General features: G+C 71.7%; 105 protein-coding genes and 1 tRNA gene (2 of these 106 only partly in view). 76 read left to right on the top strand and 30 right to left on the bottom strand.

The genetic code is table 11. From position 1 onward, the window contains the following. A protein-coding gene (locus NOCJ54_RS0104755; protein WP_036516810.1) for a PucR family transcriptional regulator crosses the window boundary here: on the bottom strand, positions 1 to 137 show its start. The gene continues 1381 nt to the left of window position 1, outside the view; the window shows 137 of its 1518 coding nt (coding positions 1-137); the start codon lies at positions 135 to 137; the stop codon falls past the left edge of the window. Positions 138 to 287: 150 nt separating this feature from the next. Beyond that, the gene (locus tag NOCJ54_RS0104750) at positions 288 to 1382 is read right to left on the bottom strand and encodes a zinc-binding dehydrogenase (protein ID WP_198020102.1); all 1095 of its coding nucleotides are present in this window, start codon (positions 1380 to 1382) and stop codon (positions 288 to 290) included. 138 nt (positions 1383 to 1520) lie between these two features. Here NOCJ54_RS0104750 and NOCJ54_RS23865 point away from each other — a divergent pair, with 138 nt between their 5' ends. From NOCJ54_RS23865 to NOCJ54_RS0104705, 9 genes are all read left to right on the top strand, one after another. Further along, positions 1521 to 2342: an enoyl-CoA hydratase/isomerase family protein gene (locus tag NOCJ54_RS23865; protein WP_084254911.1), complete on the top strand. Its 822-nt coding sequence runs from the start codon at positions 1521 to 1523 to the stop codon at positions 2340 to 2342. A 9-nt stretch (positions 2343 to 2351) separates the two neighbouring features. Beyond that, the gene (locus NOCJ54_RS0104740; RefSeq protein ID WP_028654573.1) at positions 2352 to 4019 is read left to right on the top strand and encodes an AMP-binding protein; all 1668 of its coding nucleotides are present in this window, start codon (positions 2352 to 2354) and stop codon (positions 4017 to 4019) included. A gap of 3 nt (positions 4020 to 4022) precedes the next feature. Continuing rightward, positions 4023 to 4916, top strand: a complete 894-nt coding sequence (locus NOCJ54_RS0104735) for an HpcH/HpaI aldolase/citrate lyase family protein (protein ID WP_028654572.1) — start codon at positions 4023 to 4025, stop codon at positions 4914 to 4916. Further along, the gene (locus NOCJ54_RS0104730; RefSeq protein ID WP_051485477.1) at positions 4913 to 5932 is read left to right on the top strand and encodes an alcohol dehydrogenase catalytic domain-containing protein; all 1020 of its coding nucleotides are present in this window, start codon (positions 4913 to 4915) and stop codon (positions 5930 to 5932) included. The genes NOCJ54_RS0104735 and NOCJ54_RS0104730 overlap by 4 nt, the downstream gene beginning before the upstream one ends. Then, positions 5929 to 6663, top strand: coding sequence for an SDR family NAD(P)-dependent oxidoreductase (locus tag NOCJ54_RS0104725; RefSeq protein WP_028654570.1), 735 nt, complete (start codon positions 5929 to 5931; stop codon positions 6661 to 6663). Before NOCJ54_RS0104730 ends, NOCJ54_RS0104725 begins: the two co-directional genes overlap by 4 nt. Before the next feature lie 73 nt (positions 6664 to 6736). Further along, positions 6737 to 7747, top strand: a complete 1011-nt coding sequence (locus NOCJ54_RS0104720; protein WP_028654569.1) for an LLM class flavin-dependent oxidoreductase — start codon at positions 6737 to 6739, stop codon at positions 7745 to 7747. 44 nt (positions 7748 to 7791) lie between these two features. Continuing rightward, the gene (locus NOCJ54_RS0104715; RefSeq protein WP_028654568.1) at positions 7792 to 8958 is read left to right on the top strand and encodes an acyl-CoA dehydrogenase family protein; all 1167 of its coding nucleotides are present in this window, start codon (positions 7792 to 7794) and stop codon (positions 8956 to 8958) included. After that, complete coding sequence (locus tag NOCJ54_RS0104710) at positions 8958 to 9434, top strand: MaoC family dehydratase (RefSeq protein WP_028654567.1); 477 nt, start codon at positions 8958 to 8960, stop codon at positions 9432 to 9434. The genes NOCJ54_RS0104715 and NOCJ54_RS0104710 overlap by 1 nt, the downstream gene beginning before the upstream one ends. Then, on the top strand, positions 9431 to 10186 hold the full coding sequence (locus tag NOCJ54_RS0104705) for an SDR family NAD(P)-dependent oxidoreductase (RefSeq protein ID WP_036516808.1): 756 nt from the start codon (positions 9431 to 9433) through the stop codon (positions 10184 to 10186). The genes NOCJ54_RS0104710 and NOCJ54_RS0104705 overlap by 4 nt, the downstream gene beginning before the upstream one ends. 125 nt (positions 10187 to 10311) lie before the next feature. Here NOCJ54_RS0104705 and NOCJ54_RS0104700 read toward each other — a convergent pair whose 3' ends face one another. The 3 genes from NOCJ54_RS0104700 to NOCJ54_RS0104690 are packed head-to-tail and all read right to left on the bottom strand — an operon-like array spanning position 10312 to position 13113. Continuing rightward, a complete protein-coding gene (locus NOCJ54_RS0104700; protein WP_036516805.1) occupies positions 10312 to 11115 on the bottom strand; it encodes a crotonase/enoyl-CoA hydratase family protein in 804 nt (267 codons plus the stop codon). Positions 11116 to 11129: 14 nt separating this feature from the next. Next, positions 11130 to 11888 (bottom strand): SDR family NAD(P)-dependent oxidoreductase, encoded by a 759-nt coding sequence (locus NOCJ54_RS0104695; protein ID WP_028654564.1) that lies wholly within the window; start codon positions 11886 to 11888, stop codon positions 11130 to 11132. A gap of 28 nt (positions 11889 to 11916) precedes the next feature. Further along, a complete protein-coding gene (locus NOCJ54_RS0104690) occupies positions 11917 to 13113 on the bottom strand; it encodes a thiolase family protein (RefSeq protein WP_028654563.1) in 1197 nt (398 codons plus the stop codon). Positions 13114 to 13212: 99 nt separating this feature from the next. Here NOCJ54_RS0104690 and NOCJ54_RS0104685 point away from each other — a divergent pair, with 99 nt between their 5' ends. From NOCJ54_RS0104685 to NOCJ54_RS0104670, 4 genes are read left to right on the top strand one after another with little or no spacing between them, the layout of a single operon-like run. Continuing rightward, positions 13213 to 14367, top strand: coding sequence for an acyl-CoA dehydrogenase family protein (locus tag NOCJ54_RS0104685; RefSeq protein ID WP_028654562.1), 1155 nt, complete (start codon positions 13213 to 13215; stop codon positions 14365 to 14367). Between the two features lie 26 nt (positions 14368 to 14393). Next, the gene (locus NOCJ54_RS0104680) at positions 14394 to 15521 is read left to right on the top strand and encodes an acyl-CoA dehydrogenase family protein (protein ID WP_028654561.1); all 1128 of its coding nucleotides are present in this window, start codon (positions 14394 to 14396) and stop codon (positions 15519 to 15521) included. Beyond that, positions 15521 to 16270 carry an SDR family NAD(P)-dependent oxidoreductase gene (locus NOCJ54_RS0104675; RefSeq protein WP_028654560.1) on the top strand — a complete coding sequence of 250 codons (750 nt, stop codon included), beginning with the start codon at positions 15521 to 15523 and terminating at the stop codon, positions 16268 to 16270. The genes NOCJ54_RS0104680 and NOCJ54_RS0104675 overlap by 1 nt, the downstream gene beginning before the upstream one ends. A gap of 19 nt (positions 16271 to 16289) precedes the next feature. Next, positions 16290 to 17090 carry an amidohydrolase family protein gene (locus NOCJ54_RS0104670; protein ID WP_028654559.1) on the top strand — a complete coding sequence of 267 codons (801 nt, stop codon included), beginning with the start codon at positions 16290 to 16292 and terminating at the stop codon, positions 17088 to 17090. Between the two features lie 437 nt (positions 17091 to 17527). Here NOCJ54_RS0104670 and NOCJ54_RS0104665 read toward each other — a convergent pair whose 3' ends face one another. From NOCJ54_RS0104665 to NOCJ54_RS23860, 6 genes are all read right to left on the bottom strand, one after another. Then, on the bottom strand, positions 17528 to 18268 hold the full coding sequence (locus tag NOCJ54_RS0104665; protein WP_198020100.1) for a FadR/GntR family transcriptional regulator: 741 nt from the start codon (positions 18266 to 18268) through the stop codon (positions 17528 to 17530). Then, entirely contained in the window at positions 18265 to 19188 is a 924-nt protein-coding gene (locus tag NOCJ54_RS0104660; protein ID WP_028654557.1) for an alpha/beta hydrolase, read from the bottom strand. The genes NOCJ54_RS0104665 and NOCJ54_RS0104660 overlap by 4 nt, the downstream gene beginning before the upstream one ends. Beyond that, positions 19181 to 20383, bottom strand: coding sequence for a CaiB/BaiF CoA transferase family protein (locus tag NOCJ54_RS0104655; RefSeq protein ID WP_028654556.1), 1203 nt, complete (start codon positions 20381 to 20383; stop codon positions 19181 to 19183). The genes NOCJ54_RS0104660 and NOCJ54_RS0104655 overlap by 8 nt, the downstream gene beginning before the upstream one ends. A gap of 38 nt (positions 20384 to 20421) precedes the next feature. Further along, the gene (locus NOCJ54_RS0104650) at positions 20422 to 22029 is read right to left on the bottom strand and encodes a flavin-containing monooxygenase (protein WP_028654555.1); all 1608 of its coding nucleotides are present in this window, start codon (positions 22027 to 22029) and stop codon (positions 20422 to 20424) included. 74 nt (positions 22030 to 22103) lie between these two features. Beyond that, positions 22104 to 22526, bottom strand: a complete 423-nt coding sequence (locus NOCJ54_RS0104645) for a universal stress protein (RefSeq protein ID WP_028654554.1) — start codon at positions 22524 to 22526, stop codon at positions 22104 to 22106. Between the two features lie 23 nt (positions 22527 to 22549). Continuing rightward, positions 22550 to 24580 carry an oxidoreductase gene (locus NOCJ54_RS23860; RefSeq protein WP_051485476.1) on the bottom strand — a complete coding sequence of 677 codons (2031 nt, stop codon included), beginning with the start codon at positions 24578 to 24580 and terminating at the stop codon, positions 22550 to 22552. A gap of 337 nt (positions 24581 to 24917) precedes the next feature. Here NOCJ54_RS23860 and dctP point away from each other — a divergent pair, with 337 nt between their 5' ends. The 5 genes from dctP to NOCJ54_RS28040 all read left to right on the top strand — a co-directional run bounded on the left by dctP (position 24918) and on the right by NOCJ54_RS28040 (position 31006). Then, positions 24918 to 26201: a TRAP transporter substrate-binding protein DctP gene (gene dctP / locus NOCJ54_RS0104635; protein WP_051485475.1), complete on the top strand. Its 1284-nt coding sequence runs from the start codon at positions 24918 to 24920 to the stop codon at positions 26199 to 26201. Positions 26202 to 26328: 127 nt separating this feature from the next. Next, on the top strand, positions 26329 to 27276 hold the full coding sequence (locus NOCJ54_RS0104630; protein ID WP_028654552.1) for a zinc-binding dehydrogenase: 948 nt from the start codon (positions 26329 to 26331) through the stop codon (positions 27274 to 27276). 136 nt (positions 27277 to 27412) lie between these two features. Next, positions 27413 to 27982, top strand: a complete 570-nt coding sequence (locus tag NOCJ54_RS23855) for a TRAP transporter small permease (protein ID WP_051485474.1) — start codon at positions 27413 to 27415, stop codon at positions 27980 to 27982. Then, positions 27979 to 29511, top strand: coding sequence for a TRAP transporter large permease (locus NOCJ54_RS0104620; RefSeq protein WP_028654551.1), 1533 nt, complete (start codon positions 27979 to 27981; stop codon positions 29509 to 29511). The genes NOCJ54_RS23855 and NOCJ54_RS0104620 overlap by 4 nt, the downstream gene beginning before the upstream one ends. A 43-nt stretch (positions 29512 to 29554) precedes the next feature. Next, the gene (locus NOCJ54_RS28040) at positions 29555 to 31006 is read left to right on the top strand and encodes an aldehyde dehydrogenase (RefSeq protein ID WP_028654550.1); all 1452 of its coding nucleotides are present in this window, start codon (positions 29555 to 29557) and stop codon (positions 31004 to 31006) included. Positions 31007 to 31109: 103 nt separating this feature from the next. Here NOCJ54_RS28040 and NOCJ54_RS0104610 read toward each other — a convergent pair whose 3' ends face one another. Then, positions 31110 to 31871, bottom strand: coding sequence for a FadR/GntR family transcriptional regulator (locus NOCJ54_RS0104610; protein WP_051485473.1), 762 nt, complete (start codon positions 31869 to 31871; stop codon positions 31110 to 31112). Between the two features lie 158 nt (positions 31872 to 32029). Next, complete coding sequence (locus tag NOCJ54_RS23845; protein ID WP_036516801.1) at positions 32030 to 32632, bottom strand: TetR/AcrR family transcriptional regulator; 603 nt, start codon at positions 32630 to 32632, stop codon at positions 32030 to 32032. A 125-nt stretch (positions 32633 to 32757) separates the two neighbouring features. On the opposite strand from NOCJ54_RS23845, the gene NOCJ54_RS0104600 reads away from it, so the two are divergent. From NOCJ54_RS0104600 to NOCJ54_RS0104580, 5 genes are all read left to right on the top strand, one after another. Next, positions 32758 to 35685 (top strand): type II toxin-antitoxin system Rv0910 family toxin, encoded by a 2928-nt coding sequence (locus NOCJ54_RS0104600; protein ID WP_084254909.1) that lies wholly within the window; start codon positions 32758 to 32760, stop codon positions 35683 to 35685. 48 nt (positions 35686 to 35733) lie between these two features. Next, complete coding sequence (locus NOCJ54_RS0104595; RefSeq protein WP_036516798.1) at positions 35734 to 36885, top strand: acyl-CoA dehydrogenase family protein; 1152 nt, start codon at positions 35734 to 35736, stop codon at positions 36883 to 36885. 144 nt (positions 36886 to 37029) lie between these two features. Beyond that, positions 37030 to 37488, top strand: a complete 459-nt coding sequence (locus NOCJ54_RS0104590; RefSeq protein WP_028654546.1) for a PaaI family thioesterase — start codon at positions 37030 to 37032, stop codon at positions 37486 to 37488. A 244-nt stretch (positions 37489 to 37732) separates the two neighbouring features. After that, entirely contained in the window at positions 37733 to 38425 is a 693-nt protein-coding gene (locus tag NOCJ54_RS0104585) for an NAD-dependent deacylase (protein ID WP_028654545.1), read from the top strand. A 75-nt stretch (positions 38426 to 38500) separates the two neighbouring features. Next, positions 38501 to 39247, top strand: a complete 747-nt coding sequence (locus NOCJ54_RS0104580; protein ID WP_028654544.1) for a hypothetical protein — start codon at positions 38501 to 38503, stop codon at positions 39245 to 39247. A 32-nt stretch (positions 39248 to 39279) separates the two neighbouring features. Here the strand turns inward: NOCJ54_RS0104580 and NOCJ54_RS0104575 are convergent, their stop codons facing one another. Next, complete coding sequence (locus NOCJ54_RS0104575) at positions 39280 to 40041, bottom strand: TetR/AcrR family transcriptional regulator (protein ID WP_028654543.1); 762 nt, start codon at positions 40039 to 40041, stop codon at positions 39280 to 39282. A gap of 123 nt (positions 40042 to 40164) precedes the next feature. On the opposite strand from NOCJ54_RS0104575, the gene NOCJ54_RS0104570 reads away from it, so the two are divergent. Both NOCJ54_RS0104570 and NOCJ54_RS0104565 read left to right on the top strand, forming a co-directional pair. Then, a complete protein-coding gene (locus NOCJ54_RS0104570; RefSeq protein WP_028654542.1) occupies positions 40165 to 42321 on the top strand; it encodes an MMPL family transporter in 2157 nt (718 codons plus the stop codon). Between the two features lie 88 nt (positions 42322 to 42409). Further along, positions 42410 to 43048 carry a LuxR C-terminal-related transcriptional regulator gene (locus tag NOCJ54_RS0104565; RefSeq protein WP_028654541.1) on the top strand — a complete coding sequence of 213 codons (639 nt, stop codon included), beginning with the start codon at positions 42410 to 42412 and terminating at the stop codon, positions 43046 to 43048. On the opposite strand, the gene NOCJ54_RS23840 is transcribed toward NOCJ54_RS0104565, so the two are convergent. Further along, a complete protein-coding gene (locus tag NOCJ54_RS23840; RefSeq protein ID WP_157514789.1) occupies positions 43033 to 45240 on the bottom strand; it encodes an ATP-binding protein in 2208 nt (735 codons plus the stop codon). The two genes, NOCJ54_RS0104565 and NOCJ54_RS23840, sit on opposite strands and share 16 nt — an antisense overlap. Before the next feature lie 319 nt (positions 45241 to 45559). On the opposite strand from NOCJ54_RS23840, the gene NOCJ54_RS28035 reads away from it, so the two are divergent. Continuing rightward, positions 45560 to 47500: a serine/threonine-protein kinase gene (locus tag NOCJ54_RS28035; RefSeq protein ID WP_051485472.1), complete on the top strand. Its 1941-nt coding sequence runs from the start codon at positions 45560 to 45562 to the stop codon at positions 47498 to 47500. A gap of 36 nt (positions 47501 to 47536) precedes the next feature. Here the strand turns inward: NOCJ54_RS28035 and NOCJ54_RS0104550 are convergent, their stop codons facing one another. The 3 genes from NOCJ54_RS0104550 to NOCJ54_RS0104540 all read right to left on the bottom strand — a co-directional run bounded on the left by NOCJ54_RS0104550 (position 47537) and on the right by NOCJ54_RS0104540 (position 50112). Beyond that, complete coding sequence (locus NOCJ54_RS0104550) at positions 47537 to 48289, bottom strand: ABC transporter permease (RefSeq protein WP_028654540.1); 753 nt, start codon at positions 48287 to 48289, stop codon at positions 47537 to 47539. A 3-nt stretch (positions 48290 to 48292) separates the two neighbouring features. Continuing rightward, positions 48293 to 49315: an ATP-binding cassette domain-containing protein gene (locus NOCJ54_RS0104545; protein WP_028654539.1), complete on the bottom strand. Its 1023-nt coding sequence runs from the start codon at positions 49313 to 49315 to the stop codon at positions 48293 to 48295. 155 nt (positions 49316 to 49470) lie between these two features. After that, positions 49471 to 50112: a PadR family transcriptional regulator gene (locus NOCJ54_RS0104540; protein WP_028654538.1), complete on the bottom strand. Its 642-nt coding sequence runs from the start codon at positions 50110 to 50112 to the stop codon at positions 49471 to 49473. Between the two features lie 27 nt (positions 50113 to 50139). On the opposite strand from NOCJ54_RS0104540, the gene NOCJ54_RS0104535 reads away from it, so the two are divergent. From NOCJ54_RS0104535 to NOCJ54_RS0104515, 5 genes are all read left to right on the top strand, one after another. After that, positions 50140 to 51648: an MDR family MFS transporter gene (locus tag NOCJ54_RS0104535; RefSeq protein ID WP_084254908.1), complete on the top strand. Its 1509-nt coding sequence runs from the start codon at positions 50140 to 50142 to the stop codon at positions 51646 to 51648. A 238-nt stretch (positions 51649 to 51886) separates the two neighbouring features. After that, positions 51887 to 53032 carry an acyl-CoA dehydrogenase family protein gene (locus NOCJ54_RS0104530; protein WP_028654536.1) on the top strand — a complete coding sequence of 382 codons (1146 nt, stop codon included), beginning with the start codon at positions 51887 to 51889 and terminating at the stop codon, positions 53030 to 53032. Positions 53033 to 53137: 105 nt separating this feature from the next. Beyond that, positions 53138 to 53875: a VIT1/CCC1 transporter family protein gene (locus NOCJ54_RS0104525; RefSeq protein ID WP_232221673.1), complete on the top strand. Its 738-nt coding sequence runs from the start codon at positions 53138 to 53140 to the stop codon at positions 53873 to 53875. Between the two features lie 5 nt (positions 53876 to 53880). Further along, positions 53881 to 54435: an RNA 2',3'-cyclic phosphodiesterase gene (gene thpR, locus NOCJ54_RS0104520; RefSeq protein ID WP_028654534.1), complete on the top strand. Its 555-nt coding sequence runs from the start codon at positions 53881 to 53883 to the stop codon at positions 54433 to 54435. Between the two features lie 65 nt (positions 54436 to 54500). Next, positions 54501 to 54788, top strand: coding sequence for a DUF4287 domain-containing protein (locus NOCJ54_RS0104515; RefSeq protein WP_028654533.1), 288 nt, complete (start codon positions 54501 to 54503; stop codon positions 54786 to 54788). A gap of 64 nt (positions 54789 to 54852) precedes the next feature. Here NOCJ54_RS0104515 and pntB read toward each other — a convergent pair whose 3' ends face one another. From pntB to upp, 3 genes are all read right to left on the bottom strand, one after another. Beyond that, positions 54853 to 56280, bottom strand: coding sequence for a Re/Si-specific NAD(P)(+) transhydrogenase subunit beta (pntB, locus tag NOCJ54_RS0104510; protein WP_028654532.1), 1428 nt, complete (start codon positions 56278 to 56280; stop codon positions 54853 to 54855). Positions 56281 to 56282: 2 nt separating this feature from the next. Then, positions 56283 to 57821 carry a Re/Si-specific NAD(P)(+) transhydrogenase subunit alpha gene (locus NOCJ54_RS0104505; protein ID WP_028654531.1) on the bottom strand — a complete coding sequence of 513 codons (1539 nt, stop codon included), beginning with the start codon at positions 57819 to 57821 and terminating at the stop codon, positions 56283 to 56285. Between the two features lie 205 nt (positions 57822 to 58026). Beyond that, positions 58027 to 58671 (bottom strand): uracil phosphoribosyltransferase, encoded by a 645-nt coding sequence (gene upp, locus NOCJ54_RS0104500; protein WP_028654530.1) that lies wholly within the window; start codon positions 58669 to 58671, stop codon positions 58027 to 58029. A gap of 130 nt (positions 58672 to 58801) precedes the next feature. On the opposite strand from upp, the gene NOCJ54_RS0104495 reads away from it, so the two are divergent. From NOCJ54_RS0104495 to NOCJ54_RS0104485, 3 genes are read left to right on the top strand one after another with little or no spacing between them, the layout of a single operon-like run. Beyond that, positions 58802 to 59296 (top strand): tRNA adenosine deaminase-associated protein, encoded by a 495-nt coding sequence (locus NOCJ54_RS0104495; protein WP_028654529.1) that lies wholly within the window; start codon positions 58802 to 58804, stop codon positions 59294 to 59296. Between the two features lie 52 nt (positions 59297 to 59348). Beyond that, positions 59349 to 59783, top strand: coding sequence for a nucleoside deaminase (locus tag NOCJ54_RS0104490; protein WP_028654528.1), 435 nt, complete (start codon positions 59349 to 59351; stop codon positions 59781 to 59783). A 54-nt stretch (positions 59784 to 59837) separates the two neighbouring features. Beyond that, positions 59838 to 60410, top strand: coding sequence for a TIGR03086 family metal-binding protein (locus NOCJ54_RS0104485; protein WP_028654527.1), 573 nt, complete (start codon positions 59838 to 59840; stop codon positions 60408 to 60410). A 208-nt stretch (positions 60411 to 60618) separates the two neighbouring features. Here NOCJ54_RS0104485 and eda read toward each other — a convergent pair whose 3' ends face one another. Genes eda through zwf form a run of 3 tightly spaced genes read right to left on the bottom strand, consistent with a single transcriptional unit; the run spans position 60619 to position 64589 of the window. Continuing rightward, entirely contained in the window at positions 60619 to 61269 is a 651-nt protein-coding gene (eda, locus tag NOCJ54_RS0104480) for a bifunctional 4-hydroxy-2-oxoglutarate aldolase/2-dehydro-3-deoxy-phosphogluconate aldolase (protein WP_028654526.1), read from the bottom strand. Further along, positions 61256 to 63124: a phosphogluconate dehydratase gene (edd, locus tag NOCJ54_RS23830; protein WP_051485471.1), complete on the bottom strand. Its 1869-nt coding sequence runs from the start codon at positions 63122 to 63124 to the stop codon at positions 61256 to 61258. The genes eda and edd overlap by 14 nt, the downstream gene beginning before the upstream one ends. A gap of 1 nt (position 63125) precedes the next feature. After that, a complete protein-coding gene (zwf, locus tag NOCJ54_RS0104470) occupies positions 63126 to 64589 on the bottom strand; it encodes a glucose-6-phosphate dehydrogenase (RefSeq protein ID WP_028654525.1) in 1464 nt (487 codons plus the stop codon). Between the two features lie 137 nt (positions 64590 to 64726). Between zwf and NOCJ54_RS0104465 the strand changes: the two genes are divergently transcribed. From NOCJ54_RS0104465 to NOCJ54_RS0104430, 8 genes are all read left to right on the top strand, one after another. Beyond that, on the top strand, positions 64727 to 65902 hold the full coding sequence (locus tag NOCJ54_RS0104465; RefSeq protein WP_028654524.1) for an ROK family protein: 1176 nt from the start codon (positions 64727 to 64729) through the stop codon (positions 65900 to 65902). Between the two features lie 21 nt (positions 65903 to 65923). Continuing rightward, positions 65924 to 66931, top strand: a complete 1008-nt coding sequence (locus NOCJ54_RS0104460) for an aldo/keto reductase (protein ID WP_028654523.1) — start codon at positions 65924 to 65926, stop codon at positions 66929 to 66931. Between the two features lie 306 nt (positions 66932 to 67237). Then, complete coding sequence (locus NOCJ54_RS0104455) at positions 67238 to 67867, top strand: hypothetical protein (RefSeq protein ID WP_028654522.1); 630 nt, start codon at positions 67238 to 67240, stop codon at positions 67865 to 67867. A 107-nt stretch (positions 67868 to 67974) separates the two neighbouring features. After that, a tRNA-Ser gene (locus tag NOCJ54_RS0104450) sits at positions 67975 to 68064 on the top strand. A gap of 185 nt (positions 68065 to 68249) precedes the next feature. Next, the gene (locus NOCJ54_RS0104445; protein ID WP_028654521.1) at positions 68250 to 68930 is read left to right on the top strand and encodes a tyrosine-protein phosphatase; all 681 of its coding nucleotides are present in this window, start codon (positions 68250 to 68252) and stop codon (positions 68928 to 68930) included. Between the two features lie 142 nt (positions 68931 to 69072). Then, on the top strand, positions 69073 to 70413 hold the full coding sequence (locus tag NOCJ54_RS23825; RefSeq protein WP_051485470.1) for a PucR family transcriptional regulator: 1341 nt from the start codon (positions 69073 to 69075) through the stop codon (positions 70411 to 70413). Further along, the gene (locus tag NOCJ54_RS0104435; RefSeq protein WP_028654520.1) at positions 70410 to 71108 is read left to right on the top strand and encodes an SDR family oxidoreductase; all 699 of its coding nucleotides are present in this window, start codon (positions 70410 to 70412) and stop codon (positions 71106 to 71108) included. Before NOCJ54_RS23825 ends, NOCJ54_RS0104435 begins: the two co-directional genes overlap by 4 nt. Next, the gene (locus tag NOCJ54_RS0104430; RefSeq protein ID WP_028654519.1) at positions 71108 to 72097 is read left to right on the top strand and encodes a zinc-binding dehydrogenase; all 990 of its coding nucleotides are present in this window, start codon (positions 71108 to 71110) and stop codon (positions 72095 to 72097) included. The genes NOCJ54_RS0104435 and NOCJ54_RS0104430 overlap by 1 nt, the downstream gene beginning before the upstream one ends. A gap of 20 nt (positions 72098 to 72117) precedes the next feature. On the opposite strand, the gene NOCJ54_RS0104425 is transcribed toward NOCJ54_RS0104430, so the two are convergent. Then, the gene (locus NOCJ54_RS0104425; RefSeq protein WP_051485469.1) at positions 72118 to 72915 is read right to left on the bottom strand and encodes an SDR family NAD(P)-dependent oxidoreductase; all 798 of its coding nucleotides are present in this window, start codon (positions 72913 to 72915) and stop codon (positions 72118 to 72120) included. A gap of 126 nt (positions 72916 to 73041) precedes the next feature. Between NOCJ54_RS0104425 and NOCJ54_RS23820 the strand changes: the two genes are divergently transcribed. Continuing rightward, complete coding sequence (locus NOCJ54_RS23820) at positions 73042 to 74130, top strand: phosphotransferase family protein (protein WP_051485468.1); 1089 nt, start codon at positions 73042 to 73044, stop codon at positions 74128 to 74130. A gap of 7 nt (positions 74131 to 74137) precedes the next feature. Here NOCJ54_RS23820 and NOCJ54_RS0104415 read toward each other — a convergent pair whose 3' ends face one another. Next, positions 74138 to 75121 carry an NADPH:quinone oxidoreductase family protein gene (locus NOCJ54_RS0104415; RefSeq protein WP_028654517.1) on the bottom strand — a complete coding sequence of 328 codons (984 nt, stop codon included), beginning with the start codon at positions 75119 to 75121 and terminating at the stop codon, positions 74138 to 74140. 188 nt (positions 75122 to 75309) lie between these two features. On the opposite strand from NOCJ54_RS0104415, the gene NOCJ54_RS0104410 reads away from it, so the two are divergent. Then, positions 75310 to 76551, top strand: coding sequence for an acyl-CoA dehydrogenase family protein (locus NOCJ54_RS0104410; protein ID WP_028654516.1), 1242 nt, complete (start codon positions 75310 to 75312; stop codon positions 76549 to 76551). Here NOCJ54_RS0104410 and NOCJ54_RS0104405 read toward each other — a convergent pair. Then, the gene (locus NOCJ54_RS0104405) at positions 76540 to 77097 is read right to left on the bottom strand and encodes a TetR/AcrR family transcriptional regulator (RefSeq protein ID WP_028654515.1); all 558 of its coding nucleotides are present in this window, start codon (positions 77095 to 77097) and stop codon (positions 76540 to 76542) included. The two genes, NOCJ54_RS0104410 and NOCJ54_RS0104405, sit on opposite strands and share 12 nt — an antisense overlap. 95 nt (positions 77098 to 77192) lie before the next feature. Here NOCJ54_RS0104405 and NOCJ54_RS23815 point away from each other — a divergent pair, with 95 nt between their 5' ends. The 3 genes from NOCJ54_RS23815 to NOCJ54_RS0104390 all read left to right on the top strand — a co-directional run bounded on the left by NOCJ54_RS23815 (position 77193) and on the right by NOCJ54_RS0104390 (position 81687). After that, positions 77193 to 78398: a helix-turn-helix transcriptional regulator gene (locus tag NOCJ54_RS23815; RefSeq protein ID WP_051485467.1), complete on the top strand. Its 1206-nt coding sequence runs from the start codon at positions 77193 to 77195 to the stop codon at positions 78396 to 78398. Positions 78399 to 78535: 137 nt separating this feature from the next. Beyond that, complete coding sequence (locus NOCJ54_RS0104395; protein WP_028654514.1) at positions 78536 to 79732, top strand: acyl-CoA dehydrogenase family protein; 1197 nt, start codon at positions 78536 to 78538, stop codon at positions 79730 to 79732. A gap of 20 nt (positions 79733 to 79752) precedes the next feature. After that, positions 79753 to 81687, top strand: a complete 1935-nt coding sequence (locus NOCJ54_RS0104390) for an AMP-binding protein (protein ID WP_036516792.1) — start codon at positions 79753 to 79755, stop codon at positions 81685 to 81687. A gap of 31 nt (positions 81688 to 81718) precedes the next feature. Here NOCJ54_RS0104390 and NOCJ54_RS0104385 read toward each other — a convergent pair whose 3' ends face one another. Continuing rightward, complete coding sequence (locus NOCJ54_RS0104385) at positions 81719 to 82498, bottom strand: FadR/GntR family transcriptional regulator (RefSeq protein WP_028654512.1); 780 nt, start codon at positions 82496 to 82498, stop codon at positions 81719 to 81721. A 125-nt stretch (positions 82499 to 82623) separates the two neighbouring features. On the opposite strand from NOCJ54_RS0104385, the gene NOCJ54_RS0104380 reads away from it, so the two are divergent. The 29 genes from NOCJ54_RS0104380 to NOCJ54_RS0104240 all read left to right on the top strand — a co-directional run bounded on the left by NOCJ54_RS0104380 (position 82624) and on the right by NOCJ54_RS0104240 (position 112164). Then, positions 82624 to 83712 carry an acyl-CoA dehydrogenase family protein gene (locus tag NOCJ54_RS0104380; RefSeq protein WP_028654511.1) on the top strand — a complete coding sequence of 363 codons (1089 nt, stop codon included), beginning with the start codon at positions 82624 to 82626 and terminating at the stop codon, positions 83710 to 83712. Between the two features lie 88 nt (positions 83713 to 83800). Continuing rightward, positions 83801 to 84967, top strand: coding sequence for an acyl-CoA dehydrogenase family protein (locus NOCJ54_RS0104375; RefSeq protein WP_028654510.1), 1167 nt, complete (start codon positions 83801 to 83803; stop codon positions 84965 to 84967). Beyond that, on the top strand, positions 84967 to 85725 hold the full coding sequence (locus tag NOCJ54_RS0104370) for an SDR family oxidoreductase (protein ID WP_028654509.1): 759 nt from the start codon (positions 84967 to 84969) through the stop codon (positions 85723 to 85725). Before NOCJ54_RS0104375 ends, NOCJ54_RS0104370 begins: the two co-directional genes overlap by 1 nt. A gap of 1 nt (position 85726) precedes the next feature. After that, complete coding sequence (locus NOCJ54_RS0104365; RefSeq protein WP_028654508.1) at positions 85727 to 86899, top strand: thiolase family protein; 1173 nt, start codon at positions 85727 to 85729, stop codon at positions 86897 to 86899. Between the two features lie 7 nt (positions 86900 to 86906). Further along, a complete protein-coding gene (locus NOCJ54_RS0104360; protein WP_028654507.1) occupies positions 86907 to 88154 on the top strand; it encodes an acetyl-CoA hydrolase/transferase family protein in 1248 nt (415 codons plus the stop codon). Further along, complete coding sequence (locus NOCJ54_RS0104355; protein WP_051485466.1) at positions 88151 to 89104, top strand: hydroxymethylglutaryl-CoA lyase; 954 nt, start codon at positions 88151 to 88153, stop codon at positions 89102 to 89104. The genes NOCJ54_RS0104360 and NOCJ54_RS0104355 overlap by 4 nt, the downstream gene beginning before the upstream one ends. 20 nt (positions 89105 to 89124) lie before the next feature. After that, positions 89125 to 89886, top strand: coding sequence for an SDR family NAD(P)-dependent oxidoreductase (locus NOCJ54_RS0104350; RefSeq protein WP_028654505.1), 762 nt, complete (start codon positions 89125 to 89127; stop codon positions 89884 to 89886). Positions 89887 to 89920: 34 nt separating this feature from the next. Then, positions 89921 to 90760: a 1,4-dihydroxy-2-naphthoyl-CoA synthase gene (gene menB / locus NOCJ54_RS0104345; protein ID WP_028654504.1), complete on the top strand. Its 840-nt coding sequence runs from the start codon at positions 89921 to 89923 to the stop codon at positions 90758 to 90760. Positions 90761 to 90787: 27 nt separating this feature from the next. Continuing rightward, positions 90788 to 91564, top strand: coding sequence for an enoyl-CoA hydratase/isomerase family protein (locus tag NOCJ54_RS0104340; protein ID WP_028654503.1), 777 nt, complete (start codon positions 90788 to 90790; stop codon positions 91562 to 91564). Positions 91565 to 91591: 27 nt separating this feature from the next. Further along, positions 91592 to 92527, top strand: a complete 936-nt coding sequence (locus tag NOCJ54_RS23810) for an EamA family transporter (RefSeq protein ID WP_157514788.1) — start codon at positions 91592 to 91594, stop codon at positions 92525 to 92527. A gap of 566 nt (positions 92528 to 93093) precedes the next feature. Beyond that, positions 93094 to 94308: an ABC transporter substrate-binding protein gene (locus tag NOCJ54_RS0104330; RefSeq protein WP_028654502.1), complete on the top strand. Its 1215-nt coding sequence runs from the start codon at positions 93094 to 93096 to the stop codon at positions 94306 to 94308. Positions 94309 to 94369: 61 nt separating this feature from the next. Beyond that, positions 94370 to 95224, top strand: a complete 855-nt coding sequence (locus tag NOCJ54_RS0104325) for a branched-chain amino acid ABC transporter permease (protein ID WP_028654501.1) — start codon at positions 94370 to 94372, stop codon at positions 95222 to 95224. Further along, positions 95221 to 96264: a branched-chain amino acid ABC transporter permease gene (locus NOCJ54_RS0104320; RefSeq protein ID WP_028654500.1), complete on the top strand. Its 1044-nt coding sequence runs from the start codon at positions 95221 to 95223 to the stop codon at positions 96262 to 96264. The genes NOCJ54_RS0104325 and NOCJ54_RS0104320 overlap by 4 nt, the downstream gene beginning before the upstream one ends. Beyond that, a complete protein-coding gene (locus tag NOCJ54_RS0104315; protein WP_028654499.1) occupies positions 96261 to 96962 on the top strand; it encodes an ABC transporter ATP-binding protein in 702 nt (233 codons plus the stop codon). Before NOCJ54_RS0104320 ends, NOCJ54_RS0104315 begins: the two co-directional genes overlap by 4 nt. Next, positions 96959 to 97657: an ABC transporter ATP-binding protein gene (locus NOCJ54_RS0104310; protein ID WP_028654498.1), complete on the top strand. Its 699-nt coding sequence runs from the start codon at positions 96959 to 96961 to the stop codon at positions 97655 to 97657. The genes NOCJ54_RS0104315 and NOCJ54_RS0104310 overlap by 4 nt, the downstream gene beginning before the upstream one ends. A 98-nt stretch (positions 97658 to 97755) precedes the next feature. Continuing rightward, entirely contained in the window at positions 97756 to 98988 is a 1233-nt protein-coding gene (locus NOCJ54_RS23805; RefSeq protein ID WP_051485464.1) for a CaiB/BaiF CoA transferase family protein, read from the top strand. Continuing rightward, positions 98975 to 99787 (top strand): enoyl-CoA hydratase/isomerase family protein, encoded by an 813-nt coding sequence (locus NOCJ54_RS0104300; protein WP_028654497.1) that lies wholly within the window; start codon positions 98975 to 98977, stop codon positions 99785 to 99787. The genes NOCJ54_RS23805 and NOCJ54_RS0104300 overlap by 14 nt, the downstream gene beginning before the upstream one ends. 4 nt (positions 99788 to 99791) lie before the next feature. Next, positions 99792 to 100631 carry an enoyl-CoA hydratase/isomerase family protein gene (locus NOCJ54_RS0104295; protein ID WP_198020098.1) on the top strand — a complete coding sequence of 280 codons (840 nt, stop codon included), beginning with the start codon at positions 99792 to 99794 and terminating at the stop codon, positions 100629 to 100631. Positions 100632 to 100639: 8 nt separating this feature from the next. Further along, on the top strand, positions 100640 to 101701 hold the full coding sequence (locus NOCJ54_RS0104290; RefSeq protein WP_036516859.1) for a phosphotransferase family protein: 1062 nt from the start codon (positions 100640 to 100642) through the stop codon (positions 101699 to 101701). Next, a complete protein-coding gene (locus NOCJ54_RS0104285) occupies positions 101698 to 102726 on the top strand; it encodes a DUF7064 domain-containing protein (RefSeq protein WP_028654494.1) in 1029 nt (342 codons plus the stop codon). Before NOCJ54_RS0104290 ends, NOCJ54_RS0104285 begins: the two co-directional genes overlap by 4 nt. Positions 102727 to 102947: 221 nt before the next feature. Then, positions 102948 to 103757 carry an SDR family NAD(P)-dependent oxidoreductase gene (locus NOCJ54_RS23800; RefSeq protein ID WP_051485463.1) on the top strand — a complete coding sequence of 270 codons (810 nt, stop codon included), beginning with the start codon at positions 102948 to 102950 and terminating at the stop codon, positions 103755 to 103757. 7 nt (positions 103758 to 103764) lie between these two features. Further along, positions 103765 to 105627, top strand: coding sequence for an AMP-binding protein (locus tag NOCJ54_RS0104275; protein WP_198020097.1), 1863 nt, complete (start codon positions 103765 to 103767; stop codon positions 105625 to 105627). Positions 105628 to 105775: 148 nt separating this feature from the next. Then, positions 105776 to 106630, top strand: a complete 855-nt coding sequence (locus NOCJ54_RS0104270) for a branched-chain amino acid ABC transporter permease (RefSeq protein ID WP_028654492.1) — start codon at positions 105776 to 105778, stop codon at positions 106628 to 106630. A 29-nt stretch (positions 106631 to 106659) separates the two neighbouring features. Next, positions 106660 to 107793 carry a branched-chain amino acid ABC transporter permease gene (locus tag NOCJ54_RS0104265; protein ID WP_157514787.1) on the top strand — a complete coding sequence of 378 codons (1134 nt, stop codon included), beginning with the start codon at positions 106660 to 106662 and terminating at the stop codon, positions 107791 to 107793. After that, positions 107780 to 108478: an ABC transporter ATP-binding protein gene (locus tag NOCJ54_RS0104260; protein WP_028654490.1), complete on the top strand. Its 699-nt coding sequence runs from the start codon at positions 107780 to 107782 to the stop codon at positions 108476 to 108478. Before NOCJ54_RS0104265 ends, NOCJ54_RS0104260 begins: the two co-directional genes overlap by 14 nt. After that, complete coding sequence (locus tag NOCJ54_RS0104255) at positions 108475 to 109173, top strand: ABC transporter ATP-binding protein (RefSeq protein WP_028654489.1); 699 nt, start codon at positions 108475 to 108477, stop codon at positions 109171 to 109173. Before NOCJ54_RS0104260 ends, NOCJ54_RS0104255 begins: the two co-directional genes overlap by 4 nt. A gap of 41 nt (positions 109174 to 109214) precedes the next feature. Beyond that, positions 109215 to 110432 (top strand): ABC transporter substrate-binding protein, encoded by a 1218-nt coding sequence (locus NOCJ54_RS0104250; RefSeq protein WP_028654488.1) that lies wholly within the window; start codon positions 109215 to 109217, stop codon positions 110430 to 110432. A gap of 86 nt (positions 110433 to 110518) precedes the next feature. Continuing rightward, on the top strand, positions 110519 to 111250 hold the full coding sequence (locus tag NOCJ54_RS0104245; protein WP_028654487.1) for a FadR/GntR family transcriptional regulator: 732 nt from the start codon (positions 110519 to 110521) through the stop codon (positions 111248 to 111250). A gap of 56 nt (positions 111251 to 111306) precedes the next feature. Continuing rightward, complete coding sequence (locus tag NOCJ54_RS0104240; protein ID WP_036516784.1) at positions 111307 to 112164, top strand: PaaX family transcriptional regulator; 858 nt, start codon at positions 111307 to 111309, stop codon at positions 112162 to 112164. A gap of 16 nt (positions 112165 to 112180) precedes the next feature. On the opposite strand, the gene NOCJ54_RS0104235 is transcribed toward NOCJ54_RS0104240, so the two are convergent. Next, a complete protein-coding gene (locus tag NOCJ54_RS0104235) occupies positions 112181 to 112822 on the bottom strand; it encodes a PaaI family thioesterase (protein WP_198020096.1) in 642 nt (213 codons plus the stop codon). 140 nt (positions 112823 to 112962) lie between these two features. Beyond that, a protein-coding gene (locus NOCJ54_RS0104230; RefSeq protein WP_028654484.1) for an SDR family NAD(P)-dependent oxidoreductase crosses the window boundary here: on the bottom strand, positions 112963 to 113030 show its end. 721 nt of this gene lie beyond the right edge of the window; the window shows 68 of its 789 coding nt (coding positions 722-789); its start codon lies off the right edge, out of view — the gene reads right to left on this strand; the stop codon is at positions 112963 to 112965.

Below are 113030 nucleotides of genomic sequence, written 5' to 3'. Positions count from 1 at the left end.
AGGTCACCTGCGCCGGCGGGTACGACGTCCTCCGCGTCCGCGATGTCGACCGCGACCACCGGGCGGTCCTCACCGACGACCACGACCTCGACGTACGTCTCGCCGATGGCCGCCGCCAGGTCCGCCGCTGATCTCACGGCCCTCACTGTGGCACGAAGGTGCACCCGGCAGGCCGAGGACGGTTGGGGAGCAGGGCGAAGGTAGTTGCCGGCCGGGCGCCAACGGCACCGTCGGAAAGGATGGCGCCCGGCCGGAGCTGGGGTGCCCGCGGGGTCGCGGGCGGGTGGTCAGTAGACGACCACGGTGCGCGCGGCGGGCGAGTGGTCCAGCCCGTCGAGGGCGGCGGGCAGGCCCGCGAGGTCGACCGTCGCGCCCTGGAGGACGTCGAGGTCGAGGCGACCGTTGAGGTACATCTCGGCGTAGAGCGGGATGTCGACCCGGGCGCGGGTGCCGCCCAGGCGCGAGCCCTGCAGCCGCTTCTCCGAGAGCAGGTCCATCGTCGGCAGGCTGACCGTGTCGCCCGGCCGGGCGAGGCCGACGACCGTGGCGGTGCCGCGGGTGCGCAGCATCGCGAAGGCCTGGGCGATCGTGGCGGGGATGCCGACGGCCTCGATGGCGTGGTCGACACCGCCGGTCAGCTCCTTGACCGCGGCGACCGGGTCGGTGGCGCCGGCGTCGATGGTGTCGGTCGCGCCGAGCTTCCGGGCGACCTCGAGCTTCTCGGGCATCCGGTCGACCGCGATGATCCGCGACGCGCCGGCGAGGACCGCGCCCTGGACGGCGCTCAGCCCGACGCCGCCGCAGCCGACGACGGCGACGGTGTCGCCGAAGCGGACGGCGGCCGAGTGGCGGACCGCGCCGAGGCCGGTGATGACGGCGCACCCGAGCAGGGCGGCCTTGTCGAGCGGCATCTTCTCGGGGACGACGGCGACGCTGTTGACGTGCACGACCATCTCCTCGGCGAAGCTGCCGACGCCGACGAACTGGGTGGCGGGCTGGCCGTTCACGGTCAGCCGCGGCGGCTCACCCGCCGCACGCACGCGACCGAGGTTGCTGCAGTGCTGCGGCAGGCCCTGGCTGCACCAGGCGCAGGTGCCGCACGACTGCGCGGGGCCGATGACGACGTGGTCGCCCGGCTTCACCGTGGTGACGGCGCTGCCGACCTCGATGACGACACCGGCCGCCTCGTGGCCGAGCACCATCGGCACCTCGATGCCGGGGATCCCGCCCGTCTGGGCGTGGGCGTCGGAGTGGCAGATCCCCGTCGCCGCCGTACGGACGCGCACCTCGGACGGCCCGGGCGCGTCGACCTCGACCTCGCCCAGCTCCACCGATGCGTTGAACGCGGGGAGCACGGCTCCCCTGACCACGGACCTGCCCACGATCGCTCCTCCTGCTCGTCCCTGCCGGCGGTTCCAACGGCTGCTCCGTGGTTGCCGGTGTGACGGACATTACCGTATATTGCTGATCATCAAAACTATGGATTAGCGTGCCGCGGGTCGGACGAACGGGAGGACACCATGGCCACGATCGAGGTGGAGACCAGGGGCACCGCCCGCTGGATCACCATCAACCGCCCCGAGCGGCTCAACGCCTACGACCTGGAGATGGCGCAGACGATGATCGCCGCCTTCGAGGATGCCGCATCCGCCGATGCCGTGGTCCTCACCGGCGCCGGCGGTGCCTTCTGTGCCGGTGGTGCGCTCAACCAGCTGGGTGAGCCGGACCCCGAGCAGCTGCGCGCGCTGTTCACCACGTCGCTGCGCCTGGTCGACGCGATCCGCGCCTGCCCGCGACCGGTGATCGCCGCCGTCGACGGTGCCGCGGCCGGTGGCGGCAACGAGCTCGTCGTCGCCTGCGACTTCGCCATCGCGACGCAGCGCTCCACCTTCGGCCAGACCGGGCCGCGCGTCGGCTCGGCCCCGGTCCTGGGTGCGACCAACCTGATGTCGGTCCAGATCGGCGAGAAGCGGGCCAAGGAGATGGCCATGCTCTGCCGTCGCTACAGCTCCGACCAGGCCCTCGCGATGGGCCTGGTCAACGAGGTCGTCGCCGACGACGGCCTCGAGGAGGCCGTCGAGCGCTGGCTCGCCGAGATCGACCGCCTCAGCCCGCGCTACCTCGAGATCGCCAAGATCAGCTCCAACCAGTGGTGGCACCAGTCCCGCGACAACATGTCCGCCGGCCTCGGGATGCTCATCCAGGCCATCGGCAGCGAGGACATGCTCGAGGGCGCCAACGCCTTCCTGGAGAAGCGCAAGCCCGACTTCCGCAGCGCCCGCCGTGCGCGCGCCGCCGCCACCGCGCGTGGCACCGACCCCGCCGAGAACCCCCAGAACTGAGGACCTGTCGTGACCTTCCGCTACTACCGAGACCTCACGCCCACCTTCGAGGACCGCAGCCAGTGGGCGCTGCCGACGGTGCTGCGCCACCACGCCACGGAGCGTCCCGACTCCGTGTGGCTGGACTGCCCCGAGGAGTCAGCCACCTGGACCTACGCCGAGATCCTCGCCGCCGCCGAGCGGGTCGGCCGCAGCTTCCTGCACGCCGGCGCCGAGCAGGGTGACCGGGTCGTCCTCGTCGCGCAGAACTCCTCGAAGTTCGTCCGCACCTGGCTGGGCACGGCCGTCGCTGGCCTCGTCGAGGTGCCGATCAACACCGCCTACGAGCACGACTTCCTCGCCCACCAGGTGAGCACCGTCGAGGCCACGCTGGCGGTCGTCGACGACGTGTACGCCGCGCGCTTCGTGGCCATCGCCGAGGCGGCCAAGTCGATCCGCAAGTTCTGGGTCATCGACACCGGCTCCCGCGACGAGGCGCTGGCCACCCTCCGCGACGCCGGCTGGGACGCCGCGCCGTTCGAGGAGCTCGACGAGCAGGCCACCGCGCCCGAGGTCGTCGACGGCACCATCGAGCTGCCCGAGGTGCGCCCGCAGGACCTCGCCTCGGTGCTCTTCACCTCCGGCACCACCGGCCCGAGCAAGGGCGTCGCGATGCCGCACGCGCAGATGTACTTCTTCGCCGACGAGTGCGTCTCGCTCGTCCGGCTCACCCCGGACGACGCGTGGATGTCGGTGACGCCGCTCTTCCACGGCAACGCGCAGTTCATGGCGGCATACCCGACCCTGGTCGCGGGCGCCCGCTTCGTCACCCGCAGCAAGTTCTCCGCCAGCCGCTGGGTCGACCAGCTGCGCGAGAGCCGCGTGACGGTCACCAACTTCATCGGCGTGATGATGGACTTCATCTGGAAGCAGGACCGGCGCGAGGACGACGCCGACAACCCGCTGCGCTGCGTGTTCGCCGCTCCCACCGCGGCCACCCTGGTCGAGCCGATGAAGGAGCGCTACGGCATCGAGGCGTTCGTCGAGGTCTTCGGCCTGACCGAGACCTCCGCGCCGATCATCTCGCCGTACGGCGTGGACCGCCCCGCCGGTGCGGCCGGCCTCGCGGCCGATGAGTGGTTCGACGTCCGCCTGGTCGACCCGGTCACCGACGAGGAGGTCGCGGTCGGCGAGATCGGCGAGCTCGTCGTGCGCCCGAAGGTGCCCTTCATCTGCTCGATGGGCTACTTCAACATGGCGGACAAGACCGTCGAGGCCTGGCGCAACCTGTGGTTCCACACCGGCGACGCGCTGCGCCGCGACGAGGACGGCTGGTTCTACTTCGTCGACCGCTTCAAGGACGCGCTGCGCCGCCGCGGGGAGAACATCAGCTCCTACGAGATCGAGACCTCGATCCTGGCCCACCCGGCCGTCGTCGAGACCGCGGTCATCGCGGTCCCGGCGTCGAGCGAGGCCGGCGAGGACGAGGTGATGGCCTACGTGATCACCGGTGGCGACCACCCGACCCCGACCGCCGAGGAGCTGTGGGCGCACTGCGACTCGCGCATCCCGTCGTTCGCCGTCCCGCGCTACCTGCGCTTCGTCGACGAGCTGCCCAAGACGCCGTCGCAGCGCGTGCAGAAGGCCAAGCTGCGCGCCCTCGGCGTCACCCCCGACACCCACGACCGGGAGGCCTGAGCCGTGCACCCCTACCGGAGCATCCTGTTCGTCCCCGCCCACAAGCCGGACTGGGCGTTCAAGGCCCTGGCTGCCGGGGCGGACTGCGTGGTCCTCGACCTCGAGGACTCCGTGCCGCACGACCGCAAGGCCGAGGCCCGGGCCACGGTGCGCGAGACCCTGCCGAAGCTGCGGGCCGAGCGCCCGGAGGTCGGCCTCTTCGTGCGGCCCAACGCGCTGGCCACGAAGATGACCGGCGCCGACCTAGAGGCCGTCGTCTGCCCCGAGCTCGACGGCATCTTCGCGCCGAAGATCAAGGACGCCACCGACGTGCTGCGGTGGGAGACGATGATCGACTGGTTCGAGGCGCGCAACGGCGCCGAGGGCCTGGAGATGATCGTCCCGGTCGAGATGGTCGACGCGATCACCAACTGCTTCGAGATCGCCGCCGCCTCCCCGCGCGTCGGCGCGATGATCGGCCCGACCTCCGAGCACGCCGACATCGCCCGTGCGGTGGGCTACCGGCAGTCGCGCGAGGGGAGCGAGACCCTCTACCTCCGCAGCCGGATCCTGCTCGCCTGCCGGCAGAACGGGCTGCACCCGCTCACCGGCCTGTGGGAGGACCTCGCGGACCTCGACGGCCTGCGCAGCTTCGCCGACTACGGCCTGCAGCTGGGCTTCCGCGGCATGATCGTGATCCACCCCAGCCACGTCCCGGTCGTGCACGAGGTGTTCACGCCCAGCGACGAGGAGGTCGCCTACCACGAGGAGCTGGTGGCGACGATGGACCGCGCGGTCGCCGAGGGCCAGGGCGCCGTCCGCTTCCGCGGGCAGCACATCGACCTCGCCCACGCCGACAAGGCCCGGGACTGGCTCGCCCACGCCCGACTCGTCCGGGGGAGCGCGACCCCGGCGTGAGGGCCTACCTGCTGACCGAGGCGGGCCGTGGGCTCGCCGAGGTCCCTGATCCGACGCCCGCACCCGGCGAGGTGGTGGTCCGGGTGCGGGCGGCCGGGTTGTGCCACTCGGACCTGACGCTGGCCGCCCGCACGCCCGACCAGCACCCGTTCGCCCTGCCGATCGTGATGGGGCACGAGCTCGCCGGCGAGGTCGTCGAGCTCGGCGCCGGGGTCACGGGCCTCGCCGTCGGCGACCAGGTCGTCGGCTACGGCCCGCGCGGGTGCCGCACCTGCCACGCCTGCGCCAGCGGCTTCGAGAACTGCTGCCCGCGCCCGCCGCGGGGCGTGATGCCCGGCTTCGGCGGACCCGGCGCGCTGGCGGAGTACGCCGCCGTGGAGGCGTCGTACCTGGTGCCGTCGAAGGTCGACCCGGTGCAGGGCGCTGCCCTGACCGACGCCGGACTGACCGCCTTCAACGCGATCGACCGGGCCACCGCACAGCGGCCGCTGGCCGCGCGCGGTGCCGCGGTGGTCATCGGCGTCGGCGGCCTGGGCCACGTCGCCGTGCAGCTGGCCCGCACCTCCGGCTACCGCGAGGTGGTCGCCATCGACGTGGACGCCGACAAGCTCGCGCTCGCCGAGCGTCTCGGCGCCACCCGCACCGTGCTGTCCTCGTCCGACGTCGCCACCGAGGTGCGCGACCTGCTCGACGGTGGCGCGGACACCGTGCTCGACTTCGTGGGGGCGCAGCCCACGCTCGACGCCGCGGCCGCGATGGTCGCCGTGGACGGCCGGATCTCCATCGTCGGGGTCGGCGCGGGCCGCCTGCCGGTGGGGATGCACGCTCTGCCCTTCGGTGCGACGGTGGACCTGCCGTTCTGGGGAGGTCGGCCGCAGCTGGTCGACCTGCTCGCCCTGGCCGCCGACGGCCAGGTGACCGTGGAGACCGAGGAGGTCGGTTTGGAGGACGTGGACGCCGCCTACGAGCGGCTCGACGCCGGGAAGGTGCTCGGCCGGGTCGTGGTGCGGCCATGAGCCGCGCCGTGGTCGTCTTCGGCGCCGCCGGAGGCATCGGGGCGGCGACGTCCGTGCTCGCCGCGCAGGGTGCCGACACCGTCGTCCTCGCCGACCTGCCCGGCACGGTCGGCGACGACCTGCTCCGCGACGTCGAGGCCGCGGGTGCGCGACCGGTCGTCGTCGACTGCGACGTGCGCGAGCCCGACCAGGTCGCCGAGGCCGTCGGCGCCGCGACCGCCGCCGGCGAGCTGGTCGGCGCGGTCAACCTCGTCGCGGTCGGTGGCCCGTCGAAGCCGGTCGGCGACTACGCGATCGACGAGTGGCAGCGGGTCCTCGACATCGGCCTCACCGGGCTCTTCCTGTGCCTGCGCGAGGAGGTGCGGGTGATGGCCGACGGCGGCAGCATCGTCAACATCTCCTCGGTGATGGGCACCGCCGCGAGCCCGAACGCCCCGGCGTACGCCGCGACCAAGCACGCCGTCGAGGGGCTCACGAAGAGCACCGCCCTCGCGTACGCCGACCGCGGGATCCGCGTCAACGCGGTCGCCCCCGGGTTCATCGACACCGCGCTGCTGCGCACCTGGCGCGACGCCGACGAGCGCGCGGCGCTCGGCCGCAAGCACCCGCTCGGCCGGCTGGGGACCGCCGAGGACGTGGCCGAGGTCGTGGGCTTCCTGCTGTCCGACGCAGCCTCGTTCGTCACCGGCTCCTGCTACCGCGTCGACGGCGGCTACCTCACCCAGGGGTGAGGCACCCCTTGACCTTCGTCGGTCAAGGACCCATAATCATGACTATCAATAGCATCGAACGAGTGAGGGAACCGTGACGCTGAAGTTCGGACTCGCCATCATGAACGACTTCCCGGTGGACGTCGTGCCGGCCGACCGCATCGCGCTGATGCGCGAGCAGGTGCGTGCTGCCTCGCAGTCGGGCATCGAGTCCGTGTGGATGCTGCAGCACTACCTCGGCGGCATGCCCACCCTCCAGCCGGTCCCGACGCTCGCCGCCATGGCCTCCGAGGCCGGCGACATGACGCTCGGCACCAACATGTTCATCCTCCCGCTGCGCCACCCGGTGGACGTCGCCGAGGACTTCGCGACGCTCGACCACATCACCGGCGGCCGCGCGGTGGCCGGCTTCGGCATGGGCTACCGCGAGAACGAGTTCGCCTCGTTCGGCGTCGGCATGGACCAGCGGGTCGGCCGCTTCGAGGAGAGCATCTCGATCATCCGGGGACTGTGGGCCGGCGAGACCGTCACCCACCAGGGCGAGCACTTCTCCATCGACGGCGAGAAGATCAGCCTCCGCCCGGTGCAGCCCGGCGGTCCCGAGATCTGGATCGGCGCCGGCCCGCACAAGGCCGGTGCGCTGCGCGCCGCCCGCCTCGGTGACGCGTGGATCGTGCCGCCGCACGTCGACCCCGAGCGGCTCCAGGTCATCCTCGGCCACTACCGCACCGAGCGCGAGCGCCTCGGCAAGCCGGTCAACCGGCTCGTGGTGCGCCGCGAGCTGCTGCTCGACCACGACCCCGAGCGCGCCCGCGCCCGCGGCCTCGCCGCCCGCGGCGAGCTCACCGCGCAGTACGCGAAGTACAACGCGCCCCAGCAGGGCGACGCCTACAAGCACCTGCAGACGGCCGAGAAGGCCACCGAGGTCGCCGACTCGTCGTACCTCTTCACCGACCCGGCGGGTGCCATCGCGGCGCTCAAGGAGCTCGAGGCGGCAGGGCTGACGCACATCATCCTGCGCGCCCAGTGGTACGGCCTCCCGCAGGAGGACGTCCTCGCCACCCTCGAGCTCTTCCGCACCGAGGTGCTCCCCGCCTTCCGCTGAGCCACGCGGCTCCCACCACCCTGAACGAGAGAGGCACCCCTCCCATGGACTTCACCGAGGACCAGGTGCATGCCGACATCCGGCACGCCGTCCGCACCCTGTGCAAGGAGTTCCCTGACGAGTACTGGGCCGAGCGCGACGAGAAGCACGAGTTCCCCCAGGAGTTCTACGACGCCATGGTCGAGGCCGGCTGGCTCGGCCTGACCATCCCCGAGGAGTACGGCGGCGGCGGGCTCGGCGTGACCGAGGCCGCGATCGTCGAGCGCGAGATCGCCGCGTCCGGCGCCGGCATGGGCGGCTGCTCGTCGGTGCACATCGGGATCTTCGGCTTCGAGCCGATCCTGCACCACGCCAGCGAGGACCTGAAGAAGCGCTTCCTGCCCCGCGTGCCCACGGGAGACCTGCAGATCTCCTTCGCGGTCACCGAGCCCGACGCGGGCACCGACACCACGAACATCTCCACCTTCGCCCGCAAGGTCGACGGCGGCTGGCTGGTCTCGGGCAAGAAGGTCTGGATCTCCAACGCCCAGCGCGCCGAGCGGATGCTCCTCCTGGCCCGCACCACGCCGCGCAACGAGTGCGCCAGGAAGACCGACGGCCTGACCGTGTTCTTCGCGCCGCTCGACCGCGAGAAGGTCACCGTGCGCGCCATCCCGAAGATGGGCCGCAACTCCGTCGACAGCAACGAGCTGTTCATCGACGACCTGTTCGTCCCTGACGAGGACGTCGTCGGCGAGGTCGGCAAGGGCTTCAAGGTCATCCTGACCGGCCTCAACGCCGAGCGCGTCGTCGCGGCCAACGCCATGCTCGGCATCGGCGAGGCGGCGCTGCGCCGCGGCACCCAGTACGCCAAGGACCGCGTGGTCTTCGGACGCCCGATCGGCGCCAACCAGGGCCTGTCCTTCCAGCTCGCCGAGGCGAAGATCCGCCTCGAGGCGGCCGACGCGGTCCTGCAGAAGGCGACCTGGCTCGTCGACCGGCAGGAGCCGTGCGGTGCGGAGGCCAACTACGCCAAGTGGCTGTGCGCGGAGGCGGGCTACTACGCCGCCGACGTCGCCCTCCAGGTCCACGGCGGGATGGGCTACAGCAAGGAGTTCCACGTCGAGCGCTACCTCCGCGAGGCACGCCTCATGCGGATCGCGCCGATCAGCCAGGAGATGGTCCTCAACTACGTCGCCGAGCACGTGCTCGGCCTTCCCAGGAGCTACTGATGCGCGGTCTTTACTTCGAGGAGTTCGAGGTCGGCAAGACCTACAAGCACGCGTTCCGGCGCACCATCACCGAGATGGACAACGTGCTGTTCACGTCGCTGACGATGAACGTCGCGCCGATCCACCTCGACGCCGAGTACGCCAAGACGACCATCCACGGCCGTCCGCTGGTCAACAGCCTCTTCACGGTGGCGCTCATCGGCGCCTTCCACGTGCCGGAGCTGACCATGGGCACCACGCTGGGCAACCTCGGCTACGAGGAGGTCCGCTTCCCGGCGCCCGTCTTCCACGGCGACACCCTGCGTGGCGAGACCACGATCGTCGACAAGCGTGAGTCCTCCTCGCGCACCGACTCGGGCATCGTGTGGTTCGAGCACCGTGGCTACAACCAGGACGACGTGCTGGTCATGACCTGCAAGCGGGTCGGCCTCATGCTGCGCCGCCCCGCCGACGAGGCTGCCGCCGAGTCCGCATGAGCACCGCCGCGCCCGCGGCGCGGTTCACCGGCGTCACCGCCCTCGTGACCGGGGGCGGTGGCGGCATCGGTGAGGCCGTGTGCCGCCGGCTCGCCGCCGAGGGTGCGTCCGTCGTGGTCGCCGACCTCGACGCAGACGTGGCCACCCGCGTGGCCGAGGACCTCGCTGCCAGCACCGGCAGCGGGGTTCTTGCGCGTGGGGTGGACGTCCGCGACGCCGACGCCATGGACGCGCTCGCCGCCGAGGCGGAGGAGGCGCTCGGCCCGATCGGGCTGGTCTTCACCGGCGCGGGCATCTCCGCGCACGGCACGCCGACCCACGAGATGCCGCGCCGCCAGTGGCAGGACGTCCTCGACGTCAACCTCACCGGCACCTGGCACGCCATCACGGCCGCCCTGCCGCAGCTGCGCCGCACGAAGGGTGCCGTCGTGACGTGCGGGTCGACGTCGTCGTACGTCGCGGTGAAGGGGGGTGCGCCCGCCTACCGGGCGTCCAAGGGCGGCGTCCTCATGCTCACCCGCGCCCTCGCCGTCGAGTACGCCCCCGAGGGCCTGCGCTTCAACTGCGTGTGCCCGGGGCCGGTCGAGACCGCGCTCCTGCGCGGCGCCGGTACGACGACCGCCGCCACCCCGATGGGCCGGATCGGTCGTCCGGAGGAGGTGGCGGCCGCGGTCGCCTTCCTCGGCTCCTCCGACGCCTCGTTCGTCACCGGCCAGGGCCTGCTGGTCGACGGCGGACTCACGGCCGAGTGAAGGCCACGTGACGCCCGCGGCGCCCGTCGGCGCCGCGACCTGACGTCCTCACCGGGAGGGACGCAAGCGAAAGGGCCATCGCGATCGCTCGCGATGGCCCTTCCGGTGCTGTGGGGACGGAGCCGTCAGCTGCCCGTCCAGACGGGGTCGCGCTTCTCGACGAACGCGGCCGCGCCCTCCTTGGCGTCGGAGGACTTGCGGACGGGGTCGACGAACTCCTCCTGGCGGTCGAACTTCTCGTCCAGCGGCCAGTCCACGGAGCTGACGAGCACCTGCTTGGACGCGGCCAGCGCCAGCGGGGCGTTGGCGGCGACCTCGTCGGCGAGCTCGAGCGCCACGGCCAGGGCCTGGCCCGGCTCGGCGACCCGGTTGACCAGGTGCACCTCGGCGGCGTCGGTCGCCGGCCACATCCGGCCGGTCAGGACGAGCTCCATCGCCAGGTGGTACGGGATCCGGTGCTGCAGGCGGAGCAGGCCGCCGGCCGCCGCGGTGAGGCCGCGCTTGACCTCCGGGAGGCCGAACTTCGCCGCCGACGAGGCGACGACCAGGTCGCAGGCCAGCACGATCTCGAAGCCACCGGCGAGCGCGTAGCCCTCGACAGCCGCGATCAACGGCTTGGCCGGGGGCTTGCGGACCAGGCCGGCGAAGCCCTTGCCCTCGACGACCGGACGCTCGCCCCGGGCGAAGCCCTTGAGGTCCATGCCGGCGCAGAACGTGCCGCCGGAGCCGGTGATCACCGCGACGCTGAGGTCCGGGCGGTCGTCCAGCATCTGCAGGGCGTCGCCGATCTGGTGCGCCATCGCCATCGACATCGCGTTGCGCGCGGCAGGACGGTTCATCGTCAGCACGAGCACGCGACCGCGCTCCTCGACGAGCAGCTCCGGCTCCTCCGCCACGGCGTCGGGGTTCTGGGGGTTCTCGTTCGTCATGTCGTCCTCCCTCGTCACCGGGGGCTCATCCGGATCGCGCCGTCGAGGCGGATCGTCTCGCCGTTGAGGTAGGGGTTCTCGACCACCTGCAGCGCGAGCATGGCGTACTCGTCCGGGCGGCCGAGGCGGGCCGGGTTCGGCACCTGCGCACCGAGCCCGTCGCGGATCTCCTGCGAGAAGCGGGCCAGGATCGGGGTGTCGAAGACGCCCGGCGCGATGGTGTTGACGCGAATGCCCTTGGTCGCGAGGTCGCGCGCGGCGACGAGGGTCATGCCGACGACGCCGGCCTTCGCGGAGGCGTAGGGGATCTGGCCGACCTGGCCCTCCCACGCGGCGACCGAAGCGGTCAGGACGCACACGCCCCGCTCGCCGTCGACGGGCTCGTTGGTGGCCATCCGCGCAGCGGCCAGGCGCAGCACGTTGAAGGTGCCGACGAGGTTGATGTCGATGAGCTGGCGGTAGAGGTCGAGGTCGCCGGGGGTGCCGTCGCGGCCGACGAGGCGGACCGTGCCGCCCTTGCCGGCGCAGTGCACGAGCGCACGCAGCGGGCCCTGCTCGACGGCGACGTCCAGCGCCGCGTCGACGGCGGCCGGGTCGGTGACGTCGGCCAGCGCGAACGAGCCGCCGATCTCCTCGGCGAACTCCTTGCCGAGCTCCTCGTTGAGGTCGAGGACGACGACGTGGGCGCCGGCCGCGGCGAGGCGACGGGCGGTGGCGGCGCCGAGGCCCGAGGCGCCTCCGGTGACGAGAGCCGAGGCTCCGGTGAGGTTCACTGCTTCTCCTTCGTGTGCGGCGCGGCGCTCAGAGCCGCTCGATGATGGTCGCGTTCGCCATGCCGCCGGCCTCGCACATGAGCTGGAGGCCGAAGCGCTGGTCGTTGTCCTCCAGCGCGTGGAGCATGGTGGTCATCAGGCGCCCCCCAGAGGCGCCCAGCGCGTGGCCCAGGGCGATCGCGCCGCCCCGGGGGTTGAGGCGGGCCGGGTCGATGTCGAACTCCGCCAGCCAGGCGAGCGGGACCGAGGCGAAGGCCTCGTTCAGCTCGACGTGGTCGATGTCGTCGATCGTCAGGCCGGCACGGGCGAGCACCTTGTGCGTCGCCGGGATCGGGCCGGTCAGCATCAGCAGCGGGTCGTCGCCGACGACGGCCATCGAGTGCACCCGTGCGCGCGGGGTCAGGCCCAGCTGCTCGGCGCGCTCCCGCGACATGACGAGGAGCGCGCTGGCACCGTCGGTGATCTGCGAGGAGTTGCCCGCGGTGACCGACCAGTCGATCTCGGGGAACCGCTCGGACAGCTCGGGGGTCTCGAAGACGGCCTTGAGCTCGGCGAGCTTCTCGACGCTGGAGCCGCGCCGGATGGTCTCGTCGCGCGACACCGGGCCGGAGGGGGTCTGGACGGTGATGACCTCGCGGTCGAAGGCGCCGGAGTCCTGTGCGGCGGCAGCCAGGTCGTGCGAGCGCACGGACAGCTCGTCGAGCTCGGTGCGGCTGAGCTTCCAGCGCGCCGCCACGAGCTCCGCGGCGACCCCCTGCGAGACGAGACCGGGGGCGAAGCGCTCGGCCACGCGGACGCCGTACGGGTCGGCGCCCATGCGGGCCGAGCCCATCACGACGCGGCTCATCGACTCGACGCCACCGGCGACGACGACGTCGGCCTCGCCGGACGCGATCGCCTGGGCGGCGAAGTGGACCGCCTGCTGGCTCGAGCCGCACTTGCGGTCGATCGTGGTCGCGGGCACGTGCGGCGGGAGGCCCGCGCCCAGCCAGGCCATCCGGCCCGGGGTGGCGGACTGCTCGCCGACCTGGGACACGCAGCCCACGATGACGTCGTCCACGGTGCCCGGGTCGACCGCGGGGGAGCGCTCGAGGAGCGTCTGGAGCGTCTGGGACAGCAGGTCGACGGGGTGGACGTCGGCGAGGGCGCCGCCGGCCTTGCCCCGGCCGCTCGGGGTGCGGATCGCGTCGACGATGACGACGTCGGTTCGAGAGTTTCCAGCCATGGATAACCATTATCATGATATTCAGGATGTGTCACGGGGTTGACAGGCACGGCTCCCCCGAATCTAGGATCATGATTACAACTTTCCGAGGAGGATGTCGTGACCAACGACGAGTACGCGGAGATCCGGCAGCTGGCTGCCCAGGTCGCGCGAGAGGTCTACGGCCCGGTGGCCGAGCAGATGGACGTGAACCGCACGCCGGTCACCAGGGAGCAGAGGATGCAGCTCGGTGAGCTGGGCTTCCTCGGCATCACGCACCCCGAGGAGCACGGCGGCTCCGGCGCCCCGCTCGCGCAGGCGCTCGCCGTCATCGAGGAGTTCGCGAAGGTCTGCCGTCCTGCCGCGTTCCAGGTCTTCGAGTCGAACACCGGCCCGGCGCAGGTGATCGTCCACCTCGGGTCCGAGGAGCAGAAGGCCCGCTGGCTCCCGCAGATCATCTCCGGTGAGAAGACGATGGCGGTCGGCATCTCCGAGCCCGACGCCGGCTCCGCCGCGACCGACATGCGCACCACCGGCAAGATCACCGGCGACACCGTCGTCATCAACGGCAACAAGCGCTGGATCTCCAACGGTGGCGAGGCCGACCAGTACCTCGTCTACTGCCGCCTCTCCGACGCGCCCGGCGCGAAGGGCATCGGCGCCGTCGTCGTCGACAAGGAGACCCCCGGGTTCTCCACCGGCGCCAGCGAGCGCCTCATGGGCTTCCGCGGCATCCCGTCGGCAGACCTCTACTTCGACAACGTCGAGGTCCCGGTCGAGAACATCGTCGTGCCGGCCGGTGGCTTCAGCAAGCTGTTCGGCATCTTCTCGGTCGAGCGCCTCGGCAACACCACGATGAGCCTCGCGATCGGCCAGGCCGCGCTCGACAAGACGCTGCAGTACGTCCAGGAGCGCGAGCAGTTCGGCAAGGAGCTCATCGAGTTCCAGAGCATCCAGGTGATGGTCGCCGACATGGTCCTCCAGGTCGAGGCCGCGCGCCTGCTGCGCGACCAGGCCGTCGCCTCCATCGGCGCCAACGGCCTGCCCGACCCGCTCAAGGTGTCGCTCGCCAAGTGCACCGCCAACGAGATGGCCAAGCGGGTCACCGACCTCGCCATGCAGATCCACGGCGGCAACGGCTACACCGAGGAGTACGGCATCGAGCGGCTCCACCGCGACTCGCACGGCTGGGCGATCGCCGGCGGCACGCCCACCATGCAGCGCGTCCGGATCGTGTCCGAGGTGCTCGGCCGGAAGTTCGACCAGCGCCGCTGAGGCGCGCCCACCCCAGAGGAGTCCCCATGTTCGACCTGAGCCCGGAGCACCGGGAGATCCAGGCGGTGGCGCGCGAGCTCGCCGCGGCCGTCGAGCCGTTCGCCGACGAGGCGGACGAGTACGTCGAGGTGCACCCCAAGGTGCGCAGCCTGCTCGCCGAGAGCGGGCTGGCGCGCCACGTCGTGCCGGCTGCCTACGGCGGCGTGTCCGAGGTCCTGGACCCGCTCACCATCGCCGTGGTGCGCGAGGCGCTGATGTACTCCTCCGCCCACCTCGACTCGATGTTCGGCATGCAGGGCGTCGGCAGCTACTCGCTGTCGGTCGGGGGCTCCGAGGAGCTCAAGGCCGAGTGGCTGCCGAAGGTCGCCTCCCTCGAGGCGATCGCCGGCCTCGCGCTGACCGAGCCCGACGTCGGCTCGGACCTGCGGGCGATCACCACGACCGCCGTCGCCGACGGTGACGACCTCGTGGTCAACGGCCGGAAGTCGTTCATCACCAACGGTGGTGCCGCGGACTTCTACTGCACGCTCGTCCGCGAGGGCGAGGGCTGGTCGATGGTGCTCATCCCCGCCGCGACCGACGGCGTCTCCGTCGAGCGTGGCGCCGACCTGATCGCGCCGCACATCCTCGGCGAACTCACCTTCACCGACGTACGGGTGCCCGCGGCCAACCGGCTCGGCGTCCCCGGCAAGGCGTTCTCGCTGATGCTGCAGACGCTCGCCGTCTTCCGTGTCACCGTCGCCGCGTCCGGCGTCGGCCTGGCCCAGGCGGCGCTCGACGAGGCCAAGGCGCACGCCCTGGCCCGCGAGCAGTTCGGTCGCCCGCTGATCGAGCTCGGAGCGGTGTCGCAGAAGCTCGCCCAGTCGTGGACCGACGTCGAGGCCGCCCGTGCGTTCGTCTACCGCGCCGCCGCCCTCGCCAAGGCCGACCCGCTCGGTCACCTCGACTACTCGTCGATGGCGAAGGTGCACGCGACCGAGGCTGCTGCCGCGGTCGTCGACCGCTCGGTGCAGACCATGGGCCGCTTCGGTCTGGTCCGTGGCTCGAAGATCGAGCGCCTCTACCGCAACGCCCGGCCGCTGCGGGTCTACGAGGGCGCCACCGAGGTGCTCCTCGACTCGCTCGCCCGTCGCCTCGCGAAGGGTGCGCGCTGATGGACCTCAGGCTCACGGACACCGTCGTCCTGGTCACGGGCGCGAGCCGTGGCCTCGGCGCCGCCATGGCGATCGAGCTCGCCAGGGAGGGCGCGCACGTCGTCGCGGCCGCCCGCTCCAAGGACAGCCTCGCCGAGGTCGCCTCGCAGGGTGACGGCCGGATCTCCGTCGTCGAGGCGGACATGCGCGACGAGGACTCCGTCGCGGCGCTGGTCCCCGAGGTCATCGCCCGCCACGGGCGCATCGACGGCCTGATCAACAACGCCGGCATCGCGCCGGCAGGCAAGTTCGCCACCCAGGACCCGGCGATCTGGAAGGACGCGATGGCGGTCAACGTCATCGCCCCGATGCTGCTGGCCCAGGCCGCCGGCGTGCAGATGATCGAGCAGGGCGGCGGCCGGATCGTGAACGTCGCGTCCACGACCGGCCTGCGCGGCAAGCCGTTCCTGGTGCCGTACTCGACCTCCAAGGGCGCGGTCGTCCGCTTCACCGAGGCCCTCGCGGCCGAGTGGGCGGCGAAGAACGTCCAGGTCAACTGCATCGCCCCCGGTGCCTTCGTCACCGAGGCGCAGAAGGCGGTCACCGAGTCGCCCGAGCTGCACGCCAAGCGGATCGCGAAGATCCCCGCCGGCCGCATGGCCGACCCGTCCGAGCTCGTGCCGCTGGCCTGCCTGCTCGTCTCGCCCGTGTCGGCGTTCACCACCGGGGCGACCTTCGTCGTCGACGGCGGCGAGTCCGGCAAGCTCTGACCCCGAAGGGACCCCACGCGTGATCATCGACGCCCACGCCCACGTCTGGCCCGACAAGATCGCCGAGCTGGCGCTGTCCGCCAACCGCCTGCCCGAGCTCAACGCCCGCGGTGACGGCACCGTGTCCGGCCTCGAGGCCGACATGGCGGCCAGCGGTGTCTCGGTCAGCTGCTGCCTCGGCATCGCCAACGAGGCCCGCCACGTCGACTCCGTCAACCGCTTCGTCGCCGGCCTCACCAGCGACACCCGGTTCGGCTTCGGCACCGTCCACGTCGACCTGTCGGTCGAGGAGAACATGGCGAGCCTGCGGCGCCACGGCGTCCGCGCGGTCAAGATCCACCCGCTGTTCCAGGGCTTCGCCCTCGACGACCCGCGGCTGTGGTCGATCTTCGAGGCCTTCGGCGACGAGATCGCCGTGATCACCCACGTGGGCGAGGGCGGCTCGCCGGAGGCCAACCGGCTCTCGAGCCCGAAGATGATCGCCGACATCGCCAGGCAGTTCCCGGCGCTCAGGCTGATGGCCTGCCACTTCGGCGGCTACAAGATCCTCGACGACGCCGAGGAGATGCTCAACGGCGCCGACGTGGTCCTGGAGACCAGCTGGCCGCCGAGCCTGTCGACCCTGCGCCCCGAGCGCGTGCGCGACCTCATCCGCCGCCACGGCGCGGAGCGCATCGTCTTCGGCTCCGACTGGCCGATGACCAGCCCCGCCGATGAGATCAAGGCGATCGATTCCCTCGGCCTCTCCGACGACGAGACCAAGCTCGTCCTCGGCGGCACCCTCGCCCGGGTGCTCGGCATCGACAGCCCCTGGTCGTAGCCCCAGCGCTACCGCACGAGCCACGAACCCGCCTGGTGAGGATCACGAGGCGGGTTCGTTGCTTTTCCCGGGTCTCCTGCACGCCGTCTCCCGCTTCTCCGCTGACCCGGGATCGTCGAGACGTCACTTCCGGCCTGTTGAGTGGTCACTTCTGGCTCGTCGAAGCGTCAGTTCTGGCGGGTCGAGGCGTCAGATCTGGCCCGTTGAGTGGTCAGGAACGGCGCAATGAGTGGTCAATTGCGTACGTCGTCCGTCGGATCTGCCGGACGTGACGTCTCGGCCGGCCGCAAGTGACCACTCGGTCCGCCGTACGCGACCACTCGACGGGCCACAGGTGACCACTCAACGGGCCACAGGTGACCACTCGACGGGCCACAAGTGACGTTTCGACCGTCCCGGCAGAGCAGCCCCGGGGAGGGGGCTGGGGGGGAGGGGGCTCAGTGGCCGTTGGTCCAGACGATGGGGGCGGCGAGGATGTCGGGGAACTTCTTCTCGGCGTACTTGAGGTACTGCTGGACGTGGTCGGCCATGGCCCCGGCGGAGCGGGCGGGGTCGCGCTCGGCGAGGGCCTCGTAGATGTTGAGGTGGGCGCGGTGCACGGCACGGCGCCGGACCTCGGGGTAGTCGATGCCGATCGCGGAGCCGTCGAGGATGCCGAGCAGGGCGTCGACGAGGTAGCCGAACATCGCGTTGCCCGAGCCGTGGGCGATGACGTCGTGGAAGCGCTTGTTCTCCTCGAGGAAGACGCGCTGGTCCGCGAGGTTCTCCTTCATCGTGTCCACACTGAGCTTCAGGTCGGCCAGCTCCGCGTCGGACATCCGCTCGGCCGCGAGCTGGGCCATCATCGGCTCGAGGCCGCCGCGGGCCTCGGCGATCGTGCGGAAGGGCGCCTCGGCGAACTGCAGGAGCAGCGTGAGGGCCGTCGCCAGGCTGGTCGCGTCGGGCTGCTGCACGACGGGACCGCCGCCGGGGCCGGGCTTGAGCTGGATGACGCCCTGGAGCTCGAGGAAGCGCAGCGACTCACGCAGCGTGCCGCGGCCGACCTCGTACTCCTCGAGCATGGCGCGCTCGGGAGGCAGGCGGTCGCCGACGTTGTTGCCGCGGCGGTTGATGTCGCCGACGATGCGCTGCGCCAGCAGCATCGCGGTCTTCTGCGGGCGCCGCGCCACGGAGCTCACGGCTGCACCTCCGCACCGCTGGCCGCGAGCCGCCGTACGGCGTCGACCACGGCGTCGCGCGCCTCGCGCGAGCGCGGTGACGCGGCGGTGAAGCGCAGGAAGCCGTGGCAGAGGTCGGGGTGACGCTCCAGCGTGACCGGGACGCCGGCCTCCCGCAGCGCCGCTGCGAACGCGACGCCCTCGTCGTGCAGCGGGTCGTGCTCGACGACCACGACGTGCGTGGGCGGCAGCGTGCCCAGGTCGCCGGACAGCAGCGGGAAGAGGTCGGGTCCGGCGGCGTCGCCGGCCTCGGGTGAGCCGCTGTAGTGCTCGAGGAACCAGCGCATCTCGGCCTCGCCGATCGGGAACGCCGTGCCCTGCGTCGTGTACGACGGCGTGGAGCCCGGCGCGGCGAGGACGGGGTAGAGGAGCAGCAGGAAGTCGGCGGGCGCGTCCGCTGCGGCGCGCAGGGCGACCGCGGCGGCGAGGTTGCCACCGGCACTGTCGCCGCCGAGGCCGACGGGACCGTCGTACCGCTGGCGGGCCCAGGCCCAGGCGGCGGCGACGTCGTCGAGGCCGGCGGGATAGGGGTGCTCGGGGGCGAGGCGGTAGTCGACGCTGACGACGCGGACGCCGGCGTCGGCCACGAAGCGGCACAGCTCGTCGGCGTAGTCGAGGTCTCCGGTGACCCAGCCGCCGCCGTGGGCGTAGACGAGGGTCGCCACCGGGGTGGCCGGGGCGACGGGCAGGTAGACCCGGACCGTCGGTCCCGGGCCCTCGTCCGGGCCGAGGTCGCGCACGTCGACCGCAGGCCCGTCCGCGCAGAGGTGGTGGCCCGCAGCGACCCGCTCGCGCGCCTGCGCGGGGGACATCTCGATCATCGGGGTGCCGCCTGCCGCACCGTCGCGGAGCGCCGCGAGGGCGGGCTCCAGGTCAGCCACTGACCACCCCGTCGGCCACGAGCCGCGCGAGCTCGTCGCCGGTGACGCCGAGGTCGCCGAGCACCTCTGCGGTGTGCTCACCGACGGTCGGGACGCCCTCGTAGGCGGGGCCGTCGTAGTCGTTGACGTGCAGGATCGGGCCGGGGACCAGGGCCTCGTTGCCCAGGGCGGTGCCGGTGAGCGCCTTCAGGGTGCGCTCGGCGAAGTGCGGGTCGCGGACGACGTCACTGGAGTCGTTGACGGCGGCGGCCACGACCTCGAACTTCTCGAGGATCTCGAGCACCTCGTCGCGCGGACGCTCGGCCACCCACTCGGAGACGATCTTCTGCAGCGACTCGTTGTTCGCCATCCGCGCCTCGTTGGTGGCGTAGCGCTCGTCGGTCTGCAGGTCGAGGCGACCCATCGCCTCGAAAAGGCGCATGGCGATGGCCTGGTTGGAGCCGGCGATCGAGAGCCAGCCGCCGTCGGCGGCCTCGTAGATGCCGCGCGGCGAGGCGGCGCCCGAGGCGTTGCCGTGGCGCTGCATGATCTCGCCGGACGAGGTGTAGTTGAGCACCGCGTCGCCGAGGATGAACATCAGCGGCTCGTAGAGCGCGATGTCGACCTCGCTGCCGACGCCGGTGCGGCCGCGGTTGAACAGCGCCATCGCGGTGCCGTACGCCGCGGAGATGCCCGCGATGGAGTCGGCGAAGCCGAACGGGGGAGCGGTCGGCGGCGTGTGCGGCCAGCCGTTGAGGAAGGCGTAGCCGCTTGCCGTCTCCGCGACGGTGCCGAAGCCGGGACGCTCGCGGTACGGGCCGGTCTGGCCGAAGCCGCTGACCCGGGTCATGACCAGGCCGGGGTTGGTGGCCTTGAGCTCGTCGTACGACATCCCCCAGGCCTCCATGCGACCGGGGCGGAAGTTCTCGATGAACACGTCGGCGCCGGCGACCAGGCGCTTGAGGATGTCCCGGCCCTCGGTACGGCGCAGGTCGAGCCCCACGGAGCGCTTGCCGCTGTTGAGGCGGGCAAAACCGATCGCCATGCCCTCGTGGGCCGGCTGCCACTGCCGCGCGAAGTCACCGCTGGTCGGGTCCTCGACCTTGATCACCTCGGCGCCGAAGTCGCGGAGCATGCGTCCGGCGGTCGGAGCGGCGTACATCGAGCCGGCCTCGATCACGCGGACGCCGGCGAGGGGGCCGTGGGAGTTCGTCATCTTGTTGGTCCTTGGGAGTCAGCCTGGGACAGGCAGGGTCAGGTGAGCTCGAAGCCCTTGTAGTTGTCGGCAGCGACCTGGTCGCAGACGTCGCGGTAGTGCCCGACGCCGCCGAGGTAGAGGCTGAACACCCGCGGCTTGCCGGGGACGTTCGCGCCGACGTACCAGGAGTTGCCCTTCATGAAGAGGGTGGGCGCGGCCTTGTCGTAGACCTCCTGGGTCCACCGGTCCTGCGCGTCCTCGAGCGCCTCGGCCTTCGAGATGCCGTTCTCGAACTGGTACTGGACGAAGTCGGTGATCCACTCGACGTGCTGCTCGATGGAGATGAGCATGTTGCTCAGCACCGACGGGCTGCCGGCGCCGCCGACGACGTACATGTTCGGGAAGCCTGCGGTGCTCACACCGATGTAGGTGCGCGGGCCGTCGGCCCACGCGTCGGGCAGCCGCACGCCGTCGACGCCCTGGATGTCGATCGCGAAGAGCGGTCCGGTGAGGGCGTCGAAGCCGGTGGCGAGAACGAGCACGTCGAGCTCGTGGCGGGCGCCGCTCTCGAGGACGACGGCCGATCCCTCGATGCGGGCGATCGGGTCGGCGCCGACATCGACGAGCGAGACGTTGTCGCGGTTGAAGGTCTCGTAGTAGTCGATCTCGAGCACCAGGCGCTTCGAGCCGAACGGGTAGCCCTTCGGGCACAGCGCCTCGGCCGTCACCGGGTCCTTGACGAGCTCACGGATCCGCTGGCGGACGAACTCGCCGGCCTTCTCGGCTGCACGCTCGTCGGTGCGGAAGTCGCGGTACGCCGCGAGGATGTCCGGACCGCCGCGGTCCCAGAGGCGCTGCAGGTTCTCCTCCAGCGCTGCCGGGTCGACGTCCAGGGCGGACTCGGTGCCGATGTGGCGGTGCGTGCCGCCAGGGTGGTGCCGCGCGATCTCGCGGTACTCCTGGAAGCGGGACTTGAGGTCGGCGACGTACTCGGGGTCGAGCTCGTGGTTGCGCGCGGGGATCGCGTAGTGCGCGGTGCGCTGGAAGACCGAGAGGTGCGCAGCCTGCTTCGCGACCTGCGGCACGGTCTGCACGCCGGACGAGCCAGTGCCGATCACGCCGACGCGCTTGCCGGACAGCTCGACGCCCTCGCGCGGCCAGTCGCCGGTGTGTGCGAGCACGCCGGCGAAGTCCTCGATGCCCTCGATGGCCGGGAGCTGCGGGGTGGAGAGCTGGCCGCTGGCCATGATCACGTGGCGGGCGGCGATCCGGTCACCCTGGTCGGTGGCGACGCGCCACAGCGACGCCTCGTCGTCCCAGTGCATCTCGGTCACCCGGGTCTCGAAGGTGATGCCCGGGCGCAGGTCGAGGCGGTCGGCGACGAAGTTGATGTAGCGGAGGATCTCCGGCTGCGCGGGGTAGCGCTCGGTCCAGGTCCACTCCTGCACGATCGCGTCGTCGAACGAGTAGCAGTAGTCGACGCTCTCGATGTCGCAGCGCGCGCCCGGGTAGCGGTTGCGGTACCAGACGCCACCGAGGTCGTCGTCGCCCTCGATGACGTGGACGGTGCGGCCCAGGGTGCGGAGACGGTGGAGGCTGTAGAGGCCGGAGAAGCCGGCGCCGACGACCAGGACGTCCAGCTCGGACGGGGGTGTGGTGCGCATGGCACGATCCTTCCTAATCAATGCGTATGAATATTAGCATTGAGGTGGCGTGGGTCACAAGGGGTCTCGAGGGGTCAGTTGGTGTTCGCGATGTAGACGTCGCACTCGGCGTGGTGGGCCACCGCCGCGGCGACGCTGCCGAGGACCCGGGCGATGCCCTGCATGCGCGCGTTGCCGACGACGATCAGGTCGGCGGAGAGGCGCTCGGCCTCCGACAGCAGCGCGTCCGCGGGGCGGCCGAGCACGGCGGCGGAGGTGACGCTCGGGGCGATCGGGCGCAGCGACTCGGCGACCTGCTCGGCGATCGCGGCGGACTCCTGGGAGATCGCGATCTGCCGCGTCTCCCCGTCCGCGTCGACCTCGGCCGACTGCTCGCGGACGTAGGCGCACACCACGTGCAGCGTCGCGTCCGTCGCGGCGGCCAGCCGGGCGGCCTTCGTCGCAGCCTGCTCCGAGCGCGGGTTGCCGTCGACTCCGACGATGATGGTGGTGGTCATGGCGGGCTCCTTCGGTGGGCCGGTCAGCGGGTGCCGGCGGGGATGAGCTGGAGGGTGGGCAGGGCCGCCTCGTCCACGGTGGTGAGCTCCTCGGCGAGGGCGTAGGCCTGGCGGGTCGCGAACACGAGGCGGCGCGGCGCGTAGGCGTCACCGAGGACGTGCACGTTCGGCCGAGCGGTGCGCACCTCGTCGTACAGGGCGCTGTCGGAGACGCCGCCGCAGGCGATCACGACGGAGTCGTAGCCGCCGACGGTGCGCAACCTCTGCGAGTAGATGTGACGCAGCACGGCGCCGTCGGGGGTGACCTCCTCGAGCTTCTCGAGGAAGCGGAACTCCACGCCCGCCTCGTCGAGCCGGCCCAGGATCGAGCCGACGATGTAGCGGCCGAGCTGCACGGCGGCGTTCGGCGTGGAGTACGCCATCGTCACCTCGTGGCCGCGGGAGGCGAGCCGGTCGGCGAGCAGCAGGGGGGCGAGGTGGTCGTCCTCGACCACGACGAGCACGCGCTTGCCCGGCTCGGCGGCGCCGCTCATCACCTCGCGCGAGTCGAGCACCACGGGGAGGTCGATGCCGGGGACATCGGGGAGCCGGCTGTCGGCGCCGGTGGCGATTGCGACGACGGTGTCCTCGGGCAGGGCCAGCACGTCGGCGGCGGAGACCTCGGTCTCGAGGCGGACGTCGACGCCGAGCTGCTCGAGGCGGCGCACCTGCCAGTCGAGGTAGGCCGCCATCTGGTCCTGGTCGGGAGCGCCGAGGGCCAGGCGGAGCTGCCCGCCGAGCGTCGACGACCTCTCGATCAGGGTGACCGGGGCGCCGGCCTCGGCGCAGAGCGCGGCGAGCTCCATGCCGGCGGGGCCGCCGCCGACCACGGTCAGCGGGGCGCTCATCCGGCGGGCGCTCCACGGTCCCTCGGTCTCACGGCTGGTGTGCGGGTTGACCGCACAGCCGAACGGCAGGCCGTCGACGTAACGGCGGTTGATGCAGTCGTTGCCGCCGATGCACGGGCGGATGTCGGCGGTGCGGCCCTCGCGGGCCTTCACCAGCAGCTCGCCGTCGGCGACGTGCGCGCGGGCCATGCCGACGACGTCGGCGGCACCTTCGGCGATGAGGCGCTCGGCCACCTCGGGGGTGTTGATCCGTCCGGTGTGCACGATCGGCAGGCTGAGCTCGCTGCGGAACTGCGCGGAGATGTCCGCGAACCCGCCGGCGGGGAACCACATCGGCTGGATGTAGCTGGGGTTGCCCCACGGGCTGCCGGCGACCAGGTGCAGGTAGTCGACGAGGCCGGTGCCCTCGATGACCTTGGCGATCTCCAGCGCAGCCGCGGCGTCGAGGCCGTGCGGGTCCTCCTGGAGCATGTTAATCCGGACCCCGAACACCTTCTCCTTGCCGATGGCGCCGCGGACGGCGGTGAGGACCTCGACCAGGAAGCGGGTGCGGTTCTCCAGGCTGCCGCCGTACTGGTCCTCGCGGGCGTTGGTGAGCGGGGACAGGAACCACTCGTGCAGGTCGTCGTGGTTGGCGTGCAGCTCGATGATGTCGATGCCTGCGGTGGCGGCCTTGTCGGCCGACCAGGCGTACTCGTCGACGAACTGGCGGATCTCGTCGAGGTTCAGCACGTGCGGGGCGATGTTGCTGACCGGCGAGCTGTAGCGCGCCGACGGGCCGTGCGGGTGGCCGCCGATCATCGTGAGCTGCTGGGCCGCATAGGCGCCGACGGAGTGGATCGCGTCGACGTACGCGCTGACCCGCTCGTGGTAGACCGGCAGGCGGAACCAGCCCTTGGTCTCGGCGCTCATGCCGGTCGGCTCGAAGCCGGTGTGCAGCACGTTGGCGAGCCGGCCGGGCATGGTCGTCCACGACACGCCGGCCTCGGCGCGCGAGCGCAGGTAGGCGATCGCCTTCTCGGCGTCGGCGTCGGAGCCCCACAGGCTCCCGATGGCCGAGGAGTGCGGCGGCATGATGACGCGGTTGCGCAGCTCGATGGACCCGATCCGGAACGGCGTGAACAGGTGCTGGAAGCGGCCGTCGGCCTGGGGTGCGAGCTCGGTCATGGTGCCTGTCTCCTCGGTGAGTCTTGCTCCGGACATTAAGGCAAATCATCCGCATAGATCAAGAGACCTTCGGCCCACCCTGCCGGATGGGCCCGTGCATCCCGAGCCTCGAAGGGGGGTGTTCTGGACTTCGACCTCGCGTGACGATTGACACCAGAGAAATTCATAGTAATGATTACCCGCAGTTCCGGTGTGACGCCGACCACGGACCCCGTTCGCGGGGTCGTCCCGGGGAGTGGTCGGTACCGGCCGGGAGTGAACAGGACGTCCGGGGATGTCGGCGCCACGACGGTGCTCGACCAGGCCCCGGCTTCCCCACCTGAACCTGGAGACAACCATGCGCGTTTCGATCCGCCGGCCCAAGCCGGCCAAGCTCATCGCGGCGGCCTCGCTGCTGTCGCTCACGGCGACGCTCGCCGCCTGCGCCGAGGAGGGCGGCGCCGCCAGCGGTGGCGGCGAGTCCGTGGCGTACGGCGCCACCAAGGAGGAGTTCCAGGCGGCCCTCGAGGACATGTCGCCGGTGACCCTCGTCATGCAGAGCACCGCCCCGAAGGGCGCGCCGACCGGCCGCCGCTTCGAGGAGTACGCCGCCGCTGTCGAGGACTGGTCCGGCGGCAAGATCACGATGGACATCGCGTTCTCCAACTCGATCGCCCCGCAGGACCAGGTCGACGACGCCATCGCCGACAGCCGCATCGACGTCGGCTCGGTCATGGCCTCGCTCGAGCCCGACAAGTTCGCGGCCATGAACGACCTCATGAACCTCACCTTCCTCGGTCGCCAGGGCCCCGTGGACGGCGTCCTGCAGTTCCACGGTGCCATGGAGGAGGCCGCGCTCAACTCCGAGGAGATCACCAAGGAGTACGCCGACAACGGCATCAAGCTCCTGCTCCCGATCTTCTCCAGCGGTCCGGCGATCGTGGCCTGCACCGAGCCGATCACCGGCAAGGACTCGCTCAAGGGCCGCATCGCGGCGACCTCGAGCCGCCTCCAGGTCGAGCAGGCCGAGGCGCTCGGCATGTCGACGGCCACCGCCAACTACACCGAGCTGTTCGAGGCCCTCGAGCGCGGCGTCGTCGACTGCGTGTTCTCGACGCTCGCGACCTCGCACCTGAGCGGCTTCATCCCGGCCGCGCCGTACTTCGCCATCGACATGGAGACCGGCTTCGGCAACGCCGGAGGCGCCATCTCGATCAGCAAGGCCCGCTGGGACGAGCTCCCGCTGGCTGCCCAGCAGCTGCTCTTCGACCGCGTCGACGTCCTGCTCGAGGCCAACATCCGCGGCATCTGGGACAACATGACCGCCGCGCTCGGCGAGATCGAGAAGGCGAAGGGCTCGATCGTCGGCCTCGACGAGGCCTCGGTCGCCGCGATCAAGAAGATCAATGATGAGGAGCTGTCCGACGTCGCGAGCAGCAAGTCGCTCGAGGACGGCGAGGCGTTCGTGAAGGGCCTGCAGGAGGACGTCGAGGCGTGGGGCCCCTACGTGGACGGGCTCGAGCAGACGACCGACATCACCTACGACAACTTCCTGACCGACTTCAACCCTGCGGACTTCGACCTGAAGCCCTACATGGAGCTGCTGTGGGAGAAGGTCTTCCTCTCCCACCGGCCCGCCTGAGGCTGAACGACGCCGTGGCCGGCGCGCCCCTGCGGGGGCGTGCCGGCCGCTGGCGTGGAACAGGGTCCCGGATCTCCCGGGACTCGGTCAGGAGATCATGGACGACGATGGCCGGGGAGGGCTTGAGATGAAGGCGTGGCAGTTCACGGGACCGGGGGAGCCGCTGGTCCTGGCAGAGGTTCCTGTCCCGGAGCCCGGCGCCGGCGAGGTGCTGGTCGAGATCCGTGCGGCCGGGCTGTGCCACACCGACGTCGGGATCCTCGACGACCCGGGCTGGCTCTCCCAGCTCGCCCCGCGGCCGCTCACCCTCGGCCACGAGGTCGCGGGTGTCGTGGTGGCGCTGGGCGAGGGCGTCGAGGACGTCGCCCTCGGCGCGCGGGTCGGCATCTCGCCCGCCGGGCGGACCCGTCCCGGCCTGGGGCAGGGCGGCGGCTACGCGTCGCACTGCCTGGCCTTCCCCGAGGACCTCATCCCGATCCCCGACGGCGTGGGCTTCGCCCAGGCCGCCGCCGGTACGGACGCCGGCAAGACCGCCCGCCACGCCGTCGGCTGCCGCGGTCAGGTCGAGGCAGGGCAGAAGGTGGCGGTCATCGGACTCGGCGGAATCGGCCAGGTCGCGACCCGGCTCGCCGTGCTGCGAGGCGCCGACGTCGTGGTCGCCGAGCCGCGCGAGGACCTCTGGCCGATCGCGAAGGAGCTCGGTGCTGCGCGGGTGGTGGGCTCGCTCGCCGAGGTCGAGGAGTCCAGCCTCGACACGGTCATCGACCTCGCCGGGGTCGGTGTCACCACGAACCAGGCCATCTCTGCTGTCCGCAAGGGCGGTCGCGTGGTCCAGGTCGGCATGGCCCGCCTCGAGGCGACCATCTCCACGCGCGACCTGATCGTCAAGCAGGTCGACCTGCTCGGCTCCAGCGGCGGCAGCACCGCCGACATCGCCGACGTCTACGGCCTGATGGCCACCGGCGACCTCGACCCGATCCTCCCCACCATCGGCTTCGACGACATCCCGGATGGCCTCGACCGGCTGCGCCGCGGTGAGGTCGTCGGCCGCCTGGTCGCCGTCTACGGCAGCTGATCAGCCAGCCCCTACAGGCTATTGCTAATCATGGTTATCCTTGTTAGCGTGTGTGAGCGCGCTCACCCGAAGGCCCTGCTCACCGCTGCCGGGAGCCTCGTGCCCGGGCGCAGCGCCTGAGACGAGAGAGGTCCCCATGAAGCCCAACGCGTCGCTCGCGACCCGCGTCTTCACGGCCGTGGTCGAGATCCCGGCCGTCATCGTCATCTTCGTGATGATGGTGCACGTCACGGCGAACGCCCTGATGCGCACCTACCTCGACCACCCGCTCAAGTACACGCTGGAGATCGTCCAGTACTGGTACCTGCCGATCCTCGCCCTGCTCGGCTTCGTCGCCGCCCAGGCCCGCGGCCAGCACATCGCGACCGACCTCGTGTACGCGCGGCTCCCGCGACCCTTCCAGCGGATCGTGCTCTTCGTCGTCTTCGGCGTCAGCGCGGTCATCATCGCCGGCTGCGCCTGGTTCGGCTGGGGCGAGGCGCAGGAGGCCCAGCGGCTGAACCTGCACGCCGGCGTGAGCACGGTGCCGTCGTGGCAGGTCTACTACCTGGTCCCGGTCGTCTTCGGGATCCTCGCCGTCCAGCTGGCGTTCGCCGCGATCCGTGGCCTGGCCGGTCACGGGCTGGAGATGGAGGAGGTCGAGCCCGAGGACGCCATCGTCCTCGCCGACCTCGAGCGCGACCACGCCGAGGAGGCGACCCGATGACTGTCAGCAACGACTCCACCGCCACCCTCGACCACGCCGAGGAGCCCACCTCGCCGACGGGTGGTGGCGCCGGCTCGACCGACGCCGCCGTGATCGCACCGGGGCGGTCGTCCCGCAAGGCCTGGGTCCTTGCGATCGCGATCGCCGTCGTCGTGGTCAGCGCCGTGGTGATGCTGCTCCTGCCGCTCAAGCCGATGGTGCTCGGCGGAACCGCCTGCGTGCTCATGCTCGCGCTGCTGTTCCTGCGCATGCCCGTCGCCCTCGCGATGCTCGGGCCGAGCCTGCTCGGCCTGTACGCCCTGCGTGGCGAGATGGTCGTCGAGAGCCAGCTGGCCACCCTGCCCTACCTCACGGTCGCGAGCTGGACCCTCAGCGTCGTGCCGATGTTCATCCTGATGGGCCTCCTGCTGTGGAAGGCCGGGCTGACCGAGAGCCTCTACCGGGTGGGCAACCAGTGGCTGGGCTGGATGCCCGGTGGCCTGGCCGTCGGCACCAACATCGCCGGCGCCGGGCTGGCGGCCGTCAGCGGCTCGAGCGTCGGTACGACGTACGCGCTCGCCCGGATCGGCATCCCCGAGATGCTCAAGGCGGGCTACGACAAGCGCCTCGCCATCGGTGCGGTCATCGTCGCCGGCCTGCCCGGCCAGCTGATCCCGCCGAGCCTGATGCTGGTGATCTACGCCGGTGTCGCCGAGGTCCCGATCGGTCCGCAGCTGCTCGCCGGCATCGGCCCGGGCATCCTCGTCGCGGTCCTGTTCAGCATCATGATCATGCTGATGGCGCCGCGCTGGGCCGGCTCCGCCGAAGCCGCCGCGGCGCTGCGCCCGCGGGTGACCTGGGGCGAGCGCTTCCTCGGCCTCGCCAAGGTGTGGCCGATCCCGCTCATCATGCTGATCATCCTGGGTGGGACGTTCTCCGGCACGTTCACCGCGACCGAGGTCGGTGCCGTCGCCGCGCTCTGTGCGGTGGTCGTGACGATCCTGTGGAAGCGCCGGTCCAGCTTCTCCGCCATCAGGGAAGCCGCCATCGCGACCGTCAGCAGCGTCGGCGCGATCTTCCTCATGCTGATCGGTGTCGAGGCGCTTTCCCGGATGCTCGCCCTGACCGGCCTGACCGGTGCGTTCGCGGACATGATCGACTCGATGGGCCTGAACCGCGTCGAGTTCCTGCTCCTGATGACGGTCGTCTACATCGTGCTCGGCACCTTCATGGACCCGATCCCGATGCTCCTGCTGACCGTCCCGATCCTGATCCCGACCCTCAACGCGCTCGATATCGACCTCATGTGGTTCGGCGTCTTCGCGGTCTTCATGGGCGAGCTGGCGGTGGTCACGCCCCCGGTGGGGATTCTGGCCTTCATCATCCACTCGATCGTGAAGGACAAGGAGGTCAACCAGGGCCAGAAGATCTCGATGGGCGACGTCTTCAACGCCATCTGGTACTTCATGCCGATGGCCATCGTCACGGTCCTGATCCTGATCTTCTTCCCGCAGATCGCCACCACCATCCCCGAGATGTCGATGAAGTAGCGCCCGGGTCCAGACTGAGTTTCCGAGACGAGGAGAGAAGCACGTGACGACGTACGACCGGCCGCAGCTGTTCATCGGCGGCGAGTGGGTGGAACCCGAGTCGACCGAGGAGGTCGTGGTCAACAACCCCGCGACCGGCGAGGTCGTCGGCCGGGCCGCCCTGGGCGACTCCCGCGACCTGGCGAAGGCCGTGGACGCCGCGCGGCGGACCTTCGACCAGGGCGTGTGGCGCGACACCGACCCCAAGGAGCGCGGGGAGGTGCTGCGCCGGGCCTCCGAGCTGCTGCAGGAGCGCGCCGACGAGCTCGCCGTCGGCATCACCTCCGAGCTCGGCTGCCCGATCTGGTTCAGCCAGGCCGCGCACGTGCCGAACCCGATCCGACACACCGCCTACTACGGCGACCTGGCGTCCTCCTACGAGTTCGAGGAGGTGCGCACCGACGGCACCAACCGCAGCCTCGTCGTGCAGGAGCCGGTCGGCGTCGCCGCCGGCATCGTGCCGTGGAACGGGCCGCTGTCCGGGCCGAGCCTCAAGATCGCCCCGGCCCTGGCCGCCGGCTGCTCGATCGTGCTCAAGCCCGCCCCGGAGACGCCGTTCTCGGCGTACGCCTTCGCGGACGTGATGACCGAGGCCGGCCTGCCCAAGGGCGTCCTCAGCATCGTGCCCGCCGGGCGCGAGGCCGGCCAGTCGCTCGTCGACAACCCCGGCGTGGACAAGATCGCCTTCACCGGCAGCACGGCGGCGGGCAAGCAGATCGCCGCCTCCGCCGCTGCCCGCGTCGCGCGGGTCACCCTCGAACTGGGCGGCAAGTCCGCCGCGATCGTCCTCGACGACGCCGACCTCGACGCGACCATCGCGAAGCTGCTGCCGATGGCGCTCAACGTCAACGGCCAGATGTGCATCGCGCAGACCCGCGTCCTCGTGCCCGCCTCGCGCGAGAAGGAGGTGCTCGACGCCCTCTCCGCCGCACTCGAGAGCCAGGTCGTCGGCAACCCGCTCGACCCGTCCACGACGATCGGCCCGCTGATCAGCCAGCGCCAGCAGGAGCGGGTCCGCGGCTACATCTCCCTCGCCCGCGAGGAGGGTGCCCGGGTCGTCACCGGTGGCGAGCGGATCACGATGCCCTCCGAGCTCGCGAACGGCTGGTTCGTCCCGCCGACGCTGCTCGCCGACGTCAACAACGCGATGCGTGTGGCCCGCGAGGAGATCTTCGGGCCCGTGCTCGCGGTGATCCCCTACGGCTCGGAGGAGGAGGCCGTCGCGATCGCCAACGACTCGCCGTACGGCCTCTCCGGCTCGGTGTGGACCGCCGACGCGGACCGCGGTCTGGCGATCGCCCGGCGCATCCGCACCGGCATGGTGAGCGTCAACGGCTCGCCGCAGGCCTACGGGTCGCCGTTCGGCGGCTTCAAGGAGTCCGGCCTCGGCCGCGAGATGGGCCCCGAGGGCCTGCGCTCCTACCTCGAGGTCAAGTCGGTTGCCCTGGGCGCCTGAGCCTTCCGGTGGAGGGGCGCCTGTCGCCCCGGTGCGGTCCCCGACGCACAGGAGCCGCAGCGCGAGTCCCGCGCTGCGGCTCCTGTCGTTCGTGCGGGTCTGGTCAGGACCGGTTGCGCCAGGTGACGACCTCGTCGAGGAGCGTCGGGTGCTGCTTCGCGACGTACTTCAGGTAGTCCTGCATGTGCTCGGTCATCAGGCTCTCGGCGCGCACGCTGTCGCCGGCGAGGATCGCCTCGGCGACACCGACGTGGGAGGCGTGCACGTCGCGCTGCTTGTTCTTCGGGAAGTGCACGGCCTGGATCCGGTCGCGGAAGATCTCGGCCAGCGACTGGCACACGACGCTGACCAGGGTGTTCTCGCCCATCGCGATGACCGAGGCGTGGAAGTCGCCGGTGATGTGCAGGTAGGTCTCCACGTCCGCGGCGTCCGGGCCGGACTGCGCCAGGTCGAGGAGCTCGCGCGCGGCGTCGGAGCCCATCTGGCGCTCGGCGGCGAGGCGGGCGGCCATCGGCTCGAGGATCTGGCGGGCCTCGTTGACCTCGCGGTAGGTCACGCCGGCGAACTGGAAGAACAGCGACGCGACCCGGCCGAAGTCCTCCGGGGTGACGCTCTGGACGACCGGTCCGCCGCCGGGGCCGGGCTTGAGCGCGATCAGCCCGCAGGTCTCGAGCACGCGCATCGCCTCGCGCAGCGTGCCGCGCCCGACGCCGTACTCCTCGAGCATGTCGGCCTCCTTGGGGAGCTGGTCCCCGAAGGAGAGGCCTTGCCGCCTGATGTCCTGGAGGACGGACTGGGCGACGCTGTTGGCGAGCTTGTCCTTGCGGGCGGTCCGGCGGGTGGGTGATCCCACGGTCGGGCTCATGGTCAGGCTCCTCGAAGGCAATAATGATTCACACCATTCTGCCTTGGTGTGGCCTTCATCATGTCGGGATCCGCCCGGCGAGTCGAGTTCCCTTCGCCACACGGCCCTGCTCTCGCGGTACGACGACCGGCCGGTCGGGCGCCTCGGGCCCGGGCGACTCAGGCCTGGACGGACTCGCCGGCCAGCTGGCGGAGCGCGCCCTTCCATGCCTCCACGACGGCGGACGTGCCGGCGCGCGGCGACAGGATGCCGCCGAGCCGCGAGCCCGTGAGCAGGTCGATGGTGAACTGCACGAGCATCGGCGCCCGGGGGTGGTCGGCGCCGGCGAGGCGGGTGACGCTGCGGTGCACGGTGCCGAAGATCCGCTCCTGCAGGGGAAGCAGGGCCTCGCGCAGGTCGGGGTCGGTGCGCGCGGCGACCCACAGGTCGAGCGCTGCGGAGAAGGGCGGCGACTGCAGCTCCTGCCAGATCAGGTCGACGACGTCGTCCCAGCTGGCGATGGGTGCCTCGCTGAGGCCCTCGGCCGCGGTCAGCACGCTGAGCCGCCGCTCGATGATGTCCTCGACGACGCCGGCCATGAGCGCGCTGCGGGTCGGGAAGTGGTGGAGGAGCGTGCCACGCGCGACCCCGGCGCGCTGCTGCACGTGGCCGACGGTCGTCGCGCTGTAGCCGCCCTCGAGCAGGGTCTCGTAGGCCGCCTCGAGCAGCCGGGCCCGGGTGGCGGCCGAGCGCTCCTGCTGGGTACGCCGGGGGGTCGCCATGGCCCGGACACTACCGTCCGACCGGACCGGAACGTGGCGTGCGGCACGCCCGCGGGACCTTGCGCGAACGGCCCGGACCGAGCATGCTTCAAGAAACAGTCCGATCAGACGGAAAGTTGCGCCGCATGCCCCGCTCTCGTTTCCTCGACAACGCCCGCACCCTCGCGCCCGTGCTGGGGAGCACCGCCCGCGCCGTGGCCGCCGACCTGGTCGCCCGCGTGCGCCCCGGCGCTGCGGCCCCGGAGTCCTCGGTGGACGTCCCCGCACCCACGGGCGTCGACGAGTACGCGCGCCACGTGCACGCCCAGCGCGCGATCCCGGCCAGCGTGGCCGACGTCGTCGAGCTCGTCACGGACCTCGACCGCGCCCACGAGTGGCTCACCCTGCACCTGTCCTGGCGCGGCGAGCGCCCGGCGCGGATCGAGACGGGCGCCGAGTTCACCCAGCAGATCAAGCTGATGGACATCCCGGCCCAGGCCCGCTGGACGGTCGCCCGTGCCGGTGAGGACGGCTTCGAGCTGCGCGGCACCGGCCCGATGGGCATCACCGTCGGCCTGTGGTGCACCGTCGTGCCCGACGGCACCGGCGCCGCCGTCCGCCTGGACGGAGCCCTCGACGGCTCGCCGGTCCGCGGCCCGGTCGGCCTCACCGCCGTCCGCAGCGTCGAGGTCGCCCTGTCCGAGTCGCTGGCTGCGATCGACGCCATCGTCGGCGGCAGCGCGACGCTGCGCGTCCCGGACGAGCCGGTCCTCCACGAGCGGACCGGCACCCTGCTCGACCCGACCACCCCGGTGCTCGTCGGTGTCGGCCAGCTCGTCCAGCGCACGCCCGACCTCGAGTCACCGCGCGAGCCCGTTGAGCTGTCGGTCGCCGCGCTGCGCTCCGCGGCCGAGGACGCGGGCGCCCGGATCGACCTGCTCGCCAGCGCCGACATGGTCTACGCCGTGCCGAGCGCGTCGTGGACCTACGGCAGCCAGGCCGGCCGGGTCGCCGAGCTCGTCGGTGCCACCGAGGCGCGCACGGTCCAGACCTCGCCGTACGGCGGCGACGGCGCCCAGCTCGCCGTCAACGACGCCGCGCAGCAGGTCGTCGACGGCCACGCCCAGGTCGTGCTCGTCAGCGGTGCCGAGGCCGGCGCCACCGTCGCCGCACTGCAGTCGAAGGGCCGCGAGCCCCAGTGGCAGCGCCAGGAGGAGGGCGCCGCCCCCGACCGGGTGATCGGCATCGACCGGCCCGCCAACAACTCGGCGGAGACCAGCGCGGGCATCGGTGCGCCGATCTTCGTCTACGCCCTGCTCGAGTCCGCGCTGCGCGGTGCTGCCGGCGCCGACGCCGACGAGCACCAGAAGCGGATCGCCGAGCTGTGGGCCCGGGCCAGCGAGGTTGCCGCGGGCAACCCCTACGCGTGGGACCCGACCGCTCGCTCTGCCGACGAGATCGGCAACCCCTCGCCCGACAACCGCCGGGTGAGCGACCCGTACACGAAGCTGATGTGCGCCAACCTCCAGGTCGACCTCGCCGCCGGTGTCATCGTCATGAGCGCGGCGGCGGCCCAGGCTGCGGGCGTCGACCAGGACAAGTGGGTCTTCCTGCACGCCGGTGCGTCCGCCACCGACGAGTGGTTCGTCTCCGAGCGCGCCGACCTCGCGTCGTCGCCGGCGATCAAGGCCGCGGCCGGCGCGGCCCTGGGCCACGCCGGGATCACCCCGGCCGACCTCGGCCCGGTCGACCTCTACTCGTGCTTCCCGGCCGCCGTGCAGCTCGGTGCCGCCGCGGTCGGCCTGCCCTGGGACGACCCGTCGCGACCGCTCAGCGTCACCGGTGGCCTCACCTTCGCCGGCGGCCCCGGCAACAGCTACGGCCTGCACGCCGTCGCGACGATGGTGCCGCAGCTGCGCGAGAACCCCGACGAGTACGGCCTGTCGAGCTCGCTCGGCTGGTACGCCACCAAGCACGCCCTCGGCGTCTACTCCGGCCGTCCGCCGGCCCAGCGCTTCGCCCACCTCAAGCCGGTCTTCGACCGCCCGCCGGCCCGCCCTGCGCTGACCGAGCTCGAGGGCACCGCGGTCGTCGAGGCCGTCACCGTGCCGTACCAGCGCTCCGGCGAGCCCGAGGCCGTCGTCGTCTCGGCCATCAAGCCGACCGGCGAGCGGGTGCTGCTGCGCCGCGAGGACCCGGCCGACATCGAGCTGCTCACCTCGACCGACCCGCTGCGCCGCGAGATCCGCATCGAGGCCGACCGGGTCGTCCTCGGCGCGGAGGACCGCCTCGAGCTGCCGCCCCCGCCCCCGGCCAAGGTCCGCACCGAGCGCGTCGACGACTCGATCCTCGTGGTCACCCTCGACCGGCCCAAGGTCAAGAACGCGATCGACCGGGACATGGCGCTCGCCCTCGAGCGTGCGGTCGACGACGCCGAGGCCGACGACACCGTGCGCGTCATCGTGCTGACCGGCGCTGACAACACCTTCTGCGCGGGCATGGACCTGGCGGGTGCGAACCGCGGCGAGGTCCCCGTGACCGACCGCCGCGGCCCGCTCGGGCTCACCGCCGAGCCGCCGGTCAAGCCGACCATCGCGGCGGTCGAGGGCCACGCCCTCGCCGGAGGCTTCGAGCTCGCGCTGTGCGCCGACCTCGTCGTCGCCGCGGAGAACTCGGAGTTCGGGTTGCCCGAGGCCAAGCGCGGCCTGCTCGCCGCCGCCGGTGGCCTGTGGCGTACGGCGGTGCGACTGCCGCGCGCCGTCGCGCTCGAGCTCGCGCTCGTCGCGGACGCCGTCCCCGCCACCCGCCTGGCCGAGCTCGGCCTGGTCAACCGCGTCGTCGCGCCGGGCACGGCTTTGGACGAGGCGCTCGACCTGGCCCGGCGGATCGCCGCCAACGCGCCGCTGTCGGTCAGCGTCGGCAAGCAGATCATCGACGCCGCGCCGACGTGGGGCCCGGAGGAGGGCTTCCAGAAGCAGTCCGAGATGGCCAGCCCCGTCGTGCTCTCCGACGACGCCCGCGAGGGTGTCGCCGCGTTCGCCGAGAAGCGCGCGCCCCGCTGGACCGGGCGCTGAGCCCGGACCACGTCGTACCCACCACGCACCCACCACGAAGGAACCCCCATGGACCTGTGGAACACCCCGGAGCGCGTCGCGCTGCGCGAGGCCGTCACGAAGTTCACCGAGAAGGAGATCGTCCCGAACCTCGCGCAGTGGGAGGACGACGGCGAGCTGCCCCGCGAGCTGAGCCTCGCCGCGGCCAAGGCCGGCTTCCTCGGCGTCGGCTTCTCCGAGGAGGTGGGCGGCGTCGGTGGTGACTCCATCGACACCGCCATCGTCACCGAGTCGATCATCCAGGCCGGCGGCAGCTCCGGCGTCATCGCGTCGCTGTTCACGCACGGCATCGCCGTCCCGCACATCGTCGACGCCGGCAACCCCGACCTCATCGACCGCTTCGTGCGCCCGGCCCTGGCCGGCGAGAAGATCGGCTCGCTGGGCGTCACCGAGCCCGGCGGCGGCAGCGACGTCGCCAACATCACCACCCGCGCGGTGCGCGACGGCGACCACTACGTCGTCAACGGAGCGAAGACCTTCATCACCTCCGGCGTGCGCGGTGACTTCGTCACCACCGCCGTCCGCACCGGCGACCCGGGCTTCGGAGGCATCAGCCTGCTGGTCATCGAGAAGGGCACGCCCGGCTTCGAGGTCGCCCGCCCGCTGCGCAAGACCGGCTGGCACTGCTCGGACACCGCGGAGCTCAGCTTCACCGACGTCCGCGTGCCGGTGGCGAACCTGGTCGGCGAGGAGAACGGCGGCTTCTTCCTGCTGATGAACCAGTTCGTCAACGAGCGCCTCGGCCTCGCCCTGCAGGGTTACGCCACCGCCCAGCGGGCGCTGGACCTCGCGGTGCGCTACGCCAAGGAGCGCGAGACCTTCGGCAAGCCGCTGGCCAGCCGCCAGGTCATCCGCCACAAGCTGGTGGAGATGCACCGTCGTACCGACGCGGCGCGGAAGGTGACGCGCGCCGCGCTGGAGAAGTCGCTCGAGAAGTCGGTCACCGACCCGGAGGTCATCCTCGACGCGCTGATGGCCAAGAACACCGCGGTCGAGGCCGTCGAGTTCGTCGTCAGCGAGTCGATGCAGATCCACGGCGGCATGGGCTACATGCGCGAGTCGGAGATCGACCGCCACTACCGCGACGCCCGGATCATCGGCATCGGCGGCGGCGCCACCGAGGTGCTGACCGACCTCGCCGCGAAGCTGCTCGGGTACTGAGCCCCGGCCCGGACGGCGGTGAGTGGGGCGCCGTCCGGGCCGGTCCGCCCCGGTGGCATGGCAGCCGCCATGACCTCCGGGGTCATCGACGCGACGACCCCGGGTGACTCACCCTCGTGGGACAGCCGTCCCCGAGGAGGAGCCATGACCGCACCCGCCGCCACCCTCGACCCCGTCGCCCGCCACTGGATCGAGGACGTCCTCGCCGCGTCGCCCATCGCCCGCCACCTCGGCGTCACCGTGCTCGACGCCGCCCCCGAGCGGGTGCGCCTCGGGCTGGCCTTCCGCGACGACCTGACCACGGTCCCCGGCGTCCTGCACGGCGGCGTGGTCGCCACCCTCGTCGACGTCGCCGGAGCGGCCGCCTCGGCCTCCGGCCTCACCTCCGCCGACGCCGAGGACGGCGCCAGCGGCGGCGCCACCACCCACCTCTCGCTCGCCTACCTCGCTGCGGCGTCCTCCGACCTGGTCGCCACAGCCACGGTCGTGCACCGCACCCGCTCCGGCACCCACAGCGAGGTCACCGTCCACGACGCCGACGACCGCCTCGTCGCCAGCGCGTCGGTCACCAGCCGGATCTTCCACCGCCCCGCCCCTCGTTGAGACGTCACCTGTGGCTGGTCGAGACGTCACCTGTGGCCTGTCGAGTCGTCACCTGTGGCTCGTTGACTGGTCACTTGTGGCTGGCCAGGCCGGAAGTGACGTCTCGACGGGCCGGAAGTGACCACTCGACGGGCCGAACTGACGTCTCGACAGGCCACAGGTGACGTCTCGACGAGCGGGGAGGGAGGGGTGCGAGGGGTGGGACGGTGACGGCGGTCACGGGTACGGCGGGTAGCCTCGCGACGTGCCCCAGATCGTCGTCCTCACCGGTGCCGGCATCTCCGCCGAAAGCGGGGTGCCGACGTTCCGCGACGAGGACGGTCTCTGGGAGGGGCACAGCATCGAGGACGTCGCGACGCCCGAGGGCTTCGACCGGGACCGCGCCACGGTGCAGCGGTTCTACGACGAGCGACGGGCCGCGCTGGCGCGCGTCGAGCCCAACCCGGCGCACGTCGCGCTGGCCGAGCTCGAGGAGACCCTCGGTGACGCCCTGCTCGTGGTGACCCAGAACATCGACGACCTGCACGAGCGGGCCGGCTCGAAGCGCGTGGTGCACATGCACGGCGAGCTGCTCAGGGCGCTGTGCCGCGCGTGCCAGCAGTCGGTCCCGTGGCAGGGCCCGCTGTCCGACGAGCCGCCGTGCCCCGGCTGCGGCGTCGCCGACCTGCGACCGGACGTGGTGTGGTTCGGCGAGGTGCCCTACGAGATGGACCGGATCGCCGACGCGCTGTCGGAGGCGACGCTGTTCGTCTCGATCGGCACCTCGGGTGCGGTCTACCCGGCCGCCGGCTTCGTCCAGCACGCCCGCCGCCACGGCGCGCGCACCCTGGAGCTCAACCTCGAGCCCAGCGAGGGCTCGCACTTCTTCCACGAGGCGCGGCACGGCCGCGCCGGCGACCTGGTGCCCGTGTGGGCCCGCGAGGTGCTCTGGCACTGAGCCCGGGGGCCGGGCCCCGGTCGTCTGCCGCCAAAACGCCCGTACGACGGGTGCTCGGCCGCTACCTTTCTGGTCATGCGCCGTCCTGCACTCTCGCTCGCCGTCCTGCCGCTGCTCGCCCTCGGCCTCGCCGCCTGCGGTGACGACGACAGCGGCTCGGACGGTGGTGGCTCGGGCACCGGCTCGAGCAGCACGCGCGACTACCGCGACACCCCGATCGACGAGATCGGTGAGGACGTCGAGGAGGCGATGGACAGCCTCGAGACCGTCCACCTCGCCGGCAACTTCATCGACGACGAGGGCCAGAAGATCCTCATGGACGTCACGGTGAGCCGGTCCGGCGACTGCGAGGGCTCCATGACGATCGAGGGCGTCGGGTCGATGGAGATCATCTCCGTCGGCGGTGCGTCCTACTTCAAGGCCGACGACGCGTTCTGGCAGAGCCAGGGCGGCGACCAGGCCTCGGTGATCACCGGCCTGATCGGGGACAAGTGGACCACCGACTCCACCGACCCCGAGGGCTTCGCGGAGCTGTGCGACCTCGACGAGCTGCTCTCCGAGCTCAGCTCCGACGACGTCGCGGGCGACGGCTCGAAGGTCACCGGCACGCAGGACGTCGGCGGCAAGGAGACCGTCACCGTGTCGTTCACCTCCGACGACGGCAACGCCGGCACCGCCTACGTCGCGGCCGACGACCCGCACTACCTGCTGCGCATGGACGTCCGCGAGGAGGGTGCGATGGGCTTCAGCCGCTTCGACGAGCCGCTCGACGTGCAGAAGCCCGCCGACGCCGAGATCTTCGACCTCGCCTCCCTGGGCTGAGCCTCCCCGGCCGAGCCTCCCTGGGCTGACCCTCAGCCCCGCGCGAGCTCCTCGTCCAGGATCGCCAGCAGCCGCTCGCGGTCCTCGGCGAGGCCGAGCGGCCCGAGCCAGTCGAGCACGGTCGCGCGGAAGAGCTGGCCGGACTGGATGACCCGCGGGTCGCAGTGCCCGCTCGACTCGAGCGTGACGACGCCGTACAGCGCGGACCAGGCGCGCATGTAGATCCACAACAGGCCGCGGTCCCCGGTCGGGATGTGGTCGGCCTTCGCCGGGATGAGCGGGTCGAGGACCGCCTCGCGGACGACGGGGTCGAGCTCGTCGAGCGCCGGGAAGGGGAACCGGCGCTGCTCCCAGATCGCCCAGAGCAGGTCGGTGAAGTAGTGCCCCGATGTCGAGAGCGTGAGCAGCTCGCGGCGCTGGGAGTCCGCCTCGGCGATGGGGTTGGCGAAGACCAGCGCGAACTCGCGCGGCTTGCGCAGCGCCCACCGGCGGAAGTGCACGCAGGCGACCGTCAGCCGGGCCGCCGGGTCGTCCTCCGGGAAGCGCTCCGCCGCGTGCGCCCACTGTGCCGTCGCGGCCTTGTCGAGCTCGAAGGCGACCAGGTCGACGAGCTGCTGGTAGCTGGCCACGTAGCGGTAGAGCGCCGGTGCGGTCATCCCCATCCGGGCGGCGACCGCACGCAGCGACAGGTCGGCACCCTCCTCGAGCAGCTGGGCCGACACGGTGACGATCTCGTCGTACGTCGCCTCCCGCTGCTTCTCGCGACGGGTGACGGGCGCGCGCAGGTGGCCCAACGGGACTCCTTCGACGGGGAGGAAAGCTCTTGACGGCTGGAGTTTACACCGTTTACCGTTAACGCTGTTAACGAAACTGACGGCCTTTCACCAAGCCGTCCGCCCCTGACGGAAGGACACGCCATGATCGAGCGATGGGGCGCCGTGGTCGTGCGGCGGGCGATCGTCGTGCTGCTGGTCGGCCTCGGCCTCGCCGCGGCGGCGATGGTCGCCGGCATCGGCCTCGAGGACGACCTCTCCGCCGGCGGGTTCGAGGACCCGGCCAGCGAGTCGGCCCGCGAGCTCGCGCTCGAGCGGGAGGCCTTCGGCAACCGGTCGATCGACGTGATCGTGATCTTCAGCGACGAGGACCGCACCGTCGACGACGCGGCCTTCCGGGCGGAGGTCCAGCGCACCCTCGCCGACGTCCCCGAGGAGGCGGTCACCTCCGTCGCGACCTGGTACGACGTGCAGGACCCCGCCATGGTCAGCCGCGACCGGCACGCGACCGCGGTCTACGTGTCCCTCGTCGGCGTGAGCCAGAACGACTTCAACGAGGCGTTCGCCGACCTGCGCCCGGTGGTCGAGGAGAGCTCGCTCGGCGTGGACCTCGCCGGTCCCTACGCCGTCTACAGCGACGTCAACGAGGAGACCAAGTCCGACCTGCTGCGCGCCGAGCTCGTCTCCGCGCCGATCGTGCTGCTGCTCTCGCTCATCATCTTCCGCAGCGTCGTCGCCGCGCTGATGCCGCTGCTCGTCGGGGTGGTGGCCGTGCTCGGTGCCCGCGCCGCGATCGCCGGGCTCAACCAGCTGACCGAGGTCTCGATCTTCGCGCCGAACATCATCACCCTCCTCGGCCTGGGCCTGGCGATCGACTACGCACTCTTCGTCGTCTCCCGCTTCCGCGAGGAGATCGCCCGCTCGCCCGAGGACACCCGCCGGGCGCTGGTCCGCACCATGGCGACCGCCGGGCGCACCGTCGCGTTCTCGGCGCTGACCGTCGCGGCGGCCATGAGCTCGCTGCTCGTCTTCCCGCAGACCTTCCTCAAGTCGATCGGGTACGGCGGCATCGCGGCCGTGCTCGTGGCGATGGTCGCGGCGCTCACGGTCCTGCCCGCCACGCTCGCGCTGCTGGGCACCCGCATCGACTCGGTGCGGATCCCGTTCCTGCAGCGCAGCCGCGCGGTCGAGACCGACCACGGTGCCTGGGCCCGCCTCGCCGCCGCCGTGATGCGCCGGCCGGTGCTGGTCGCCGGTGGCGTGGTGGTCGTGCTGCTCGTGGTCGCGGCCCCCTTCCTCGGCGTGAAGTGGGGCAGCGTCGACTACCGGGTGCTGCCGGCCGACACCCCGTCGCACCAGGCGTCCGAGCGGCTCAACACCGAGTTCGGCCCGGAGCGCTCGACCGCGAACGTGCTGGTCCGCGGCGCCGACGAGGCCGCCCTGGCGTCGTACACGCAGGACCTGCAGGCGGTGCCCGGCGTCGTGGACGTCCGGCCCGTCGAGCAGGCCGGCGACACCACGCTGCTGCGTGCGTCCTGGGAGGGCAACAGCCAGACCGGCGAGTCCCAGCAGGTCGTCCGTGACCTGCGTGCCGTCGACGGCCCGGCGGGCGCCGAGGCGTTCGTCGGCGGCCTGACGGCGGAGACCGTCGACCTCGCCGGGTCGGTCGGCGACCACCTGCCGCTGATGGGCCTGATCGTCGTCGGCGTGATGCTGGTCCTGCTGTTCCTGGCCTTCGGCTCGGTGGTGCTCCCGCTCAAGGCGGTCGCGATGAACGCCCTGTCGATCACCGCGTCCTTCGGCGTGGTCACCTGGATCTTCAGCGACGGCCACCTCGCCGACCTGCTCGGCTTCACGCCCCAGGGCTTCCTCGACCTGACGAACCCGATCGTGATGCTGGCCGTGCTCTTCGGCCTGTCGATGGACTACGAGGTCTTCCTGCTCTCGCGGGTGCGCGAGCAGTGGGACGCCACCGGCGACAACGACCTCGCCGTGCAGACCGGGGTGCAGAAGACCGGCCGGATCATCACGAGTGCCGCCCTGCTCCTGGGCGTCGTGATCGGCGCGTTCAGCCTCAGCGGCGTGGTGTTCATGAAGATGCTCGGCCTCGGGATGCTGGTCGCCCTCCTGGTCGACGCCACCGTCGTGCGGGCCCTGCTGGTGCCCGCGACGATGAAGCTGCTGGGCCGCTGGAACTGGTGGGCGCCCGCACCGATGGCCCGCTGGTGGGAGCGCCACGGCTTCCGCGAGGAGGAGGCCGAGCGGCCCGCCGAGCCGGAGCGGGTCCCGGCCGGCGCCTGAGTGACGCCCGGCGGCCCCGCAACCCACGGAACCGTGCAATCCGCGAATTCCGCACTGCGGGGCCCGCCGGAGTCCCCATACTTCTCCTGTGGGGTCCCTGATCCGTGTCGGAGCGCTCGACAACCACCCGGTCGTGCTGGCCGGGGTGGGGGCGGCGCTTGCCCAGACGGCGCCGGACCTCGAGCTGGTCGCCATCGCCGACTCGCTCGACGACCTGCTCGCCGCGGCCCCTGACGGGCTCGACGTCGTGCTGCTCGACCTGCACATGCCCGAGCAGCCGCCGGCCGAGGAGACCGTCGCCCGGCTCGTCGCGCTCGGCATCACCGTGCTGCTCTTCACCGCCGAGGAGAAGCCGGTCCCGGTGCGCCGCGCGATCGCCGCTGGCGCGGCAGGACTGGTCCTCAAGGTCGACCCCGCCGAGCGGATCGCGCAGTCGATCCGCGACGCCCTCGCCGGGGAGCTCGCCTGCTCCGGCCAGGTCGCGGCGGCGCTGCTCACCGACGCCTCGCTGGCGACCCGGCTCTCGGAGCGCCAGATCGAGATCCTGAAGGCCGTGAGCACCGGCCTGCCCTACCGGCTGGTCGCGCGCCAGCTCGGCATCAGCGAGGTCACCGTCCGCGAGCACCTCTCGCGCGCTGCGCGCGCCTACCGCGAGGGTGGCGTCGACATCGGCAACGTGCACGGGCTGATCAGCCGCGCCCGCGCCGACGGTCACCTCGAGGAGTAACCCGCCCCGACGCCCGCGGCGGCCAGCGGCCCGCGCCGGATCAGCGTGGCCAGGTCCGGCGGACCGGTGATCAGGCAGACCTCCTCGTCCGCGTCGACCGACCACGCCACGGGCAGCTGGCGGGGGAGGCGTTCGACCACCTCGGCCGGCGGCCCCGGCATGACCACGACCATGGCCTCGTCCCCGGTGCCGGACACCGTCACGTGGTCGGGCCCGAAGCGGCGCACCGTCCCGAGCGCCGTGGCGAGCGTGCGGGTCGCCGGAGGCGGCTCCGGCATGATCGTGTCGACCTGTGCGCCGGTACGACGAAGGGCGTCCAGCTCGGCGCGCATGGCCTCGTGCTCGGGACCGGGGAGGTAGAGGCAGTCGCGCACCGCCTGCGCGAGCAGGGCGGGTCCCGGGCCCGGCTCGGCGGTGCCGTCGGCGACGCTGCGCAGGGCCTGGACGACCGGGCGCAGGGTCGGCCCGAGCGCGACGCGGACCGCCTTCGCCCAGGCGACGGACTCGCTCGCCGCGGGCTGCGTGAGCACGCGACCGGCACGGCGGCAGACCGCGACGATCACGGCGACGAAGAGCGCGCTGAGCGGCTGCACGAAGAGCAGGTGCGGCAGGTCCGCCAGCGGCACGCCGGCCTCGGTCGCCAGGAGCGCGACCACCACGCCGTTCGGCACGAGCAGGGCCACCACGGTGCGCACCGACACGACCCACGCGGCGGCGAGCACGGGCAGCGCGGAGAACTCGATCATCCACGACTCGGCGCCGCCGATCCCCTCCGGGGAGACGGTCGGCAGCACCACGGCGAGCACGCCGGCGGGCAGGGCGGCGACCGCGAGCAGCACCAGGGGGTGCAGCGGGCCACGGCTGATCGCCTGGGTCAGGAGCAACGTCGTCGCGGCGATGACCGCCGCGCCGCCGTACGACCACGGCTGGAGCGGGGTGTCGAGGGTGAGCAGGGCGGCCGTCGCGAGGTAGCCACAGGCGAGGACCAGGCAGGCCTGCCGGGCGACGCGACCGGGGTCGCTGACGGCCGCGCGGATGAGCCGGTCGTGGTCGGGTGCGAGGCCGAGCAGGCGCGACAGCAGGCGCCCACGCCAGGCCAGCTCGACGACGGTACCGCCGCCCTCCCGCGCGGAGACGGTCGCGGTGCCGCCGACGGACTCGAGGCGGCCGGTGATCGCGACCCGGATCCCCACGCCCTGCCGTCCGGAGAAGCCCTTGCCCTCGTCCTCGATCCGGACCCGGATCGCGGTCGGGCGGCGCACCACCGTGACCGTCGCCCGGCGCTGCCCGCTGTGGCGCAGCACGTTGCGCATCGCCTCGACCGCGGCACCGACGACCGCCTCGCGCACGGCCTCGGGCAGGTGGGTCCGCGGGCCGCGGACCACGAGCTCGACGTCGACCAGTTCGCGGGCAGCGGCGTTGCGCAGCGCCGTGACCACGTCGCCGGCGTCCTCGCCGTGCGCCGGGCCCGCGAGCCGCGACAGCGCTGCGCCCGCCGCCGTCCGGGTCTCCGGGGCGTGCGGCAGGCTGCCGACCGCGAGCAGCGTCGGCACCAGGTCGTCGTGGAGGAAGGCCGTGGTCTCGACCTCGGCTGCGGAGAGGTGGGCGCGGTGCGCCTCGCGGTGGCTGGCGATCAGCGCCTCGGCGCGGGCGGACGCCCGGCGCATCTGCGTGACCAGGTAGAGCGCGCCGAACGCGGTGCCGCAGACCAGCACCGCCTCCTGGAGGCCGTAGTGCAGGCCGTCCGAGCCGCCCGCGTCCCAGCGCAGCGCGACGAACAGCCCGCCGAGGAGCAGGATCGGGAGCACCGGGCGCCGGTGGTGCACGGCGATCACGAGCAGCATCGGCTCGACCAGGTGGACGACCGGGGAGTCGGCCGCGCCGGAGAGCGGGACCGTCTCGTGCGGCATCGTGGCGCCGACGACCATGGCGAGGGTGCAGGAGAGCACGTCGAGGTTCGACGGGCCCGGCCCGAGGCAGCGCAGCGCCGCCGTACCGACGCACAGGATGATCAGCGCGGCCGACGCGAGCTCCACCGCGTCCCAGCTCTCCTGGGTGGCGAGCTGCGCGCCGAACACCAGCGTCTTGCAGAGGATGACCAGGCCGATCGACAGGTGCAGGCCGCGCTCGACCGAGGCGCCGAAAGAGCGCCCGGACAGGCGGTGCGCGCCCACGCCACGGAGGTCCCCCACCTGATCGAGGTTAGGACGATTTGCGTCCCCGCGCCGGGGTTCCGCGCGACTGGTGTCCTCCGATCCGCGGGTTCCGCGCGCCCGGTGCCGCGCGGGAGGATGTCCGGCTGGACCGCGCCGTGGGGGAGTGGTCCGTTGCGAGAGGCGCGCCGCGCCGCCGCCGTGGACGTGACGACCGACCGGGGACCGGTCTGGGGGGTCTCGGAGCGGTCCGGCGGGGCGGCGCCCTCTCCTCCCCGACGCCGCAGGGCGTCCCCGTGCGCCGGGTCCCCGGTGCTCCGGTCGGGTTTCGGCCACGGGCGTCGGGTAGAAACGTCCTGTGCCCCCACCGTCCCTGCCGTCCGAACCCGCGCCCGGGACGCGGATCGGTCGGTTCCTGCTGCTCGAGCAGCTGGGCCAGGGCGGGATGGGCGTCGTCTTCCGGGCCCGCGAGGAGAACCTGGGCCGCGAGGTCGCCCTCAAGGTCATCGCACCGCTCTTCGCCCACGACCCGGAGTTCCGGGAGCGGTTCACCCGGGAAGCCCGTGCGCAGGCGTCGCTGGAGTCCGCGCACGTCGTCGCGGTCTACGCGCACGGCGAGGAGGACGGCTACCTCTACATCGCCACGCAGCTGATCCCCGGTGGTGACCTCGGCGAGCTGATCCGCAGCCAGGGGCCGCCCAGCCTGGTCGAGGCGCTCGAGCTGATCGAGCAGGTCGCCAGCGGGCTCTCCGACGCCCACGACGCCGGCCTGGTGCACCGCGACATCAAGCCCGGCAACGTGCTGGTACGACGCCGGGCCGGTGCGATGCGCGCCTACCTGGCCGACTTCGGCATCGCCCGGCGGATGAACGCCGACGCCACCCGGTTCAGCACCACCGCGGCCGGCACCCCGTCCTACATGGCGCCGGAGCTCCACGGCGGTGCGATGGCAGGTCCCTCGAGCGACATCTACGCGCTCGGGTGCGTGCTCTGGGTGGCGCTCACCGGTGCGCCTCCCTACCGCGGGATGTCGGAGTACCAGCTGGTCGCGGCGCACGTGCGCGAACCGGTGCCGCAGCTCGGCGGCGACAGCGCGATGGTGCACGCGACCAACCGGATCCTGCGCACGGCGATGGCCAAGGACCCCGCGGACCGCTACCAGTCCGCCGCCGAGATGGGAGCCGACCTGCAGGCCGCGCTGCGACTGCCGGCCACCCCCGGCGCCGCCGTCCCGCAGGGCCCGGGCACGACCGCCCTGCGGCCCGTGGCGCGTGCGACCGGCCAGCGGCCCACCGGCCAGCGGCCGACCGGCCAGCGGCCGACCCCGGCGGCGCCGCCCGCGGTGCCCGGGTCGCCCAGCCCCGTGCCGGCCCCGAGTCCGGCCCCGAGTCCGGCCCCGGCACCGGCCGCCAGCCCAGGCCCCGGCCGCAGCCCGACCCCGCCGCCGTCGTACCTCCTCGGCACGCCGACGCAGGGGCCGTCCGGGCAGCGGCGCGGCAGCCGGCGGTGGTGGGTCGCCGGAGGGGTGGCCGCGGCGCTCGCCCTCGCCGGCGGCATCGGCGCGGCGCTGCTCACCGGCGGAGACGACCCGGACGACCCCGAGGACGACTTCCTGTCCCTGGAGCCGACCGCGATCCTGCAGGCCGCCGAGAAGGACATGGCCGTGGTGCGCACCGCCCGGATCCGCGGCACCTTCGGCGACGGCACCGACACCCTCACCGTCGACGTCGTCGCCACCACCCGCGGCGACTGCCAGGGCACGATGACGTCCGCGGCCGCTGGGGGCACCGCGGAGCTGCTGCGCGTCGGGGGGACCGTCTACATCCGCGCCGACCGCGCGTTCTGGAACGCCAGCAGCGACGACCCGGCCACGACCACCCTGCTGCTGACGGTGATCGGCGACCGCTGGGTGGAGGAGGAGTCCCTCGTCGAGAGCACCGAGTCCTTCTGCGACCTCGACGAGTTCCTCGAGCGCGACGGCCGTGAGGGGGCCACGGCGACCCGGGTCGGCACGGGCACGGTCAACGGTGAGTCGACCGTGCGCATCGAGCAGACGGAGGGCCCGAACCGTGAGGTCCTCGACGTGCGCGTCGCCGAGCCGCACTACCTGATGCGGGTCGAGGAGAGCGAGGTCGACTCCTTCGAGTTCTCCGAGTTCGACGAGGACGTGGAGATCACGAAGCCCGCCACCGACGAGGTGTTCGCGCTGCAGGAGTACCTCGACAAGATCGAGAAGGGCCTCGGGTCCCTGCCGGGAGCCGACCCGAGCGACGACCCGTCGGACGGGTCCTCCGAGTAGCCGCTCGGGCAGCGGGCCCCGGCCGGGCCGTCGACGTCAGGCGTTCTCGCGGCGGAAGACCGCGGTGCCCCACCACACGGCGAGGGCGAACAGCGCCACGGTCCAGCCGACGCCCCACAGCATCGAGCCGTCGAAGTCGCCGAAGAAGGACGCGCGGACCGCGTCGACCACGTGCTTGATCGGCATGAAGTCGCTGAGCCGCTCGAGCCAGTCGGCGCCGAAGCTCATCGGCAGCAGGATCCCGCTGAGCAGCAGGACCGGCATCATCACGACGTTGATGATGGGCGCCATCACGTCCTCGCTCTTGGTGGTGAGCGCGAGGGCGTTGGACGCCGCTGCGCAGGCGCCGCCGAGCATCAGGGTCAGCACCACGCCGACGACGATGCCGCCGAACGAGGTCTCCATGCCCATGACCAGGCCGAGCCCGACCAGGATCACCGCCTGCACGAACAGCTGCGCCAGGTCGCGGTAGAGCCGGCCGAGGAGCAGCGCGGAGCGGTGCGCGGGGGTGACCCGCTCGGCCTCGATGACGCCCTCGCGCCACTCGCCGATGAGGGAGAAGCCGGCGAAGAACGCCCCGAAGATGCCGAGCTGGACGAGCATGCCGGGCACGAACCACGTGTAGTGGTTGCCGCCGAGCTGCTCGATGACCGGCTTGAGCAGCGGGCCGAAGAGCAGCAGGTAGAGGACCGGCTGCAGCATGCCGATGATCACCCACGCGGGGTTGCGCAGGTTCATCCGCAGCTGGCGGTTGAAGACGATCCACGACTCGCGGAGCAGGGTGGTCATCGGTCAGGCTCCTTCGGCGGTGGCCGCGGGTACGGCGGTGGTGGCGCCCGGCTCGGCCTCGGCCGCCGCCTCGGCGTCGCGCAGCGAGCGGCCGGTGAGGGTGAGGAAGACGTCGTCCAGGGTGGGCCGGACGACCTCGATCGACTCGAGGGTGACGCCCGACGCCTCGAGGTCGCGCAGCAGGCCGGGCACCGCCTTGCCGGCGCGACTGACCCGGCCGCGGACGTGGCGGCCGTCCACCTCGAGGTCGCTGCTGATCGAGGCGAGCCGGTCGCGGGCGACGGCGACCTGCTCGGCGCCCCCGACCTCGAGGTCGACGAGGTCGCCGGCCACCGAGGCCTTGAGGCTGTCGGCGGTGTCGCTCGCGACGATCCGGCCCTGGTCGATGATGACGATACGGTCGGCCAGCGCGTCGGCCTCGTCGAGGTAGTGGGTGGTGAGGAAGACCGTCGCGCCCTCGCGGTCACGCAGGTCGGAGATGTGCTGCCACAGGTTGATCCGGGCCTGCGGGTCGAGGCCGGTCGTGGGCTCGTCGAGGAACACCAGCGACGGTGAGTGGATGAGCGCCATCGCGATGTCGAGGCGGCGCTTCTGGCCGCCGGACATGTTCTTCGGCATCCGGCGCCACAGCCCGTCCAGCTGGAGCTTGTCGAAGAGCTCCTGGCCCTTGGCGACGGCCGCCGAGCGTGACATCCCGTAGAGCATGCCGTGGTCGACGACCTCGTCACCGGCGTAGGCGCCGGAGAAGGTCGAGCCGACCTGCGAGCAGTAGCCGATGCTGCGCCGCACGTCGACCGACTGGGTCGCGACGTCGTAGCCCGCCACCGTCGCGGTGCCCGCCGTCGGCCTGAGCAGCGTGGTCAGCATCCGCAGCGTGGTGGTCTTCCCGGCGCCGTTGGGGCCCAGGAAGCCGACCACCTCGCCCTCGGCGACGTCGAGGTCGACGCCGCGCACGGCGTGCACCTCGCGCTTCTGCCTGCCCTTGCCGGTGTGGAAGGTCTGCACGAGTCCTCGTGCTCGGATCATCGTTCGTGTCCCCTCGTGGTCAACCTTGAACAAACACCATGTTCAAGGTTGAACACGGCGCTGTCAACCCGGAGCGCGGAGCGCGCCCCACGGGACCGACCGCACCACCGGCGCGGACTCATCGCAACCGGATATCGGGCCGGCGGGTGTGCGCCTCAGCGGCCGAGCAGCGCGCGGTAGCGCTCCCGGTCGGCGTTCATCTGCCAGCCCGGGTCGTCGTCCGCGGGTGCCCAGGCCATCGGCTCGTCGCGGAACGAGAGCTGCCCACTGCGCACGTCGTCGAGCAGCTCGACCAGCCAGGCCCGCTCGGCCCGGCCGCGCAGCAGCTGGAGCTCCATCGAGCGCAGGGCGTGCGGCGGCACGTCCGTCCGGCCCGGCGCGGTGACCCCCTCGAGGTGGGGGAGCAGGTCCTCCAGCGCCCGGAGCCGCTGCGCCAGGTGGCGTACGGCGGTGGGCCGGTCGACCAGCGGCAGCAGGCCCAGCGCGGCGTGGAACCCGACGCCGTCGTACAGGTCGACGGTGGTCAGCGAGACCTCGAGCAGCCGCTCGAGCTCGTGGCGCCCGGAGCCGGTGAGCTCGTAGACCGCCACCGGTCGCCCGCCGTCGACCAGGTCGTGGCGGACCAGGTGGCCCTGCTTGGTCAGCGTGGTGAGGCCGTTGTAGATCGACCCGGGGTTCACGTGCGCCCACTCGTCGACCTGCCACGACATCAGCTCGCGGCGGATCTGGTAGCCGTTGACCGGCTCGAACAGCGCGACCGCCCCGAGCAGCAGCATCCGGGTGTCGTGGGCGGCCATGGCCGGAGTCTATGAGCGTCGGCGGGAATGGCCGCCGACCGCTGGTGGTTGCGGCTGGTCGTGACCGCTCCCGCCGCTGCCCCCGTGACGCGTGCGAGTGTCGGGCTGCGCAGCGAGCGCGGACCGATCCTCGCCTCGGTCATGCTGAGCACCGCGCTGGTCGCGATCGACACGACGATCCTCGCGACCGCGGTGCCCGCCGTGGTCGAGGACCTCGGCGGGTTCACCCAGTTCCCGTGGCTGTTCTCGACCTACCTGCTCGCCCAGGCGGTCACCACCCCGATCTACGGCAAGCTCGCCGACGTCTTCGGCCGCAAGCCGCTGATGCTGCTGGGCATCGGGCTCTTCGTGCTCGGCTCGGTGCTGTGCGCCGTGGCGTGGAGCATGACCGCGCTGATCGTCTTCCGCGCGGTGCAGGGGCTCGGTGCCGGTGCGATCCAGCCCGCGGGCATCACGATCATGGGCGACATCTACTCGGTCGCCGAGCGCGCCGTCGCGCAGAGCTACGTCGCCGGCGTGTGGGCGACCGCCGCCGTCGTCGGCCCCACCCTGGGCGGGCTGTTCTCCGAGCACCTGTCGTGGCGCTGGATCTTCTGGATCAACCTGCCCCTCGGCCTGGTCGCCGCGCTCGTGCTGGCCCGCCGCTTCCACGAGGGTGCGGCCGCCGAGGCCCGCAAGGAGCGGCGCTCGCTGGACGTCGGCGGCGCGGTGCTCCTGGCGCTGGCCGCGCTGCTCGTCCTGATGGGCTTGCTCGAGGGCGGCATCCGCTGGGCGTGGTGGTCGCCTGCCGGTGTCGGGATCTTCGCCGGTGCCGCCGTCCTGCTCGCCGCCTTCGTCGCCGTCGAGCGCCGGGTCCCCGACCCGGTGCTGCCGCTGTGGGTGTTCCGCGACCGGGTGCTCAACTCCTCGACCGTCGGCGCGCTCGTGGTCGGCGTGCTGATGCTCGGCGTCACCTCCTACGTCCCCGTCTACGCCCAGCGCGTGCTCGGCGCCGGCGCCGTCGTGTCCGGCCTCGCCGTGGCCGCGCTCGCGATCGGCTGGCCGATCGCCGCCAGCTCCGCCGGCCGCTTCTACGTGCGCTGGGGCTTCCGGCCCTGCCTGCTCGCCGGTGCCCTCTTCGGCCTCGCCGGCACCGCCGTGGTGGCGTCGGTCGGCCCGGACAGCCCGGTGTGGCTGCTCGCCCTCGGCTGCCTGGTCCTCGGCCTGGGCCTCGGGTACGTCGCCAGCCCCGGCATCGTCGCGGCCCAGTCGGCGGTGTCGTGGCGCAACCGTGGCGTCGCGACCGGCACCAACATGTTCGCCCGCTCGGTCGGCAGCGCGGTCGGCGTCGCCGTCTTCGGTGCCATCGCCAACGGCGTCGTCGCCTCCCGCCTCGGTGGCGGCCAGGTCGCCGGCGACATCGACCTGGAGAGCCTCCCCGTCGACGTCCTCGACCCCGCCCTGCACGCCGTCTTCCTCGCCGTCCTGGCCACCTCCCTGCTCCTCGTCGTCTCCGGCCTGCTCATGCCCAAGCGCGTCGAGCCCGCCGCCGACTGACCGTCCTGCGCCCGACGAGGTGCGCCTTGTGGTTGCGCGGGGTGCGCCTTGTGGTTGCGCGGGGTGCGCCTTGTGGTTGCGCGAGGTGCGCGTCGTGGCTGCGCGAGGTGCGCCTCATGGCCGTCCGAGGTGCCGGTCGTGGTGGTGCCGCCACCGGTCCCGCGCCCACCCCGGACCCGCCCGGCGTTGTGCGCGACGACAACGACCGCGTATGTGACTCGCGAGTAGAGTCGCCGGCATGAAGCGTGAGATCTACGACGACGACCACGAGGCCTTCCGCGCATCCGTCAAGGAGTTCGTGGACCGGTCGGTCCTGCCGAACGTCGAGGAGCACATCGCCAACAAGGCGCTCCCTCGCGAGTTCTGGCTCGAGGCGGGCAAGCAGGGCCTCCTCGGCCTGAGCATCCCCGAGGAGTACGGCGGCGCGGACGCCGGCGACTTCCGGTTCAACGCCGTCCTGCAGGAGGAGCTCGCCAAGGTCGGCGCGGCGTACCCGACCTGCCATGGCATCCACGCCGACATCACGGTGCCCTACATCGTCGACCTGGGCACCGAGGAGCAGAAGCAGCGCTGGCTCCCGGGCTGCGCGTCGGGCGAGATCCTCACCGGCATCGGCATGACCGAGCCGTCGGGCGGCTCCGACCTCGCGGCGCTGAAGACCACGGCCGTGCGCGACGGCGACTCGTGGGTCATCAACGGGTCCAAGACCTTCATCACCAACGGCTACTCCGGCGACCTGTTCGTCACCGCCGTGCGCACCGACCCGGAGAAGGGCCCCAAGGGCATCACCCTCTTCGGCATCGAGGCGACCATGGAGGGCTTCTCGCGCGGGCGCAAGCTCGACAAGGTCGGCATGGAGGAGTCCGACACGGCCGAGCTGTTCTTCGAGAACGTGCGGGTCACCGACGCCGAGATCATCGGCGAGCTCAACATGGGCTTCATCCACATGATGCAGAAGCTGCCGCAGGAGCGCCTCGGCTGCGCGGTCGCCAACATCGCGCACGCCAAGCAGATCCTGCTCGAGACGATCGACTACGCCAAGGAGCGCAAGGCGTTCGGCGCCCCGATCGGCACCTTCCAGCACAACAAGTTCCTGCTGGCCGAGCTGGTCACCCGGATCGAGGCTGCGGAGGCGTACATCGACAAGTGCGTGCTCAACCACTCGCAGGGCACGCTCACCGCCATCGACGCCGCCAAGGCCAAGTGGTTCTCCAGCCAGGTGCAGTCCGAGGTCCTCGACCACTGCGTCCAGTTGCACGGCGGCTACGGCTTCATGAACGAGTACCGCGTCGCCCGCGCGTGGCGCGACGCCCGCGTCACGAAGATCTGGGCGGGCTCCAACGAGATCATGAAGGAGCTCATCGGCCGCGAGCTCGGCCTCTGACGATCCACCCCGAGAGCCCCTCCCGCGCCCGTCGTGGGAGGGGCTCTCGTCGTACCGGCCGGAAGGCGCTCGCATGAGTCCGGCCCGATCGGGGATCATGGAGGGGTGACCACGGAGACCCAGGCGGCGGACGGCGAGATCGGTCCGCACGAGGACGAACCCCACGAGCAGGGCCTCAACGACCGCCTCAACTGGCTGCGCGCCGGAGTCCTCGGCGCCAACGACGGCATCGTCTCGACCGCCGGCATCGTCCTCGGTGTCGCCGGCGCGACCACCGACCGCACGGCCATCCTCATCGCCGGTGTCGCGGGCGTGGTGGCCGGCGCGATGAGCATGGCGGCGGGCGAGTACGTCTCGGTCAGCACCCAGCGGGACTCCGAGGAGGCGCTGCTGGCCAAGGAGCGGCGCGAGCTGCGCGAGGACCCGGAGGACGAGCTCGCCGAGCTGGCGGGGCTGTACGTCGACAAGGGGCTCGAGCCGGACCTCGCGCTCGAGGTCGCGAAGCAGCTGACGGAGAAGGACGCGCTCGCGGCACACGCCGAGGTCGAGCTCGGCATCGACCCTGACGACCTCACCAGCCCGTGGACAGCGGCATGGGCGTCGATGGTCTCCTTCACCCTCGGCGCGCTGCTGCCGCTGCTGACCATCCTGCTCGTCACCCAGGACCACCGCGTCTGGGTGACCGTCGCGGCCGTCGCCGCAGCGCTCGCCCTGACCGGCTGGGCCAGCGCCCGCTTCGGGTACGGCGCCGTCCGGCCGGCCGTCATCCGCAACGTCCTCGGGGGCCTGCTCGCCATGGCTGTCACGCACGGGATCGGCCAGCTGCTCGGCACCCAGGTCTAGCGCCGGTGCGTGTCTTCACCGCGATCGTCCCGCCGGCGCACGCCGTCGAGCACCTCGACGGGTTCCTCGAGCCGCGGCGCGCCGCCGCCGGCTTCCGCTGGACGCGTCCGGAGCACCTGCACCTCACCCTGGCGTTCATGCCGGACGCCGCGGAGCACCGCGTCGACGAGTACGTCGACCGGCTGGTCGAGTCCCTCGACGACCTCGAGCCGGCCGACGTCGCCCTGGCCGGGCCGGTGGTCTTCCCGAACGTCGACCAGGCCCGCGTCCTCGCCACCGGCGTCACCGGCGCCACCGACCTCGTCGAGCGGCTCGCGGTCCGCGCCCGCAACGCCGCCGTCGCCTGCGGCATCGAGGTCGACGGCACCCGCTTCCGCCCGCACGTCACGATCGCCCGCACCGGCGGTCGGCCCACGGGGATGACCAGCTGGGTGCGGCTGCTGGAGTCCTACAGCGGCCCCGCGTGGCCGCTCGCGTCCGTCGAGGTCGTCGCCTCGCACCTGGGGGAGGGACCGCGCCGCACGCCGCGCTACGAGAGCCTGGCCCAGGTCCTGCTCTGAGCGATGAGTCCCGGGGGCAGCGCCGGGCTGTCCGGGCACACCCCCCGATGGACCAAGGAGGAGCCATGTCGTTCCAGGCCTACATCGACGCGATCGAGAAGAAGACCGGCCGCATCCCGCAGGAGCTCGTCGACGAGGCGCACGCCCGCGGCTACGGCCCCGACACCAAGGCCGGCGAGATCGTCGCCTGGCTCGCCGAGGACTACGGGCTCGGGCGCGGGCACGCCATGGCGCTCGTGCACGTGGTCAGGAACGGTCCGCAGATCAGCGACAAGCACGTCGGCTCGGGCGGCACGCACAGCGACCCGTCGGACATGCTGCGCCTCGACGGGATCGCGAACCGCACCACCTGACCCCCGGTACGACGAAGGGCCGGCCCGCCGCAGCGGGACCGGCCCCTCGTCGTACCCAGCGAGGTCAGTCGTCCAGGTGCCGGACGATCTCCTCGACCTTGTCCTTGGCGTCACCGAACAGCATCTGCGTGTTCTCGCGGAAGAACAGCGGGTTCTGCACGCCGGCGTAGCCCGCGGCCATGGAGCGCTTGAACACGATGACGTCGCGGGCGTTCCAGACCTCGAGCACCGGCATGCCGGCGATCGGCGAGGACGGGTCCTCCGACGCGGCCGGGTTGACCGTGTCGTTGGCGCCGATGACCAGCACGACGTCGGTCTCCGGGAAGTCGTCGTTGATCTCGTCCATCTCGAGCACGATGTCGTAGGGCAGCTTGGCCTCGGCCAGCAGCACGTTCATGTGCCCGGGCAGGCGGCCCGCGACCGGGTGGATGCCGAAGCGGACCTCGACGCCCCGGGCCCGCAGCTTCGCGGTCAGGTCGGCGACGGGGTACTGCGCCTGCGCGACCGCCATGCCGTAGCCCGGCGTGATCACGACCGACTTCGCCCCGGCCAGCAGCTCGGCTGCCGCGTCGGCCTGGATCTCGCGGTGCTCGCCGTAGTCCTTGTCGTCGCCGCTGGGGGCCTCGATGCCGAAGCCGCCGGCGATGACGGAGATGAACGAGCGGTTCATCGCCTTGCACATGATGTAGGACAGGTAGGCACCGGAGGAGCCGACGAGCGCACCGGTCACGATCAGCAGGTCGTTGCCGAGCAGGAAGCCCGACGCCGCCGCGGCCCAGCCGGAGTAGCTGTTCAGCATCGACACGACGACCGGCATGTCACCGCCGCCGATGGAGGCGACCAGGTGCCAGCCCAGCGCCAGCGCCAGCAGGGTGAGGACGCCCAGCAGGACGTCGGCAGTGGCGTTGTCGTGGGTGTCGAGCGAGACGTAGACCGCGGTCAGGACCGCGAACAGCACGAGGGAGCCGATGTTGATGAGGTTCTTGCCCGGCAGCATGAGCGGCGCGGACTTCATCTTCGCCGACAGCTTCAGGTTGGCGACGATCGAGCCGGTGAAGGTGACCGCACCGATGAAGATGCCGATGGCGACCTCGGCCTCGTGGATGTTGACGAGGCTGGGCATGCCCTCGTGGGAGCCGAGGATGTGGCCGTTCCAGCCGATCGCGACGGCCGCGAGGCCGACGAACGAGTGGAGCAGCGCGATCAGCTCGGGCATCCCGGTCATCTCGACGATGCGGGCGCGCCACAGGCCGATGACCGCACCGATCGCGACCGCGGCGAGCATCAGGGCGATGACCAGGCCCCGGTCGTCGACGTACTCGCTGACGTCGATGACGGTGGCGATGGTCGCGACCAGGGCGACGGCCATGCCGACCATGCCGTAGGTCAGGCCGCTCTTGGCCGACTCGTGCCGGGACAGGCCGGCGAGGGAGAGGATGAACAGCAGGGCAGCGACGAGGTACGCCGCACCGGTGATGGAGAAGATGTCCATGGTCAGGCTCCCTTGCTGAACATCGAGAGCATGCGGCGCGTGACCGCGAACCCACCGAAGACGTTGATCGACGCGAGCAGGATCGCGACCGCGGACAGCCCGACGATCAGCTTGTCGTCACTGGCGACCTGCACCAGCGCACCGACGACCACGACGCCGGAGATGGCGTTCGTGACCGACATCAGCGGCGTGTGCAGGGCGTGCGCGACCTTGCCGATCACGTAGTAGCCGACGACCACGGACAGCATCAGCACCGTGAAGTGGCGACGCAGCTCGTCGGTCGGGGCGAGGGCGTTGACCAGCCAGAAGAGCGCGATCGCGCCGAGCACGGCGCCGACCTTCGCCTGCGGCGACATCGGCTTCTTCTCGGGCTTCGGCTCGACCGGCGCGGCGGCAGCGGCCGCCGGGGCGGCCGAGACCTGGACGGCCGGGGGCGGCCAGGTCGACTCCCCGTCCTTGACGACGGTGATGCCGCGCTGGACGACGTCGTCGAAGTCCAGCGCCAGGTTGCCGTCCTTCTCCGGGGTCAGCAGCTTGAGCAGGTTGACGATGTTGGTGCCGTAGAGCTGCGACGTCTGCGCGGCCAGGCGACCGGCGAGGTCGGTGTAGCCGAGGATCGTCACGCCGTTCTCGGTGACGACCTTCTGGTCGGCGACCGTGCCCGCGGCGTTGCCGCCGTTGGCCGCAGCCATGTCGACGATGACCGAGCCGTTGCGCATGCCGGCGACGGTCTCGGCGGTGATCAGCGACGGGGCGGGGCGGCCCGGGATCAGCGCGGTGGTGATGACGATGTCGGCGGCACGCGCCTCCTCGTCGTACATCGCGGCGGTCGCGGCGACCTGCTCGGCCGTCATCTCCTTGGCGTAGCCGTCGGAGGACACCTCGGCCTCGAACTCGACGTGCACGAACTCCGCGCCCATCGACTCGACCTGCTCGGCGACCTCGGGGCGCACGTCGAAGGCGCGCACGACGGCGCCCATCGCCGACGCGGCACCGATCGCGGCGAGGCCGGCCACGCCGGCGCCCACGACGAACACGCGGGCCGGCGGGATCTTGCCCGCGGCAGTGACCTGGCCGGTGAACATGCGGCCGAACTCGTGCGCGGCCTCGACCACGGCGCGGTAGCCCGCGACGTTCGCCATCGAGGACAGCACGTCCATCGACTGCGCGCGCGAGATGCGCGGGACGGCGTCCATGGCCAGCGCGGTGACGCCCTGCGCCTGCAGCCGCTCCAGCAGCTCGGGGCTGCGGGCCGGGGCCATCATGGAGATGATCGTGGCGCCACGCCGGAGCCGGCCGATCTCCTCGTCGGTGGGGGCGTTGACCTTGACGACGACGTCGGCGGCCCACACCTCCTCCGGCGTACCGACGCGCACCCCGTCGACGGCGGCGAACGCGCTGTCGGGCTGGTCGGCGGACTCGCCGGCGCCCGTCTCGACGATCACGTCGTAGCCGAGGTTGGTCAGTTGGGAAACGGTCTTGGCGGTTGCCGCTACCAGGGTTTCGCCCGGTTTCGACTCGCGCGGGATGCCGATCAGCATCGAGCCTCCAGCGTTGAGGGACACAACAAACGGCAGCACCCGGGTGTGGGCGCAGCGGTCAGCAAACTACACAGCCCTCACGGGTTCACAGGGGGCGTCTTACGTGTGACCTACGTCGCTTGCGCTCAAATCATGATAATGATTTGATCTATGTCTTGCCCTGGACCCTGTTCGCAGGCTCCGGAGAGGGTGTGGCGGGAGTGGGTCAGCCCCCGGCGATGCCGTAGAGCCGGTCGCCGGCGTCGCCCAGGCCGGGGACGATGTAGCCCTTCTCGTTGAGCCGCTCGTCGACCGCCGCCGTCACCACGGTGACCGGGATGTCGAGGTCGGCGAGCTCCTGCTCCACGCGGTCGCAGCCCTCCGGCGCCGCCAGCAGGCAGACCGCCGTGATGTGGTCGGCGCCGCGGTCGACGAGGAAGCGGATCGCGGCGGCGAGCGTGCCGCCGGTCGCCAGCATCGGGTCCAGCACGTAGCACTGCCGGCCGGTCAGGTCGTCGGGCAGCCGCTCGGCGTACGTCACCGCCTCGAGCGTCTCCTCGTTGCGGACCATGCCCAGGAAGCCGACCTCGGCCGTCGGCAGCAGCCGCATCATCCCGTCGAGCATGCCCAGGCCCGCCCGCAGGATCGGTACGACGAGGGGTCGGGGCGTCGCGAGCCGGACCCCCGTCGTGGGCGCGACCGGCGTGACGATGTCCGTGGTCTCGACCCGCACGTCGCGGGTGGCCTCGTAGGCCAGCAGGGTGACCAGCTCGTCGGCGAGCGAGCGGAAGGTCGGCGAGTCGGTCTGCTGGTCGCGGAGCACGGTCAGCTTGTGGGCGACGAGGGGGTGGTCCACGACCAGGGTGCGCATGGGCCAACCCTAGTCGGACTCCCCGGCGCTGCCGCCACCCCGCGGCCCGCGGGCGCGGGCGGTGGGGACCGTCCTGCGCGAGGGGGCCAAACCTCTGGCCCTGTCCCGATTCCCGTGTCACGCTTGGCGCATGACCGCAGCCGGCCCGTCCACCGAATCGGTCGACTTCGCGCTCGCCGCCTACCGCCAGGAGGGGGTGTGGCAGGTCGCCGAGCTCACGCCCGACCACGCGACCGACGTCGACACCCTCGTGTCCGCGCTGCGCAGGTTCCCCGGTGACGGCGGCGTCGTCGGGCTGGTCGCGGTGGAGGAGGACTTCTTCTTCGTCGTCCGCGTGACCGGCCAGCAGGTGCGGGTGATGCTCTCCGACATCACCGCCGCCTCGGAGTGGGAGCTGGCTGCCGACGTGGTCGAGCACCTCGGCCTGCCACCGGTGGACGACGAGGACGACCCCGAGCCCGCCGGCGACCTCGAGCTGCTCAGCGACCTGGGCGTGGACGCGATGTTCCTCGCCGAGGTGCTGGACGACGACGAGCTCTACCCCGACGAGATGCTCTCGGAGATCGCCCGCGGCATGGGTTTCGGCCAGCTCTTCGACGACGTCGTCGGCCTGACCTCCGCGTGACCCTCGGCGTGACAGCGTGACAGGACCGGTCGAGGCGGCCTGGGCCGCGCCGATGCAGCGCGCCCTCGCCGAGGCGGAGGCCGCGCTGACGAGCGGCGACGTACCCATCGGCGCGGTCGTCGTCGACGCCGCCGGTGAGGTGGTGGGCGTCGGCCACAACGTCCGCGAGCGCGATGGCGACCCCACCGGCCACGCCGAGGTGGTCGCGCTCCGCGCCGCGGCCGCCGCCCGCGGGGAGTGGCGGCTCTCCGGCTGCACCCTCGTGGTGACCCTCGAGCCGTGCACGATGTGCGCCGGCGCCGCCGTCCTGTCCCGGGTGGACCGGGTCGTCTTCGGTGCCTGGGACGACAAGGCGGGCGCCGTGGGGTCGTTGTGGGACGTCGTGCGCGACCGGCGTCTCAACCACCGCCCCGAGGTGGTGTCCGGCGTGCTGGCCGCGGAGTCCGCGGCGCTCCTCGAGCGGTTCTTCTCCGCGCAGCGCGGTTGAGCCACCGAGCTGGACCACCGATGATTCCGCGGGCGCCCGCCGGTCGGTAGGGGCATGACCCTCGACCTCGGACCGGCCACCACGACCCTCGCCACCCTCGTCGCCGCCGTGCGCGACGAGGACCTCGCCCGACCGACCCCGTGCACGGAGTACTCCGTCGCCGACCTCGTCGACCACGTCGGCGGCCTCGCCGTCGCCTTCACCGGCGCAGCCCGCAAGGAGCCGGTGCCGGGCACCGAGCAGGGCGCCGTCGGCGACGGCTCCCGCCTCGAGCCGGGCTTCCGGGACCGGATCGGCGCCGACCTCGGCGCGCTGGCGGCGGCGTGGCGCGACCCGGCGACGTACGACGGCATGACCGCCGCCGGCGGCATCGACCTGCCCGGTGACGTCGCCGCGGCCGTCGCCCTCAACGAGGTCGTCGTGCACGGCTGGGACCTCGCGACCGCCCTCGGCCGCCCCTTCGAGGTCACCGACGCCGACGTCGCGGCCTGCCTGTCCTTCGCCCGCCCGTTCTCCACCCCGGAGACCCTCTCCGAGCGCGGCGCCGCCTTCGGCCCGCCCCTCCCGGTCCCGCCCGGCGCCCCGCCCCTGCTCGAGCTGCTCGCCCTCCTCGGCCGCCGCGCCTGAGCGCGGTAGTCCCTGACGAAAAGCACCGCGACACGCCGTACGACGGTGCTTTTCGTCAGGGACTACCCCAGCCCGACCGCCCCACCTCGTCCGGTCACCAGGCTCGCCAACGGCGGTAGTCCCGGGTCAAAAGCACCGCGACACGCCGCCGGAAGGTGCTTTTGACCCGGGACTATCGCGAAGGTCTGGACGAACCGACCGCCCCGTGTTATGGGCTGGGGTGGGGTGAGGCGGGTGAGCGGAGGGCGGCGGCCTCGGCGGCGAGGGTGCGGATCCGGTCCCAGTCGCCCGCGGCGACGGCGTCGGCGGGGGTGATCCAGGAGCCGCCGACGCAGCCGACGTTCGGCAGGGCGAGGTAGTCGGGGGCGGAGGCGGGGGTGATGCCGCCGGTGGGGCAGAAACGGGCCTGCGGCACCGGGTCGCCGACAGACCTGAGGTAGCGCACACCACCGGACGCCTCAGCCGGGAAGAACTTCATCTCGCGCTGCCCGGCCTCGAGCACCGCGAGCACCTCCGAGACGGTCGACGTCCCGGGTAGGAACGGCACGCCGGTCGCCTGCATCGCCGCGAGCAGCGCGGGCGTGGAGCCCGGGGAGACCAGGAAACGGGCCCCCGCCTCGACGGCCGCCTCGGCCTGGGGCGGGGTGGTGATGGTGCCCGCGCCGAGCAGGATGTCCGGCACCTCGGCCGCGATGGCGCGCAGCGCGTCCAGGGCGACCGGGGTGCGCAGGGTCAGCTCGATCGCCGGCAGCCCGCCGTCGACCAGCGCCTGCGCGATGGGTACGGCGGCCGCGAGGTCGTGCACGACGACCACCGGCATGACGGGGACGACGTCGAGCACGGACTCAGGAGCGGACAAGGGGAGCCTCCGGGGCGGTGGTCGGGTCGGCGGCGGGCGAGGGGAACACCGATGCTCCCTCGTCGGCTGGTCCCACGGTCGCACGGAACGCGGCGAAGAGCTCGCGCCCGGTGCCGGCCCACGCCGCGCCCGAGGGCGCAGCGCCGGTCGGCTCGCGATGCGCGAGGTCGGCCTCGACGTGCAGCACGCCGGCGCCGGCGTCGAGGGTGATGACGTCGCCGTCACGCACCCGGGCGAGCGGCCCGCCGACGGCGGCCTCGGGGGTGACGTGGATGGCGGCGGGGACCTTTCCGGAGGCACCGGACATCCGGCCGTCGGTGACGATCGCGACCCGTTGCCCACGGTCCTGCAGCACGCCGAGCGCGGGGGTCAGCTTGTGCAGCTCGGGCATGCCGTTGGCGGCGGGGCCCTGGTAGCGGATGACCGCGACGAGGTCCTGGCCGTCGAGGTCGCCGTCGGCGAAGGCCTGCAGGAAGTCCTGCTGGTCGTCGAAGACCCGCGCCGGCGCGGTGACCGTGCGGTGCTCGACCGCCACGGCGGAAGTCTTGATGACCCCGGTGCCGAGCGGTCCGCGCAGCACCTTCAGCCCGCCGTCGGCGGAGAACGGGTCGGTGGCTGGACGGAGCACGTCGAGGTCGAGGCTCTCGGCCGGGCCGGGACGCCACGACAGCTCGCCGTCGATGAGCACCGGCTCCTCGGTGTAGCGGCGCAGGCCGTGGCCGACGATCGTCTCGACGTCCTCGTGCAGCAGTCCCGCGTCGAGCAGGGTGCTCACCAGGAAGCCGATCCCGCCGGCGGCGTGGAAGTGGTTCACGTCCGCGGCACCGTTGGGGTAGACCCGCGCCAGCAGCGGTACGACGGCCGACAGGTCGGCGAGGTCGTCCCACGTCAGCAGGATCCCGGCAGCACGCGCGATCGCGACCAGGTGCAGCGTGTGGTTGGTCGACCCACCGCTCGCGAGCAGGGCCACGCACGCGTTGAGCACGACCTTCTCGTCAACCATCTCGCCGAGGGCCGGCGCCGCATCGTGCTGCTGGGTGCGGCGCACCGCCACCGCCGCCGCCTCGCGGGTGAGCGCGTCGCGCAGCGGGTTGTCGGGGTTGACGAAGGAGGAGCCCGGCAGGTGCAGGCCCATCACCTCCATCAGCAGCTGGTTGGAGTTGGCGGTGCCGTAGAAGGTGCACGTCCCGCGCGAGTGGTACGACGCCGACTCGGCCTCGAGCAGCTCCTCACGGCCGACCTTGCCCTCGGCGAAGAGCTGCCGCACCCTCGCCTTCTCCTTGTTGGGCAGGCCCGAGGCCATCGGCCCGGCGGGCACCCACACGGCGGGCAGGTGCCCGAAGGACAGCGCGCCGATCAGTAGGCCGGGCACGATCTTGTCGCAGACGCCGAGCAGCAGGGCGGCGTCGAACATGTCGTGGGAGAGCGCGATCGCGGTCGACATCGCGATCACGTCGCGGCTGTAGAGCGAGAGCTGCATGCCGTCGCGGCCCTGGGTGACGCCGTCGCACATCGCCGGCACGCCGCCGGCGACCTGCGCGAGACCACCTGCGCGGACGACCGCGTCCTTGAGGACGGGCGGGTAGTCGCCGTACGGCTGGTGCGCCGAGAGCATGTCGTTGTAGCTCGTGACGATCGCCAGGTTCGGCTTCTGCCCGCGCGCGAGCTCCGCCTTCGCCGGGCCCTCGGCGGCCGCGAAGCCGTGCGCGAGGTTGGCGCACGCGAGGCGACCCCGCGCAGGTCCGCGCAGGGCCGCCTCGCGCACGCGAGCGAGGTACGCCGTGCGGGTGGCGGCGCTGCGCTCGGTGAGCCGACGGGTCACGTCGGCCAGGACGGGGTGAAGGTGCTGGGTCATCTCACTCCTGCCAGGTGCGGCCCTCGCGGGCCAGGAGCGTCGCCGCCGCGGCCGGGCCGGTGGTGCCGGGGTGGTAGCGGACCGGCTCGATGCCGACGCGCTGCCACTGGTCGAGGATCGGCTCGACCCACGCCCACGCCGCCTCGACCTCGTCGCGGCGCATGAACAGGGTCGGGATGCCGCGCATCACGTCGAGCAGCAGCCGCTCGTAGGCGTCGGGGCTGCGCTCGTCGAAGGTGTCGTCGTAGCTGAGGTCGAGCGAGGCCGGGTGCATGCGGATGCCGCCCGGGCCGGGGTGCTTGGCGGTCAGGTGCAGCTGCATGCCCTCGTCGGGCTGCATCCGGATGGTCAGCCGGTTCGGCGTCGTGACGCCCTCGCTGTGCGGGAACATCGCGTGCGGCGGCTCCTTGAAGACGACCTCGATGGTCGACTCCTTGCGGGCCAGCCGCTTGCCCGTGCGCAGGTAGAACGGCACGCCCGCCCACCGCCAGTTCTGCACCTCCGCGCGCAGTGCCACGAAGGTCTCGGTCGTGCTCTGCCGGCCGATCTCCTCGGCGTACGTCGTGTACTGCCCGCGCACGGTGTGCCGGTGCACGTCGGCGCCGGCCAGCGGCTTGAGGGCGCGCAGCACCTTGAGCTTCTCGTCGCGCACCGGGTCGCCGCCGACGTACGTCGGGGGCTCCATCGCCACGAGGCAGAGCATCTGCAGCAGGTGGTTCTGCACCATGTCGCGCAGCGCGCCGGCGCGGTCGTAGTAGCCGCCGCGGCCGCCGACGCCGAGCGTCTCGGACACGGTGATCTGCACGTGGTCGACCCAGCGGGAGTTCCACACCGGCTCGAGGAAGGTGTTGGCGAAGCGCGTGACCAGCAGGTTCTGCACGCTCTCCTTCCCGAGGTAGTGGTCGATCCGGTAGACCTGCCCCTCCTCGAACACCCGCCCGACGGCGTCGTTGACGACGCGCGAGGACGCCAGGTCGGAGCCGATCGGCTTCTCGAGGACGACGCGGCTGTCGGCCTCGACGAGGCCGAGGTCGTCGAGGCGGTCGCAGATCGGGCCGAACAGGTCGGAGCCGACGGCGAGGTAGAACACGCGCGTCGCCGGGGCCTCGCCGCGGACGGTGCGGCGCGGGTGGTCCTTGAGCAGGCCGTGCAGCTGGTGCCACCCGTCGGGGGCGTGGGCGTCGATGGCGAGGTGGTGCAGGCGGCTGGTCAGCCGGTGCACCGCGCCGGCCTCGAGGTGGTCCTCGGGCACGTGCTCGAAGAGGGCCTGGGTGACCAGGTCGCGGTAGCCGGCGTCGTCGAGGGCGTGCCGGGACACTCCGATGATCCGGGTGTCGGGGTGGAGGTTGCGCTGGCGCTCGCGCTCGTAGAGCCCGGGGAGCAGCTTGCGGAGGGCGAGGTCGCCGGTGCCACCGAAGACGGTGAAGTCGCAGGCAGGGACCTCGAGGTCGGGAGTCGCACTCACACCCACCACGGTAGAGCCAAAGAGTGCACGATGGAAACCCCACTTAGGTCTTTTTGAGATCAAAGTGGTCGCGCTTAGACTCCGGGCATGTCCCGCGCCCGACTGCGCTGCGCCACCACCCGCCGGGGTGAGGGCTGATGGCGCGCGAGTCCGCCACCGCCGGTGAGCTCCTCGCACTGCTGCGCAGCGGCCGGGCGAGCACCCGCGCCGACCTGCGCGGGCTCACCGGGCTGTCCCGCACCGCGGTCGTCGCCCGGGTCGCCGCGCTGACCGACGCCGGCCTGCTCCGTCCCGGCGCCGAACTCGCCTCCACCGGCGGGCGCCCGCCCGGGAGCCTGGTCTTCGACACCGGCGCCGGCGTGGTGCTCGCCGCCGCCATCGGCCGCTCCCGTTCCCAGGTCGCGGTCTTCGACCTCGGCGGCACCGAGCTCGCCGCCTCCGCCGTCGACCACGAGGTCGGCGCGGGCCCCGACGACGTGATGCCCGTCGTCGCCGACCAGCTGCGCACGCTGCTCGCCGCCGGCCCGGCCCCGGCGCTGGGCGTGCTCGGGATCGGGGTCTCCCTGCCCGGCGTCGTCGACACCGAGCGCGGCGTCAGCGTCGACACCCCGGTCATGGCCGGCTGGGACGGCGTCCCGCTGGCGCCGTACCTCGCCGACGTGGCGGACGCCCCGATCCTGCTCGCCAACGACGCCGACACCATGGCCCGCTCGGAGTTCCTCGGCCACGCCACGCCCACCGACGACCTGCTCGTCGTCAAGGCGTCGACCGGGATCGGGCTCGGCGTCCTCGCCGGCGGTCGCATCGTCACCGGCGCCCGCGGTGGCGCCGGCGACCTCGGGCACACCAAGGTCGCGGAGGCCGCCGGACGGCCGTGCCGCTGCGGCGACGTCGGCTGCCTCGAGACCGTCGCCTCCGGCTGGGCGCTCGTCGCCCGGCTGCGCGAGGAGGGCCGCACCGTCGACCACGTCCGCGACCTGGTCGCGCAGGCGCTGGCCGGCGACGCGGAGGCCAAGCAGCTGCTGCGCGAGAGCGGCCGCCAGGTCGGCGAGCTGCTCGCGGTCGCCATCAACCTGCTGAACCCGCGCGCCATCGTCCTCGGCGGCGACATGGCCGGCGCCTACGACGTGTACGCCGCCGGCGTGCGCGAGGCCGTCTACGCGAAGGCCTCGGCGCTCGCGACCCGCGAGCTGCAGTTCCTGCCCGCGACGTACGGTGATCGGGCGGGGCTCGTCGGCTGCGCCGCGCTCGCGCTCGACGCCGTCCTCAGCCCTGCCGCCGTCGACGCGCGGCTCGCCCGTGCCCGCTCCTGACCCCTCGCAAGGAGGACTTCCATGGAACAGCGACCCTTCGGCCGGCCCGGCAGCGCCCTGGCCCGCGAGGTCTCCGTCGTCGGCCTCGGCACCTGGCAGCTCGGCGCCGACTGGGGCGACGTCAGCGAGGCGGACGCCCGTGCCGTCCTCGAGGCGTCCGCGGAGGCGGGCGTCACCTTCTTTGACACCGCCGACGTCTACGGCGACGGCCGCAGCGAGCAGATCGTCGGCCGCTTCCTCGCCGACCACGCCGACGACGGCTTCACCGTCGTCACCAAGATGGGCCGCCGCGTCGACCAGGTGCCGGACAACTACGTGCTCGCCAGCTTCCGCGACTGGCTCGACCGCTCGCGGCGCAAGCTCGGCGTCGACACCATCGACCTCGTCCAGCTGCACTGCCCGCCGTCGGAGGTCATCGACGACGACGCGACCTACGACGCCCTCGACCAGCTCGTCGCCGACGGCGTCATCGCCGGCTACGGCGTCAGCGTCGAGACCTGCGCCCAGGCCCTGTCCGCGATCACCCGCCCCGGCGTGCAGTCGGTGCAGATCATCCTCAACGCCTTCCGGCTCAAGCCGCTCGACGAGGTGCTGCCCGCCGCGGCCGAGGCCGGCGTCGCGATCATCGCCCGCGTGCCCCTGGCCTCCGGCCTGCTGTCGGGCCGGTACGACGAGTCGACCACCTTCGCGCCCGACGACCACCGCACCTACAACCGCGACGGCAGCGCCTTCGACGTCGGCGAGACCTTCTCCGGCGTCGACTACCGCACCGGCGTCGCCGCGGCCGCGGAGTTCACCGGCCTCGTCCGCTCCGCCCTCGGCGACGAGGTCACCCCGGCCCAGGCCGCGATCGCGTGGTGCTGGCAGCAGCCCGGCGTCACCACCGTCATCCCCGGCGCCCGCAACCCCGAGCAGGCCCGCGCCAACGCCGCCGCCGGCCTGCTCGACCCGCTCCCCGCCGAGCTGCTCGACGGCGTCCGCGCGATCTACGACCGCGACCTGCGCGAGGCCATCCACCCGCGCTGGTGAGCGCCCGGGGCCCGTCGAGGCGTCACTTCTGGCCCGTTGAGTGGTCACTTCCGGCCCGTTGAGTGGTCACTTCCGGCGCGTCGAATGGTCACTTCTGGCGGTAGTGGTCCGGCGCGATCGGTCGCCCGCAGGAGCTCCCGCGCACCTCGTGGCGCGAACTGGCGCACTTCGTGGTGCGAGCTCGCGCACGTCGCGGTGGAAAGTCACGCACCTCGTGTGGAGGCGTGAGAAGTCGCGGTATCAGCGACGGTCCGGGCGCGCTCTGAGGAGAGGCATGAATCCCTCACCTCATCGAAGGAGCCCCCCATGACCACCACCGCAGACCGCCGGCCCGGCGGACGCCTCTCGCCCCTCGCTCTCGCCGTCCTCGTCGTCGCCCTGCTGCTGGGCAGCACCGGCGGAGCCGTCGCGCACGGCATCATCACCGGCGCGAAGATCAAGGACGGCACGGTCACCGGCGCCGACATCAAGAACGAGAGCCTCACGGCCAAGGACGTCCGCGACGAGCCGCGGGCGTGGGGTGCGGCGTACACGACGTACATCGACGACTTCGTCACCGCCACCTACCAGCCGATCGTGTCGCGGTCGTTCAACACGGCCGCGAAGGGCTTCCTCGCGATCACCGCCACGGTGTACGCCGAGGACGACGTCAGCCTCGCGGGCGACGGCCGCCTGCAGTACTCGCTGCGGATCGACGGCAAGGTCCTGGCCGGCTACCGGCAGCTCCACTACAAGGGCTCCGGCGCTGGTGAGAACGGCGCCGTCACGATCGTCGTGCCGGTGCAGAAGGGTTCGCACAGCGTCGCCCTCGTCGCCCGCGAGATCGGAACCGGCTCGTTCATCACCAACTCGAGCCTGTCGATCGTCTACACGCCGACCGGCGGCGCCACGGGCGTGTCCCTGAGCAAGACCGTGGTCCCGCGGGCCAACCGCTGACCACCAGCCCGCCTGGTCCCGTGGGGCCGCCGGTCTCCCGGCGCCCCCACGTCCGGGGCGGGGGCCGGATTTCGGGCCTCCCGCGCCGCTCCGGTAATGTCTCCCGCGGTGACGTGTCCGAGCGGCCTAAGGAGAACGCCTCGAAAGCGTTTGTGGGCGCAAGTCCACCGAGGGTTCAAATCCCTCCGTCACCGCCACAGGTCGGACCGGGTCCCGCGAGGGCCCGGTCCGATCGGCTTTTCGGTGCCGGAAGCGAGCATCGCTGGGGAGGTCCACACCCCCGCGCAGCGGCTCGGTGGTCGACGGCGCGCCACCGCTGCAAGGTCGAGGGGTGAGTACCGAGACCGATCCCGCACGTCCGCCGACCAAACGTGTCCGGCAGGTGGTGGGGTCCCACAACCTCCGCGACCTGGGCGGAGTCGTCACCGAGCACGGGAGTCGTGTCCGCACCGGTCGCGTCTTCCGGTGTGACTACCCCGCCTTCGCTGACGCCGATGCCGCCGCGTGGGACGAGCTCCGCCTCGCCACCGTGGTCGACCTGCGCCGGGGCACGGAGGTTGCTGTGGAGTGCGTCGACTGGTCGGCGCACGGCGTCCGGTGGTGCCGCTGGCCGCTGAGCGCGGGGCGGGAGAGCTCGTGGCGGGCGGGGTATGCGGCCTACCTGGAGAGCCGGCCCGGGTCGGTCGTCGGCGCCGTCCGCGCCGTGATGGACCCGCGCGGGCACGCCGTGCTGTTCCACTGCGCGGCCGGCAAGGACCGCACGGGCGTCGTCGCCACGCTGCTGCTCTCCGTGCTCGGTGTCGCGGAGCAGGACATCGTCGCCGAGCACCTGCTGTCAGGACCGAGCGTGGAACCCGTCCTGACCCGGCTGCGGCGCCACGCCCTCTACGCCGAGATGCTCGCCGGAAGCAGCCTCGAGGACCAGGCGCCGGCACCCCGGCAGGTGGAGTCCCTCCTGGAGTGGCTGCGCGTCAGGGGTGGCGCCGAGGCCTGGCTGGTCGACCAGGGGCTTCGTGCAGAGGAGGTCGAGGCCTTCCGGGCGACCATGCTGGAGGTCCGATGAGTCCGCCACCTCTTGCCGAAACGGTCTGACCATTCTAATCTCGGAGCAATACCGACGCCGCGCTCGCCAAGGAGACGACGATGTGTGCTTCGAACCCCTCCAGACCGGACCTCGTGGTGCGTCGTTGCCGGGCGGTGGCGCGGTGAGTGTCGCGGAGGCCGGGGTCCCGGCCCTGTCGCCCACGGAGCTCCGCCACCGGTACGACGACCTGGCCCGCCGCTACGCCGTCGAGATGCGCCTCTCCGCAACGGCCGCTGCCGGCGGCGGCATCGCCGGCCTGGTCCAGACCGCGGCCGGCCTGACCGCCAATCCGCTCTGGCTGATCGACCCCCAGGGCCGAGTCGTCTCTCGTTCCGAGCGGGCCCGAGGGTCGGACTTCCGACCGCCGGACGTCGACCACCTGCTGGCCCACCACGGGCCGGTCGACCTCGCGGCACCCGGACCGCTGGTCGTCAACGCGCAACCGGCGCTGGGCATCGAGCGCCGGCACCTGCTCATGCCGGTGTGCCGTGAGGACTGCCTGTTCGCGTGGCTGGTGATCGCGGAGGTGTCGGGCCGGATGGGCCGCGACGACGCGGCCCTCCTGAGCAGGACGGCCGTCCACGTCGCTGCGGAGTACGACGTCCAGCGGCGGGTCGCCCGGGCGTCCTGGAACGCGCGCGCCACCCTCGCCCGGCAGCTGGTGCGTGGCCACACGCGTCCGGACGACATCGCCGACGCCGCCGAGTACCTCGGCGTCCAGGCCGATGCCGACCGGGTCCTGGTCTACCTCGCAGACCCGTGCGAGGGCACCGCCCCGCTCGACGAGGAGGACGTCTCCGCACGGGTCGCGGCCGACCTCGGCGTCGAAGTCCTGGCGACCCGCGGACGCGAAGGCATGATCCTGCTCGTCGAGGCGTCCGAGGGGTGCGCACCCGTCGCCTTCGTGCAGGAGGTCAAGCGCGTCCTGCGCCACCTCACCCGCTCGCTGCCCGACCGGACCTGCATCGTGGGCGTCTCCGGGGTGACCCGGGCGTCCGCGCTCCACCGCGCCTACCGCGAGACGCGCGAGGTCGTGCTGTGCGTCGACCGGTTCAACGGGTCGGGCGAGCGGGTGATCGCGGTCGACGACCTCGGCCCGGCCCGGCTGTTCGTCGCGAACGGCGACCTCGGGGCGGTGCGGCGCTACGTCCATGACGTCATCGGGGCACTGCTCGACGGTCGACCAGGGACGGCCGACCTGCTGCGCACCCTGCAGAGCTTCTTCGACACCGGGCGGAGCGTGCGCGAGTCCGCGGCCCGGCTGGGGATCCACGAGAACACGGTGCGGCTGCGCCTCGCCAAGGTGCACGACCTCACCGGCCTGGACGTCGCGGCGAACGCCAACGACCAGCTCGCCGCCCAGACAGCGCTTCTCGTCCTCCGGCTCGAAGGTCACCCGGCCATCCCCACGATCAGTGACGCCCAGGTCGACGTCGCCATGCGCGGCAAGGACACCGCATGACGCGGCGTGCCCTGGTCACCGGCGCCGGCCGCGAGGGCGGTATCGGCCAGGCGATCGCCAGGCGGCTGGCAGACGACGGCTTCGAGGTCGTCACGCTGGACAAGGAGCCTGGGTGCACCTGGCAGCTCGACATCGCGCGCGACGAGCTGCCCGACTTCGGCGAGGTCGACGTGTACGTTGCCAATGCGGCCATCACCACCCTGCTCGGTGCTGCCCACACGTTCTCGCTCGAGAAGTGGCAGCTCGACCTCGACGTGAACCTCACCGGCACCTTCCGGGTCCTGCAGCAGTGCCTCGCCGGCATGCGGGAGCGCAGGCGTGGCCGGATCGTCGTCATCTCCAGCACGTCCGCCACACAAGGCATGCCAGCCCAGGTGTCGTACGCGACCTCCAAGGCCGGTCTGATCGGCATGGTCAAGACCGTGGCGGCGGAGAACCTGCGCCACGGCGTGACCGCGAACTGCGTCCTCCCCGGCATGACGGCCTCCTCCGGCATCCTCGGCATGCCCGAGGAGATCAGGGCCGCGTGGCTCGAGAGCCTGCCGAACGGCTTCGTCGACCCCGAGGACATCGCCAATGCCGTCTCCTTCTTTGCCGACGACCGCTCCGCGATGGTGACCGGCCAGGTCCTCACCGTCGACGGTGGCGACGAGCTGAACACGAGGTCCGTCACCTCCTCGGTGGTCCGCCGCTGATGCGCGGCCTGGTCGTGCCGCGGACCGCCGGCCCGGACGTGCTCGAGCTGCGCGACGACCTGCCCGAGCCCGAGGGCGCGCACCCGTGGGCGGACGGTGAACGGCTGCTCGTGCAGGTCCACGCCGCGGCCGTCGCCTTCCCCGACCTGCTGCAGAGCCGTGGTGCCTACCAGCACGGCACGCCGGCGCCCTACGTCACCGGCGGCGAGTACGCCGGCGTCGTGCTCGAGGCCTCGCCGCGGTCCCGGTTCCGTCCCGGGGACCGCGTCGCTGGCTTCGCTGTCTGGGGGGCGGCGGCCGAGCGCGTCCTCGGGATCCCTCGCTACACCGTCCGGATCCCGCCCTCGATGTCGTGGGTCGACGGTGCTGCGTTCTTCCTCAACTACGCCACCGCCTGGTTCACCCTGGAGCGGGCCGGCTTCGAGGACGGCCAGGGGGTGCTCGTGCACGGCGCGGCCGGCGGCGTCGGGACGGCGACGCTCGACCTGCTCCGCGGCCGGGCGAAGCCGTCGATCGCCGTGGTCTCGTCGGACGCGAAGGCCGCCGTGGCCGAGCAGTGTGGTGCGGACGTCGTTCTGCGCACCGGGGACGGCTGGGCCGTGCGTGCGCGGGAGCTGACCGGCGGCGGTGTGGACGTCGTGGTCGACCCGGTCGGTGGCGACCGGGTCACCGACTCCTTGCGCGCCCTCGACGTCGGCGGCCGGCTCATGGTCGTCGGCTTCGCGGAGGGCACGATCCCCGAGGTGCGCCTGAACCGCCTGCTGCTGCGCAACCTGAGCGTGGTCGGCGTGGCGCTGGACCCCTGGGAGCAGCGCTTCCCGGGTTATGCGTCGGAGCTGGTCGCCGGCCTCGAGGCTGCCGCGTCCGCTGGCAGCGTGCACCCGTACGTCGGCCACAGGCTTGCGTTCGACCAGTCGACCGACGCCCTCGGCATCCTCGACCGGCGGGACGCGCACGGCAAGGTGGTCATCGACGTCGCGGCGAGCTAGCCCGCAGCAACCGCGCCTGATCAGAGCAGGAGCACCCCGCCGTCGACGGGGATCCCGACCCCGGTGATGTAACCGGCCGCGTCCGAGGCCAGGAAGACCGCGGTGCCGGCGATCTCGACGGGATCGCCCAGGCGGCCGGCAGGGACCCGAGCGTCGATCAGCTTCTGCTGGTAGCGCGGGCTGTAGTGCGCCGTGGCCTCGGTCGGGAAGACGCCGGGGAGGATGGCGTTCACCCGAATCCCCCGCGAACCCCACTGGGCAGCGAGGTCCCGCGTCATCCCGAGCACGCCTGCCTTGGCGGCGCTGTAGCCGGCTGCGGGCATCCGGGCCGTCGTCACCGCCATGACGCTGGACATGTTGACCACAGCACTGCCGGGCGGCATGACGCGCCCGGCGGCCTGGGCCATCCAGTAGGAGCCGAACAGGTTCACGTCGACCACGGACCGGAAGTGCTCGGGCGGGTCCTCGGTCGCGGCGTTGTAGTCACCACCGACACCGGCATTGTTGACCAGCACGTCGCACCCCCCGAGCTCGTCGACGGCCGCTGCCACGAGGCGGTCGCAGTCCGCTACCGACGTCACGTCGGTCTCCACGGCCACGCATCGTCGACCGAGGGACTCGACCAGCTCACGGGTCCGGGCGAGCCCCGTGCGCCGGCGCGCACCGATTGCCACGTCGGCGCCGGCGGCCGCCATCCCCTGGGCGATCGCGACACCCAGGCCGCTGGAGGCCCCGGTCACCACCGCGACCTTGCCGTCGAGGCGGAACCGTTCGTTCCAGGGTGACGACGTGTAGGGGCTGTCCTGTGAGCTCGTCATGCGCGGAGTGTGTCCGGGCAGCGGGCCCGGGGCCCACGGCCAGCGTTCCCAGTGGTGTAGGCCTCTCCAGCACGCGTGTCCCCGCTCCGTTGCTGCCGGTCGATGGCCCGCCCGACGCTGGCAGGCATGGCTGGCACGGACGACCCGGACGACACCGACGCCCTCGACTCCCGACACCTCCTCGACCGCGTCACCGCGGTGGCACGGCGACGCTGGCCCGGTGCAGAGCTGCTCGGGCTGCGCCGGCTGGAGGGTGGTGTCTCGAGCCTCACCTATGCCTCGACGCTCGTGGGCGCGGGACCGGAACGTGGGGTGGTGCTCAAGGTCGCCCCCGCCGGCCTCGCGCCGGTGCGCAACCGCGACGTCCTGCGCCAGGCGCGGATCCTCCACGCCCTGCACGGGACCGACGGGCTCCCGGTGCCGGAGGTCCTGCTCGAGGACGGCGGCGAGCCTCCCGAGGTGCCGCCGCTGTTCGTCATGGAGCTGAGCCCCGGCGACTCCTACGAGCCGGGGCTGGACGTGGCGCCTGCTCCACCCGCAGCCGCGACCGTCGCGGAGCGGTACCGGACTGCGGTGCGCGCACTGGCCCGCCTGCAGTCGATCGAGCCGGAGCGCCTCTCCCTCGGCCCCGAGCCGGTCACCGGCCCGGGCGAGGAGCTCGAACGCTGGCGCCGGCTCTTCGGGACGGTGGACGACGACATCGCGCCCGGGCACGAGGAGCTCTACGCAAGGCTCGCCGCCCAGGTCCCGGAAGGAGTGGCGCCGCGGTTGCTGCACGGTGACTTCCGGCTCGCCAACATGCTGTTCGAGGGGGACCGGTTGTCAGCCGTCATCGACTGGGAGATCTGGAGCCTCGGCGACCCCCGTACCGACCTCGCGTGGCTGCTCATGCACCTCCGACCCGCGCACGTCTTCCACCCCGCGCGGCCCGCAGCCGACCGCGCCGCTGCCTCCCTCCTGCCGACGGCCGAGGAAGCCCTGGAGGTGTACGAACGCGAGCGGCTCGCTGCGGGAGCGCGACAGCAGGACGCGGCGGGCGTGCGGCGCGACCTGGCGTGGTTCCTCGCCGTGTGCCACTACAAGACGGCCTCGACGATCGCCGTGATCTGGAAGCGGGAACGGCGGCAGGCGGACCCCGATCCCAAGCTGGTGACGGCGAGCAGGCACCTGACCGACGTGCTCCGGGCGGGGCACGCAGCCCTCGACGCGCGGTGAGCCGGTCTCACCGCACCCGCACGACCACCTTGCCCACCGCGGTCCGGTCGTCGAGTGCAGCGAGGGCGTCGGCGGCGCGGTCCATCGGGTAGACGGCACCGATGGCGGGGGAGAGACGGCCCTCGTCGAGCAGTGCCTGGACTCCGTGCCGGACCCGCTCGAGCGTTCCGGGGTGCTCGGTCTCCATGACGTCCATCGTGATGCCGGTCAGCGTCAGGTTGCGCAGGAGCAGCCGGTTCATCCGCAGCTCCGGGATGGACCCGCCGGCGAACCCGACGATGACGCCGCGTCCCCCGATCCGCAGCGAGCGCACCGTGTCGAGGAAGCGGTCGCCCCCGACCATGTCGACGAACACCTCGACCCCTCGACCCCCGGTGAGCTCGCGGACCTGGGGGAGCCAGTCCCCGTCGCTGCGCAGGACGTGGGTCGCGCCCGCGTTGCGTGCCATCACCTCCTTGTCCCGGCTGGACACCAGGGCGATCGTGGAGACGCCGAAGGCGGGGCCGAGGTCCAGCACGCAGGTGCCCACGCCGCCGGCGGCACCGGTGACGAGGACGGTCTCGCCGGGTCGGGCGCCGGCTCGGTCCAGCGCGTACCAGGCCGTGGCGTAGTTCATGTAGATCCCCGCCCCCTCGACGAACGACATCGAGTCGGGGAGCCGCACGACGTAGTCCTCGAGCGCGAGCGCCTGCTCGGCCATCGCGCCCTGCCACACGATCCCGGCGACCCGGTCACCCATCGAGAGCCAGGAGTCCGCCGGCGCCTCGCGCACGATGCCCGCGACCTCGGACCCGCACACGTACGGCGCCGGGACGCCGCCCTGGTAGCGGCCCCAGGTCTGCAGCGGGTCGATGAACGACAACCCGACCGCGTGCACGTCGACGAGGAGTCGGCGCCCACCGGCGCGCGGGTGGGCCCCGCCCGGGGGTGGGAGGTCCTGCAGCGTGGCCGAGCGCGGCCCCTCCAGCTCCTCGACGACGACAGCGCGCACGTCACCCTCCTCGTGGTCGGCGAGTCCTGACCGCATCGTCGACCCGGCTGCGCGACTCCGCGACCGCGCCCGGCCGGGGCGGTGGAGAAGTCCACAGCCCGAGCACCTGGGCCCGCCCGGCCCCGGGCCTGCGGCACCTAGCGTCGGCGCCACCCGACCGACGGCCGGGCCGACCACAGGAGACGACAATGGACTGGTCCATCCCCGAGGACGTCACGACCTTCCTCGCCGAGCTCGACGACTTCATCGACACCCGGATCAAGCCGATCGAGGAAGCCAACCCCGAGTACTTCGACCACCGGCGAGAGTTCGCCCGCACCGACGTCGAGCGGGGAGGCGTCCCGACCCGGCGGTGGCGGGAGATCATGAGTGAGGCGCGTCGCCTGGCGGACGGGGCCGGCTTCTACCGCTACCCCTTGCCGAAGGCACTGGGCGGCCAGGACGCGACCAACGTCGCCATGGCGCTCGTCCGGGAGCACCTCGCCCACCGCGGGCCGGGCCTGCACGCCGAGCTCAGCCACGAGGCTTCCGTGGTCGCCAACCTCCCGCTCGCCCTGGTCCTGCACGAGTACGGGACCGACGAGCAGAAGGAGCAGTACCTCGAGCGACTGGTCAGTGGGGACCTGGAGATGGCGTTCGGGCTGACCGAACCGGACCACGGCAGCGATGCCACGTGGCTCGAGACGCGCGCCGTGCGGGACGGCGACGACTGGGTGATCACCGGCGCGAAGCGGTGGAACAGCGTGGTCGACGTGGCCGAGGTGGACCTCGTGTTCGCACGCACCAGTGGCGAGGACGGCAAGGCCGAGGGGATCTCCGCGTTCCTCGTCCCCACCGACGCCCCCGGCTTCGAGGTCCCCTTCTACTGGTGGACGTTCAACATGCCGACCGACCACGCCGAGGTCCGCCTGGACGGTGTCCGGGTGCCGGCCGCCGCAATGGTGGGGGAGGAGGGGCGTGGCCTCGACTGCGCCCAGCTGTTCGTGCACGAGAACCGCATCCGACAGGCGGCGAGCTCGCTGGGTGCTGCGCAGTTCTGCATCGACCGGTCGGTCGCCTACACCGAGGAGAGGCGCCTGTTCGGGACGGCGCTGCGGGACTACCAGGGTGTCCAGTGGCAGCTCGTCGAGCTCCAGACCGAGGCGGAGCTGGTGCGCAACACGATTCTCAAGGTGGCGTGGGAGATGGACGTGCACGGGCGTACGGGGGTGAGTGACAAGGTCTCGATGGTCAACGTGCGTGGCAACCGCCTCGCCTGCGACGCGGCCGACCGGGCCATGCAGGTCCACGGCGGTGTCGGCTACAGCCGGCACCACCCGTTCGAGCACATCTACCGGCACCACCGCCGCTACCGGATCACCGAGGGTTCCGACGAGCTGCAGTACCGCCGGATCGCAGCCGGCATGTGGGACTTCCGCTCAGGCCGCTGAAGCAGCTCCGTCGATGCCCCGCAGTGCGAGGTCGACGATCAGCTCGGCCAGCCGCGGCCGGACGAGGGTCCGGTCGGGCCAGCTCGACACCGAGAAGACGAGCCCGAGGCAGCCCTGGCTGGTCGCCGCCACGGTCGCGTCGTCGAGGTCCGGGCGGGCCCGCGCGACCAGTGCCTCCCAGCGGCGCGTGTAGTGGCCGCGGCGCCGGGTGAAGCTCCGCGACCAGGGGTCGACCAGCGAGCCGACCTCGCGCTGGTAGAGCGTGACGAGGGCGCGGTTCGCCAGGGCGAACTCCGCGTGGTGCCGCAGTGCCCGGCGCAGGTCGGCGGCCGGGTCCTCCTCCACCGGCGCCGTGGCCGCGAGCAGCTCGTCCATGGCCTCGTTGAGAAGGGTCGCGAGGATCTCGTCCTTGCCACTGAAGTAGCGATAGAGCGACGGCCCGCTCAGACCGGCACGGGTGCCGAGCTCGTCCATGCCGACGCCGTGGAAGCCCTTCTCCTGGAACGCCACCGCCGCGGCTTCCAGGATCCGTCGGTCGCGTCCCACGCCGGGAGACTAACATGGAGCGGAACGATCGTTCACTGATGCGGACGGTCGGCGCGGTCCGGGGCGTGCCGCTCGCGCGAACAGGGGTGGGAGAGATGGACCACGGAAGCTCTGCGGCAGCGCGCCGCCGCGTCGAGCTCGCCGGGCAGGGACGTGCGGCGCACGTCGCGGCGGTCGACCTGCTGTGGAGGCTCGACGTCCTCGAGGAGCTCGAGTACGCCGACGAGATGGCCCAGGTGCCCTCGACCGACCTACGTACGCTCGACGGCCAGCTGGCGATCCTCGGCGGGATCCTCCGGGAGTGCCTGGTCGACGAGGGCCGCCCGCCGAGCCCCCAGGAGACCGCCGAGATCGCCCAGGTGCTGAACGACGTGCACGCGGTGCGCCTGGCGGTGCACGACCACCTCGGCAGTGAGCGCCTGCGGCGCCTCGACCAGCTGGACCGCGGGTTGAGCCGGCTCCGGAGCGTGACCGACCAGGACGAGCTCCTCGACATCGCCTGCGAGGTCGCCGTCGAGGCCTGCGGCTTCGAACGGGTGATGCTCTCCCGTGTCGATGATGAGACCTGGCGGCCCTGGCGCAGCCACGCCACCACGATCGGCGAGGCGGAGCGCGCCTTCGCGGAGTGGATCCGCGCCTTTCCCGCGATCGAGCTGTCGGAGCTGCTGCTGGAGAGCGAGCTCGTCCGCCGCAAGGAGCCGGCCATGGTGCTGCACGCCGACCAGGACCCCCGGGTCTATGCGCCCCTGGCCCGTGCCTCGGTGCTGACCTCGTACGTCGCTGCCCCCGTGCTCTCCGGCGACCGGGTCATCGGCCTGCTGCACGCGGACAACCGCGGGATGGAGATGGTCGAGCTCGACCGCGACGTCCTGTGGCTCTTCGCGATCGGGTTCGCCCAGGTTTTCGAGCGCGCCGTCCTCCTCGAGAGGCTGCGGGAGCAGCGGGACCAGGTCCGTGACGCGATGCGCACGGTGGAGCGGGTGCTGGACGACGTCGCCAACAACACGATCGACCTCGTCACCCGAAGCGAGGGGGCGTCGGTCGGCGTGCCAGCACCCCTGCGGCCGGTCGCGACCGACCGGGCCCACGAGCTCGAGGGCCTGCTCACCGCCCGCGAGCTCGAGGTGCTGGGCCTGATGGCGACCGGGGCCACGAACGAGCGGATCGCGCACCAGCTGGTGATCGCGACCGGGACCGTGAAGTCGCACGTGAAGCAGGTGCTGCGCAAGCTGCGGGTCGAGAACCGGGCCGAGGCGATCTCGTTCTACCTCCGCTCGACCATCGGAGCGCGGGAGGACTGAGGGCGCAGGGCGGTGAAGCCCGCGTCCATTGCCGTTTCGGTCTGACCATTGTAACGTTGGGACCGACGTGAGTGCACGGGCACTCGACCTCGCCGCCTGTCCGCACGGGCGGCCCGGACCCAGGCAGGGGTGGCTTCATGGACCTGGCGGACGCTCCCGACGAGGCAGCCTTCCGGAGTCGCGTGCGCGCGTGGCTCGCCGATGCGCTCCCCCAGCTGGACTGGCCCGAGCCCCCGCGCCTCGAGGACAAGGTCGCCTTCTGGCAGAAGTGGCAGCGGATGCTCTACGACGCGGGCCTGGCCGGGCTGACCTGGCCGACGGAGTACGGCGGCCAGGGGCTCGACGAGCGGATGCGCGCGATCTTCGGTGAGGAGTGCGACCTGGCAGGTGCGCCGGAGCGGCTCAACATCATCGGCGAGGACTTCTGCGGCCCCACGATCGCCCACTTCGGCACGCCGGCCCAGAAGGAGCAGCTCCTCGAACCGATCCTCAAGGGCGAGGAGATCTGGTGCCAGCTCTTCTCCGAGCCCGGCGCGGGCTCCGATCTCGCCAGCCTGCGGACCAGGGCCGTCCGGGTCGAGGGCGGCTGGCGGGTCAGCGGGCAGAAGATCTGGACCAGCCGGGCGCAGATTGCTGCGCACGCGATCCTGCTCGCCCGGACCGGCGGCAACGACCCCGCCAAGGCACGCCACCGAGGCATCACCTTCTTCCTGCTGCCGATGGACAGCGAGGGGGTGACCGTGCGCCCGCTCCAGCACATGCTCGGCGAGGCGGAGTTCAACGAGGTCTTCCTCGACGACGTCTTCGTGCCTGACGAGGCCGTGGTCGGCGAGGTCGACGGCGGCTGGCAGGTCACCATGGGCACGCTCGCGTTCGAGCGGGTCGCGATCGCGACCGGCCGCGTCAACACGACGAAGGCCGTCGCGGACGTCGTCGACGACATCCGGGGGATGACGGGCCCGGACGGACGACCGCTCGGCGCCGACCCCGTCGTGCGCCAGGAGGTCGCCGACCTCTGGGCGCGGGCCCTCATCCACAAGACGATCAGCCAGCGGGTGATCACCGGCGCCGCGAACGGAGCGCCCCCGGGGCCGGTGACCTCGATCGGCAAGCTCTACTTCTGCCCGCTGGTGGAGGACCTCGCCGACTTCCGGCTGTCGCTGGCCCCGCTCGGCGGCCAGTTCGACCTCGACGAGGAGGACGAGGAGATCGCCGCCACGCGGTCCTGGCTCCGCCTCGCCAACCAGGGCCGCGGCACGGCGATCGCCGGCGGCTCCACCTACATCCAGCGCAACATCGCGGCCGAGCGGATCCTCGGCATGCCGCGGTCCTGATCCGAAGGAGCCCGATCGAGATGGCCTACGTCTGGAAGCCCGACGCCGACTACCTCCACAACTCCAACGTGGCGCGCCTGATGCGCACCCTGGGCGTCGACGACGTCGACGAGCTCCGCGCGGCGTCGGTCAAGGACACGGCGGCCTTCTGGGGCGCCGTGGTCGAGGACCTGGGCATCCCGTTCCACCGCCCCTTCGAGGCCGTGCTGGACGAGAGCCGTGGCATCAAGTGGCCCGAGTGGTTCGTCGGCGGCGGCCTCAACGCGACCCAGGCCTGCCTGCGGGCGTGGGTCGCCAGGACGCCCGACGCGGTCGCCGTCGTTCACGAGGCCGAGGACGGCACCGTCGCGCAGCTGACCTTCGCCGAGCTCGACGACCGGGTCGCCCGGCTCCGCGCCGGCCTGCGGGCACGTGGCATCGGCAAGGGCGACGCCGTGGCGATCTACCTGCCGATGACGACCGAGGCGGTCGTCGCGACGTACGCCGTCGCGAGCCTCGGTGCGATGCTCGTCCCGCTGTTCTCCGGCTTCGCCGCGCCGGCGATCGCCAGCCGTGTGCAGGACGCCGCGGCGAAGGCGGTCATCACGGCCGACGGCACGGTGCGCCGTCGCAAGCAGGCGGCGATGCTGCCCGCGCTGCGGACCGCGCTCGACGACTGCCCCACCGTGGAGACGGTCGTGGTCGTCGGCAACCTCGGGCCGGTCGAGCTCTCGGCGGGCGAGGTCGGCTGGGACGACCTGCTGGCGCACGACCCCGACCCCGTGGTCGAGCCGACGTCGGCGAGCGACGTCCTCCTCCTCGCCTACACGTCGGGGACGACCGGCAAGCCGAAGGGAGCCGTGCACACCCACGCGGGCTTCGTCACCAAGACGGCGTCCGAGGTCGCCTACGGATTCGAGATCGCGCCCGGTCGTACCTTCTGCTGGATCACCGACATGGGCTGGATCATGGGCCCGCTGTCGATCCTCGGGACCCACGCCAACGGCGGCACCCTCCTGCTCTACGAGGGCTCGCCCGACGTCCCGGACACCGGTCGGCTGTGGCAGCTGGTGGAGCGCCACGGGGTCTCGATGCTCGGCGTGAGCCCTACCCTCATCCGCACCCTGCGGGCCGCCGGCGACCTGCCGTCGCAGGACCTCGGCAGCGTGCGCGTGCTCGGGTCGACCGGTGAGCCGTGGGACCCCGAGTCCTACGAGTGGCTCGCCCGCGACGTCTTCGGCAGCCGGGTGCCGATCATCAACTTCTCCGGCGGCACCGAGGTCGGGGGCTCGTTCCTGTGCCCCTATCCGGTCGAGCAGATCCGCAGCTGCTCGCTCGGCGGCCCCGCGCTGGGCATGGACGTCGACGTCGTCGACGACCAGGCCCGGTCCGTGCGAGGCGAGATCGGCGAGCTGGTCTGCCGGCAGCCGTGGCCCTCGATGACGCGAGGCATCTGGAACGACGACGCGGAGGCGTCGCGCTACCACGAGGCGTACTGGTCGACCTTCGACGGGCTGTGGCGCCACGGCGACTTCGCCCTGGTGGACGACGCGGGCGACTGGTTCATCCTCGGCCGCTCGGACGACGTGATGAACGTCGCCGGCAAGCGGGTGGCCCCTGCGGAGATCGAGTCGGTCGTCGCCGTCGACGAGTCCGTCGCCGAGTCCGCGGTCGTCGGCATCCCCGACGACACCAAGGGCGAGGCGGTGTGGGTCTTCTACGTCGCCCGCGACGACGCCGACGACGAGCCGACCGTGGCCGGCCGGGTCCGGCGCCTCGTCGCCGACGGGGTCGGCAAGCCGTTCTCGCCGAGCCAGGTGGTCCGCGTCCAGAGGCTGCCGAAGACCCGTTCGGCGAAGATCCTGCGCCGAGCGATCCGTGCCGCGGTGCTGGACAAGGATCCGGGGGACCTGTCCGGTGCGGAGAACCCGCAGGCCGTCGGCGAGATCCGGGAGCTCGTGCAGGGCCTGCGATGACCTCGCGGGCCCTTCCCCGGGCGTCCCGGGCTCAGTCGCCCGGGACCTCGATCTCGGTCCGGTCCTCTACCTCCAGGACCGCGGAGGCGTACTCGTGCACGTGCCGCGTCATCCGTCGTACGGCGGCCGCAGCATCGCGCTTGCGGATCGCGTCGGTGATGCTGCGGTGCGCGCGCAACGTGGTCTTGCGTACCGAGGCGTCGATGAAGCCCTGGTTGTCGGTGGCGGCGTAGATGGCCCGCGACAGCGCCCCCATGAAGCCGGTCAGCAGCTCGTTGTGCGACGCGACCGCGACCGCGACGTGCCAGTCGACGTTGGCCTGCAGGAACTCCGCGAGCGTGCCCTCGGCCGCGATGGCGTCGTTGGCACGGTCGAGCGCCTCCAGGTCGGTATCGGTGCGGTATTTCGCGGCCAGCTGTGCGCACGCCGGCTCGACGGCCTCGCGGGTCTCGAGCAATGCCGCGAGCCGGACCTGCCGGCCGCGGATGAGCAGGCTCACGGTGCTCGCGATCGACTCCTCGCCCGGGCGCTGCACGAAGGCGCCGCCCGCCCGCCCGGTCCGGATCTGCACGAGCCCCTGCACCTCGAGGATCCGCAGGGCCTCGCGCACCGTCGTCCGGCTCATCCGGGTCTGCGCCACGAGCTCGCGCTCGGGCGGCAGGGCGGTCCCTTCGGGGAACTCGCCTCTCAGGATCCGTTCGCGGAGATCGTCGGCCAGGACGTCGGATGCCTTCGGGACCTGCATCGGCGTGAGCTGGACGGGGCGGCGGACGCTGCCGTTCGGGGCCGCCGCACTGGTGGAGTCAGTCATCTCATCCCGTTCCTTCGCGGCTCGAACCGCACCTTTGGTCGTACCCAAACTAACAGTCGACCCTCCCCGGCAGGGACATCGCGCGCAAGGGCGACTGGACGAACGCACAGTAGAAAGGCAGCGCCATGCAGTGGAAGTTCTCTGAGGAGCAGGACGCCTACCGGGAGGCCCTGCGCGGCTGGCTCGGCGACGTGGCGGGGTCGGAGCAGGTCCGGGCGTGGTGGGGGCTCGACGGCACCGCGCCCGACCACTCGGCCTTCGAGCAGCGGTTCGTCGCCGACGGCATGGCAGGTGTCGGCGTCCCCGAGGAGCTCGGTGGGCAGGGCGGTGGCCTGGTCGAGCTCGCCATCACTGCCGAGGAGCTCGCCCGGGTCGCGGCCCCCAGCTCCGCCTGGCTGGCGACCGTCCTGGCGCTCCCGGTGCTCGCAACGCGTCCCGACCTCGTCAAGGCGGCCCTCGACGGCGGCCACGCGGCGCTCGCGGTCGCCGCCGAGTCCGCGCCGGATGCGGCGCCCGCACTCGAGGTCGACGCCGACGGCCGCGTGAGCGGCGTCGTCCCGAGGGTGCTGGGCGCGGACCGCGCGGGCATCCTCGTGGTCCGCGTCGGCAGCGGTGCCGATGCGCACCTCCGGGTCGTCGAGACGTCCGGGCCGGGGGTGACCACCACGCCGCACCTCCTCCTCGACAGGTCGCGGTCGGTCGCCGACGTGCGGCTCTCCTCCGCCCCGTCGGACGTCCTCGACGGAGCCGACCCTGAGACCGTTCTCGCCCGGGCCACGGACGTGGCGGGCGTCCTCGCCGCGGCGGACGCGCTCGGCGCGATGCAGCGGATGCTCGACCTCGCTGTCGAGTACAGCGGGCAGCGCCAGCAGTTCGGGGTCCCCATCGGATCCTTCCAGGCCGTCAAGCACGCAGCCGCAACCATTCTCGTGGACGTCGAGGCGGGACGGTCCGGCGTCTACTACGCCGCTGCCAGCGTCGATGGTGGCTTCCCGGACTGCTCCCTCCACGCCGCCGCCGTGAAGGCGCAGGTCACGGCGGCGGCGGGACGCGCCGCGGACACAGCTCTGACCATGCACGGTGCCATCGGCTACACGTGGGAGCACGACCTCCACCTGCACTTCAAGCGCGCGCGGCTGGACGAGCAGCTCTTCGGGTCCGTGACGACGTGGAACGAGCGCATTGCGGATGGGCTGGAGCTCCTGCCCTCTTGACCTAGTTATTGGTCGTACCATTAGATATAGTCACGCCATAACGACTCCGGGGCGTACCCCGGACTGACCGACCAGGACGGGGCCCGCTGTGGATTTCGCGCTCACCGAGGACCAGCAGACGATCAAGAAGGCCGTGGCAGAGCTGGCCGCGAAGTTCGACGACCAGTACTGGTACGAGAAGGACTCGGCGAAGGAGTTCCCCACCGAGTTCTACAACGCCTTTGCCGAGGGCGGCTGGCTCGGCATCACCACGCCCGAGGAGTACGGCGGTCACGGCTTCGGCATCACCGAGGCCTCGATCCTCCTGGAGGAGGTCGCCGCGTCCGGTGCGGGCATGAACGGCGCCAGCTCGATGCACCTGTCGATCTTCGGGATGCACCCCGTGATCGTCCACGGGTCCGAGCAGATGAAGCAGGAGAACCTCCCGCGGATCGTCAACGGCGACCTGCACGTCTGCTTCGGCGTGACCGAGCCGGGCGCCGGCCTCGACACCACGCGCATCACGACGTTCGCGCGCCGCGACGGCTCCGACTACGTCGTCAACGGCCGCAAGGTCTGGATCTCGAAGGCCGTCGAGTCGGAGAAGATCCTGCTGCTGACCCGGACCGCCAGGTTCGAGGACTCCCCGAGGAAGACCGAGGGGCTCACCCTCTTCTTCACCGACCTGGACCGGGCGCACGTCGACATCCGCCCGATCCACAAGATGGGCCGCAACGCGGTCACGTCCAACGAGTTGTTCATCGACGACCTCCGCATCCCCGAGGAGCACCGCATCGGCGAGGAGGGGCAGGGTTTCAAGTACATCCTCGACGGCCTCAACCCCGAGCGGATGCTGGTGGCCGCAGAGGCGCTCGGCATCGGCCGCGCCGCGCTGCGCCGTGGTGTGCGCTACGGCAACGAGCGCGAGGTCTTCGGCCGCCCGATCGGCATGAACCAGGGCCTGCAGTTCCCGCTGGCCGACTCTCTCGCCCGGCTCGCCGCGGCCGAGCTGGTGCTCCGCAAGGCAACGTGGCTCTACGACAACGGCCTGCCCTGCGCGAAGGAGGCGAACATGGCGAAGTACCTCTGCGCCGACGCAGGCTTCGAGGCCGCCGATCGGGCCTTGCAGACGCACGGAGGCATGGGGTACTCCGAGGAGTACCACGTCGCCCGCTACTTCCGCGAGGCCCGGCTCACCCGGATCGCGCCCCTGTCGCAGGAGATGGTGCTCAACTACCTGGGCGAGCACGTGCTCGGCCTGCCGAGGAGCTACTGATGACCACGCCGTTCGACCTCACCGGCCGCAGCGCCCTGCTCACCGGCGCCGGCAACGGCATCGGCGCCGCCGTCGCCCGGGCCTACGCCCGGGCGGGCGCGGCGGTCATGGTGACCGACCTCGACAAGGACGCCGCCGCTGCCGTGGCTGCGGAGATCATCGCCGCCGGCGGCCGGGCCGAGTCGGCCGCGCTCGACGTGCGTGACGCCGAGGGCGCCGCCGCGGCGGCCGAGCAGGCCGCCGACCTGGCTGGCGGGACGCTGCACGTGGTCGTCAACAACGCGGGCGCGATCGCGCCCGCGATGTTCCCGAAGATGGACAAGGACGGTTTCGACTTCGTCGTCGGCGTGCACCTCGGCGGGACCTTCACGGTCAGCCAGGCCGCGCTGCCCTTCCTCGCCACGGACGGCACCGGCCGCATCATCAACGTCACCTCGGCGGCGGGCCTCGTCGGCACCATCGGCCAGGTCAACTACAGCGCTGCCAAGGCTGGGATCATCGGCGTCACCAAGTCGCTCGCCAAGGAGCTCGCCCGCAAGCAGATCACGGTCAACGCCGTGGCGCCGCTGGCGGCGACCACCATGACCGAGAACATCCGCAGCAACGAGAAGCTCGCGGAGATGACGCTGGCACGGATCCCGCTCGCACGGTGGGCGGAGCCGGACGAGATCGCGAGCACCTTCGTGTTCTTCGCCTCGGACGCGGCGTCGTACATCACCGGCCAGGTGCTGGCCGTCGACGGCGGGACGGTGATGTGAGATGGCACTGACCGGACGGGACGCCTGGATCGTCGAGGCGCTGCGGACCCCGATGGGGCGGGCGCACCCCGAGCGCGGCTGGTTCCGCGAGGTGCACCCGAACGCCATGCTCGGCGCGGTCTACACCGCCCTGCTGGAGTCGACGGGCATCGAGCCCGCCGACGTGGAGGACCTGGTCGTTGGCTGCACCGCCCCCTTCGGGGAGCAGTCGCGCAACGTCGCCCGCAACGCCTGGCTCCAGGCCGGCTACCCGCCCGAGGTGCCGGCCACCGTCCTCGACCGGCGCTGCGGGTCCGCCCAGACGGCCGTGGAGATGGCGGCGGCCCTCATCGCCTCCGGAACGCACGACGTGGTGCTCGCAGGCGGCGTCGAGAACATGGGCCACGTCCCGATGGACGCGGTCGTCCGGATCGAGGAGATGTACGGCGCCGCCTGGCCCGCAGAGCTCAAGGAGCTCTACGACTTCCCGACCATGGGCGAGAGCGCCGAGCGGATCGCCGAGCAGTGGGGCATCAGCCGGAGGGAGAACGACGAGTTCGCGGTCCGCTCGCACGCCCTCGCTGCCGCCGCCACCCAGGCCGGCCGCTTCGAGCGGGAGATCATCCCGATGGAGCTCGATGGCGCCGTCCGCACCAGCGACCAGAGCGTGCGGCCGGGGACCAGCCTGGAGAGCCTGGCCGAGCTCGCGACGATCTTCCGTCCGGAGACCGGTGTCGTGACGGCCGGGTCGTCGTCGCCGCTCACCGACGGTGCGGCCGGGGTGCTGCTCGCCTCGGACGACGCGGTCGAGCGGCACGGTCTCACGAAGCGCGCCCGGGTGCTCGACCAGACCACCGTGGGCGTCGACCCGCTCATCATGCTGACCGGCCCGATCCCCGCCACCCGCAAGCTCCTCGAGCGCAACGGCATGACCGTCGACGACATCGACCTGTTCGAGGTCAACGAGGCGTTCAGCCCGGTGGCGCTTGCGTGGGAGCGCGAGCTGAAGCCCGACATGGACCGGGTCAACGTCAACGGCGGCGCCATCGCCCTCGGCCACCCGGTGGGGGCGTCGGGCTCGCGCCTGTTCGCCACGCTGCTGGCCGAGATGGAGCGCCGCGACGTCGAGATCGGCCTCGTGACGATGTGCTGCGGCGGCGGACTCGGCACCGCGACGCTGGTCCAGCGGGCCTGAGGTCGTCGTGTTCGACGTCGCGGACTTCCTCGACCCCGGGGACGGGGTGTGGTGGAGCCAGGGCAGCGCGGAGCCCGAGCCCCTGGTCAACCAGGTGCTCGACGCGGTCGACCGGGTGGGTCCAATCCGCGCCTTCTCCGGGCTGACGTGGAACGAGCGCCTGTCCGGAGACCTCCCGGAGAAGCTGACGGTGGTGTCGTACGGCGGTCTGGGCCAGCTGCGCCTGCTCAGCAGGCACGGCCGCCTCGACGTCGTGCCCTGCCACTACTCCGCGATCCCGCGGATGTTCGCGACCGGCCAGCTGCCCAACGACGTCGGCCTCGTCCAAGTGTCACCGCCCGGGCCGGACGGCACGGTCACGCTCGGCACCGGTGTCGAGTACGTCGCCGACGCGCTCCGGCACACGCGCACCCTCATCGCCGAGATCAACCAGCAGATGCCGCGCACCGTCGGAGGCCCGACGCTGCCGCTGTCGGCGTTCGCCGCCGTGATCGAGACGGACCGTCCGCTGCCCGAGGCACCCGCCAAGCCCGCCGACGAGGTCGACCGCGCCATCGCAGCCAACGTGGCGAGCATCATCGAGGACGGGTCCACCATCCAGATCGGCGTCGGGTCGCTGCCGGCCGCGGTGCTCGAGGCCCTCGCCGGGCACTCCGACCTCGGCTTCCACAGCGGGATGCTCACCGACGGCGTGCTCACCCTCGCCGAGAAGGGCGTCATCACCGGCGCCCGCAAGGAGATCGACTCCGGCCTCATCGTGACCGGTGCGGCCCTGTGCAGCACCGACGGCTACCGCCAGCTCGGGGACCACGCGGTCCAGTTCCGCGCGGCGAGCTACACGCACGCTCCCGCGGTCCTGTCGCGCCTCGGCTCCCTGGTCTCGATCAACTCTGCGATCGAGGTCGACCTGCTCGGCCAGGTCGGGGCCGAGCTCGCGCGGGGCGTCCACATCGGAGCCGTCGGGGGCCAGGTCGACTTCAGCCGCGCGGCGTCGCTGACCGGGTCGCGCTCGATCATCGCGCTGCGCTCGACCGTCGGGGCCGGCGACCGGTCGCAGTCGACGATCGTCCCGGTCCTCGCAAGCGGCGTGGTCACGACCGCACGCGTGGACGTCGACGCGGTCGTCACCGAGCACGGCGTCGCCATGCTGACCGGCTGCACGGTGGCCGAGCGGGCGCTGCGGCTCATCGAGGTGGCCGATCCCGAGCACCGAGAACACCTCCAACGCAGCCTCGCAGAGCAGGAGAACCGATGACCAGCACGACCGTCTTCCCCAACAGCACCGCGGACGAGTCGCGGACCGTCCGGATCCGGGAGGTCGGACCCCGCGACGGCTTCCAGAACGAGCCGGAGACGATCGCGACCGCCGACAAGATCCGGCTGATCAACGCCCTGGGGCGGGCCGGCGTCAAGCGGATCGAGGTGGCCAGCTTCGTGCGCCCCGACGTCATCCCGCAGCTGTCCGACGGTGTCGAGGTCCTCCAGGGCATCGACGTCCCCGACGACGTGCAGCGAATGGTGCTGGTCCCCAACAGCAAGGGCCTGGACAACGCCCTCGCGCACCGCGACCTGTTCGAGGAGATCGCCCTCTTCGTCAGCGCCAGCGAGACGCACAACAAGCGCAACATCAACAGGACCGTCCAGGAGACCATGGATGACGTCCGCCAGATGGGCACGCGCATCGTGGCGGAAGGACTCGACTACGCCGCCGTCATCGCCACGTCCTTCGGGTGCCCGTTCGAGGGAGCCGTGCCGATGGACCGGGTGCTCGACCTGGCCGAGCAGTTCGCCGAGTCGGGGGCCACGGAGATCGGATTCGGCGACACGACCGGCATGTGCAACCCGGCGTACGCGCGGCGCTTCTTCGAGGCGGCCATCGGGCGCCTTCCCGGAGTCGAGGTCACCGCGCACTTCCACAACACCCGGGGCCAGGGCCTCGCCAACGCCTACGCCGCCCTCGAGGCCGGCTGCCGCAGCTTCGAGTCGAGCTTCGGCGAGCTCGGGGGCTGCCCCGTTCCTGCCGGCTCGACCGGCAACATCGCGACCGAGGACCTCGTGTCCATGTTCCACGAGATGGGCGTGGACACCGGGCTCGACCTCGAGCGGGTCATCGAGGCCGCGCGCGAGGCGCAGAGCACCCTCGGCCGCAAGCTCACCAGCCACTCGATCGTCGCCGGGCCGATCATCTGGTCCCCGGCCGTCTGACACACCACAAGGAGAAGAAGATGAGCAACCGCGTCGCACTGGTCACGGGTGGTGCCCAAGGCATCGGCAAGGGCATCGCCACCACGCTGGGACGGGACGGGTTCCGCGTGGCCGTCGCTGACCTCAACCTCGCGGTCGCCGAGGAGACCGCCAAGGAGATCAGCGCCGCCGGCGGTGAGGCCATCGCCGTGTCGATCGACGTCACCTCGACGGAGTCCGTCAAGGCCGCCGTCGCAACCGTCGAGGCCGAGCTCGGCCCGATCGAGGTCGTGGTCAACAACGCCGGCTGGGACGACTTCATGCCCTTCGTGAAGACCACCGAGGACTTCTGGGACAAGATCCTCGACATCAACTACAAGGGTGCGCTGCGCGTCATCCACACCGTCGTGCCGGGCATGATGGAGCGCGGCTTCGGCCGCGTCATCAACATCGGCTCCGACGCCGGCCGCGTCGGCTCCTCGATGGAGGCTGTCTACTCCGGTGCCAAGGGCGGCATCATCGCCTTCACCAAGACCCTCGCCCGCGAGGTCGCCCGCAAGGGCGTCACGGCCAACACGGTGTGCCCCGGCCCCACGGACACCCCGGCCCTGCGCAAGTTCGCCGACGGCGCCGGCGGCGGTGACGCCGAGAAGGTGATCGCCGGTATGACCTCCGCCGTCCCGATGAAGCGCCTGGGCACCCCGGAGGACATCGGCCCCGCCGTCTCCTTCTTCGCCTCCGACGGCGCGGGCTTCGTGACCGGCCAGACGCTGTCGGTCAGCGGCGGCCTCACGATGGCGTGAGGGCGGTGGACGTGGCGACGTGCAGGCGGCCGCGATGACAGGTGGAACCGACGTCGTCGACTGGACCCCGAGCGGCCAGTACGAGGACATCGTCTACGAGACCTCCCCCGAGGGGATCGCGCGGATCACGATCAACCGGCCGGAGGTCCACAACGCCTTCCGGCCGCAGACGCTGGTCGAGGTCGACCGGGCGCTGATGGTGGCGCGCGAGGACGAAGGGGTGGGGGCCATCATCCTCACCGGCGCCGGTGACCGGGCGTTCTGCTCCGGGGGAGACCAGCGGGTCCGCGGGGACAGCGGCTACCAGCTGGACGCGACCTCGACCGGCCGGTTCCACGTCACCGACCTGCACGTCGCCATGCGCCGGTGCCCGAAGCCGATCGTGGCGATGGTCGCCGGCTACGCCATCGGCGGCGGCCACGTCCTCCACCTCGTGTGCGACCTGACCATCGCCGCCGACAACGCGGTCTTCGGCCAGGTGGGGCCGAAGGTCGGCTCCTTCGACGGCGGCTACGGCTCCAGCATCCTCTCCGACCTCGTCGGGCCGAAGAAGGCCAAGGAGATCTGGTTCCTCTGTCGTCAGTACGACGCGCAGGAGGCGCTGGCGATGGGCCTGGTCAACACCGTGGTCCCGCTCGCCGCGCTCGAGGCCGAGACCGTCCGCTGGTGCCGGGAGATGCTCGCGCTCTCACCACGAGCCCTGCGGATGTCGAAGCTCAGCTTCCACGCTCACGAGGACGGCTACGCCGGCATCCAGCAGCTGGCCCACGACGCCAACCTCCTCTTCTACGGGACCGAGGAGGCCAGGGAGGGACGCGAGTCCTTCAAGGCCCGTCGTACCCCCGACTTCACCCGCTTCCCGCGCCGTCCCTGACGGCTGCACGACCCGAATCGAGGAACCATGACCGAGACCCCCGTCGTCACCTGGACCACCGAGTCGCCCGGCGTGATGGTCGTGACCATGGACCGGCCGCCCGCCAACGCGCTCGGCATCCCGCTGCTCGACGGGCTCCACGCCGCGATCGACGCAGCCGAGCAGGCGGGGGACGTCAAGGTCATGGTGATCACCTCGGCAAGGGACGGCTTCTTCGCTGCCGGCGCGGACATCAAGCACATGTCGACGATCGACGCGGATTCCTTCCTCGCCTACGGCGACAAGATGCGAGCCGTCAACGACCGTCTGGCCGCATCGCCGTGGCTGTCGGTCGCGGCGGTGGACGGCCTCGCCCTCGGCGGTGGGCTCGAGCTCGCGATGGCGTGCACCATGCGCGTCGCGGGTCCCCGGGCGCGGCTGGGGCTGCCGGAGGTCAAGCTTGGCCTCATCCCCGGCGCGGGCGGCACGCAGCGTCTCACGCAGCTCGTCGGCCGCGGCCGCGCGCTCGACATCATGCTGACCGCCCGCCAGGTCGGCGCCGAGGAGGCGCTGCAGATCGGGCTGGTCGACCGGCTGACCGACGAGGACGTGGTCAAGGCCGCGCTCGAGCTCGCCGGTGAGCTGGTGACCTCGTCGCTGCCCGCCCAGCTGGCGGTCGTGCGGACCGTCGACGCCGCCTTCGCGATGCCGCTGGCCGAGGGCATCGCCTACGAGCGCGACCAGGAGCAGGGCCTCTTCGAGGACGGCGAGGCCGCGGAGGGGATCGCCGCGTTCGTCGCGAAGCGGCCGCCGCGCTTCGCGTGAGCGGGCCCGGCCGCCGTGGCTGACGCGGTGCCGGGCGTCCATCGCCCCACGCTGGTCGCCTGCATGGCGGCCGTGTGGGTGCTGTGGGGCTCGGTGTACCTCGCGATCCGGCTCGTGGTCGACGAGGCCGATCCCTTCCAGGCGATGGCGCAGCGCTACGCCGTCGCCGCGCTCCTGCTGGCAGTCATCGCCGCGACCCGGCGCGGCTGGCGGACGCTGCGGGTGACCCGGGCCGAGGCGGCGGGGCTGGCGGTCACCGGCGTCCTGCTGCTGGGCTTCGGCAACGGCTTCCAGGCCCTGGCCCAGGTGCAGGGCCTGCCGTCGGGGGTCGCCGCACTCATCGTCGCAACCGTCCCTGCGTGGGCGGTCCTCATTCGCCTCGCCACCGGCGACCGCCCCACGCGCGCGACCTGGGCCGGCGTGGTGATGGGCTTCTGCGGGCTGGCCGCCCTGGTCGGCCTCGACCAGGGCGGTGGTGGCGCGATCCCGGCGCTCGCGGCCCTGTGCTGCCTCGGGGCCAGCATCAGCTGGACGATCGGGTCCTTCCTGCAGGGCCGCCTGGCCCTGCCCTCGGACGTGGTCACCGTCGCGACGTACCAGCAGCTGGTCGCCGCCGGCACGTCCACCGTGCTCGCCCTGGCGACCGGCGAGCAGGTCAGCGTGACGTACTCGACCCGCGGCTGGCTAGCCATGGCGTGGCTGGTCCTCGCCTGCTCCGTCACCGCCTACCTCGCCTTCGCCTGGCTGCTCGTGAACGTCCCGCTGTCTCTCACGGCCACCCACGCCTACGTGAACCCGGTCGTCGCAGTCGTGCTCGGCGCCCTCGTCCTCGGCGAGTCCGTCGGCGCCGGCGTCCTCGTCGGTGGGGGTGCGGTGGTGCTGGCCGTCGTGCTCATCGTCGGCTCCGAACGGCGCAGTCGCACGGACCACCTCACGGGGACCGAGGTCGCACAACCGGCGTGACCCCTCCTCCTCGCCTGCTTCTGGGTGGTGGGCCTGGGGTGGCCGTCGCGCATGTAACACGCTGATCGCGGCTGTTGCCGCCCGTCGACTGCTGTGCGAGGCGTGCCCGGTGGATGACCTTCGCGGTCCCGGGGGACGTCGGCGTACGACGGGTTGCGCGGGCTGGGTGGTCGGCCGGCCGGGCGTGTAACACGCTGATCGCGGCTCTTCCCGCCCGCTGGCGACTGTTCCCGCCGCACCCAGCAGGGGACTCCCGCGGTCTCCGGGCTGCCAGGTCTGCGGACCACGTGTTGCACGTGGCAACAGGCTGCCAGGGCCGCGATCAACGTGTTACATGCGGCGGCCGCGTACGACAACCGGAGCCTCATCCGAGCTCCACGCGCCACCCCGCCGCCCCGCCGCCCCGCCGCCCCGCCGCCCCGCCGCCGGCCGCACCCGCCTCCCCCTTTGGGGATAGACGAAAACCCCTCCTTGTAGGGTCGAACCGATCTAACTATCAGACCATACTTCGTGACGTGAGACACGCCGAGCGTTCGGTGTTCCCGAGACCCGAGGAGATCCTCCGCATGAAGCGACGTCTGCTGGCGGCGACGACCGCCGTCACCTTGTCCCTCACCATGGCCGCGTGCGGCGCGGCCAGTGACAGCTCGGGCGGGGACGCCGAGGAGGGACCCATCAAGATCGCGCTGATCCCGCCGACCAGCGGCGCCCTGGCCCAGTTCGGCACCGACTCGGTCAAGGGCTGGGAGACCGCCGTTCGCCTCGTCAACGAGGACGGTGGCATCGACGGCCGCGAGGTCGAGCTGCTCGTCAAGGGCACCGACGCGGACCCCGCCACCACCCTGCGCGTGGCCAAGGAGGCCGTCACCCAGGACGGCGCGCAGTTCATCGGCTCGGTGATGACCTCGCCGGAGCACGGCGCCCTCAACGCCCAGCTCGAGGGGCTCGGGGCCCTGTCGTTCAACTCGCTCGGCAAGGACGACGCGCTCGTGGGCGAGCAGTGCTCGCCGTACGCCGTCCACGTCGTGCAGACGACCAGCATGGACGTGAACGCCCTGGCGAACTCGATCGCAGAGATGCCCGGTGAGAAGTGGGCGATCCAGGCCGTCGACTACGCCACCGGCCACAGTGCGGCGGAGACCTTCAAGGCTGCCGCGGAGAAGGCCGGCAAGGAGGTCGTCCTGGAGCAGTTCGCCCCGCTCAACACGACCGACTTCGGCTCCTACATCACCAAGCTCAAGAACAGCGGCGCGGACGCGGTCTTCGCCGTCGAGTTCGGCGCCGACGGCGTCGCCTTCGTCCAGCAGGCCGACCAGTTCAACCTGGACGACCAGCTGAAGACGGTGCTCGGCCTCAACATGGTCTCCGAGCCGCTCTTCGAGACCCTCGGCGAGAGCATCGTCGGCTACTACAACAACGTCGGGTACGACGCCGCGGCCGACACCGAGGCCAACAAGGAGTTCATCGAGGCCTACACCGAGGACCACGGCTCGGCGCCGTACTACGTCCCCGCCGACGCCTACGCCGCGGCACAGATCCTCTTCGCCGGCATCGAGGAGGCGGGCAGCTCCGAGCCGGCCGAGGTCGCCGAGGCGCTCGCGGACCTCACCGTCGAGACCAACGTCGGTGAGGTCACGGTCCGTGGCACCGACAACCAGGTCCTCCGGGACTCCTACCTCGGCAAGGTCGTCAAGGGTGACGGTGGCCTCGCCTTCGAGGTGGTCACGAACACCAGCGCGGACGTGACGACCACCGAGTCGGACCCGGCCTGCAAGTTCTGACCGAGCGGGCGTCGGCGCGCGGGACCCGCGCGCCGACGCCCGTCGTCAGGGAGGGACAGACGTGAACGCTGCACAACTGCTCAACGGGATCGCGCTCGGCTCGCTGCTGATGGTGCTGAGCTCCGGCCTCGCCATGATCTACGGCCTGCGGGGAGTGGCGAACTTCGCCCACGGCGCGCTCTACATGTCCGGGGCCTACATCGCCTACTCGGTGTCGGACCGAGCCGGCTTCTGGCTGGCGCTCCTCGTCGTCCCCCTCGCGCTCGCGGTCGTCGGTGTCCTGCTGGAGCTGGTCTTCTTCCGGCCGCTCCAGCACCGCTCTCACATCGAGCTCGGCCTGATCACGTTCGGGCTCGCGCTGATGGCGGAACGGCTGGTGGTGCTCATCTGGGGGGAGCGCACGCTCCGCGTCACGCCGCCCGAGTTCCTCCAGGGGACCTCGAACTTCCTGGGCGTCGAGTACCCGAGCTACCGGCTGGCCATCATCGCCATCGCGGTGGTCCTCGCCGCCGCGCTGGTGCTGTGGCTGCGCAGCACCACGACCGGGTTGCACATCCGCGCGGCCAGCCAGGACATCGAGACCGCTGCCATCATGGGCATCAACGTCGACCGCGTGAGCCTCGTCGTGGTTGCGGTCGGCTCGGCACTCGCCGGCTTCGCCGGTGCGCTCGCGGCGCCGTACATCGCACTCGACCCCGGCATGGGCAGCGCGTTCCTGATCACGGTGCTGATCATCGTCGTCGTCGGTGGGATCGGGAGCATCGGCGGGGCGATGATCGCCGGGATGGGGCTCGGCGTCATCCAGAGCGTCACGACCGTCTGGTCGCCGAGCGTCGCGGTGGTCGTCCCCTACCTCGCCCTGACCATCGTCCTGCTGTGGCGACCCACCGGGCTCGCCGGAAAGAGGGTGTCATGACCACGACCGCCCCCACCGACGTGGTGAGCCCGTCCGCGGCCGCGCCCGAGGCGTCGCCCCGCGGACGCCTCAAGGGCACCCTGGTGGGCCTCGGCATCGCCGTCGCCACCTTGCTGGCCGGCCTCGCCGTCCCGTACGTCGTGACCGACACCTACCGGATGAGCCTGCTCGTCGAGGGAACGCTGCTCAGCCTCCTCGCGATCGGGATCGGCTTCCTCGCCCGCCACCTCGGGTTGATCAGCCTCGGCCACGGCGCCTTCTTCGGGGCCGCGGCGTACGGCGTCGGCATCGCCACCACCAACTGGGGCTGGTCGCCGACGACGGCCGTCGGCTTCGGGGTCGTGGTCGGCACCGGCTTCGCCGTGGTCATGGGCCTCCTCGTGGTCCGCTCCTCGGGGTTCGGCTTCCTGATGCTGACGCTGGCCCTGTCGCAGGCGCTCTACGCGCTCAGCGTGCAGACCTCGGCGCGGCCGCTCACCGGCGCGCACGACGGCAAGCTGCTCAGCTACGACCGCGACATGACGTTCCTGGGCCTGGCCCAGCGGGACGTGATGAACCCCGGCCTGTTCTGGCCGATGGCGTGGATCGCCCTGACCATGTGTGCCACCGTGCTGTGGCTCGTCGGCCGGTCCCGCTTCGGCACCACCCTGGAGGGCATTCGTGAGAACGAGGAGCGGATGCGCTTCTCCGGCTACGACACCTTCGGGCCGCGCCTGGTCGCGTTCGTGCTCTCGGGAGCGGTGGCGTCCCTGGGCGGTGCACTCTTCGCGATCAACTCCGGCTACGTCTCGCCGGACATCCTCGGCTTCACCCGGGCCGGTGACAGCCTCATCGCCGCACTCGTCGGGGGCTTCGGACTGCTGGTCGGCCCGATCGTCGGGACCTTCCTGTTCGTCTACGCCCAGGCCAACTTCAACTTCGGGGGCAACCTCCACCTCTTCACCGGGATGGCGCTGATCCTCGTGCTGGTGTTCATGCCCGGAGGCATCACCGGCAGCCTGCAGAAGCTCTACCACCGACTGAGGAGGGGACGTCGATGACGATCTTCGAAGGCCGCGGACTCACCGTCCGGTACGGCGCCCACGTCGCGCTCGACGGCGTGGACATCGCGCTCGAGCCGGGCGTCGTGCACGGGGTGATCGGCCCCAACGGCGCCGGCAAGTCGACGTTCATCGACGCACTCTCCGGCCGCAAACGTCCCTCGTCCGGAACGGTCACGTTCGAGGGCGTGGACATCACGCGGCGCTCGGTCCGCTGGCGGCGGCGGAAAGGCCTGTCCCGCTCCTTCCAGCGCACCAGCGTCTTCGGGGCGATGACGGTCGGCGACCAGCTCGAGATGGTCGCCCGCCGCAACAACGAGGAGGACCTCGGCGAGATCGTCCGCACGCTCGGCCTCGAGGGGATCCTCGACCGGGTGTGCGCGGAGATCGCCTACGGCACCCAGCGGTCCGTGGACCTGGCCATCGCCCTCATCGGCCGGCCGAAGGTCGTGCTGCTCGACGAGCCGTGCGCAGGGCTGGTCCACGACGAGTCGGTCCGGATGCTCCAGCACGTGCGCGACGTGTGCAAGGAGAGGGACGTAGCGGCGCTGCTCGTCGAGCACGACGTCGAGGGCGTCTTCCGCACCTGCGACGTCATCACCGTGCTCGACCTCGGCAAGCTGCTCGCCACGGGCACCCCCGACGACGTCCGCGCCGACGAGAACGTGATCCGTGCCTACCTGGGGAGCGCAGCATGACCGCCACGCCCGTGCTCGAGTTCCGCGACGTCACCGCCGGCTACGGCGGCTCGGTGATCCTCCAGGACCTGTCGTTCTCGATCGCCCCCGGCGAGACCGTCGGCCTGGTCGGCCGCAACGGAGCCGGCAAGACCACCACCCTGCTCTCCGTGTACGGCGTGCCCTCGGTCCGCGGCCAGGTGCTGGTCGACGGCGAGCCGGTCGGGCGCCGGGCGCACGTCCCGACCGCGCGTGGGGTGTCCCTCGTGCCGCAGGGCAAGCGAATCTTCGGCAACCTCACGGTCGAGGAGAACATCCTGCTCGGGCGGGCTTCGCGGCGAGCGACCACGTGGACCCTGGAGGACCTCTACGAGCTCTTCCCCAACCTCGCCCGTGGCCGGAAGCGTCCGGGCACCTCGCTCTCCGGTGGTGAGCAGCAGATGCTCGCCATCGCCCGCGCCCTCATGGCCGGACCGGCGCTCCTCATGCTGGATGAGCCCACCGAGGGCCTGGCGCCGGTGATCATCGACGCCATCGTGGACGCGTTGCGGGAGATCCGGTCCCGTGGCACGGCCCTCCTGCTCGTGGAGCAGCACATCGGGATGATCCAGAAGGTCGCCGACCGCTACCTCGCGCTCCGCAAGGGCCGGCTGGCGGGCGAGGGTCCGATCGAACAGCTCGGGGACCGGGCGGTGCAGGAGATGATCGCGCTCTGAGCAGAGCCGGCCGGTGGAGAAGTCTCCACCGGCCGGCACGGACATTGGCCTGACCATTTCTCGGGGGTGGCCTAGGGTGGTGACCGGGAGGTGATGAGATGACGCATGACGGGACGGAACGATCGTTCACGGGCCCGCTCGCAGGCCTACGGGTGGTCGAGGTCGGAAGCATCGGGCCAGGGCCCTACTGCGCGATGCTCCTCGCCGACCTCGGCGCCGACGTCATCCGGGTCGACCGGGCGCAGGGAGCCGCCCTGGTCGGCCCCAACGCCGACTTCCGGACCGAGGTCCTCCACCGCGGGCGCCGCTCCGTGGCGGTCGACCTCAAGCACCCTCGCGGCCACGAGGTCGTCCTCGACCTCGTGGCCAGTGCCGACGCGCTCATCGAGGGCTTCCGCCCCGGCGTGGCGGAGCGGCTCGCCATCGGCCCCGATGTGTGCCTCGCGGCCAATTCCCGCCTCGTCTACGGCCGGATGACCGGCTACGGGCAGGACGGGCCGCTGGCCCAGGCCGTCGGGCACGACATCAACTACATCGCCCAGAGCGGCGTCCTGTCACTCGTGGGGCGTCAGGGTCAACCGCCCACCCCGCCGCTGAGCCTCGTCGGAGACTTCGGCGGAGGCGGCGCCGTGCTGGCGCTCGGGGTGCTCGCCGCGGTGTGGGAGGCCGGGCGGTCCGGTCGCGGACAGGTCGTCGACGCCGCGATGGTCGACGGATCGGCCCTGCTGGCCGCCGCCTTCCACGGGTTCGTCAGCGCCGGCACCTGGCGCACCGAGCGCGGCACCAACATCGTCGACTCCGGCGCACCCTTCTACGACGCCTACGAGACCGCCGACGGTCGCTGGCTCGCCGTCGGCGCGCTCGAGCCCCACTTCTACGCCGACCTGCTCGACGTCCTCGGCCTCGACGCCGCCGGGCTCCCGGACCGCGACGACCACACGCGCTGGCCGGAGCTGGCGAAGGTCTTCGCTGACACCATCCGCGAGCGCACGCGCGAGGAGTGGGTGACCCGGGCCGCCGGACGGGGCTGCATCTCACCCGTGCTGGACGTGCAGGAGGCCTGGGTCCACCCCCACAACGTCGCCAGGGGCACCTTCGTGGACGTCGCCGGCGTGACCCAACCGGCGCCCCAGCCCCGCTTCAGCCGCACTACCGCCGTCGTCGACGGCCCGCCACCCGTCCCCGGCGAGCACACCCGCGAAGCCCTGGCCGCGTGGGGCATCGACCCCGACGTCGTCCGGGACTGGGAGCGGGACGGCGCGATCCGTCTCGCGGACCAGCCCGCCCCCGTCCCTACCCAGGAAGGCAGTCTCTCTGATGAAGCTCCCTGACCGCTCGTTCGCGACGATCACGGTCACCGAGGCGGCGCCCGGCGTAGCGCTGGTGACCCTCGACCGTCCCGAGCGCTACAACGCGATGACTGACCAGATGTTCGTCGAGCTCGAACGCGTCGCGCTGGACCTCGACCAGGTCGACGACCTGCGGGTGGTCGTGCTGACCGGCGCCGGCAGTGCGTTCTGTGCCGGCTACGACCTCGCGGACGCCGACCGGCTCGCCGACCTCGGTGCCATCGGGATGCTCGACCAGCAGGAGCGCGGCGCCCGGGCGCTGCTCGCCGTGCGCGCCATCCGGGTCCCGGTCGTGGCCGCCGTCAACGGTCCTGCCGCCGGCGGCGGGCTGGCGCTGGCGCTTCAGGCCGACATCCGGCTGGCTTCGCCGGAGGCGAAGTTCAACGCCGCGTTCGTCAAGATCGGCCTCACTGCGGGGGACCTCGGCACCTCCTGGCTGCTGACCCGGCTCGTCGGCCCCGCGGTCGCGAGTGAGATCTGCTTCACGGGGCGGATGGTGCACGCCGAGGAGGCCTTCCGGATCGGGCTGGTCAACAGCGTCAGCGAGCCCGACAAGCTCCTGGGCGACGCCCTCGACCTCGCCGACCGGATCGTTGCCAACAGCCCCGGTGGCGTCCAGCTCTCCAAGCGGGCCCTCCACGCCAACATGGAGATCGGCTCCTACGCCGCGGCCATCGAGCTGGAGAACCGCGGGCAGGCTCTGCTGACGCGCAGCACCGACATGCCCGAAGCGCTCGCTGCCTTCAAGGAGAAGCGCCGGCCCGTCTTCAAGGGGGAGTGACGACATGACCGTGACCGAAGAGAACACCACCGTGGACATCGACTTCCCCGAGCTCGAGGAGCTGACCTTCGAGGTCCTCCCCGGTGACATCGGCGTGTTGCGGATCAACCGGCCGGACCGGATGAACAGCCAGACCTTCCGCATGTTCAGCGAGTACGGCGAGGCCGCCTTCGCGCTGCGCGACGCGCCCCTGCGGGCCCTCATCGTCACCGGCACCGGCACCCGGGCCTTCTGCGCCGGGTTCGACCTCGACGAGGTCGGCCGGATCAGCGAGATGGGCGTGCGCGAGTTCCTGAAGTTCCAGGAGACCGCGACCGGCGGCATCCAGGCCCTGCACTTCCTGCCTTTCCCGGTGATCGCCGCCGTCCACGGCCCGGCGACGGGCGGTGGCCTGGCGCTCGCGCTCGCGGCTGACATCCGGCTCTGCGACCCGGCTGCGAAGTTCAGCGCCGCCTTCGTCAAGGTCGGCCTGTCGGTCGGCGAGCTGGGCACGTCGTACCACCTCACCCGGCTGGTCGGCCCCGCCCGCGCCGCGGAGATCGCGTTCAGCGCCCGCATCGTCGGCGCCGACGAGGCGGAGCGGATCGGGCTCGTCAACCGGGTCGTCCCGACCGACGAGCTCTTCGACGCCGCGGTCGAGCTCGCCGGACAGATCGCCCGCAACTCGCCTGCCGGGGTGCGGATGTCGAAGCGCGCCATCCAGCGCAACCTCGAGGTGACGTCGTACGCCGCCGCCCTGGAGCTGGAGAACCGCGGGCAGGCACTGATGACGCGTACCCGTGACATGCCGGAGGCGCTCGCGGCGTTCAAGGAGAAGCGCGCTCCCCGCTTCACGGGGGAGTGACGGTCACGATGAGCACGTGGGACTGGAGCGCCGAGGAGCGCACCCGGCTCGGCGAGTTCCTCGAGCAGCACGGCATCACCTCCGGTGAGGTCACGACGAGGCCTATCGGCGACGGGCACTCGAACCTGACCTTCCTGGTGGCCGGCGCGGACGGCCGGCGAGCGGTCGTGCGACGGCCCCCGCCGCCCCCGACGCCGCCGGGCGCGCACGACATGCTGCGCGAGGCCAGGCTCGTTGGTGCGCTCGGCGGCACCGCCGTGCCCGTCGCCGAGCTGCTCGCGACGGCGGAGGCCGGCGAGGTCATCGACGTCCACTTCTACGTGATGGGCTTCGCCGCGGGTCCGGTCGTCACGACCTCGACGCCGCCCGCGCTCGCCAGCCGCGCGACCCGACGCAGGATCGGCGAGTCGCTGGTGGACACCCTTGCCGACCTCCACGCCGTGGACTGGCGGGCAGCAGGCCTTGCGGACCTCGGCCGACCGGAAGGCTTCAACGCCCGCCACCGCTCCCGCATGGCGCGCCTCGTCGCCGACGAGGACGGCAACCCGCCCCCGGCCTTCGCAGAGGTGGACGCGTGGCTGCAGGAGAACGTGCCGCCCGAGTCGGGTGCCACGATCGTGCACAACGACTACCGGATCGGCAACGTCATCCTCTCCGAGGACGACCCCGGAGCCGTGGCGGCCGTCCTGGACTGGGAGCTCGCCACCCTGGGGGACCCGCTCTTCGACCTCGGCTACTTCCTCGCCTCCGTCCCTGACGACGCGCCGCCACACAACCCCACCCAGCAGCTCTCCCTCGCCATGCTCGAGGACGGCTTCCCGGCCCGTGCCGAGCTCGCCGAGCGCTACGCCGCACGCACGGGGGCCGACCTGTCGAACCTCGCGTGGTACACGACGCTCGCGCTGTGGAAGCTGGCGGTCCTCTACGAGTACGGGCGGCGCCGCGCCGTACGAGGTGTCGGGGACCCCTACTACGCCGACCCCACGCTGGTGCCGTCCTTCCTCGCCGACGCGCACCGTGCGGCCGGCCTGCCACCACTCACCGACGTCCTGCTGGAGGCCCGCACATGAGCAACAGGTCCTGGGAGAAATTCCACGACGAGCTGATCCGCCCGGAGGAAGCGACCGGCCTCCCCGAGCGCTTCTTCGACCGGTTCGTCTTCAACGTCCACCCGACGGACGCGACGGCGCCGTCGATCCTCGTCGGCCTCGGTCTGCACCCGGTCCGGGACACGGTGGACGGGTTCGCGATCCTCACCACCCGTACCGAGCAGCGCAACGTCCGATTCGCCACCAAGCTCTCGGCGACCGCACCGGGCACCTGTGGCCCGTTCGCCTGGCGGGTGGTCGAGCCCAACCGGGCCTGGCACCTCTCGCTCGACGGCAACCCGACAAGGTTGGCGTTCGACCTGCGCTGGGAGGCGCGGGCCCCGGCGTGGTGGGGCGACATCGACGTCACCAACAGCTCAGGAGAGCTCACGTCGTTCTCGCACCTCTTCCAGTCCGGCTTCGTCCACGGGAGCATCTGCGTCGACGGCGCCGAGCAGCAGGTCGAGCGGTGGTACAGCCAGCGCGACCGCTCGCGCGGCGTCCGCACGATGGCGGGGGGCCAGGGGCTGCACATCTGGTACCAAGCCCAGTTCGAGGATCGTTCGATCGGGTTCCTCCTCGTCGAGACCCGCGACGGTGGCCGGATCCTCCTCGAGGGAGCGGTCATGCACACCGACGGCACCATGGACGAGGTCGTCGACGTCCGCCACGACCTGGTCTTCGACGACCAGCTGGACCTCAAGGCCGGACGGGTGCAGGTGACCACGGCCTCCGGCGCGGTCTACCCGGTCGACACCGACGCGTCCGCCGGCGGCGGCTACATGGCCGGCGGCGGGTACGGCGGGCACCACGGCAAGGCGTTCGGCCGCGACCACCTCGAGAGCGACGTCTACCCGCTCGACGGCTCAGTCACCCAGCGGACCCTGGACTCCTCGCTCACCGACCGACTGTGCGCGTTCGACTGGGAGGGACGCCCCGGCTCGGGCATCTTCGAGTTCGCCCTGACTCGCTCGTCGTCGTACACCTACCGGCCGACGCTGGCCTGAATCCTGTTATCACTGCTTCGCTGCGCGCCCCCGAGGGGGCGCGCAGCGCTTTTTCCGGGCAATTGTTAGACATATTTGTGTAAGAGGGATTGATATATGTCAAACATAGGTCTACGGTCAGACCATGTGAGGCGTGGCTTGGGTCACATCTATCTCACTAAAAGGTCTGAGAATTGGGTCCTGCGAAGTCTCGGCGCAGGCGCACGATCACCGGAGGTCCGATGGACACGACTGGGTCCGGAAGCGCTGCCGAGCCGCAGGGCGAGTTCGCTGGCAGCGGCGTCGTCGTAGCAGGAGGCACCTCCGGTGTCGGACTGGCCACTGCCATCGAGTACGTGCGTGCCGGGTGCACCGATCTCGTGCTCGTGGCACGGAACGAGGCACGAGGCAAGAAGGCCGTCGAGGCTGTGCTCCAGCACTCGCCGCAGGCTGGTGTCGAGTTCGTCCCGGCCGACCTGAACCGGCCCGAGGAGGCCCGGGAGGCGGCGGCAACCGCTGCGCGCATCCTGGGGAGGATCGACGTGCTCGTCTGTTCGACGGTCGCCCCCTACCAGCCGACCCTCCTCCATGAGACTCCGCTCGAGCAGCTGCGGGACATCGTGGAGCAACAGGCTCTCGGCCCGCTCCTGATGAACCGTGCCGTGCTGCCCTACATGCGGGCCAGCCGCGCTGGCGTCATCGTGAACATCGCGAGTGACGCAGCGAAAGTGCCGACGCCGGGCGAGACCGGGATCGGTGCCGCCATGGCCGCGATCGTGACTTTCTCGCAGACGCTGGCAGTGGAGGCAAAGCGCGATGGCATCCGGGTCAACGTCCTCACGCCGTCGCTGATCGTCGACACCGCGTCCTACGACCGGGCGATGTCGCAGGAGTTCAGCCGGAAGATCTTCGACAGGATCACCCGGCAGGCAGGCCTGGGCATGACCGAACCCAGTGACCTTGCCGAAGCGATCCTCTTCCTCACCTCCCGACGATCGCGGCGGGTGACAGGTCAGGTCATCAGTGTGAATGGCGGGATCTCCGTTGCGTGAGTCGGGAGTGCTGCGTCGGCGGATCCGGAGCGCTGCAGACGTCGTCGACATCGAGTCGAACTACCGTCCGTCGGATCTGCTTCCCGCGGGGACCATCCTTGGGTGCCTTCGCCACGCTGCGGCGACGGACCCCGACAAGCCCGCCGTCATCCAGGTCGAGGCGCCAGACCTCCTGACGCCGACCGCCACGCTCACCTACCAGGACTTGGTGGCTGACGTCGAGGCATCAGCCGATCTTTTCCACACCGTCGCCGGAGCGCGTCCGTCCGTGGTGGGGATCATGCTGCCGATGATCCCCGAGGGGCTCACGGCGCTCTGGGGTGCACAGGCGGCGGGTGTCGCCGTGCCCCTCAACCCGTTCCTCGACCTCGAACCCGTCGCGGCGGTCCTCAACCGCACTGCCGCCACGGTCCTCCTCACGACCCGGGCGATCCTCGAAGCCAAGGGCGGCCTGAGCGCCCTCCGAGTGGCCGCTCCGGGCCTGGTCGAGGTCCTGCTGGTGAACGATGTCGAACCAGATCGGGACCTCGCCACCAGATTGTTGCCGCACGGCCGTGGAGTGGCACTCGTCGCGGACGAGGACCCGTGGCGCGACGCCCTGGTCATGCCTACCGGGGGGACGACGGGAGCGCCGAAGCTCGTGCGGATGTCCCAGGCGGGGCAGCTGCGGGTCGCCTGGAACGTCGGCGCCTTGATGGGCAACGAGGCCGACACGGTCACGGCGCACGGCATGCCCAACTTCCACTGCGGGGGCAGCATCTCGCTGGGGCTTCGTACCCTCCTCTTCGGTGGGACGCTCTTGACACTGACCCAGGCGGGATTTCGCGCGCCGGAAGTGGTGGAGTCGTTCTGGGACGTCGCGCGCCGTTTCCGGGTGACGTCCGTTCTCGCGACGCCGACGACAGCGCTCGCGCTGCTGCACGGTGAGGGCAGCTCCAGTGGATGCGTCGTGCGCGACTTCCACTGCGGCGGCAGCGCTGTCCCGATGGAGCTCGTCCGAGGATTCCACGAGCGCTTCGGGATCTGGCTGCGCGAAAACTGGGGGATGACGGAGCTTCACGGGACCACGACCGGCCACTTCGGTGAACAACGCGAACCGAGGGTCGGCTCCGTCGGACAGCCGCTTCCGTTCGTTCGTGTGAAGTCCGTGGAGCTCGACGAAGAAGGGCGGTGGGTTCGCGACTGTCGGCCTGGCGAACGAGGCGTTCTCCTGATCGGGAGCCCGACGACGGTTGCCGGGTACCTCGACCCCGACCTGGACCGTGAGTTCTTCCCGACGGGGTTGCCGGACGACCTCCCGCGAGCCTGGCGGTGGGCCAACACCGGAGATCTCGGCAGCGTGGACGACGACGGCTACGTGTGGGTGTTCGGCCGGGCCAAGGACCTCATCATCAGGGGCGGGCACAACATCGATCCTCGCGAGGTCGAGGAAGCGCTCGCCGCGCACCCGGGGGTGCACCTGGCTGCCGCTGTGGGCCGTCCGGACCTCATGAAGGGCGAGCTTCCCATCGCCTACGTCGAGGCACGGGAAGGTATCGACCTCGACCCCGCAGAGCTCCTCGACCACTGCCGCACCCGTGTGCACGAACGTGCCGCTGTGCCCGTCGAGGTCGTCGTCCTCGATCGGATTCCGCTCACTCCCGTAGGCAAGGTCTCGAAGCCCGCCCTGCGAGACGACGCGATCCTGCGCGTCGTTCGCGAGATAGCCCGCGGCCTCGATCCGCGGGCGGAGATCAGTATCGACCGCGGCGGTCGGCGTCTCGTGGTTGACACCGTCGTGCACGATGAACTCGCCGGACGCCAGCTACGGGAAGCCCTGGTCGGATTCACGTTCGCGTCGCGCATCCACGTCGCCGAGACGGCGCGATGACCTCGCTCGGTCTCTCCTGCGCTCGAGGGCCGCTCTAGGTCAGCGGCCTCCGCCTCAACCGCCCCGGACGACGTATGTCCGTGGCCAGTCGATCCTGCCTGACCTCCCCCACCCACGTCCGCCCATCTTGCACACCCATGGAGGCTCCATGTTCGTCCAGGTGCTGAACGGCCTAGCCTTCGGCGTCCTCCTCCTCGTCCTGTCTTCGGGCCTGGCCCTGATCTTCGGCCTGCGAGGAGTCGTCAACTTCGCACACGGTGCGATCTACATGCTCGCGGCCTACGTCGCCATGGCGATCACGGACCGGACCTCGTTCTGGTTGGCGCTCGTCACCGTTCCCGTCCTGCTTGCTGCAGCGGGACTCCTCGTTGACAGGTTCGGCCTGCGCCACCTGAGCGGACGCAGCCCGCTCGACATGGTGCTGCTGACCTTCGGCATCACGTTCGTGGTGGCGGACGTCATCCAGACGACGTGGGGGACCAGGGCGCACACCATCGACCCGCCCTCCGCGCTTCAGGGAAGCACCGACCTGGGGCTGGCCACCTATCCGACCTACAGATTGTTCGTCATTGCGATGGGTCTGCTCGTGTGCGCTGCCCTCATCGCGTGGCTGAAGTTCTCCCGCACGGGCTTGTTCGTCCGCGCTGCCGGAGACGACCGGACGACCACCGGCGCCATGGGCGTGAACGTCGACCGCGTCAGCGGGACCGTCGTCGCGCTCGGTTTCGGGCTCGCGGGGTTGGCGGGCGTGCTCGCCGGCCCCTACCTCACCCTTTCCCCGGCCATGGGGACCGAGATCCTGATCACCACCTTCATCGTGGTGGTCGTGGGTGGGCTCGGCAGCATCGGTGGCCCGATGATCGCAGCCTTGCTCGTCGGCCTCGCCCACGCACTGGCCACCGTGCAGGCGCCGACCTTCTCGGCCTACGTGCCGTACCTGCTGATGCTCGGGGTTCTCCTCGTACGGCCCCAGGGGATCGCGGGAAGGAGGACCGCGCTGTGACTGGACAGGCCGTAGAGAGGAGCGCCGAGGTGACCGCGGCGAACGACGTGTCCGGTGCTGCCGGGCCGCAGGACTCCCGCAGCCAGCATGCACCGCGCTCGCCCGGCATCCTGCCGGACGGGGTGGCGGCGACAATGCGGCGTGCTCGACGCGCCGCCCGTTGGCAAGCACTCGGATGGCTGGCGCTGGCAGTCGCCGGTCTGGGGGCGCCCTGGGTGATCAGCCTTTACCAACTCCACCTGGCGCAGCAGGCGGTCGTGCTGGGCCTGTTGGCGCTGAGCATCGGCTGGTTGCTCCGGCAGACCGGCCAGCTGAGCTTCGGCCACGCTGCGTTCTACGGGATCGCCGGGTACGGCACGGCTTACGTCGCGCAGCACACTGCCCTGCCCATCGGGTTGACCCTGGTGGTGGGCATCGGCCTCGGAACCCTTGCGGCCTTGGTGGTCGGCCTGTTGACCATCCGGGCTCCGGGCATCGCGTTCGCGATGCTCACCCTCGCCATCGGGATGCTGGTCTGGGTCGCTGGGGGGCAGATGCACTCGGTGACCCGGGGCGCTGACGGTCTCAACGTGCAGCTCGAAGGGACGCTGCTCGGGAAGGACGTGATGCTGTACGGGAACCCGGTCGAGGCGTGGCCGGTCGTGTGGGGCGTGCTGATGCTGACCGTCGCCGTGTTGTGGTTCCTCAGTCGCTGCACCTGGGGACGACGCCTCGCCTCGATCCGCGACAACGAGGAGCGCATGCGCTTCTCGGGTTATGCGACCTACTGGCCGCGGGTGGCCGCCTTCGCAGCCTCCGGCCTGGTGGCGAGCATTGCAGGGACCCTCAACCTCGTGACGACGAGCTTCATGTCGTTGACGGCGTTGTACTGGTCCACGTCGGGCCTCGCCCTCATCGTCGCGGTCATCGGTGGAGTACGCAGCGTGTTGGGGCCGCCCCTGGGCGCCGTGCTGTTCGTCCTCCTGCAGAACTACCTGGCGGGCAGCGGGGATCACTACCAGGCCGTCATCGGCACGGTGCTGATCGCCGTCGTCCTCCTCGCCCCCGGTGGGTGCACCGAGATCCTGGAACGCGTCGGAAAGGCCGCCGCGTCACTGCTCCGCCGCGAGTCCAGGACGTCCGATTCGAGTTCGAACCGAGGAGGCAGCCGTGCTGCAACTTGAGGACCTGACCTTCGCCTACGGAAGCGTCAAGGCCGTCAACAACGTGTCGCTCGAGGTGACGGAAGGGACGATCCACGGCCTGATCGGACCGAACGGTGCCGGGAAGAGCACGTGTATCGACCTCGTCTCGGGACGGCAACGCCCGACGTCCGGATCTGTCCGGTTCCGCGGGCGCGACGTCACCAGGATGACGGCGCCACGCCGTCGGCACCTGGGCATAGCGCGCTCGTTCCAGCGCATCAGCGTCTACCCCGAGCTGACCGTTGCCGACCAGTTGGACGTCGCGGCAGGCCTGTTGAAGGAGCCGGACGTGGACGCCGTCGTGCGCGCCCTCGACCTGGAGGGCTGCCTGCGCCACACACCCGCGGAGATCGGGTACGGCGAGCAGCGACGGGTCGACATCGCGCTCGCCCTGATCGGCTCCCCGGCGCTGGTCCTGCTCGATGAGCCGGCTGCCGGGCTGTCGCGGGAGGAGAGCATCGCGCTGGCGGACCACCTCGCCGAGCTCGTGCGGGACCGCGGGACCACCGTCGTCCTGGTCGAGCACCACCTCGAGGTCGTCTACCGGGTCTGTGACCGGCTCACCGTCCTGGAGCAAGGGGCCGTGATCGCTGACGGTGACCCTCAGGACGTGCGTCGCGATGCCCGGGTGATGGAGGCATACCTCGGAAGGAGTGCCGCATGACCACCGTCCTGACATTCGACGGCGTCCGCGCCTTCTACGACGACGCCCTCATCCTCGACGGTCTGAGCTTCGATGTCGCCGAGGGGGAGTCGTTCGCCCTGCTCGGACCCAACGGCGTAGGCAAGACGACCAGTCTCAACGCCATGTTCGGGATCGCGAACCTGCGGGGCGGGACGATCGAAATCGGGGGACGGCGGCTCCGCGGTCGCGCGCCGCACGAGGCAGCAAACCTCGGAGCGGCGCTGGTGCCTCAAGGTCGGTGGATCCTCCCCACGCTCACCGTCGAGGAGAACCTCGTGATCGGAACGGCCCCGAACCGCAAGGGCCCGTGGGACCTCGCGAGCGTGTTCGACATGTTCCCGGACCTGCGCGAGCGCCGTCGCTCCCTAGGGACGCAGCTCAGCGGTGGTCAGCAGCAGATGCTCGCTATCGGTCGTGCCTTGATGTCGAACCCCCGGGTCCTGCTCCTCGACGAGCCGTCCGAAGGCCTCGCCCCGGTCGTCATCGACCTTCTCGGGGACTGCCTCGCTGCCCTCAAGGCAGCGGGGACGTCGATGCTGCTCATCGAGCAGCGCCTAGACCTCGTGACCCGCCTCGCAGACCGGTACGCCGTCCTGCTCAAGGGCGAGACGGTCGCTGAGGGATCCATCGAAACAACCTCCGCCGACTCGCTCCGCGAGCTCGTCGGAGTCTGACCCTCCACGACGGCAACAGTCGATAACTGATGGGAGATCCAATGAAGAAGTCGCTACGACTGGGTGTCGCGCTGAGCGCGCTAACCCTGGCCACCGCGGCCTGCAGCGGCGGCGCTGCCAGCACATCGAAGCAGGACGCCGACGGCCCGATCCGCATCGCGGTCGTCACCCCGCAGTCGGGCCCTTACGCCGAGTACGGCGAGGAACAGCGGGAAGGAATCCAGTTCGCCGCGGACGAGGCCAACGCCAACGGCGGCATTGACGGTCACGAGATCGAGCTGGAGTTCGCGGACTCGCTCGGTACTGCAGAGGGGGCCCTCACCGCGTCCCAGCGCCTGGTGCAGGAGAAGAATGCCCGCTTCATCATCGGACTGGTCTCCTCTCCGGAGATGGCGGCGGTGACTCCGAAGCTGGAGGCCTGGGACGCCCTCATGATCGGTACCCAGGGTCAGAGTGACGACCTCACCGGGAAGTCCTGCACACCCAGGTACTTCCGGGTCACCGCGAACGACACGGCAGGCGTCAACACCATCGCACACTGGTTGACCGAGGAGAAGCTGCCGCAGTGGGACAGCATCGCCGCCGACTACTCGTTCGGCCAGGCGAGCACCGCCGGGATCGAGAAGACCCTCAAAGGGGAGGACAGCAAGCTCAACGTCAAGCTCTTCTCCCCCTTGGGCACGACCGACTTCGGCAGTCACCTGAGCCAGCTCAGCGGAAAGGGTGGGCTCGTCGTTTCCCTGGCCGGCAGTGACGTCGTGAACTTCCTCAAGCAGGCTCTCCAGTTCGGGGTACTGCAGAAGTACGAGACGGTCCTGGTGAACACGGGGCTCTCGGCCGCCACCTTGAAGGCGCTCGGCGACGAGCGGCTGGTCGGTGCTCTCGGGACGAACAGCTGGATCCCTACGGCTGACAACCCAGCCACCAAGGCGTTCGTCGAGTCCTACGCGGCGGAGAAGGGGCACCCGCCCGCTGAGAACGTGGGGAACGGCTACCTGGGGATGCAGGCCATCTTCGCTGCTATCGAGGAGGCGGGAAGCATCGCACCCGCGGACGTGGCAGAGGCGCTCGAGGGCCTGACCTTCGACTCCATCCAGGGCGAGGTCACCATGCGGGCAGAGGATCACCAGATCGAGGCGCCGACGTATGTAGGCACGGTCCAGAAGACCGCCGGCGGGGGTCTGGAGCTGGTTGCGACGGCAGCCATCCCGGCTGCGACCAACAACCCGTCGCCGAACCCGGCCTGCAAGCTGGACTGAGGACGAGGACGGGGGTGGATCCGATGAGCGTCCCTTTCGGCACGGCGCCGCCCCCGTCCGACTCCGGGCGGGGTGGTGCAGGCGCCGTGTTCACACCGCTCCGCGTGCCGAAGGCGAGTGATGTCCTCGCTGAGAGCCTGGCGGGGCGCATCATCGATGGTGAGATCCGCGAAGGCGACCACCTCCCGGCCGAGCGCGACCTGGTTGCCCAGACCGGTCTGAGTCGCAGCTCGGTGCGCGAGGCGCTACGTGTCCTCCAGGTCAGGGGCTTCGTCGAGATCCGGGCCGGCAGGGACGGCGGCGCAATCGCTCGGCGGCCTGACGGGCACCAGCTCGCGGCGTCAGCCCGCCTGGTGGCCCGCGGGACGCGGGTGTCGCTGGCGGCACTGTTGCAGACGCGAGCAACGGTCGAACCGGCGTGCGCGAGCCTGGCGGCGCTCCGACGTACCGACCATCAGCTGCGTGACATGGACAGGAGCTGTCGAGCGATGGCGGCGGCAGACGAGGTCAGCACCTTCCTGCGCGCGAACGTCGACTGGCACATGGCAGTTGCCCGGGCTTCCGGTAACGAGCTGCTCGCGGGTCTGATGGAGGCGCTCGCCGAGATCATCTACGACTCCACGGGTCATGTGGGCGTCGTGGACCGTACGGTGCGCCGTGACACGTGTCGGGCGCACGAGGCGATCACACGTGCAATCCGTGCGGGCGACGAGGATCTCGCCCGCCAGCGCATGTCCAAGCACGTAGGGGCTTACGTGGACGCGGTTGGCGAGGAGGTCGACCGGGGTCTGACCTGGACCCGGTTCGCCACGCAGTGAGCGCCCTGGAGGAAGCCGGAGGACGGCGCGGTTCCCCCAACTGGTTGCATGTCCTCATGGCCGAAGGACTGGTGCTGCCGAGCCGGCGTGGAGCAACGCCCCTGCTCCCACCGCCCAGCGCGCGATCACTGCTGCTCACGCTGGCGGGGGAGATGTTGCCTGACCGCCCGGAGGGCGCGTGGACGACCGCGTTGCTCAGGGTGCTTGGTGGGCTGGGCGTGGAGGACCATGCCGGACGCCAGGTGCTTGCTCGTTCCGCAGCCGCTGGCTGGCTCGAGCGCGAGCGCGTCGGACGGTCGGTGCGATGGCGACTGGCGGCGCGGGGTCAGGAGCTCATCGCAGAAGGTGTTCGGCGGTCAGAGGCCTACCTCGCGGCGGAGGACGAGTGGGACGGGCGCTGGCTCATGCTGTACGTCAGTGTGCCTCAGCAGCAACGGACGACCCGAAAGCGCCTCTATGGCGGCCTCGACTGGCTGGGCATGGGTAATCCCACCCCCGGGCTGTGGGTGAGTCCCCACCACGAGCGATCCCCTGAGCTCAGCCGGCTGATCCGCGACCTTGGACTGGAGAACACGGCCGTCGCGACGACTGGTCCCACAGTCGGCATTGGCATGTCGGACGCCGATCTGGTCGAGCGGTCCTGGGACCTCGCGGAGCTTGCGGGGCAGTACGAGCGCTTCCTCGACCAGGAGGAGGGCGCGCCGCAGCCCGAGGGCGCCGACGCGGTGATGCTGACCTACCTCGACCTGTTGAACCTCCAGCAGCGCTTCATGCGTCGAGATCCCCAGCTCCCCGGTGCGCTACTGCCGGAGTGGGTCGGACGGGAGGGTGCGCGCCTCCTCAGGGAGCGGAGGAGTGCGTGGGCGGAGTCGGCACACACCCGTTTCTGGGAGATCGTGGACGGGGTGGGCTGATCAGGATCAGCCCACCTCAGAGGACCTGCGCCGAGACAGTCGAGACCGAGGTGATCCTGTCATCGACCACCCCGACCACCTCGGTCACCCAGAACGTACGACCGGCATGCCGGGTCGAGGCCCGGAACTCGATAGTCGAGCCGGCGGGCACCCCTCGCGTGTAGGCAGTGTGGAGGGAGGTGGTGGGCAGGTCCACGCCCGCCGCCAGCCTGCTCTGGACGGCAGTGACCTCGGCGGCACACATGGTGACGCCGCCGTGCAGCATGTGTCGGGGATTTTCCAGCAGGGGGACCACTTCCAGGCTCGTGCGATCGGCGCCGAGCGTGCGGAGCCCGAGCAGAGTGCTCACGTCCTCCGCTGCGCCCGGCAGCTCGTACGACGACGGCCTCAGGTCGGTCGGGTCTTCCGCCAGGGCGCGTCCGCGCTGACGGCACGCAACGACCATCGCGCCGGTCGAGTCGCGGACCCACCCCTCGGTGAAGGCGGAGACGTTGGTTGCGTGAAGGAGCCTGGCACGGGCCACGAGGGCGTCCGTCGCGGGGAGCGGGGCAAGGACATCGAGCCAGATCTCGGTGCTGACCGACCACGAGCTCCCGATGAGGCCCTCGATGACGGTGTACCCGGTCACGTCATCGACGAGCACGCCCAGCGCGCCCACGGACGGCCGGCCATCCGGTCCGCGGTACCTCGGACCCATGGGCATGGTGCCGCGGACACCGCGCGGACCGGGCACAACCGCTCCCACCCCGAAGGCATCCTCCGGGCCTGAGGGTATGACGGTGGTCGAGGCCGCGGAGGTCATGCGACCGAGATCCCTCCGTTGACGCTGATGGCCTGACCGGTGAGGCGTGCCGCCGAGGGGCCAC

It is taken from the genome of Nocardioides sp. J54 (assembly GCF_000519005.1).
Taxonomy (GTDB): Bacteria; Actinomycetota; Actinomycetes; order Propionibacteriales; family Nocardioidaceae; genus Nocardioides.
Note: the sequence above shows the minus strand (reverse complement) of the source record. Positions and strands in the feature narration are given on the sequence as shown.

Bases quoted from the DNA above. Each gene is read 5' to 3' on its own strand.
- NOCJ54_RS0104690 (WP_028654563.1), bottom strand. From the start codon at position 13,113: ATGGCTGGAAACTCTCGAACCGACGTCGTCATCGTCGACGCGATCCGC.
- menB (WP_028654504.1), top strand. From the start codon at position 89,921: ATGACAGGTGGAACCGACGTCGTCGACTGGACCCCGAGCGGCCAGTAC.
- NOCJ54_RS0104315 (WP_028654499.1), top strand. From the start codon at position 96,261: ATGACGATCTTCGAAGGCCGCGGACTCACCGTCCGGTACGGCGCCCAC.
- NOCJ54_RS0104255 (WP_028654489.1), top strand. From the start codon at position 108,475: ATGACCACCGTCCTGACATTCGACGGCGTCCGCGCCTTCTACGACGAC.
- NOCJ54_RS0104505 (WP_028654531.1), bottom strand. From the start codon at position 57,821: ATGCTGATCGGCATCCCGCGCGAGTCGAAACCGGGCGAAACCCTGGTA.
- NOCJ54_RS0104700 (WP_036516805.1), bottom strand. From the start codon at position 11,115: ATGACGAACGAGAACCCCCAGAACCCCGACGCCGTGGCGGAGGAGCCG.
- NOCJ54_RS23800 (WP_051485463.1), top strand. From the start codon at position 102,948: ATGGACACGACTGGGTCCGGAAGCGCTGCCGAGCCGCAGGGCGAGTTC.
- NOCJ54_RS0104530 (WP_028654536.1), top strand. From the start codon at position 51,887: ATGAAGCGTGAGATCTACGACGACGACCACGAGGCCTTCCGCGCATCC.
- NOCJ54_RS0104620 (WP_028654551.1), top strand. From the start codon at position 27,979: ATGACTGTCAGCAACGACTCCACCGCCACCCTCGACCACGCCGAGGAG.
- NOCJ54_RS0104540 (WP_028654538.1), bottom strand. From the start codon at position 50,112: ATGGCCGCCCACGACACCCGGATGCTGCTGCTCGGGGCGGTCGCGCTG.
- NOCJ54_RS0104410 (WP_028654516.1), top strand. From the start codon at position 75,310: ATGGACTGGTCCATCCCCGAGGACGTCACGACCTTCCTCGCCGAGCTC.
- upp (WP_028654530.1), bottom strand. From the start codon at position 58,671: ATGCGCACCCTGGTCGTGGACCACCCCCTCGTCGCCCACAAGCTGACC.
- NOCJ54_RS23865 (WP_084254911.1), top strand. From the start codon at position 1,521: ATGGCCACGATCGAGGTGGAGACCAGGGGCACCGCCCGCTGGATCACC.
- edd (WP_051485471.1), bottom strand. From the start codon at position 63,124: ATGACCCAGCACCTTCACCCCGTCCTGGCCGACGTGACCCGTCGGCTC.
- NOCJ54_RS0104645 (WP_028654554.1), bottom strand. From the start codon at position 22,526: ATGACCACCACCATCATCGTCGGAGTCGACGGCAACCCGCGCTCGGAG.
- NOCJ54_RS0104610 (WP_051485473.1), bottom strand. From the start codon at position 31,871: ATGAGCCCGACCGTGGGATCACCCACCCGCCGGACCGCCCGCAAGGAC.
- NOCJ54_RS0104655 (WP_028654556.1), bottom strand. From the start codon at position 20,383: ATGACGAACTCCCACGGCCCCCTCGCCGGCGTCCGCGTGATCGAGGCC.
- NOCJ54_RS0104250 (WP_028654488.1), top strand. From the start codon at position 109,215: ATGAAGAAGTCGCTACGACTGGGTGTCGCGCTGAGCGCGCTAACCCTG.
- NOCJ54_RS0104370 (WP_028654509.1), top strand. From the start codon at position 84,967: ATGACCACGCCGTTCGACCTCACCGGCCGCAGCGCCCTGCTCACCGGC.
- NOCJ54_RS0104435 (WP_028654520.1), top strand. From the start codon at position 70,410: ATGACGCGGCGTGCCCTGGTCACCGGCGCCGGCCGCGAGGGCGGTATC.
- NOCJ54_RS0104465 (WP_028654524.1), top strand. From the start codon at position 64,727: ATGGCGCGCGAGTCCGCCACCGCCGGTGAGCTCCTCGCACTGCTGCGC.
- NOCJ54_RS0104390 (WP_036516792.1), top strand. From the start codon at position 79,753: ATGGCCTACGTCTGGAAGCCCGACGCCGACTACCTCCACAACTCCAAC.
- NOCJ54_RS0104460 (WP_028654523.1), top strand. From the start codon at position 65,924: ATGGAACAGCGACCCTTCGGCCGGCCCGGCAGCGCCCTGGCCCGCGAG.
- NOCJ54_RS0104550 (WP_028654540.1), bottom strand. From the start codon at position 48,289: ATGACCACCCTGCTCCGCGAGTCGTGGATCGTCTTCAACCGCCAGCTG.
- NOCJ54_RS0104285 (WP_028654494.1), top strand. From the start codon at position 101,698: ATGAGCAACAGGTCCTGGGAGAAATTCCACGACGAGCTGATCCGCCCG.
- NOCJ54_RS0104270 (WP_028654492.1), top strand. From the start codon at position 105,776: ATGTTCGTCCAGGTGCTGAACGGCCTAGCCTTCGGCGTCCTCCTCCTC.
- NOCJ54_RS0104365 (WP_028654508.1), top strand. From the start codon at position 85,727: ATGGCACTGACCGGACGGGACGCCTGGATCGTCGAGGCGCTGCGGACC.
- NOCJ54_RS23805 (WP_051485464.1), top strand. From the start codon at position 97,756: ATGACGCATGACGGGACGGAACGATCGTTCACGGGCCCGCTCGCAGGC.
- NOCJ54_RS0104495 (WP_028654529.1), top strand. From the start codon at position 58,802: ATGACCGCAGCCGGCCCGTCCACCGAATCGGTCGACTTCGCGCTCGCC.
- NOCJ54_RS0104545 (WP_028654539.1), bottom strand. From the start codon at position 49,315: ATGATCCGAGCACGAGGACTCGTGCAGACCTTCCACACCGGCAAGGGC.
- NOCJ54_RS0104310 (WP_028654498.1), top strand. From the start codon at position 96,959: ATGACCGCCACGCCCGTGCTCGAGTTCCGCGACGTCACCGCCGGCTAC.
- NOCJ54_RS23845 (WP_036516801.1), bottom strand. From the start codon at position 32,632: ATGGCGACCCCCCGGCGTACCCAGCAGGAGCGCTCGGCCGCCACCCGG.
- NOCJ54_RS0104710 (WP_028654567.1), top strand. From the start codon at position 8,958: ATGCGCGGTCTTTACTTCGAGGAGTTCGAGGTCGGCAAGACCTACAAG.
- NOCJ54_RS0104485 (WP_028654527.1), top strand. From the start codon at position 59,838: ATGACCCTCGACCTCGGACCGGCCACCACGACCCTCGCCACCCTCGTC.
- NOCJ54_RS0104295 (WP_198020098.1), top strand. From the start codon at position 99,792: ATGACCGTGACCGAAGAGAACACCACCGTGGACATCGACTTCCCCGAG.
- NOCJ54_RS0104290 (WP_036516859.1), top strand. From the start codon at position 100,640: ATGAGCACGTGGGACTGGAGCGCCGAGGAGCGCACCCGGCTCGGCGAG.
- NOCJ54_RS0104455 (WP_028654522.1), top strand. From the start codon at position 67,238: ATGACCACCACCGCAGACCGCCGGCCCGGCGGACGCCTCTCGCCCCTC.
- NOCJ54_RS0104385 (WP_028654512.1), bottom strand. From the start codon at position 82,498: ATGACTGACTCCACCAGTGCGGCGGCCCCGAACGGCAGCGTCCGCCGC.
- NOCJ54_RS0104320 (WP_028654500.1), top strand. From the start codon at position 95,221: ATGACCACGACCGCCCCCACCGACGTGGTGAGCCCGTCCGCGGCCGCG.
- NOCJ54_RS0104340 (WP_028654503.1), top strand. From the start codon at position 90,788: ATGACCGAGACCCCCGTCGTCACCTGGACCACCGAGTCGCCCGGCGTG.
- NOCJ54_RS0104355 (WP_051485466.1), top strand. From the start codon at position 88,151: ATGACCAGCACGACCGTCTTCCCCAACAGCACCGCGGACGAGTCGCGG.
- NOCJ54_RS0104490 (WP_028654528.1), top strand. From the start codon at position 59,349: ATGCAGCGCGCCCTCGCCGAGGCGGAGGCCGCGCTGACGAGCGGCGAC.
- NOCJ54_RS0104650 (WP_028654555.1), bottom strand. From the start codon at position 22,029: ATGCGCACCACACCCCCGTCCGAGCTGGACGTCCTGGTCGTCGGCGCC.
- NOCJ54_RS0104330 (WP_028654502.1), top strand. From the start codon at position 93,094: ATGAAGCGACGTCTGCTGGCGGCGACGACCGCCGTCACCTTGTCCCTC.
- NOCJ54_RS0104600 (WP_084254909.1), top strand. From the start codon at position 32,758: ATGCCCCGCTCTCGTTTCCTCGACAACGCCCGCACCCTCGCGCCCGTG.
- NOCJ54_RS23815 (WP_051485467.1), top strand. From the start codon at position 77,193: ATGGACCACGGAAGCTCTGCGGCAGCGCGCCGCCGCGTCGAGCTCGCC.
- NOCJ54_RS0104430 (WP_028654519.1), top strand. From the start codon at position 71,108: ATGCGCGGCCTGGTCGTGCCGCGGACCGCCGGCCCGGACGTGCTCGAG.
- NOCJ54_RS0104535 (WP_084254908.1), top strand. From the start codon at position 50,140: ATGGCCGCCGACCGCTGGTGGTTGCGGCTGGTCGTGACCGCTCCCGCC.
- NOCJ54_RS0104380 (WP_028654511.1), top strand. From the start codon at position 82,624: ATGCAGTGGAAGTTCTCTGAGGAGCAGGACGCCTACCGGGAGGCCCTG.
- NOCJ54_RS0104590 (WP_028654546.1), top strand. From the start codon at position 37,030: ATGACCGCACCCGCCGCCACCCTCGACCCCGTCGCCCGCCACTGGATC.
- NOCJ54_RS23860 (WP_051485476.1), bottom strand. From the start codon at position 24,580: ATGACCGAGCTCGCACCCCAGGCCGACGGCCGCTTCCAGCACCTGTTC.
- NOCJ54_RS0104425 (WP_051485469.1), bottom strand. From the start codon at position 72,915: ATGACGAGCTCACAGGACAGCCCCTACACGTCGTCACCCTGGAACGAA.
- NOCJ54_RS0104630 (WP_028654552.1), top strand. From the start codon at position 26,329: ATGAAGGCGTGGCAGTTCACGGGACCGGGGGAGCCGCTGGTCCTGGCA.
- dctP (WP_051485475.1), top strand. From the start codon at position 24,918: ATGCGCGTTTCGATCCGCCGGCCCAAGCCGGCCAAGCTCATCGCGGCG.
- NOCJ54_RS0104240 (WP_036516784.1), top strand. From the start codon at position 111,307: ATGGCCGAAGGACTGGTGCTGCCGAGCCGGCGTGGAGCAACGCCCCTG.
- NOCJ54_RS0104395 (WP_028654514.1), top strand. From the start codon at position 78,536: ATGGACCTGGCGGACGCTCCCGACGAGGCAGCCTTCCGGAGTCGCGTG.
- NOCJ54_RS0104515 (WP_028654533.1), top strand. From the start codon at position 54,501: ATGTCGTTCCAGGCCTACATCGACGCGATCGAGAAGAAGACCGGCCGC.
- pntB (WP_028654532.1), bottom strand. From the start codon at position 56,280: ATGGACATCTTCTCCATCACCGGTGCGGCGTACCTCGTCGCTGCCCTG.
- NOCJ54_RS0104680 (WP_028654561.1), top strand. From the start codon at position 14,394: ATGTTCGACCTGAGCCCGGAGCACCGGGAGATCCAGGCGGTGGCGCGC.
- NOCJ54_RS0104715 (WP_028654568.1), top strand. From the start codon at position 7,792: ATGGACTTCACCGAGGACCAGGTGCATGCCGACATCCGGCACGCCGTC.
- NOCJ54_RS0104595 (WP_036516798.1), top strand. From the start codon at position 35,734: ATGGACCTGTGGAACACCCCGGAGCGCGTCGCGCTGCGCGAGGCCGTC.
- NOCJ54_RS23820 (WP_051485468.1), top strand. From the start codon at position 73,042: ATGGCTGGCACGGACGACCCGGACGACACCGACGCCCTCGACTCCCGA.
- NOCJ54_RS23855 (WP_051485474.1), top strand. From the start codon at position 27,413: ATGAAGCCCAACGCGTCGCTCGCGACCCGCGTCTTCACGGCCGTGGTC.
- NOCJ54_RS0104570 (WP_028654542.1), top strand. From the start codon at position 40,165: ATGATCGAGCGATGGGGCGCCGTGGTCGTGCGGCGGGCGATCGTCGTG.
- NOCJ54_RS0104580 (WP_028654544.1), top strand. From the start codon at position 38,501: ATGCGCCGTCCTGCACTCTCGCTCGCCGTCCTGCCGCTGCTCGCCCTC.
- NOCJ54_RS0104705 (WP_036516808.1), top strand. From the start codon at position 9,431: ATGAGCACCGCCGCGCCCGCGGCGCGGTTCACCGGCGTCACCGCCCTC.
- NOCJ54_RS0104675 (WP_028654560.1), top strand. From the start codon at position 15,521: ATGGACCTCAGGCTCACGGACACCGTCGTCCTGGTCACGGGCGCGAGC.
- NOCJ54_RS0104725 (WP_028654570.1), top strand. From the start codon at position 5,929: ATGAGCCGCGCCGTGGTCGTCTTCGGCGCCGCCGGAGGCATCGGGGCG.
- NOCJ54_RS0104350 (WP_028654505.1), top strand. From the start codon at position 89,125: ATGAGCAACCGCGTCGCACTGGTCACGGGTGGTGCCCAAGGCATCGGC.
- NOCJ54_RS0104300 (WP_028654497.1), top strand. From the start codon at position 98,975: ATGAAGCTCCCTGACCGCTCGTTCGCGACGATCACGGTCACCGAGGCG.